A 114648-nucleotide genomic window follows, 5' to 3' on the forward strand; every position below is an offset into this window, starting at 1 on the left:
CGATGGGGGCGATCATGAATTCCTGGACGTCGACGCCGGAGTCGGCGTGCGCGCCACCGTTGAGGATGTTCATCATCGGGACGGGCAGCACGTGGGCGTTCGGGCCGCCGACGTAGCGGAACAGCTCCAGGCCCGAGGACTCGGCGGCGGCGCGGGCCACGGCCAGCGACACGCCCAGCAGGGCGTTCGCACCCAGGCGGGACTTGTCCGGGGTGCCATCCAGATCCAGCAGGGTCTGGTCGACGGTGCGCTGCTCGACGGCGTCGAGACCGATCACGGCCGGGGCGATCTCGTCGAGAACGCCCTCGACGGCCTTCTGCACACCCTTGCCCTGGTAGCGGTCGCCACCGTCACGCAGCTCGACAGCCTCGTGCTCACCGGTGGACGCGCCGGAGGGCACGGCCGCGCGGGTGAGGGTGCCGTCGTCGAGAGCGATCTCGACCTCGACAGTGGGGTTGCCACGAGAATCCAGGATCTCGCGAGCTCCGACCTGTTCGATGATGGCCACGAAACGACACTCCTTCGGCTGCTGACTCGGCAGGTCGCACGGCTGTCGCCGTGCTGCGGAAAAGCCTAGCAGTGTTGAATTCGCCGCTCCGCTACGCTCCGGGGCCGGTTCGCGGCCCCTGGTCCAGAACTTCGGGTGCTGGTCAGACGGTACGGCCCACACTGTAAGCCGCGGCTCGATAGCGGACGGTATTCATGTAGCTGGTGGATTGGTTGTAGGTGAGCAGGGCCTGCTGCCAGCCGGGAGCGGCGGTCAGGTCACCGCCCATGGCGCAGAGATAGCGGGCGGCGGTGAGCGCGGCGTCGTCGATGTTGTCGGGATCGATCTTGCCGTCGCCGTTGGCGTCCACGCCCCAGCGCTTCCAGGTCTCGGGGATGAATTGGAACGGGCCCATGGCGCGGGCGTAGACCGGGTTCGCGTCGGTGGCGCCGACATCGAGGATGCGGGCGCGGCCCGGCGAACCGTCCAGGGCCAGGCCGCGGATCGGGGGCGACACCGTGCCGTCGTCGGCGATGCGGGAACCGGCGTGCGTGCCGTGCTGACTCTCGACGCTGGCGATGCCCGCCAGGGTGGTCCAGCCGATCCCGCACTCGGGCTTGGAGCGGGCCAGCACCGCGGCCGCGTACCCGTACGCCTCGAGCGCGAGCACCGGGATGCCGGTCGATTCGCGCTGTTCCTTCGCCCAGTCGCGGAGCTGAATCGCGGTGCGGCCCGGCGCATCCAGATCGATCGCGGGCACCGGCGCGCCCGCTCGCGGCGGCATGTCGTCGGGCACCGGGGTGAGATGGGTTGTCCCGCAACCGGTCAGCACGAGGAGAGCGGCGGCCGCGCCCACCAGGCCGGCGCGGGTCAGCGGGGCTCGGAGGCCGGCCATACGGATACGCACACCGTTCATCATCCAGATGGATCGGCGTGCGGGCGAGAAACGTCAACGCGGTTCGCCCGAACGAGGCCGATTCGATTACCCTCCGCGCGGGCATCCTATACCTATTCGCTATTTCTACGACACACCGTTAGGTAAGCCTTGCCAAAATTCTGCGGGGGCAATACCGTCTTCGGTCGAGCCAAGATCACCATCCCCCGCCCACGCCAGGAAGGCCCTTCCGTTGGTGAAAAGCGTTCTCTCCGAACGTCAACCGCTCCACCCCGAAAAGCTCGAACCGCTCGAACGGCGCGACCTACCGGAATCCGCGACCCGCGCGATCCGCTACCTCGCCGCTGAGATCGCCGTCACAGTTGGTGCCACGCCCGCGATCGCGGCCACCCTCTCGCATCCGGTCCTGTTGCGCCACATCGACGCCAAATACGGCAGGTTGCCCGAGGTCGTGCACGAGGCCATGCGCCCGCCCGCCACGTCCGCGGGCGTCGCGGTCATCGTCCGGCTACCGATCGACGAGGACGCGCTCGGGCCGACCCCGTTCAATTGGGAGGAGGCCGCGGCCTGGGCCGGGGACCGGTCGCGGCGGTCCACCTCGTTCGAACTCGACATCGCCCTGCTGCTGCTGGCCCGGTGCGCCGGTGAGCCGTTCGGCTGGCAGGGGCAACAGGCCGGGCGGCTGGTCAACAACATCCTGCCCACTCCCGGGCACGAGCACGAGCAGTCCGGGGCCAGCAGCACGGCGCTGCTCAGCCCGCACACCGAGGACGCCTTCCACCCGCAGCGCGCCAACCTGCTGATGCTGAGCTGCCTGCGCAACCCCGACCGGGTCGCCACCACCGTGTCCTCGATCCGGCAGGTGGAACTCGATGCGGCGCAATGGGACATCCTGCGCACCGCCCGGCTGCCGATCCTGCCCGACGTCTCCTACGGCGACGACTTCGGCGATGAGACCGCGCCGCCGATCCCCACCGTCGGGGCCGACGCCGACGGGCCGACACTGCGTTTCGACCCCGCGTACACCCCGCTCGCCCGGGCCGACGACGAATTTCGTTGCGCCTACCAGCATTTGACCAGCGAATTGCACCGGGTAAGTCGCGCGGTCGCTTTGGCTCCCGGCGAGCTATTGCTGGTGGACAATGATTCCGTGGTCCACGGCAGGGTGCCTTTCGCGCCGCGTTACGACGGCACCGACCGCTGGCTCAAGCGGGTGAATATCCGTCTGCCTCAACGCCGCCGCGCCGCCGCCGAAGCCGAGGAGAACGGCTACGGTCAGCGCGTGGTCGCCCCCTTCAGCACGACCAGAGGACAGCACCCGTGAACTACCGCCCCACCCCGCTCCGGGTGCTCAGCCGCAGCGACCTCGCGGACGTCCCGATCAGCCCCGCCGAGGTGGTACGCGCGGTCGAGGACGCGTATCTCGCACTGGCGGGCGGCGATTCGGACAACCCGCGGAAGCTGAGCGTGGCGCACCCGGACGGCTGGTCGGTCGCGTACGCCATGCTGGGCCGCGACGGCCGCCGCCGGGTGGTGGCGATGAAAACCAGCTACAAGTTCGACCCACACCACGACCGCTCCAACAAGCGGTATTTCACCACCATCTCGCTCTACGACGACTCCACGGGAACGCCCATCGCGCTGATGGATTGCGCCCGCGTCGGCGCGCTCCGCACACCCGCGGTCTCGGCCCTGCTGGTGCGCGAATGCGTCCGGCCGGGTGCGCGCAGCGCGCTGCTGATCGGCACCGGCACCCAGGGGCGCAACGCGCTGCCCCACCTGCTGGCGGCGAACCCGCAACTGAACCGGCTCATGCTCTATGGCACCCACTCCGAAGGCCTGGAAGCCGTGCATCAGCAACTGCTGCACCACCATCCGCACGCGGAACTGGAGACCGTCGACGACCCCAACGCGGCGGCGCGGGAGGCGGACGTCGTCCTCGCCACCGCGGGTCCGGGCACCCAGGTCGCCATCGACTCCGAGGATCTCGCGCCCGGCTCGACCGTGGTGCTGGTCGGCTACGGCCTGGCCCCCTCCACGCTGGTGCACGCCGACCGCGTGATCGCCACCAGCGCCGAGCAGATGGCGCTCACCGGAACCGATATGGCGGGCCCGGACGGCCGACTACGCCGGGTCGACGCCGAGCTACCCCAGATCCTGGGACATCGCGCCGTCGGCCGGATCTCCGATGACGAACGAATCTTCGTGTACAACAGCGGGCTGGTGCTCACCGATATCGCCGTCGCCCACGCGCTGGCCAACCGCGCCATTGCCGAGGGACGGGGCACCGAGGTTTCGCTCTGGGACTGATCGCCGGAATTGACCGGCTGGATTCGCCTCAGAAATTCACCCGAAACGGTTATTCGCGACATTGATCCAATCGATAACCGCTCGGGTCTAACGTTTCGAACGATACTCATGCATGTTGGCTATCGCCGCGCCCGAGGGGCAGCCCCGCGCGCCCGAAAGGAAAAATGTCCGCCTCCACCGAGACCGTGGTCGCCCCTCCCGGTATCTCCACCATTACCGCCAGCCCGATGCCCGCGCACCGACACGCCTGGGAACAGGGGCTACTCGACCACCCGGAGGTGCTGCGGCAAATCGCCGGGCAGATCGACGGACCGTTCCACGTCATGTATCCCGACCAGGTCGTGGAGAACATTCGAGGATTCCAGCGGGTATTCACCCGGGCCGGGGTGCAGGGCTCCGTCTACTACGGGAAGAAGGCGAACAAGGCCGACTGTGTCGTCCGCGCCTGCGCCGAGGCCGGATGCGGTGTCGATGTCGCCAGCGTCGACGAACTGAACGACGCCACCCGCGGCGGTATCCCCGGGACCGACCTGATGGTCACCGGACCGGCGAAGTCGGATCGGCTGCTCGAACTCGCGACCCGGGCGCGGGCGCTGATCGCGGTCGACGATCTGGACGAGCTCACCCGGCTGAGCAAGTTCCCGGAACCGAGCCGGGTCCTGCTGCGCGTGCTGCCGCCGGGCTCCACCAGCCGGTTCGGGCTGACCGAGCAGGAACTGGATCTCGCCCTCACCGAGATCGATCGGAACATTGTTCACCTGCACGGCTTCAGTTTTCACCTCTCCGGCTACGAGGCGGCCCCGCGCGCGGCGCTCGCCCACGCGCTGATCGAACGCTGCCGCAAGGCCCGCGTCCTCGACCATCCCATCAGCACCATCTCGATCGGCGGCGGCTTCGGTGTGGACTATGTCTGCGGGGACGACTGGGAGACCTTCCGCAAGGGCGTCAATCCGCGCTGGTTCCACGGTGACCGGGCCCCCGGCGCGGGTTCCTACTACCCGTATCACTGCCCCGTTCCCGGGCCCGCCATGCTCGCCGCCATCCTCGGATCCGACGACCTCGCGGACACGCTGCGCGAAACCGGCATTCGGCTGGCGATCGAACCCGGGCGGGCGCTGCTGGACCACGCGGGCAGCACGGTATTCGGGATCCAGGGCGTGAAAACGCGGTACGCGCACGGCGTCCCGTACGACATTCTCACCGCCAACGGGACCAGCCTCAGCCTTTCCGAACAATGGTTCAACAGTGAATACCTGCCCGACCCGGTGTTGTGGCCGCAACGCCCGGGAAATCTCACCCCGACCTGCGTCGGCGGGTCGTCCTGCCTCGAAGATGACATGCTGAGCTGGCGCCGGATCCCGCTCCCCCGGCCCGCCACCACCGATGATCTCCTTATTTACCCGAATACCGCCGGTTATCAGATGGACAGCAACGAGTCCTCATTTCACGGGCTCCCCATTCCGCCGAAGGTAGTCTTGCGAAGCTCGCCGGATCGACGACAATTCAATTGGCGCCTCGATACCGCTCTCGACGCGTTCTGAACCGTTTTCAGTCACCGCCCCGCGCCCCGCTCCAGCGACCTTCCCGAGGAGAAACACTCGATGCCGGTTATCGCCAGGCGAGTGTCCGAGCTGATCGGCCGGACCCCGCTGTTCGAGCTGGCCGTCAGCCCGGCTACCGGGACACGGCTGTTCCTGAAGCTCGAGACCATGAACCCGACCGGGACCGCCAAGATCCGGATGGCCCGGGCCATGGTGCTGGACGCGGAGCGGCGCGGGCGTTTGGGGCCGGGCGGGCACATCATCGAATCGACCTCCGGCAATACGGGTTTGGGTCTGGCGGTGGTCGCGCGCGAACGTGGATATCGCTTCACCGCGGTGGTCGACAATCACGCGTGCAAGGCCAAGCTGAACGCCATGCGGGCCATGGGCGCGACGCTCGAATTCGTCTCCGACGACGGTGACGACGGACTGTCCACCTCCGCGCGGGAGGAGCGGGCGGCGGAGCTGGCCGAACAGACCGGTGCGTACTTCCCGGCGCAGCACGCCAATCCGGCCAATGGCGTCGGATATGTCGCGCTCGCCGGGGAATTGGTGGCCGACCTCGGGCACGTCGACGTGCTGGTGGCGGCGGTCGGGACCGGCGGATCCCTGTTCGGGACGGCGCGGGGACTGCGGGAGAAGGGCTGCGATCCGCGGCTGATCGGCGTCGAGCCGGAAGGGTCCATCGCCTTCGGCGGGCCTGGGCACGACTACTGGCAGTCCGGCACGGGGACGCCGATCGGCGCCGAACCCGGGGTGCACGTGGACCAGGACCTGCACCTCATCGACGAGCGGGACCGCGTGAAGGTGTCCGACGTGAACGCCTTCGCCACCACCCGCGCGCTGGCGTCCCACCTGGGGCTGCTGATCGGCGGGTCCTCGGGCAGCTCGGTGTACGCGGCGCTCACCCGGATCGACGAATTCCCCTGCCACTCCACCGTTGTCGTGATCATCAACGACGACGGCGAGAAGTATCTGGACACGGTGTTCGACGACGAGTGGATGGCCGACCGCGACCTGCTCGACACCGAACGCGAGGCCGCGGTCACCGCCCGGCTCGACACCCATCGGCCCGCGGCCCGCCCCGACCCGCGCGAGCGCGCGGCGCTGCGGCACCTGCACTACGCGTTGCCCGACGACTACGCCGTCGAACACGGCCTCACCGGACGTCCGCTGCGCGACTACGCCGACCAGAAGGTGCCCGAGGCCACCCTGATCCACCAGCTCGAACTGGCCGACATGCCCGCGCACGAGATCGGCGAGCTGCTCGCCACCGGCGACTCCGGACTGATCTGCCTGGCCCTCGACAAGTACCGGCAGCGGCTCGAGGATCAGGCCGCCCTGGTCGCGCAACTGCTCGCGAAACTTCGTGGCACCGCACCCGAACCGCCCGGCACCCACACCATCCTGATGCCGGACACCTCACCCGCCGCCGCCGATTCGGCATCCGGGTCCGCCACCGGTCCCGCGCCCACCGCCGGTTCGACCGCCGTGCCCACCACCGCGACTGCGCCCGTACCCACGGACGGGGCTGCCACGAAATGACCGGGGCGCTCGGATATTCCGATCGACGACACCGGCAATCCGATGGGCGGCAACTGGCTTCGCTGGCCACCCCCATCGCCTTGACCCAGCTCGCCCAAGTCGCGGTGTCCACCACCAATATCGCGCTGATGGGAACGCTCGGGGTGCGCGAGGTGGCCGCGGGCGGGCTGGCGCTGGTGCTGTTCAACCAGATTCGGACCATGTGCGTCGGGCTGATCACCGGGACCGGGAATCAGGTGGCCACGGTGGTGAGTCGTGCCGAGAAGCAGGGGCGGCGGGCCGAGGCCCTGGTCCGGGAGGTGGTGCGGTCGAGTTTCCTGATCGCCACCGTGGCCGGATTGCTCGGCGGCGCACTGCTGATCGGGCTGGGGTGGGTGTTGCGATGGCTGGGGCAGGACGCCGACGTGCTGGCACAGGCCCGGCCGATGATGGTGGCGCTCGCGCCGGGACTGGTGCCGTGCCTGTGGTTCCAGGTGTTGCGGCAGTACACGGTCGGGATGCAGCGGCCGCAGGCGCTGCTGCTGGTGACGCTCGGGTCGGTGGCGCTGAATCTGGTGCTGGCGCTGGCGTTCATGCACGGGTGGGCCGGGCTGCCCGCGCTCGGGTTGACCGGGGTCGGCGTGGCGACCTCGCTGGTCTTCCTCATCACCTTCGGGGTGTTCTGGGCGATGGTGCGGCGGGATCCGAAACTGCGTGCGACGCTGCCGGTTCGGATGTGGCCGGTGCATTCGGCGACGGTGCGGGAGGAACTGCGGCTGGGGACGCCGATCGCGCTCACCTACGGGTCCGAGGCGGGCATGTTCTCGGTGCTGGCGCTGGTGATGGGGAGTCTCGGGGCGGCGGCCCTGGCGGCACACAATGTCGTCTACCAGATCGTGTACATCGTGTTCCAGGTGGCGATCGGACTCTCGCACGGGGCGTCGATCCTGGTGAGCCGGGCGGTGGCGCGCGACGAGTACGTGCACGCGCGCTCGGTGGCGTGGCTGGCGCTGCGGTACGCGGGACTGGTCGCGGCGCTCACCGGGCTGGGGTACGCGCTCGCGCCGGACTGGGTGTCGAGACCGTTCCTGGCCGACAGTGATTCCGCCACCGTCCGGTTGGCGCACACCCTGCTGCTGATCGCGATCGTGCTGCAGTTCTTCGACGCCGCCCAGAACATCGGGGTGGGATTGCTGCGCGGGCTCAAGGACACCAAGGCCGGGTTCCGGCTCTCGCTGGTGGGGTACTGGGGTGTGGGATTGCCCACTGCGCTGCTACTTGCCTTCCCGGCCGGGCTGGAGGCGGCGGGTGTGTGGTGGGGGCTCACGGCCGGGCTGGCCACCACCGCTGCCTTGATGCTGCGGCGCTACTTCACCTTGCTGCACGCACGTGAGCAGGAACATCCACGAGTGCTGGCCGGTAGCCTCCGGCATTAGCCCGACATCCAAATCTCACCTTCCCGCAAGCATGTCGTCACTGGGCACGGGCAACCTGAAAGAAACGGCTTTCGCTATTCTGGCGACGAATTCGGTCAGGGGCGCAAACCACCAATGCCGGGGAGGATGTCCGTGCACATCTCGCGAGTCGCCGAACACGCCAGGGCCGATCATGTCCTGTTCCACTTCAGTGACACCCATCTGATCGCCGCCGACACCGAGCTCTACGGTGCGGTCGACGCCGAAGCGCGGCTGTCCACCCTGCTCGGCCAGGCCGAGGCCAGCGGCATCGCACCGACCGCCATCGTCTTCACCGGCGACCTCACCGACCAGGGCGAGCCCGGCGCCTACCGCAAGCTGCGGGACCTGGTCGAGCCCTGGGCCGAGCGCATCGGCGCGCCTGTCGTGTGGGTCGCGGGCAATCACGACGAGCGCGGCACCCTGCGCGAGCACCTGCTCGACGAAACCCCGTCCGCCGCACCGTTCGACGTCGTCCACATGTTCGACGGCCTGCGCATCATCGCCCTCGACACCACGGTCCCGGGCCACCACTGGGGTGAGATCAGCGACGCCCAATTGACCTGGTTGCGAGACGTTCTCGCCGAACCCGCCCCCTTCGGCACCATCCTCGCCATGCACCACCCGCCGATCCCCTGCGTCCAGGACCTGGCCGTCCTGGTGGAGCTACGCGACCAGCGCCGCCTCGCCGACGTCCTCGACGGCACCGACGTGCGCGCCATTCTGGCCGGCCACCTGCACCTTTCGAGCCACGCCACCTTCGCGGGCATCCCCGTCTCGGTGGCGTCGGCCACCTGCTACAGCCAGGACATGGCGGCCGCCGAGGGCGGCCAGCGCGGCCGCGACGGCGCGCAGGCCTTCAACTACGTGCACATCTACCCCGACACCATCGTCCACTCGGTGGTCCCGATCGGCCACGGCCCCACCGTCGGCAAGCCCGCCGATCCGGAGCAGGCTGCCGCCCGTCTCGCCGACGCCGGCATCGTCATCCCGCCCGCGGCCCGCATCCCCCACGTCCTGCGCCGCCGGACCGAGGCCTCCGAGTCCGACGGCGAAACGGTTCTCTGACGGCGCCGGTCTGAACCCGAGCGCTGTTGGCGCTTTTCACACCGTTCGTCCGGTGCGATTGTAGGAACCGCGAATCCAGCTGCAACCAGGGCGAACATCCACGGTCATCGCAATACCTTCGGCATCCAGGTTCGGGCAGCGAAGCCCGGCACCTGCAGGAAGGACTACAGATGACCACGAGCAAGCGGATGCGGGCGCGCGTCGCCGCGGCGATCATGAGCGCGGCGGCGCTGGCCTGGCTGACCGGCATCAATACCGTTCGGGCCCAGGCCGATACCGCCGCCCCCACCATCCAGAACCTCGTCGACGCCATCAATTCCGGCGTGAAGACCGCCGGCAAGGCCCTCGCGGACACCGGCATATCCAGCGCCCCGCACTCGACCATCCCCTCCGGCAACGGTCCCCGGATGACCGACACCATCGCCGCGTTCACCTTCTCCCTCGCCAATGCGAACACGGCCCCCTCCGGCGCCAACGACTGGAACTGCAAACCCACTGCCGCGCACCCCGAACCGGTGGTGCTGCTGCACGGGTCGTGGATGAACGCCTACGACGGCTTCGCCTACCTGTCGCCCCAGATCAAACAGGCCGGATTCTGCGTGTACGCACTGAATTACGGCCAGGAGGGCCTGCTCCAGCAGGGCGGCCTGAGCGCGCTGGTGCCGGGCGTCAACGGCATTGCCCCCATGGAGGATTCGGCGAAGCAGGTCGCGACCTTCGTCGACAAGGTGCTCGCGTCGACCGGCGCGCACAAGGTCGACATCATCGGCCACTCGCAGGGCGGCCCGGTCGCCGACCAGTATCTGAAGTTCGGCGGCGGTGCGAGCAAGGTCGACCAGCTCATCACCTTCGGCGCGACGCACCACGGCACCAGCCTCGACGGCATCGCCACCCTGGGCCGGCGTCTCACCGACATGGGTTTCAACGCACTGGGATTCAGCCGGCTCCTGGTCGGTGAGGGCCTGATCGAACAGGTCGCCGGATCCACGTTCTACGCGACCCTCAACGCCTCCGGCGACACCGTCGCGGGCGTCCACTACACCAGCGTCGCCACCAACCACGACGAGATCTCCACCCCGTACGCCGCCACCTTCCTGACCGCGGGCCCCGGCGCGACCGTGAACAACGTGACGCTCCAGGACGGCTGCGGCATAGACCTCTCCGACCACCTGTCGATGATGTACTCCCAGCGCGCGGTCTCCATCGCGCTGCGCGCCCTCGACCCGTCCGGCCACCCGAACCTGGTCTGCGCCTTCAACCCTTACGCCCTCTGAGCCCCGAGCCCGTATCCGAGGCACAAGGTAAGCGTCGGATACGGGCCTCCACCGCCGACGGAGTCCGACCGACTGCCGGCACGATTCGAGTAGTCGAGTACTCGCGCTGCCTCGCTGCCCGACGACGATGATCAGAGCTTCCCTCGTGCACGACCACCGAGTGAGGATCGAGGATCAGCCATGACCAAGAACGTGCGCCTCGGCATCATCCGGGCTCGGCACAACTCCGCCGTCCCGGTCATCCCCGATGCCGCATGCATCGCCATGCTCATGACCGGTGAGCACGCGGTCCTGAAGTACTGGATCAACACCACCCGTGGACATCTGGATTTCATCGACTCACCGATGTTTCCGTGGGTGGACGTGACGCTGGGCGCCGACACCAGCCGGGCGGCACAGGCCAAGGCCGCCGTGGACGCGCTGCTCGCCAAGTTCCCCGATCCCAACCCGCTGGCCGGGCTGGACGGCCTGATCGTGCTGATCCATCCCGGAGCCGCCGGTTTCGGCGCCGGCGCCACCGGCGTTGCCGGTTTACCCACCGCGGTCCTCTCGGCCGGATTCAGCAATCACACGTTCATGTGCCACGAGACCGGTCACGTGCTCGGCTTCCAGCACACCTTCGGGCTGGACAACAACGGCACGGACTGGGACCCCAACGACGCCACGATCATCGTCGGCACCGAATACGGCTCCCCCTACGACCTGATGTCCTCGGCGTCGTTCGGCAGCCGCTGGCTGGGCGCGGGGCCGACCTACTCGGCCTCGCCGACCTTCGCCGGACCGGCCATCGCCGGCTGGCCCAATGCCGGCGCCTTCTCCATGGGACCGCATCTGTCGCGGGCGAACCTGCACCTGCACCTGCCCGATGCGCTGGCCGGCCGGGTCGTCGAGCAGGCCTTTCCGCAAGCCGGCGCGGGCCGGGTGTACGTGGAGTACCGCATCCCGGAAGGCTGGGACGCGGGATTGGATCCGGTCGGCCCCAGCCTGTCTCGCTCCGGCGTAGTCGTGCACTCGCTCGTCGATCAGCCGAATGTCGGCCTACGCGCGTGGTATCGCGGCAGCATCCCCACGGTGTCGATGGACCGCGATGTCACCGTCGCCATGACCCCGCTGGTCGTCCGCACCGACCACGTCGACGACCACTGGGTCGACGTGGCCGTCACCGTCGGCACCGAACGCCGGGTCGACATCGCGCGGGGAAACCACTCCGACGACATGGTCGGTGTCATCGGAGAACTCCAGCAGTCGAACAGCCCCTGCGGCGATCCGATCCGGAAGGGCTCGTTCGCGACGGCGACGACCGACCAGTTCGGCCTGCGCACAACAGGTTTCGGTGGGGTCGGAGAGCCCGTCGCGCCGGCGGCCACGGTCTCCTGGACGGTGGGCGGTGTGCCGGTGCCAGGACCCAGCGGGAAGGTCGACGTACCCGTCGGCGACGTGACCTTCCCGATCGACTACACCATCGACCCCGTGGTGTTCGAGTTGCAACTCACCTCGCGGGGCGGGGAACGCTACGAAACACCGGTCGCGGTCACCGTCACCGGCGACAGCGCCACCGCCACGGCGAGCGCCACATTCAGCGCCCTGGGCTGGTTCGACGGCATCCACCCCGATGACGTCGAGGCTCTGGGCAACTGCCTGCGGCGGATCGCCGACCGCTACCGTGTCGCGCCGCCCCCGTTCCGCAAACCCAGTCCCGACCCGCCCTGGACGCCGCCGGTGCTCCGGCGCCTGGCCGACGTGCGATGGTTCGACAAGGCGGTGCGACTGCTCGACGAGCTGCCGGGCCTGGAGGCCGAGGGCCGCAGCGCACTTCTACAGATCACGTCGTCACAGGTTCAACCGGTCCCCACGCTGCTGGATCGACTCGGGGCGGACGGCATCGATTTCAGCGTGCCGGAAGCCGAGCTGACCGATTGGCTCGACGACCCCGAATTCACGCCGTACCCGGCGATGGCCGAGGCGCTGCTGAAGCTGTTGGACGGCAACCGACTTCGACGCCCGGTGTTCCTGGATGTGATCGTCTTCAACTACGAGAATTCGCCGGGAAACCCATCGCCTCGCAGGGTGGAAGACGTCGACATGCGCGTGCTGAAGGCGGCGGTCGTCGACGGGTCGAACACTCGATACGGTGAGGCGGGTTCGGATTTCGGCGAGCTGCTCAGCGTCCGGTAGCCGAACCCCGAAGCCGATCAGGGAGTCGGACGCGGCCATTCGATCTGGGTGGGGTGGGTCGGGCCGTTGTCGTCGGTGGAGAAGTCGGGGCTGGGGTTGAAGAAGCTCCAGATGATGCCGAGGACCAGGATGATCCAGAGCAGGACCTTGCCGGCCTGCGAGACCAGGAGGGGGCGGGTCGGGGAGGCGGGGGTGAAGCCGGGCGGGAGGGCCGCCTCCGGTTCGGGGAGGGGGCCGTCACCGAAGACCTGCTTGAGGTAGGTGGGGGTGAGCATGAGCCAGTAGGCCTCGGTGCGGATCTGGACGCGCAGGACGGCCGCGGTGGCTTGGAAGAGGGCGGCGGGCATGCGCCCGGTGATCAGCACGATCAGCCAGACGATCGGGGAGATGACCATCCAGCCGGTGGACAGCCAGGTGGCCAGCAGCTGGATGGGGAAGCCCAGGATGAAGCGGAACAATACGGCCCAGCGGTTCAGGCGGGTGGGGGCCGGGAACAACACGCGCACCGGGTAATTCACATCGGTGTCGACGGTGAACGGCGGATACTCGTCGACCAGCAGGTACAGGTAGCCCTCGACCCGGGCCGTGTAGGCGAGCGTCCAGCGCAGGTAGTCGCCGCACCACTGCGGCAGAGCGCCGGTGAACAAGGCGCCGAACCAGCCGCAGATCGCCACCACGATCTGGCCCAGCGTCAGGATGAACAGCACGAACAGGTGCGGGATGGCCAGGATCAGGCGGAGCAACACGGTCCAGCGGCGCTGTTGCGCGGGCGGGAAGATATCGAGATCGACACTGGGTTCCGGCATCGGCTGCACCGGCATCGAAGCCGGCGGCATCGGCGGATATTCGACCATGGCGCACACTCGCTTCCTGGTCCGCTACGGCGGGAAATGACGTTTCCTGGTCAGCGTCCCACAGGAATTAAGGAGCGCGCCGAGGGCGCGCTCCACGAATTCAGGACTATGGGTTGGAATCGGGTGGCATTCAGTCGATCTTGACACCCAGGCCGTAGTCGAGGGTGTTGTGACCGACCGAGGTCACCACCAGCTCGTAGGAGCCGTTCACCGGCAAGGTGACCTTGGCCCACTGCTGCTGGTTGGCCAGCGTCCCGGTCGGGCCCTTGATGGTGACCACGGTGTCCGACCAGTACGGCGCGGCACTGATGATCATCGTCTGCCCACCCCGGGCATCGAGCCGATAGGTGTCATTGCTCCACCCCTGCAGGTGGCCGCTGACGAAGGCATTGTCGGTGCCCTTGGCGAAATGGATCTGACGCGCGCTGTCCGCGGCGGCCGGACCCGTGCCGAGAACGGTGGCGGTGGTCGTGGCGGCGGCGAGAACAGCGGCGGCGAGGAATTTCTTGTTCATGCCATCGATGGTCGGAGCCGCCACCAATCGGATTCCAACCAAACACTATCGGCCGGAATCCGGGCGGAGCGCGCGGCGGGTCAGGCCGCGCCGGATTCGAAGGCCGTCATGGTCCCCGCGATGGTGTCGGGCTTTTCCCAGGGGGCAGGTTCGGGGAAGTAGGTTTCCAGGAATTGCGAGACGGCGCGGACGCGTTCGGCTTCCGGGACCTCCGGGAAGCTGCCGTCGTTGAGGCAGAAGAAGTCGACGTTGCGGCGTTTGGCGAGGCCGTCGAGGAGGGCCAGGCCGGTGTAGCTGGTGGTGTCGACGTAGCGCATCTTCGCGGCTTCCTGGGGGACGGCGCGGCCGGTGAGCAGGGCGTAGTAGTGGTAGAGGGAATTGGTGACCGAGATGTCGGTGGCGGCGCGGAAGCGGCTGGCCCGGGTGCGGGCGAAGTCCTCGGCGAAGGCCTGCTCCATTTCCAGCAGGACGCTGCGGCGCAAGGGAACCGGGGTGTGCTCGAGGTGGCGGGTGATCACGTGGCCGAAGCGCTGGGACAGCAGGGCTCGGTTGACGCGGGCCGCGTTCTCGAAACCGCTGCGCCGCTCATTGTTCGCGCCCGGGCCGATCCGGGTGCCCGCCTCGATGTAGCGGCTGATGCCCGCGGGCGTGAAGAACATGGAGGGGCGCACCGGGCGCGCGAAGAACATGTCGTCGTTGGAGTAGAGGAAATGCTCCGACAAACCCTCGATGTGCTGCAATTGGCATTCCACCGCATGGGAATTGAAGATCGGCAGACCGCTGATATCCGAGAAATGATCCACGGCACGGACGATGGTGACCTTCGGGTCGTCGCCGAGCCAGTCGGGGACACGGGAATCGGTGGCGATGAAGATGCGGCGGATCCACGGAGCGTTCTTGTGCACCGAGCGCAGGGCGTAGCGCAGTTCGTCGATCTGGCGGATGCGGGCGTCGGCCTCGTCACCCTCGCCGACCACCACCTGCGCCAGCATTCCCGCACGGCGGGCCCGGAATTCGGGGTCGGAACCGTCCACCCAGGAGAACACGATGTCGATGTCGAAGCCGACGTCGGCGGTGTTGGGGGTGAACATGCCGGCCAGGGTGGGCCAGCTGGCGTCATAGAGGAGCACGGTCGAGGGCGCCACGTCGGCGACGTCGAAGACCATGCGGGTCAGCGCGTTCGGCCGCGGGCATTCCACGGTGTCGCCGTGATACTCCCACAGTTCCAGTTCCACGTGATGCGCCGGATCCAGGTCACGGCCGAGCCGGAAGACATTGTGCGGCTTCTCATTGCACGAGAAGCCGGCGACCATGGCCGCCCCCAGCACCCGTCTGAGCGCGGCTCGGTGGCCGCTGTCCACGGCCAGCACCAGCCGATGGTCGGCATCGCGAACCAGCAGGTAGGGGACGTCCGCGGCGGCCAGTTCGGCGCGCAGGTAACGCAGGTCGTCGATCACCGGTTGGGATACCACCAGATTCGCGACCGTCGCGCTGCCCACCATCTCCACCATCTCCGGCTGCTGCCCCGCACCCATATCCGCCATCGCCGTCTCCGCTCTCTTCGTGCTGTTCACCTCACGTCTTCGCGGCGTCACGCCGGCACGGCCGCCTACCGGCCCGGGATACGCCCGAGCCGGTACACGCCGTGAAATCTGTTGTGCAGTCAGAAGAACGGAGCGGACGGTGCTTCGGGTGTGTTTCCACGGGCGATCTTCACCGGGCGGTCATCGGCCGGTTACTCGCGTGACCTCGCTGGGTCGAGGGACTGTAACGAATGATGCAACCGTTATCGCTTCTCGTCAATCCGTTTCCCCGCAGGTCCAGAGGTGTTTTCACAGTCGTAACGGATGAAACACCCATATCCGGCAAGCCCCGGAGGCCACCGCGGAGACCAGCGGGCCACTGCGGCAACGGCATACACTTGCGGACAGCACAGTCCAGCCCGCTGTGCGGACCCAGATGGTGAGGGGACACAGATGGTAGCCGACGCCCGGGAACGTCAGGAGCCCTCGACGGACACGCAACCCGACCACCCCGAACTGGACGTTCTACCCGAGTGGCCGCAGGACACCATCGCGGTGCTGGTGACCACCGATCCCGGCCCGCACGCCATTCCCGTCTCCTGGCCGGTACGCGCCGGCGACCGGCGAATCCTGCTCAGCCTCAAGTCCGATCGCGGCTCGCTGGCCCGGCTGCGGGAGCGGCCGGAGCTGGCGCTGCTCATCCTGGGCGGCGGCAATGTGGCGTTGTGCGCCCGCGGCACCGGCAAGGTGATCGCGGATCCGCTGCCCGGCGCGGACGATTACGTGGCGGTGGAATTGACCGTCGACGTGATCGACGACCACCGTCAGTCGGCCTTCGCGGTCGTCTCGGGAATTCAGCGCACCGTCATCGACGACACCGAACTACGCTATCTGGAGAATCGGGTCGCCACCCTCGAAGCAATGGCGGCCGACCGCAACTGAGATCGAAGGAGATCGTGTGTCTGTCAGCTTGGCCAAGGGCGGAAATGTCTCGCTGTCCAAACAGGCCCCGAATCTGACCAAGGTCGCGGTGGCACTGGGCTGGGATGTGCGCACCACCACCGGCGCCGACTATGACCTCGACGCCAGCGCTCTGGCCTGCGGATCCAACCAGCGCGTGCTGTCGGACGCGCACTTCATCTTCTACAACAACCTGCGCTCCCCCGAAGGCACCATCGAGCACACCGGCGACAACCTCACCGGCGCGGGCGACGGCGACGACGAGGTGATCAATGTCGACCTGGCCGCCATGCCGCCGACCATCACCAATATCTTCTTCCCCGTCTCCATCCACGAGGCCGACGTCCGCCGCCAGTCCTTCGGCCAGGTCCGCAATGCCTACATCCGCGTCATCGACGCGGTCACCAACTCCGAACTGGCCCGCTTCGACCTCAGCGAGGACGCCTCCACCGAAACCGCCATGGTCTTCGGTGAGCTCTACCGCCACGGCCCCGAGTGGAAGTTCCGCGCCATCGGCCAGGGCTACGCCTCCGGCCTGGCCGGCATCGCCCGCGACTACGGCGTGAACGTATGATCGTCGCCTTCTCGGTGACACCCCTGGGCGTCGGCGCGGACGTGGGCCGCGCCGTCGCCGAGGCCGTCCGCATCGTGCGCGCCAGCGGCCTCCCCAACGAGACCAACTCCATGTTCACCACCCTCGAGGGTGACTGGGACGAGGTCATGGCCGTGGTCAAACAGGCCACCGACGCCATCACCGCGGTCGCCCCGCGCTGCAGCCTGGTCCTCAAGGCCGACATCCGCCCGGGCGTCACCGACGCGATGACAGCCAAGGTCGACACCGTCGAGCGCTATCTCGCCGACAACTGATCCAAACTTGGCGACAGGATGTCGCCAAGAGTGCTATCTTGGAGACACGCCGTCGCCAAGATAGGAGTTCACGGTGCCCAGAATCGACGCACCGACCGTGGCCGAGCATCGCGCCAATCAGGAGCAGGTGCTGCTCCGAGCCGCACGGGAACTGCTGCTGGACAAGGGCGTCGGAGCGGTCACCCCGGCAGCGGTAGGCGCGGCGGCAGGGCTGGCGCGCAGCAGTGTGTACAAGTACTTCCGGTCCGGTGAGGAAATCCTCGCGCGCATCGTCGCCGATTCCTTCGACGAGTGGGCGGAAGCCGTTCGCGCCGCGATGGATCGGGTGGACGGAGCCGACGCGCGGATCGCGACCTATGTGCGGGCCAGTCTGGAGGCGGCGCGCGCGGGGACCCATCGCATCGCCGTGCTCGGGGGCAACGGACTCACCGATAACGCGGCGCGGGAACAGATTTCGCGGGCACACCGGGAACTGTCGGAGCCGTTGCGGCAGGCGCTGGCCGCGCGGGGGGACGCCGAGCCGGAGCTGATGGCCGAACTCGTGGACGGCGCGCTCGGGCGCGCCATCGACCGGATCGACGCCGGGGACGGCTTCGACCGGGTTCTCGACGGCACCGCGCGATTCATCGGTCGCGCTTTGGATATCGCGAATCTCGAGGACTAGCAATGTTCGTCGTCATCAACGAACTGTTCGTGGCCGATGCCGATACACCGGTGTTCGAGCGGAATTTCGGGGCAAGCATGCACGGCACGCTCGCCGGGGTGCCGGGGCTGCTCCGCGCGCGGCTGCTCGGTCCTCGCGACGACGACCGGGCTTACCTGTCCATACTCGAATTCGCCGACGAGGACGCGTACGCGCGATTCCTGACCTCGGACGCCTTCGCCGCCGCCCATCGATGGCCCGGCCACGCGCCGATCCGGAGTAACCGGCTGACCACCTATACGACGGTGACCGAGGTCGGCGGGAAATGATAGGTCAGGAGATGCGCTGGCGGAGCCAGGCGGGGATCTCGTCGCCGGCTCGCGGGTAGGTGGCGAGTTCGCGGCGGCATTCGTCGGGCTCGGGAATGGGGAGCCAGTCGGGGATTTCCTTGAAGGACAAGGTGAATTGGGCCTTGGTGGAGTCGGCGCGGAGCAGGACCTGGCCGCTGAGCCAGGTGCCGGTCATCTGGTCGTAGCAGACTTCCTTGAGACGGTTGAGCAGCATGAGGACTTCCTCGGAGGGTGGTTGCTCCTCGGAGGGGACGCCGGACTCGGGGACGGGGGCGCCGGACAGCTCCAGCTGGAGTCCCGCGTGGCCGTCGTCGCCGACCAGGGAGAACCACAGCACCGCGAGAGTCCAGCCGGTGGGCAGCTCGTCGGTGAGGGCGCTGACCAGGGCGCTCTCCACCATGTCGCGATCGGCCGAGCGGGGCGCGGCGGGCGGTTCGGGGGCGGCGCCGGGGGTGTCCTCGACGGTTCTGACCACCAGGCCGGGACAGTGATCGCGCATGACCTCCACGACCGTGGGCACCGGCACGGGTAGTCGTTCGGCGACGATGTACAGCGGGCGGTCGACCTGGCGGCGGGCGATCACATCGCCGAGCGCCCGGACCCGGTGCCGGAACTCCTCCGGATCACGCAGCACCACTTCGGCGAAGAGTTCCGTGCGCCCGCCCTTGCGTAATCGGCCGACGCCCAGCCGGATCCGCTCCACCTCGCTCCACGCCACGTGCGGGAAACCGCGATACGTGAAGCCGTGCTCATTGAGCAGCAACGTCGGCTGCGGGCGGAACAGATCGTCGGCCATGGTGTAGACGCCGAAACCGAACACCGCCATGAGCACCCCGGCCACCACCCGCATGACCGGATGTTCCGCGTCGTTGAACACCACGAAACCCGGTAGCACGGTCATCACCAGGAAGAAGACCAGCGCGACGATCGCACCCGCTCTCCGCGGGTAGTACTCGGTGATCGATTCGCGCCCCGAAGCATGCACCCCTGTGACGCTAGCCGAAACCGGCCTCGCGCAACACCGCCGTTATCGCCCGGCATCGCCACCGCTATGCCGAATTTGCCAGGAATCACCATGATTCCGGGTCCGTCCGCTCGGCGGGTCAGCCGTGCGGCCAGTACCGATGCCAATCCTCGGCGGTCAGCGCGTCGCGCGTGCCTCGATCGATTTCCGCGGCGTCCTCGGCGGCGCGCACCGTGCCGGCGAAATCGAGAGTTGCCTTCCGCAGGCGTTCTTCGGCGCTGTCCGGCCCGCCGAGCTCCACCACCCGCAGGGCAGCGGGAATCAGCTCCTCCGGTAGACCCGCCTTGATGCCGCGCGAGCGCACCTTCTCCGCCAGCGCCAGCGCGGGCTGCGCCATGGCGATCCCGTCGAGGCAGGAGCGCCGCGCCTTCTCGGCGGATTTCCGCTCCTCCCAAGCCTTTTCCTGCGCAGCGATCTTCTCCGCCACCGACGCGCCGGGAGCGGTGAAGGCGTCGAGCGCGTCGCTCAGGTGCGGGCTGCGGTGCACCAGCTTGGCGACCAGCGCCGCCGCCACCTCCGCGACCGTGAATTCGCCTGCGGCCTCGGCGATCCGGGAGTGGAACAGCACCTGCAGCAGCAGATCGCCGAGCTCCTCCTTGATGGTCTCGGCGTCCTCGTCCTGAATGGCGTCGAGCAGCTCGTAGGTCTCCTCCAGCAGGTAGGGGCGCAGCGAATCATGGGTCTGCGTCACCTCCCAGCCGCCGAAGTTCCACAGCCGATCCATCACCTCGACGGCCTCGCCCAGCGCCTCGGTCATGCGCGCGGTATCGGCCGCGGTCTCGGCGGCGACCCCCTCCCCCGATGTCATCGGTCGGCCATCACCTCGGCCGGAACCCGGACATCCACGGCGCCGGGCGCCTTTCCGTCCAGGGCGAGCAGCAGATCGGCCACGAACTGCAGCACCTGGACGTCGCGGACGCGGGCCGCGCCGACGCTGTCCTCCACCCGCGGCAGCGGCAGCTGGACGATGCCGGTGGCCGCGCGGTAGGTGGCGTTCGGGTAGAGCCGCTTGAGCCGCAGCTGCTTGGAGTCCGGCAGTTGCAGCGGCGACACCTTCACCGTGGTCCCGGTGACTCCGATCTCGGCGATCGAGTAGGCGCGGGCCAGCAACCGCAGCTTGGCCACCGACACCAGGCGGCCCACCTCCACCGGCAGCGGCCCGTACCGGTCCACCAGCTCCTCGACCACGGCCGACAGCCCCGAATCGTCCTGGGCGGCGGCGAGTTTGCGGTACGCCTCCAGCCGCAGGCGGTCGGAGGTGATGTAGTCCGGCGGAATGTGCGCGTCCACGGGCAGGTCGATGCGCACCTCCTTGACCTCCTCGTCCACCGAGATCGGGCGGCCGTCGGCGGCGGCGCGATACGCCTCCACCGCCTCCCCGACCAGGCGCACGTAGAGGTCGAAGCCGACGCCCGCGACATGGCCGGACTGTTCGGCGCCCAGCACGTTGCCCGCGCCGCGAATCTCCAGGTCCTTCATGGCCACCGCCATGCCCGCGCCCAGATCCGAGTTCTGCGAGATGGTGGCGAGCCGGTCGTAGGCGGTCTCGGTGAGCGGCTTCTCCGGCGGGTACAGGAAGTAGGCGTACCCGCGTTCCCGCGACCGGCCGACGCGGCCGCGCAACTGGTGCAGCTGCGAAAGGCCCAGGGCGTCGGCGCGTTCCACCAGCAAGGTGTTGGCGTTGGAGATGTCCAGACCGGTCTCGATGATGGTGGTGCACACCAGCACATCGAATTCCCGCTCCCAGAAGCCCTGCACGGTCTTCTCGAGCATGTCCTCGTTCATCTGCCCGTGCGCGACCACCACCCGGGCCTCCGGCACCAGATCGCGAATCTTCTTGGCCGCCTTGTCGATCGACGACACCCGGTTGTGCACGTAGAACACCTGGCCGTCGCGCAGCAGCTCACGGCGGATGGCCGCGGCCACCTGCTTGTCGTTGTAGGCGCCGACATAGGTGAGGACGGGATGCCGTTCCTCGGGCGGGGTGAGGATGGTCGACATCTCGCGGATGCCCGCCAGCGACATTTCCAGGGTGCGCGGAATCGGCGTCGCGGACATGGTCAGCACGTCCACGTGCGTACGCAGCGCCTTGATGTGCTCCTTGTGCTCGACGCCGAAACGCTGCTCCTCGTCGACGATGACCAGACCGAGATCCTTCCAGCGCACGCCCGTCTGCAACAGCCGGTGCGTGCCCACCACGATGTCGACATCCTTGGTGGTCATGCCCTCCAGGATCTCTCGCGATTCGGCGGCGTCGGTGAACCGGGACAGGCCCTTCACCACCACCGGGAATCCGGCCATCCGCTCGGTGAAGGTCTGCAGATGCTGCTGCGCCAGCAGCGTGGTCGGCACCAGCACCGCCACCTGCTTGCCGTCCTGCACCGCCTTGAAGGCCGCGCGCACCGCGATCTCGGTCTTGCCGTAGCCGACATCACCACAGATGACGCGGTCCATCGGGACCGCCTTCTCCATATCGGACTTCACCTCGGCGATGGCCGAGAGCTGGTCGACGGTCTCGGTGAACGCGAACGCGTCCTCCATCTCCTGCTGCCACGGGGTATCCGGGGCGAAGGCGTGACCGGGCGCGGCCTGGCGGGCGGCGTAGAGCTGCACCAGCTCGGTGGCGATCTCGCGAACCGCCTTGCGCGCCTTGCGTTTGGTATTGGCCCAGTCCGAACCGCCCAGCTTGGACAGCGACGGCATCTCGCCGCCGACATAGCGGGACAGCTGGTCGAGGGAGTCCATCGGCACGAACAGCCGGTCGCCGGGCTGGCCGCGCTTGCCGGGCGCGTATTCGATGACCAGGTACTCGCGGCGCGCGCCGCCGATGGTGCGCTCGATCATCTCCACGAAGCGGCCGATGCCGTGCTGATCGTGCACCACCATGTCGCCCGCGGTCAGGGCCAGCGGATCGACCTGGTTGCGGCGGCGGGCGGGCAGCTTCTTGCCTTCGCCGGGTGCGGTGACCCGGTTGCCGGTGAGGTCGGATTCGGCGATCACCACCAGTTTGGCGTCGTCGAACACCATGCCGTCGTGCAGCGAACCGCACAGCACGCCGACCAGTCCGCGGACCGGCTCGGCGCCGGCGTCCAGCGCCGCGGCGGGCACCTCGGCGTCGGCGAGGCGTTCCAGAATGCGTTGCGCCGTACCGTGTCCCGCCACCACGATGACCGCGCGGCCGCCGGTGGCGACGTGCGCGCGCAGCGAGGCGAAGATGGTGGCGACCAGTTCCTCCGAACCGCGCGCGGAAGCGGCCGCCAGCACCGGCAGCACGATCTCGTCCGGGGCGTCGGCGGCCAGCGGGCTCAGCGTCCACCACGGCAGGCCGCGGCGGTCGGCGTCGGCGCGCACCACGTCCAGGCCGCGATAGCCGGAGGCGGCCAGGTCCAGGCCGTGCGCGCCCAGCGGCGCGGCCCCGCCGAAGGAAGCCGCCGTCCACGACGCCTCCAGGAATTCCTGCCCGGTGCGCACCAGGTCGGCGGCGCGGGTGCGAACCTTCTCCGGATCGCACAGCAGCACATGGGTTTCCGCGGGCAGCGCGTCCACGAGCAGCTGGAGTTCGCCGGGCTGCAGCACCGGCAGCAGCGCCTCCATACCCTCCACCGGGATGCCCTCGGCGATCTTCTCCAGCATCTCCACCAGCGCGGCGTCGGCCGGATTGTCGGCGGCCACCTGGGCGGCCCGCTCGCGCAGGGCGTCGGTCAGCAGCAGTTCGCGGCAGGGCGGCGCGACCACCAGATCGATCGGCACCTCATGGATGGAACGCTGGTCCTGCACCGAGAAGGCGCGCAGTTCGGAGACCTCGTCACCCCAGAACTCCACGCGCACAGGATGATCCGCGGTGGGCGGGAAAAGGTCCAGAATTCCGCCGCGGACCGCGAATTCGCCGCGTTTGCCGACCATGTCGACCCGCTCATAGGCGAATTCCACCAGCCGCGTGAGCAATTCGTCGAAGTCGAACTCGGCGCCGGGCCGCAGCACGATCGGCTCGACCTCCCCCAGCCCCGCCGCCATCGGCTGCATGAGCGAGCGCACCGTGGTCACCACCACCCGCAGCGGCCCGGTCACCCCCGGATCCTCGGGATGCGCCAGCCGCCGCAATACCTGCATCCGTCGGCCCACCGTGTCCGCCCCCGGCGAGAGCCGCTCGTGCGGCAGCGTCTCCCACGACGGGAACAGCGCGACCGTATCGCCCAGGATCTCGGTCAGCTCGGCGGTCAGATCATCGGCCTCGCGCCCGGTGGCCGTCACCACCAGCAGCGGCCGCTTCCCGGCGATGGTCGAGGCCACGAACGGCCGCACCGCCGACGGCGCGACCAACCTGGCCTCCGCGCGCCCGATCAGGCTCGCGACCTGCGTCAACGCGGCGTCGGCACCCGCCACCGCAGCAAGTCCCGACAGAGGCGGACGATCGGTGGTCATGCGGAGACTCCTCGGCGCGGATCAGCGTTTCAGAACGACCAACCGAGTCTAGTGATGCCCGACGACAGCCCGCATCAGCCCCATGCCACGACCCCTCACTCCGAACCCCCGGAACGATACCTCGCAGTTCGCGGCCGTCCCGATTCTGGACTGCGCTCCGCCTCCCCGCGCTTGGAGCGGGGAGCGAAGCGGAGGAGCGGAGGAGGGAAGAATCGGGACCAGGGGCCGCGAACCCGCCCGTAGCGAAGCGGAGGGCCAATAGTTACTGCACGTAGCGGCGTAGGCGGCGGGCGGCGAACTCGCGGAAGTAAGCGACCTTCTCCTGAGGGACGATCGAGGGCAGGAGGAAGTACCAGGCGCGTTCCATGCGGGTCGCCATCTGGTCGATGGACTCGGTGCTGACCGCGACGATGTGGACGCCGGTGGTCATCTCCTGTAGGAGCATGCCGATGGTGTCGGGGTCGAGGTCGGGCTCGAGGTCGCCCTGGGTGATGGCGCGTTCGGCGAGCAAACGGTGCGTCTCGCCCCAGGTCTTGGCGATGTTGTCACCCGTCGCGCCGCGGTAATCGCCGATCTGATGGGTGAGTTTGAGCATCGCGCCGACCATGGGGTCGTTCATGGTGAGATCGGCGACCACGTAGGTGATCCCGATGCACGCCTCCAGCGCGGGCACCCGCGGATCGAAGAAACCCTGGCATGCGCTGATCAGTCGCTCATTGCCCTGATCGACGACCGCGCGCGCCAGTTCTTCCTTGGAGCCGAAGTGAAAGTACAAGGCGCCCTTGGTCACATTCGACTGCGCGATGATCTCGGACAGGGACGCGTTCGCGTAGCCCAGCCGGAGAAAGACATCGGCAGCGCCCGCGAGCACGGAATCGCGAGTGATCTCCGCACGCGCTTGCCTAGCCATCAGATCCGCCCGTCATCAAACCAGCCATCCTGAAGTAGACCGCCATCCCGAAGTTGACCGACATCACAGTTCGAACAGCACTCGAAGGATGGGTGAACCGTACCACCCGGCTGCGTGCTGCCAGCCGATTCGAGCATTCGACCCGTCCTCCTTCGCAATTCGCTGGTTAACTGTCCAGTTCTGCCCCGCTATGACAGACATATCAGACCAAAATTCAGACCGCAGGGTTCTATAACCCCTTGCCGCTCGGCCATTCCGACGCCAGCTTCGGTTCCGCCTCCAAATGCGTGAGTCCGTTCCAGCACAGATTCACCAGGTGCGCGGCCACCACTTCCTTCGACGGCTGGCGCTCGTCCAGCCACCAGGTCGCCGCCGTCGCAACCATTCCCACCAGCGCCTGCCCGTACAGCGTCGCCAGAGTCGGATCCAGACCGCGCCGTTCGAAATCCCCGGCGAGAATATGGGCCACCTGATTCACGGCCTCGTTGAGCAGACTCGAATACGTGCCCTCGGCCGCCGACACCGGCTGATCCCGCATCAGGATCCGGAAGCCGTCGGTGCGCTCCTCCATATAAGTGAGCAACGCCAGCGCCACCTGCTCGAGCCGCACCCGCGAACGGTTCTGGGTGAGCGAGGACGTGATCATCTCGAGCAGCGTCGACATCTCCCGATCAACGACGACGGCGTAGAGCCCCTCCTTGCCGCCGAAGTGCTCGTACACCACCGGTTTCGAGACCTGCGCCCGCGCCGCGATCTCCTCGATCGAGGTGGCGTCGTAGCCACGCTCGGCGAACAGCGCCCGCCCGATCTCGATGAGCTGCTGACGGCGCTGGGTGCCGGTCATGCGCGCCCGCGCCGGCCGTTGGCCTTCGCCAGCCGTCATCGCCCACCTGCCCCTTTCGCCCTCGCCGCGAGCACCTTTGCGGGGTCGCGCGCCCCGCGCCCACCGCGGTTCGGTAGGTAGCCTATCGACAGACACGATCGACACTGTGTAAGCGGTTCGACGTGGAGGCGTACTTCATGCGAGGATCAGACCCGCATGACGCTGCAATCCGCCGTGGTGTAATGGCAGCACAACTGATTTTGGTTCAGTTTGTCCAGGTTCGAGTCCTGGCGGCGGAGCTCGCGCGCAGGGTCGCTATGGTTGGCCCCGCACAACCTGACTCAGCACACGATGACTGGCAGCCGAGGGAGATCCATGCCACAGGAGACCGCCGTCGTCGTTCTCGCCGCCGGAGCCGGAACCCGAATGCGGTCCAAAACACCCAAGGTGTTGCACCCGCTGGCCGGCCGGAGCATGCTCGCGCACGCGCTGCATGCCGCGCACGAGATCGACCCAACGTCGCTCATCACCGTGATCGGCCACGATCGCGAACAGGTCGGCGACGCGGTCGGCAAGGTGGGAGCGGAACTCGGCCGCCCGATCACCCTCGCGGTACAGAACGAGCAGCGCGGCACCGGCCACGCCGTGCAGTGCGCGCTCACCTCGCTGCCCGAAGATTTCGCGGGCGATGTCCTCGTCACCTACGCCGACGTACCGCTGCTGGACGGCCACACCCTGCACGCGCTGCTCGACGAGCACCGCAGCTACTCCGACGGATCCGCCGCCACCGTACTGACTTTCGTGCCCGAGGACCCGAACGGCTACGGCCGCATCGTGCGCGATGACGAGGGCCGCGTCATGGAGATCGTCGAGCACGCCGACGCCACCCCGGAGCAGGCCGCGATCACCGAGGTCAACTCCGGCGTCTACGTCTTCGACGCGGCCGTGCTGCGAATCATGATCTCGCGCATCGACACCGCCAACGCCCGCCACGAGCTGTACCTGACCGACGTACTGAAACTGGCCCGCGAGGCCGGACACCCGGTGCACGGCGCGCGGCTGGTCGATTCCGCCAAGGTCACCGGCGTGAACGACCGGGTGCAGCTGGCCGGTGCGGCCAAGACCCTGAACCGCTACATCCTGGAGCGGCACATGCGCGCCGGGGTCACCATCATCGATCCGGGCACCACATGGATCGACGGCAATGTGGTGATCGGCCGCGACACCGTCATCCGGCCGGGCGTTCAGCTGTTGGGCGACACCGTGATCGGCGAGGACGCCGAGATCGGCCCCGACTGCACGCTCACCGATGTCACCGTCGGCGACCGCGCCAAGGTGGTCCGCACCCACGGCGAGAAGTCCAGCATCGGCGCGGGCGCCAACGTCGGCCCGTTCGCCTATCTGCGGCCCGGCACCTCGCTCGGCGAGGAGGGCAAGATCGGCGGCTTCGTCGAGACCAAGAACGCCACCATCGGCGCGCACTCCAAGGTCCCGCATCTGACCTATGTGGGCGACGCCACCATCGGCGAGTACAGCAATATCGGCGCATCCAGCGTGTTCGTGAACTACGACGGCGTCAAGAAGCACCACACCACGGTCGGCTCGCATGTGCGGACCGGTAGCGACACCATGTTCGTCGCCCCGGTCACCGTGGGTGACGGCGCCTACTCGGCGGCGGGTACTGTACTGCGCAGAAACGTTCCTCCGGGGGCGCTCGCGGTATCGGGTGGAGCACAGCGCAATCTCGAGGGTTGGGTGCAGCGCAATCGCCCCGGTACCGATGCCGCCCGCGCGGCCGAAGCGGCTCTCGCTTCGAACCCGGAGGATGCGGGAACCACCGAGAAAACCAACGAGCAAAAGGATGGCGAACGTCAGTGACCGCGTTCTCTACCGATAACCAGAAGAATCTGATGCTGTTCTCGGGACGCGCTCATCCCGAGCTCGCCGAGGCGGTGGCGAAGGAACTCAACGTCCACGTCACCCCCCAGACCGCTCGTGATTTCGCGAACGGCGAGACCTTCGTCCGGTTCGAGGAATCGGTCCGCGGCTCCGACGCCTTCGTGCTGCAGAGCTTCCCCGCACCGCTGAACCAGTGGGTCATGGAGCACCTGATCATGATCGACGCGCTCAAGCGCGGTTCGGCCAAGCGCATCACCTCGGTGCTGCCGTTCTACCCCTACGCCCGCCAGGACAAGAAGCACCGCGGCCGCGAGCCCATCTCGGCCCGCCTGATCGCGGACCTGCTCAAGACCGCGGGCGTGGACCGGATCATCACCATCGACCTGCACACCGATCAGATCCAGGGCTTCTTCGACGGCCCGGTCGATCACATGCACGCGCAGGTACAGCTGGCCGAGCACATCCGCAACAACTACGACCTGTCCAACATCACGGTCGTCTCCCCCGACGCCGGCCGGGTGAAGGTCGCCGAGAAGTGGGCCAACTCGCTGGCGGACGCGCCGATGGCGTTCATCCACAAGACCCGCGACCCGCTGGTCCCCAACCAGACCGTCTCCAACCGCGTGGTCGGTGAGGTCGAGGGTCGCACCTGCATCCTGATCGACGACATGATCGACACCGGCGGCACCATCGCCGGCGCGGTCAAGGTGCTCAAGGCCGCCGGCGCGGGCGACGTGGTCATCGCCGCCACCCACGGCATCCTGTCCGACCCGGCCGCCGAGCGTCTCGCCAACTGCGGGGCCAAGGAGGTCGTGGTCACCAATACGCTGCCGATCGACGAGGCCAAGAAGTTCCCGACCCTGACCGTGCTGTCGATCGCGCCGCTGCTGGCGCAGACGATCCGCGAGGTCTTCGAGAACGGCTCGGTCACCGGCCTTTTCAACGGGAACGCCTGACAGACGACGGGGCCACATCCCCGACCAGCACCAACCGAGCGCCCCTCCTGTTCGCGGGAGGGGCGCTTCTGTGTGAAATGGGGTCGACAAGCGTGTTCGTTTCGGCTGGCAGGCGGTAGCGTTGGGTCGGACGTACGGTTTGCTACTGGTGCGCTGACAGCGCGGAGAGGTGGTGCCGCATGGCCGACCGGCCCGACGAGGACGACGCCCGGCTGATGGACGAGGTCTTCGACACCGATCAGGTCTACGACAGCGATGTCGACAACCTCGACTACGACCTCGGCGACGACGACCAGGAAGACGAGATCCGCGAGTACCAGCGCTACATCGCCGACCCGCCCTCCGACCTGGTCATCCGCAATCGCGAGAACGACGACGACGGCCGCCTCGGCATCAGCGACGAACTCGACCAGGAGTGGACCCGCCGCCGTCAGCGCGAGGAATTCGGAATCGAGGACAACCGGCCCGCGGAGGTCGCCGCCATGGACATCGTCGAGGAGCTCGAGGACTAGGGCGGTCGCACGCGGCTGCGGCGCATCACGGACACTCGATCCATGACCGCGTTCACGGGATTCCCGCTCGCCGGACTCGACTTCTACGAGGACTTGGAAGCCGATAATTCCAAGGCCTTCTGGACCGCCCACAAGACCGTGTGGGAAGAGTCGGTCCGGGATCCGATGAAGGCCCTGGTCGCCGAGCTGGAACCCGACTTCGGCACCGCCAAGATCTTCCGTCCCTACCGCGACGTGCGCTTCGCCAAGGACAAGTCGCCGTACAAGAACCATCAGGGCGCGGTCGTCTACAGCGCGCAGTACTCCGGCTGGTACGTGCAGATCGGCGCGGGCGGGCTGCGGGTGGCCGGCGGCATGTACGCCGCCGAGGCCGCCCAGCTCACCGCGCTGCGCGCCGCCATCGATGACGAGGTGCGCGGCGCGGAACTGGAGGCGCTGATCGCCCGGCTGATCGCGGACGGCTACGCCATCGGCGGGGACAAGCTGGCCACCAAGCCCAAGGGCTACGACATCGACCATCCGCGCATCGAGTTGCTGCGGCACAAATCCCTCACCGCCGGAAGGGATTTCGGCGCCCCGAAGTGGCTGACCACCCCGCGCGCCGCCCGGGAGGTCCGGGCGGCGTGGGAGCAGTTGCGGCCGCTCATCGAATGGCTGGCGGCCGTGATGGCGCAGAAGTAGCCGCGTCTACCGGCGTTCGGCGAGCACCAGGGCGAACCGCTGGTCCGGGTCGGTCCAGAGATGCTCGGCGCTGAAACCGGCGGTGTCCAGCTCGCTTTCGAGCACCTCGCGGCGGAACTTCGCGGAGATCTCGGTGCGCAGCTGCTCGCCCGCCGCGAAATCGACGGTGAGGTCGAGTTCGGGAATACGGACGGTCATGGCCTCGGCGGCCTCGAGCCGCATCTCGATCCACTCGTTCTCGGCGTCCCAGCAGGCGATGTGCGCGAACTTGTCCGGCACGAAGTCCGCACCCAGGCGGGCGTTGAGGACCTGCAGCACATTGCGATTGAATTCCGCGGTGACACCGGCGGCATCGTCGTAGGCGGGGACCAGCACCGCCGGATCGATGACCAGGCCCGCCCCGAGCAGCAGCTGCTCGCCGGGTTCGAGCACATCCCGGATACCCGCCAGGAATTCGGCGCGCTCGGCCGGAACCAGATTGCCGATGGTGCCGCCCAGAAAGGCGACCATGCGCCGACCGCCGCCGGGCAGATTGTCCAGGGTGTTGGTGAAGTCGCTGACCACGCCGTGCACGGCCAGGCCCGGGAACTCCGCCGCCACCTCGTCCGCGGCCATACGCAGCGCCGTGACCGAGACATCCTGGGGCACATAGCTCTTCAACGGCCCCGCTGCGGAGAGCGCGTTCAGCAGCAGCCGGGTCTTGGCCGCCGAACCCGCGCCGAGTTCGACCAGCACCTCGGCCCCGGCGATCCGCGCGATCTCCCCGACCACCCGTTCCAGCAGCGCCCGCTCGGTGCGGGTCGGGTAGTACTCCGGCAGTTCGGTGATCTTCTCGAACAGCTCGCTGCCGCGCGCGTCGTAGAACCATTTGGGCGGCAGCCACTTCGCCTCCGCCGTCAGGCCGCGCCGCACGTCCTCGCGCAACGCGGTCGTCAAATCCTCGTCCGTCAGATGGATTTCCACCGTAGCCGCAGTCATGAACCAGCCCTTCCGATCTCGATTTCCAGTGGTTCCACCGCCATTTCGCCGACCCGTGCCCGCACCAGCCGCCGATCCTCGATCGCCCGCCAGCGTGGATCGTCGTCGAACGGTTCCGACGACACCACCACGAACCCATCGCCCGGCAGCAGCGACAACGAGTGATGCCACGTCGTCGCCCACACTCCGGACCCGTTCGCCAGCAGCAGGTTCAAACGCGCCCGCGGCGATCGCTTCAGCACCGCGGCCATCACCCGCCGCAACACCGCACCCGGTTCCGCGCCGTCCTCGAGCAGGTGGCGCAGGATCACCCAGAGCACACCGGAATCCGTCAGCGCCTCGGCGTCGAGCAGTGACCCCGAACCGAATTCGGCGGCTACGGCGGTCAGCACGGCACGCCAGTCGGGAATCGCCCCGTTGTGGCTGAAGGCCCAGCGACCGTGGACGAACGGCGCGCAGGCCGCCCGCTCCACGGGCATGCCCACGGTCGCGGAACGGATCGCGGCCAGCACCGCCGTCGAGCGGATCTGCGGCAGCACCTCGTCCACGGCCGGATCGGTCCACATCGGTACGGGATTGCGGTAGCGGCTGACCACCGGATCGATCGGCGGCGGGTTCTCCGCCGGATCGCCGGTCGCGCCACCGTGCCAGACGACGCCGGGGCCGTGGTCGAGCGCCGCCGCGTCGGGGTGGTGCCACCAGGCGACGCCGAAACCGTCGGCATTGATGATCCCGCCACCGCGCATCTCACGCGGCGCCCAGGACTGGGTGCGCAGCGAGTGCGGGCCCTGGGTGAGCAGCGCGCCGACCGGGGTCGGCGGGCCCAGATACGCCAGGTGACGGCACATCAGCGCGCGTCCGATCGCAGGTCTCGGGCCAGCCGGAAACCGGAGAAGATCTGACGGCGGATGGGGTGGTCCCAGTTGCGGAAGGTGCCGCGGCAGGCGACCTGGTCCGCGCCGAAGGAGCCGCCGCGCAACACCTTGTAGTCGCCGCCGAAGAAGACCTCGGAGTATTCGCGGTACGGGAACGCCCGGAAACCCGGGTACGCCTCGAAACCCGAGGACGTCCACTCCCATACGTCGCCGATCAGCTGATGGACCCCGGCCGGCGACGCGCCGTCCGGATAGGCCCCGATATCGGCCGGTTCCAGGTGGTGCTGACCGAGATTCGCGAGCGCCTCGGTGGGATCGCCATCGCCCCAGGGGAATCGGCGGGAACGCCCGGTGCTCGCATCGAAGCGCGCGGCCTTCTCCCATTCCGCCTCGGTGGGCAGGCGCTTACCGGCCCAGCGGGCGTACGCCTCGGCCTCGAACCAGCACACGTGCACCACCGGCTGATGCGCGCGCAGCGGCTGCATGACGCCGAAAACCCGCCGCCACCAGCGCCCGCCGCCGTCCTGCTCCCAGAACTGCGGCGCGGTCAGCCCGGCCTCCACCCGATGCGCCCAGCCGCGCTCGGACCACAGTTCCGGCCGCTCGTATCCGCCGTCGTCGACGAAGGCGAGGTACTGCTCATTGGTGATCGGCGCGGCGTCGATGGCGAAGCCGTCGACGTGGACCGGGTGCGCGGGCCGTTCGTTGTCCAGCGCCCAGGGGTCGGTGTCGGTTCCCATGGTGAATTCGCCTGCGGGAACCACGACTTCACCGGTGACCGCCACCCGTGCGGCGGGGGTCGGCGGCGCGGACAGCACCGCCTCACCGGTCCGCAGCTGGTGGGTGGCCAGCATGGTCTCGTCGTGCTGCTGCTCGTGCTGGGCGATCATGCCGAAGGCGAACCCGTCCCGCACCAGATCCGGGCCTCGTAATGGGCTGCGGTCCAGCACATCCCACACCTTGTCGCGCACGGTGCCGACATAGTCGCGGGCCTGTGCCGGATCCAGCAACGGCAAGGCGGGCCGATCCACGCGGGCGTGTTTGAACGCGTCGTAGAGGTGGTCGATGTCCTGCCGCACCGGTTCGCGCCCGCCCACATCGCGCACCAGCCACAGCTCTTCCTGGTTGCCGATATGCGCGAGATCCCACACCAGCGGGCTCATCAACCGCGAATGCTGCGCCACCAGCTCGGCCTCGTCGAGGCACTCGGTCAACCCGATGGTCCGCCGCCGGGCCCGTTCGAGCGACTCGGCGATCCGCCCGCGCAGGGCCTCGGTCTCGGCGCGGTCCGACCCGGGCAGATGCTGAACAGTCATGAGAAAACTCCCGATTCGAGATTGCGGCGCGCCGGGCGGGCCTTCGCCGCGGGCCGGGCAGAGTGCGCCCGGCGAGTGGCGGCCGGACGCTCGAGGATGCGGACCGACGCCGAATGGCCCGCGTGGCAGCCAGCACCGGCCGCCTCGCACGACGCACTTCCCGCCCGACCCAGGTGGGACAGCGAGTGCCGCCGCACCCGGCGACGGCGCCTCCGGGTCGATGGCCGTCCGCGGAGATCGGTTCGCGGGCCCGGTACGAAACCGCCGGGTTCGGATGTCATGCCCCGGCTCCGAACTCGGCCGCGGTGGGAATGTCACCGCGGCGACATCGAATCGCCGCCGCGGCCAATTCCCCGGCGGCTTCGGGGGTCTCGGCGTGCGCGGTTGCCATCTCCAGCAGCGCGACGGCGGTGGCACGCAACTCGGGATCGGCCAGACCACGGCGCGCGGACTCCGACCAGGCGCTCGCCGTCGGGTCCGCCAGAGCCGTTGCCTCCTTGACGGTCTCGGCCGAGGACAGCAGCGCGCCGATGGCGTGGACCGGAACCGTCCAGCCGTCCCCGGGCTGCGCGTCGATATAGCGGACCTCGAGGTGACCGGCCGCGCGGACCGGCGGGAACAGGGTGGTGAGGTGATAGTCCAGATCCGACCGGTCCGGGCGGCGGCCGATCTCGTCGTCGAGCGCTCCGCACAACCAGTCCGCGAAAGTGGCCCCCGGCGGCGCGCACCAGTCGGCCTCTGTTCCGGCGGAACCAGAGGTGTCGTCGGCGGGGCCAGAAGTGCCGTTGGCAGAACCAGAGGTGCTGTTGGTGGAACCGGGGCGCACGCACAGCAGGGGCACGTCCAGCGCCCAGCGCGCGTAGCCGGTGATGGGATCGGCCCAGTCGTGCACGGGCGGCCGTGTACGGAGCTGATCGAGCCGCTGCCAGGCCCGCATGCGCTGCGAGGCCCACGCCCCCGGCGGGGCGGTGTGCAGGCCCGGTGAGCAGGCGAAGGCCGCCAGCAGGGCCGGGCCCACGGCGTACAGCGCCCGCCAGCGGGCGGCGATCTCGGCGGGGTCCGCGCCCGCGTCCACGCTGACCTGGGTGGCGGCGGTATTGCACATCATGAGCGCCCCGAACGGGCCCAGACCGGCGAAGGACTCCTCCATGGCCCGGTAGCGCGGCAGCCGCAGGACGCGCAGGGGCAGCCGGACCGCGTCGGCGGCGCCGGAAATGGTTCGGATACCGCGGGATTCGAGCAGCTCCCGCAAGCTGGTCGTGTCTGCCCGCAAGCGCTCGCACAGTTCGGCGGCGGTGCCGAACGGGGCGCTGGACAGTTCGATCTGACCGCCGGGTTCGAGGGTGACCCGGCTGCCGCCCGGCAGCGGATCGGCCGGGGAATCGGGAGAAATGGACCGCGGCGCATACGGCCCGAGGGCGTCCGCGAGGACCGTGAGGTCCGGACGCGAGTTCGTCGCCGAAAGTTCACCTTGCGCGGTGAGCCACTCCAGTTCGGCGCCGATGAGCAGCGGTGGGCCCTGTTTGAAACAGACTTTTCCGACATACGCCTCAGCGGCGGCGCGTGAGGTGAATTCGCCGCCGGGTTCCGAGACATCCAGGCCACTGCGCAGCACATCGGCGGGTGACGCTGTGACAGCCATTGCCAACCTCCGTCTGATGCGGTCGCCGCTGGGGATCGGAACGACGACCCAAACCAGAGTAGCGAGCGACTGTGACAAGAAATCTGACGAAATGAAGAACGCGGCAAGCTATATGGTCGATTCCATGCTGGATATGGCTGGATTGCGGGCCGATACGCCCGGATGTGAAAATCAGGTATTTCTCGACAGTGCGGGCTCCTCGCTGCCCCCGCAGGCCGTCGTCGACGCCACCATCGCCCACCTGCGCCGCGAAGCGGAGATCGGTGGCTACCGCGCGGCCAACGAGCGCATCGATGACCTGTACGCCGTCAAAACAGCGATCAGCGAACTGATCAACGCCGACCCCGCCGCCCTGGCCCTCAGCGACAGCGCCAGCCGCTCCTGGAGCGACTTCTTCTATTCGGTCCCGCTGGCCCCCGGCGACCGCATCCTGATCTCCGGCGTGGACTACGGCAGCAATGCCATCGCCGCCCTGCAGCGCTCCCGGCAGACCGGCGCGGTCGTCGAGGCCATCCCCAGCGACAGCAGCGGCCAACTCGACCTGGACGCGCTCACCGCCATGATGGACGAACGCGTGAAACTGGTGTCGCTGGTTCACGTTCCAACCAACGGCGGCCTGGTGAACCCGGTCGCCGAGGCCACCCGCATCGCGCACCGGTCCGGCGCGCTGGTGCTGCTGGACGCCTGCCAGTCGGCCGGTCAGCTGCCCCTCGACGTCGCGGCCCTGGATGTGGACGCACTGTCCGCCACCGGCCGCAAATGGCTGCGCGGCCCGCGTGGCACCGGGTTCCTGTACGTGCGTCCAGAACTGGCGCGGAGCTTGGAACCCGGCCGCCTCGACCTGCACAGCGCCGAATGGACCGCCCCGGACGACTACGTGCTCTTCCCCGACGCCGGGCGCTTCGAGTTCTGGGAGCATTCCGTCGCCGCCCGGCTGGGCCTGGGCGCGGCCGTGCGGTACCTGCTCGACCTCGGCCCGGCCGCCGTCTACGCCGCCATCGCCGAGCGCGCCGAGTACCTGCGCAAAGCGCTGGCCGAGATTCCCGGCGTGGAGGTGCGCGACCGGGGCATCCAGCACGCGGGCATCGTGTCATTCACCCTGGACGGACTGGAACCGGTCCGGGTGCGCGACCGGCTGGCCGCGGAGTCGATCACCGTCACGGTCAGCCACCGCAGCTCCACCTTGCTGGATATGTCGGCGCGAGAACTGAACTCGGTGGTTCGGGCCTCCCCGCACTGCTTCGTGAGCTTCGAGGATCTGGACCGCTTCGCCGGAGCCGTACGGGCTCTCGGGTAGATCCTCAGAACCCTCACATACCAGACCGGATCACCCGAAAACGGTTAACAGCGCGCCTCGAACGCGGGATATTTGAATGCTGGTCCGGCATTCGAGGAGTGTTCTGCGTGAGCCGCTTCACCGACGAAATGTATGCCACCGCCCGCGTTTCCCAGCGCGGACTGGTGACCGGAGAGCCCGACGCACCGCTGCGTCAGACATGGGCCGAGATCCATGACATCGCCCGTCGTATGGCGGGCGGGCTGGCGGCCGCCGGCATCGGCCCCGGCGACGCCGTGGGCGTGCTGGCCGGGATGCCGGTCGACATCGCGCCCGCCTGCCAGGCGGCGTGGATGCGTGGCGCCTCGCTCACCATGCTCCATCAGCCCACGCCGCGCACCGATCTGGAGGTGTGGGCCCACGACACCGAGACGGTGCTGGGCATGATCGAGGCGCGGGCGGTCATCCTGGGCGCACCCTTCGAGATCGCGGAACCGCTACTGCGCGAACGCGGTATCACCGTGGTGACCCTGGACTCCATGCGCACGGGCGACCTCATCGACCCGGTGCCCACCGGCGAGGACGATATCGCGCTGCAGCAGTTGACCTCCGGGTCGACCGGCTCGCCGAAGGCCGTGCGGATCACGCACGGCAATTTCTTCGTCAACGCCTACGCCATGTTCGATCGGGTGAAGTTCCAGCTCGACGACGACGTGATGATCAGCTGGCTGCCGTTGTTCCACGACATGGGGATGGTCGGATTCCTCAGCGTGCCCATGCAGTTCGGCGCCGAAGTGGTGTGTGTGACCCCGCTGGACTTCCTGGCCCGGCCCATCCTGTGGGCCGAGCTGATCTCCAAATATCGCGGAACAGTCACCGCCGCACCGAATTTCGCGTACTCGCTGCTGGCCCGGCGATTACGCAACGCCGACGAGGGCTCGCTGGACCTGAGCAGCGTGCGCTACATGTGGAACGGCGCGGAACCCGTCGACGCCGACACCATGGAGGCGCTCGCCGCGGCCGGACAGCGCTTCGGCCTCAACCCCGCGGCCCTCACCCCGGTCTACGGCATGGCCGAGACCACCCTGGCCGTCTCGATCCCGGATCCGGGGCTCGGCCAGATCCTCGATGTCGTCGACGCCGATCTGCTCGAGGCGCTCGGCAAGGCGGTGCCGGTCCGCGATTCGGAACACCATCACGGGGGCGTGCGCCGCCTGCCCACCCTGGGCTACCTGGTCGACAATCTCGAGGGCCGGGTGGTCGACGCCGAGCGTCAGCCGCTGCCCGCCCGCAGTGTCGGCGTCATCGAATTGCGCGGGCCCGCGGTGACTTCCGGCTATGTCACCGTCGAAGGCTTCCGCCCCGCACAGGACGCCGAGGGCTGGCTCGACACCGGCGATGTCGGCTACTTCACCGAGGAGGGCTACATCGTCGTCTGCGGCCGGATCAAGGACGTCATCATCATGGCCGGCCGCAATATCTATCCCACCGATATCGAGCGAGCGGCCTTGCGCGTCAAGGGAGTTCGGCCCGGCAACGCGGTGGCGGTGCGGCTCGACGCGGGCCAGAAGCGCGAGAGTTTCGCGGTGGTGGTGGAATCCAACGATCACCAGGATCCGGCGGAGGTACACCGCATCGAGCACGACATCGTGCACGCGGTGTTCACGGAGGTGGGGGTGCGCCCCCGCAGTGTGACCGTGCTGGGCCCCGGCGCGCTGCCCAAGACCTCCTCCGGCAAGCTGCGCCGCTCGGCGACGGCCACCAGCGTGCCCTGAGACGCGAAGCGCCCCGGGGCTCGAATTACCCCGGGGCGCAACGTAGTTGATGCTCGGTACAGCAGCGACCGCTCAGTGCAGCTGGTTCTGCGCGGTCTCCAGACCCACGCGCAGCAGCAGCTCGACCGCGTCCGCGGTCTGCTCGACGATCACCGGAACCTCTTTGCGCTCCGGCGCGGAGAACGGCTTCAGCACGTAATCCGCGGGATCCTGCCGGCCCGGCGGACGGCCGATGCCGAAGCGGACGCGCAGATAGTCCTTGGTGGTGAGGGCCTGCGAGATCGATCGCAGCCCGTTGTGCCCGCCCTCGCCGCCGCCGCGCTTGAGGCGGATCTGGCCGAAGGGGAGGTCGAGTTCGTCGTGGACGACGATCACCTCGGTGGCGGGTACGGAGAAGAATTTGGCCAGCGCCGCGACGGGCCGCCCGGACAGGTTCATGTAGGTGCGCGGCTTGGCCAGCAGCACCTTCCGCCCGTCCAGGCGGGCCTCAAGCAGATCCGCGCCGGACTTCTTGTGCACGGTGAAACGACCGCCGACCCGCTCCGCGAGCAGATCGGCGACCATGAAACCGACATTGTGCCGGGTGCGCTCGTACTCGGATCCGGGATTACCCAGACCGACCACGAGCGCGGGCCCGGCTGTTGCCTCGGTCATCGAGAACCGTTGCGGGAGTAGGGAGTTACTCCGCGGCGGCCTCTTCGGTGGCGGCTTCTTCGGTCTCTTCCACGGCGGCGGCCGGGGCGGCGATGATGTTGACGATCAGGGCCTCCGGGTCACCGGCGAGGGTGACGCCCTTCGGCAGCTCGATGCCGCCGGCCAGGATCTGGGTGCCGGCCTCGGCGCCCTCGATCGAGACCTCGATGGACTCGGGGATGTGCAGGGCCTCGGCCTCGATGGAGAGGGTGGTGGCGTCCTGGGTGACCAGGGTGCCGGAGGCGGCGTCGCCGACCAGGGCGACGTTCACGTCGGCGGTGACCTTCTCGCCACGACGCACGATCAGCAGGTCGGCGTGCTCGATGTAGCGACGGATCGGGTGGACGACGACCGACTTGGTCAGCGCCAGCTGCTTCTTGCCGTTGATGTCCAGGTTCAGGACGGCGTTGGTGCCGTGCTCACGCAGGATGGCGGCGAACGCCCGGGCGCTCACGGCCAGGTGCTGCGGCTCCTCGTTGTGGCCGTACAGGACGGCGGGGACATTGCCGTCGCGGCGGGTACGGCGGGCAGCACCCTTGCCGAACTCGGTGCGTACGGTGGCTTCGAGAAGGTTGGCGTCGGACATGACTGTCTACTCCCTACGGCTCGTCCGGCTGTAATGTCAGCGTGTCGCCAGGCGACGTGGGCCGCCCTGGCAAAGTGGTTGGTCTGCTCGTCGGCGAAGACCAACGTGGACGGCCGAATAGGCCGAGCCGCGTCGATCACGGTGGGCAGCTAGGTGCCACACCCTCGCCGAGACAACCTGAAGACTCTAACACGCTGCCGGAAGGCCCTTGCCGCACCCCCTCGGCGGCAGCGATTTCCACCCTTGTATCCGGCAATTTGACACACTAGTATTTCGCATCACTCGGCCCACCCCTCGAACCCATTCCTACCCGGTCCCGGGTCATTCGAGGGCACGCCGAGGAGCTTGTCTGCCAAGTTAGGAAAACGCTTGATGAAGAACATCCGCCGGGTCGGCTTCAGCGCCGCGGGCATCGCCGCAGTCTCCGCCGCCATCGCGCTCACCGCGCCGATCGCCTCGGCCACCAACAACGACTGCGGCCCGGGCACCCCCACCCCGCCGCCGACCACCACCACCCCGCCGAAGACGACCACTCCCTCGACGGGCGGCGGCGGCTTCGATTCGATCATCAAGTCGCTGGGCACCGGCTCCGCCGCCAACTCCAACGGCATCGGCGCTTCGGTCAGCTGACGGTCCGCACCGTCAGCAGGCGATTATCCCGGTTTCGGGGACGGGGATTCCTTTCCAATGCTAGGCAGTTTGATCGGCACGCTGATCAGCGTGCCTCCCGAGTGAGGAACAGAGATCTATGAAGAACATCCGCAAGGCCGGCCTCAGCGTCGCGGGCCTCGCTGCCATCTCCGCAACCGTCGCCGTCGCCGCTCCGTTCGCCGCCGCGGACACCACCGTCAACGGTCTGACCGTGTCGGGTAGCGGCTACACGGTGGGCAAGACGTACACCATCACCATCGTCACCGGCTCGCCCAGCGTCAGCGCGAACGTCTTCGACACCACCGGGTCGAACACGGTCTCCGTCGGCACCGCGACCCCGGCGACCGGCACCGCCACCACGGCCGCCATCAACTGGACCCCGGCGTCGGCGGGCACGCACCACATCACGGTCACCTTCAACGGCGCCGGTCAGTCCACCACCGTCGGCCCGGTCGACATCACCGTCTCCGCCGCGGCCGAGAACTCCGGCCTCGACACGGGCAGCGCCGCCGGCCTGCTCCAGTCCCTCGGCATCACCGGCTCCAGCGCGAACGCGCGCGTGAGCTGAGACGCCCAGCACAACGGCCGGTTATTCGGGTCCCGATCGGATCCCGGATAACCGGCCGTCGTCGTCTCAGGCGGCCTGCCGCTTGAAAGTGGTTGCGTAGCAATCGACATACGGGCGGCCCGAGCGGCTGACGATGTCGGCCATGAGCTCGTCGGTGGCGCGGCGCACGGCCCGCTGGTCGGCGGGCAGGAAATAGCGCGGGTGGCCGAAGGAGATACCGACCTTGGCCGGGCGCAGGAAGCGGCCCTCGCGCGGATTCACCCGATCGGTGCCCGACAGCACCACCGGGATCACCGGGGCGCCGGTCTGCATGGCCACCCGAATCACGCCGGTGCGGCCGCGGTAGACGCGGCCGTCGGGCGAACGCGTGCCCTCCGGGTGAATGCCCCAGATACCGCCCGACTCCAGCACCCGCACCGCAGCGGCGAGCGAATCCGAGCCCGCGCTGCCGCCGGTGCGGTCCACCGGAACCTGACCGGTGGCGTTCATGACGAAGCGATTGAGGCGACCGCGGAACCCGCCCTCGGTGAAGTACTCCTGCTTGGCGATGAAGGTGACCCGGCGGCGCAGCACCAGGCACAGGTAGAGCGAATCCACCACGGCCAGATGGTTGGCGGCGATGATCAGCGGCCCGTCCTTCGGAACATGGTGCAGCCCTTCGATCTTCGGGCGCCCGAGCAGCCGCAGCACCGGCCCCACCAGGATGTGCTTGAGGAGCCAGTACCACATGGAGTCCACCCAACTCTCGCCGTTTCGACCAATTCGTAGACATTGTCTACTCATACTTTTCTACCGGATACGAGTAGACACTGTCTACGAATGCTGGAGAATGTGACATATGACCACCGCCGAGCCCCTGCGCGAACGACTCGTCACCGCCGGAGTCGCCATGCTCGAGGAGGTCGGCGCGGCCGAACTCGGGCTGCGGGCGATCGCCCGCGAGGCGGGGGTGTCACACGGCGCGCCCCGGCGGCACTTCCCCACCCACAACGCGCTGCTGGCGGCCGTCGCCGCCCGCGGCTACGCGGACCTGCGGGCGGAAATCGATGCGGTGGGCGGGGATACGCCCGAGGAACGCGTACGCCGGAGCTGCCTGGCCTATATCCGCTTCGCCACCGCGCGGCCGGAGATGTTCACCCTGATGTTCCGCCACGACCTGCTCGAGGGCGCGGGCGGGAACCTGCGGGTTACCTGGTCATTGCCCCTGTTCGCCCGCTGGCGGCAGCTGGTCGCCGACTGCGCGGACCCCGGCGCGGACGAGCGGGCCGGCGAACAGGCCCTCGGCCTGTGGACCCAGCTGCACGGCATCGCGGTGGTGGTCGCCAACCGCAGTATCGAGGCGATCGCGCCGGGCATCGATATCGAGGCGCTGGTCGGACGGGCCGTGGCCCGGCATCTCGCCCCGGACCCGGACTGACCTCCGGTTCGAGGGCCACATCGGGCCGGACCGGCCGGTCGGGGCGGGGGGCCGGTCGCGTACCCTGGTTCGGTTGCCTCGTCCGCACATAAGGAGTCCCCCCGTGAGTTCCCCGACTGCCAGCGCGACCTCAGCTACCGCCGGTCGGCTGGCCGGTGAGGCGGCGCGGCGGCGCACCTTCGCGGTGATCTCCCACCCGGACGCGGGTAAGTCCACGCTGACCGAGGCGCTGGCCCTGCACGCCAAGGTGATCTCCGAGGCGGGCGCCATCCACGGCAAGGCGGGCCGCAAGTCCACCGTCTCCGACTGGATGGAGATGGAGAAGGCGCGCGGTATCTCCGTCAGCTCCACGGCCCTGCAGTTCGAGTACGGCGAGTGCGTCATCAACCTGGTGGACACCCCCGGCCACTCCGACTTCTCGGAGGACACCTACCGCGTGCTCACCGCGGTCGACGCCGCGGTCATGCTGATCGACGCCGCCAAGGGCCTGGAACCGCAGACGCTCAAGCTCTTCCAGGTGGCGCGCGACCGTGGCATCCCGGTCATCACCGTCATCAACAAGTGGGACCGCCCGGGCCAGGCGCCGCTGGAGCTGCTCGACGAGATCGTCGACCGCATCGGCCTGACCCCCACCCCGTTGTTCCTCCCGGTCGGCATCGCCGGCGACTTCCGCGGCCTGCTGCGCCGCGGCGAGGAGGGCGCGGCCACCGAGTACATCCACTTCACCCGCACCGCCGGTGGCGCGACCATCGCCCCGGAGGAGAGCTACACCCCCGAGCAGGCAGCCGAGCGTGAGGGCGATGCCTGGACCACGGCCGCCGAGGAGAGCGAACTGCTCTCGGCGGCCGGGCAGGACCACGATCAGGAACTGTTCCTGGCCGGGCACACCTCGCCGGTCATCTACGCCTCCGCCATGCTGAATTTCGGTGTGCGCCAACTGCTCGAGACCCTGGTCGAGCTCGCGCCGCCGCCGCGCGGGCGCACCGACATCAAGGGCGAGCCGCGTGATACCACCGCGCCGTTCAGCGCCGTCATCTTCAAGGTGCAGGCGGGCATGGACACCGCGCACCGCGACCGGCTGGCGTTCATGCGCATCGTCTCCGGCGAGTTCGAGCGCGGCATGGTGGTGACCCACGCCCAGACCGGACGGCCCTTCGCCACCAAGTACGCGCTGACCGTCTTCGGCCGCGAACGCACCACCGTCGACACCGCCTACCCGGGCGACGTGGTCGGATTGGTCAACGCGACCGCGCTGGCCCCGGGGCACACGCTCTTCGTGGACAAGAAGGTCGAGTTCCCGCCGATCCCGTCCTTCGCGCCCGAGCATTTCGCCTCGCTGCGCGCCAAGACCGCGGACAAGTACAAGCAGTTCCGCAAGGCCATGGATCAGCTCGACTCCGAGGGCGTGGTGCAGGTGCTGCGCAACGACGCCCGCGGTGAGCAGTCGCCGGTGCTGGCCGCGGTCGGTCCCATGCAGTTCGAAGTCGTCACGGCGCGAATGCAATCCGAGTTCAATGTCGAGACCCAGCTCGACCATCTGCCGTTCCAGCTGGCGCGGCGCACCGATGCCGAATCGGCCGAGGAGCTCAGCCGGCAGCGCGGCGTCGAGGTCTTCACGCGGACCGACGGCGCGATCCTGGCCCTCTTCAGCGACAAGTGGCGGTTGCAGTACATCGCCAAGGAGATGCCGAAGCTGACCCTCGAACTGCTGGTCGCCGGAACGGAATAGGACTCCGGTCGGCGTCGGGCGGAGCGGGCGCTCAGCCCAGCGTGCCGGAGCCGTCCGAGCTGGGCTCGACGCGGGGCGTGTCCGCGGGATCGCGGGCGATCAGGCCCCAACGGCTGGAGGTCAGGCGCAGACTCGGCAGGTCCGAGAGCGAGAGCACGACCTCGTAGGTGCGTTCGTAGCCGGTGTGCGCGATACGCCACTGCCCGTCCTCGCAGCGCACGTATTTGTCGGTGTAGAACGCCGCGCCGCGGAGGAGCATGTTGTGGCCGGGGATGAGCACGGTGTCGGCCAGGTACCAGGTGCCGGTCGCCTCGTCGCCGTCGACGTCGATTTCCGGGTGGTCGCAGCGGTGTTCGGTGATGACGTGCGGGCCCAGCGTATTGCGCATGAAGGCGAGGAAGGCGTCGCGCGACTCGAACTGGAGGTACTCGCTGTAGGTAGCGGTGGCCTCCGGAATCATGGTGTCGGCGAACTCCTCCCACGCCTTCGTGTCGAGCGCGCGCAGGTAACGGAACTTCAGCCGGCTGATCGCCGCGACGGCATCGGAATCCATACCTTCCACAATCCCATCAGGTGCGGGAAACCTGAGGAAATCGGCACGGATTTGTACCGGATCGCTATCAGCCGGATACCGAGTCAGTTGTTGATGGTGAAGCAGGTGTTGCAGAAGTCCTCGCCGAATTCGGTCAGGCGCAGGCTCTTTCGGACGATCTTGGGGACTCGCCCGGCCTTTTTCAGCGCCTGCTCGACCACGGGCTGCACTTCCAGCACCATGTATCGCGACAAAACGACCGGATCGTCCGAGGTCATGGTGAGACCGAGGCGGCTCAGATTGATCAGGTAGTGCCGCGCCCGGTCCGGGTAGCGGACGCCGGACTGCTCGGGAACCGAGGTGAGATCCCCCGCGACCAGCTCCGACCCGATGCCCAGCGGCCGATTGGTGCGCACGTCGACCGACGGCTGCGGGCCCTGCAACGCCATGAAGCGCAGGATCCGGGCCTCGTCGGGGGCGAGTTGATCGAGGATGCGGTCGTAGGCCGGGTGCACGTCCTCGGTGAAGTAGACGTCGGCCGAGCGGGCCAGCAGCGCGTCGCCGCGGCGGCGCAGATCCTCGGTGGTGCCCGAGCGGACCAGACCGCCGCCGTTGGCGATGGCCTGCTGCGGCGCGCCCATGGGAGTCGGTACGTAGCTGACGATCTCGCGCACCGAGCCCTCGGTGACACCGAGCGCGCTGCGCGCGATCGACCGCAGCGCCGCCCCCGTGCGCTCGGCGATGTCGGCCGAGGACTCGCCGTCCAGCGCGGCCTGCGTCAGCTGCTTGGTGATCTCGAAGCTGGTGCCGACGGCCCACTCGGTCCCCCGCACCGCGGTGCCGGCCGCGAGCCCGGCGGCCCGGAAGACCCCGCGGATCAGGCGGGCCTCGTTGCTGATCTGCCGTTGCTCCACATCGGAACTGCGTTCCACGGCACGAGGTCCCGGACGGGTCACGTCCTGCCCCGGGATCCTGTCTTCCGCCACGTCCATCTCCGAATATCACCAGGTGAACACAATCGTCCACAGATTATTGCCCCCGACGGACCTGCGGGCACGTTGAACCCATGAGCCAGACGAAGGTTACCCCAGTCCACGTCCGCCGAGTAACGACGCACATGACCCCCAACACGAACGATCAAAGGACGATATGGCTGTGGTCTCCGCCATTCTCGTGGTCCCATCGAGAGAGAGGAACATCGAGCCCGGGCAGTGTGACCGAGATCTCCGACCCAGACACTCCGCCGCTGGACTCGCTTCCTGAATAGCCAGTAAGGTCCGAACCGCCGATGGGGTAGTCAACGCCTAAGGCGGTGCGTTGCGGGTCGGCAGGAGGGTGTCGCGTGCTAGAGAGTGTCTTCGGGGTGCGTCCGACCCTCCTATTGGAATTGATCACGATTCCGCTGTTCACGGGCGTGATCGGCTATATCACCAACTGGACCGGCGTGCTCATGCTGTTCAAGCCGATCCGGTTCCACGGATTCCGGCTGCCCGGTTTGGCCGCGGTGTTTCCTTTGCTGCCCAAGCGGATTCAGGTGCTGCCGCTGCTGCAGTACGACGGGCGGATCGGCTGGCAGGGGATCGTTCCGTCGCGCGCCGACAAGATGGCCAGCATCGCCGTCGACAAAGGACTGGCGAAACTCGGGAGTGTCGCGGATTTCTATCGCGAACTGGAACCGGACAAGCTCGCTGAACATTTTGTTGAAATTGCCGATCTTCAGATTCGCGGCATTGTCGAGGACATCCTCAAACGCGAACATCCACAGCTCTGGTACAACCTGCCGACAGGTGTGCGGGAGATGGTCCACAACCGCGTGCGGGAACAGTTGCCGGATATTCTCCGGGAACTCACCGATGAACTCGGCAAGAACATCGATCAGCTGCTGGACGTCAAGTCCATGACCATCCGCTACTTCCAGGCGCGGCCGCAGATGCTGAATTCCGTGTTCCAGGTGCTCGGCGCCAAGGAACTCCGATTCATGCAGAACTTCGGCTTCTACTTCGGCGCGCCCATGGGTCTGGTGCTGGTCGGCATCCTGCACTGGACGCACTGGTCGTCGCTGGTCGTGCTGCCGGTCGGCGGGGTGATCATCGGCTGGGTGGTCAACTGGATCGGCATCAACCTGATCTTCGAGCCCGCCTATCCCAAGTGGTGGTGCCCGTGGCGGCAGGGCCTGCTGATCAAACGGCAGGACGAGATCACCGAAGGCTACGCGGCGCTGGTGGCCAGCGAGATCATGACCGTCGCCAATATCGGCGACGAGCTGCTCAACGGCCCGCGCGCCGACCGCACCATGCAGATGCTCACCGACACCCTGCGCCCGGCCGCCGACCGCGCGCTCGGCCCGGCCCGCTCGGTGGTCAAGTTCGCCCTGGGCAGCAGGGAGTACGACACCCTGCAGGACACCCTCACCACCGAGGCGATGACCATCGCGCCGATCGCCTTCGCCGACCCCGCGTTCAACGTGCGACAGGGCGTGCAGGTGCAGGAGTACATCGCCAAACAAATGTCGGCGCTGCCCCCGCCGGAGTTCGTGGACATGCTGCGTTCGGCCATCAAACAGGACGAATGGCTTTTGTTCGTCCATGGTGGCGCGCTGGGGCTCTTCGCCGGTTACGCTCACCTCCTGATCTTCGGAACAGGAGTCGCCACCACATGGATATGACCGAATCCTCCTCTGGCGAGGACGATCCCGCCGATCCTTCCACCGTCATCGCTGTTCGCGAGCCGGCGCAGCTGCCGGTGCCGGTGGATTCGGGCGAGCGGCGGGGTTCGGCCGGACCGGTGCGGGCCGCCACGGGAGTGGTTCGGGTGGCCATGTCGGCGGCGGTCGAGGCCAGTTTCTGGAGTCTGCACACCGCGCTCGGGGTGACCTCGGTGGTGCTGCGCGGCAGCATGGCCGGGCAGCCGCCGCGCGAGATCCTCTCCGACGCCGGCGCGCAGGTGCGGCAATCGGTCCGGCAGGCGCTGGGCGTGCCCGTGCCCGAGGACCTCGACACTGCACCCGATTCCGGGCACACGGCGCTGCTGCGCGCCCGCGGCGCGGAACTGCTGCGCCGGTCCGCGGACTTCCACGCCGAGGACGACACGCACCACCACACCGCCTACTCGCGCATCCTGGGCGAACTCGCGCCCGACGAGGCGCGCATCGTGCGGCACCTGTACCTGGACGGGCCGCAGCCCGCGGTCGAGGTGAAGACCGGACGCAGCTCCTACCGGGGCGTCTTCAACCTGCTGGGCGAGGACGCGGCCCTGCGCTACCCGAACCGGATCGACGAGTACCTGGCCAATCTGGACCGGCTCGGACTGCTCGACGTGACCCGCGAAGCGCTGGGCAACCCCAACCGGTACCAGCTGCTCGAGGCCATGCCGGAGGTGCGGCGGCTGCTCAAGCGGGCGAGCTTCGGCACCAAGGTGCTCTACCGCACCGTCGAATTGACCTCGTTCGGCGCGGGTTTCGTCCGCACCTGCCTGCCGGTTCCCTCACTCGATCCGCAGGTGCTCGAACAGCACGGATAGATTCTCGAACAGCGCGGATGGATGTCCACCGCGTTCGCAAACAATCAATCGCCGTCCACCACCAGGGTGAACGGCGATTGTCGTTGGAGCTCAGGCGTTGCCGTTGGAGCTCAGGCGTCTTCGGCCAGTTCCAGCCAGCGCTCCTCGGTGGTCTCCTTCTCGGCCTGCACCTGCTTCAGTTCGGCTCCCAGCTTCACCAGCTTGTCCGGCTCGGTGGCCGCTTCGGCGAGTGCCGCGTGCAGCTTCTCCTCGCGGTCGGTGAGCTTCTCCAGCGCGCGTTCCAGCTTGGCCAGTTCCTTGCGGGCGGCGCGGTAGGCGGCCGAATCCGTGGCCGGGGCCGTGGAATTCGCGGCGGCGGCCGGGGCGGCGGAGCGGGCCGGGGTAGCCGGGCCGCCGCTCAGCGCGGCGCGTTTGCGCAGGTATTCCTCGATGCCGCCGGGCAGGTTGGTGAGTTTGCCGTCGCCGAACAGCGCCCAGGTGGTGTCGCAGATGCGCTCGATCAGGTAGCGGTCGTGGGAGATGACCACCATGGTTCCGGCCCAGCCGTCGAGCATGTCCTCGAGCTGCTGCAGGGTGTCGATGTCGAGGTCGTTGGTGGGCTCGTCGAGCAACAGCACGTTCGGCTCGGCCATCAGGATGCGGGTGAGCTGCAGGCGGCGGCGCTCGCCACCGGACAGGTCGCGCACCGGGGTGCGCTGTTTGGCCGGGGTGAAGCCGAGTCGCTCGGCCAGCTGACCGGCACTGATCTCCTTGTCGCCCAGCATCATTCGCTGCGCCACGTCCTGCACCGCCTCCAGGACACGCATGTCCAGCGGCAGGTCGTCGAGTTCCTGGCGCAGCCAGCCGATCTTGACGGTCTGACCCTGGATCCGCTTGCCGGACTGCAGGTCCCGCTCCCCCGCGAGCGCGCGCAGCAGGCTGGTCTTGCCGGAGCCGTTCACGCCGACCAGGCCGACACGTTCGCCGGGCGCGAGCCGCCAGGTCAGGTCCTTCACCAGTTCCCGGCCGTCCGGGAGGGCGAGGGTGGCGTCCTCGAGCTCGATCACCACGCGGCCCAGGCGCTTTCGCGCGAAGGAGGCCAGTTCCACGGTGTCGCGCGGGGCGGGGACGTTGGCGATCAGGGCCTCGGCGGCCTCGATCCGGTAGCGCGGCTTGGAGGTGCGGGCGGGCGCGCCACGGCGCAGCCAGGCCAGTTCCTTGCGGGCCAGGTTCTGGCGGCGAGCCTCGCTGGCGTCGGCCTGGCGAACGCGTTCGGCGCGGGCGAAGATCCAGTCGTTGTAGCCGCCGTCGTAGGTCTCCACCTTGCCGCCCTGCACCTCCCAGGTACGGGTGGCGACGGTGTCGAGGAACCAGCGGTCGTGGGTGACGACCACCAGGGCGCTGCGGCGGGCGAGCAGATGCTCGGCCAGCCACTGCACGCCCTCGACGTCGAGGTGGTTGGTGGGCTCGTCGAGCACCAGCAGGTCCAGCTCACGGACCAGGGCGGCGGCCAGCGCGGTGCGGCGGCGCTCACCGCCGGAGAGGTTGGCGACCGGGGTGTCCATGCCGAGATCGGCGATGCCGATGCCCTCGACCACGGAACGGATCCGGGGGTTGGCCGCCCATTCGTGCTCGGCGACGCCGTCGGTGCGCTGATCCTCGGCCAGGCCCGCGAGCACGACATCGCCGACCGTCGCGTCCTCGGGGAGGACGCCGCGCTGGGTGACGACCGCCATGCGCAGGAATCCGGCCCGGCTCACCCGGCCCGAATCCGGCTCTTCGAGACCCGTCAGCACCTCGAGCAGCGTGGTCTTGCCGCCGCCGTTCAGACCGACGACACCGATCCGCTCCCCTTCCTGAACCCCGAGGGACACCTTGTCGAGCAGCGGCTTGACGCCGAAGCTCTTACTGACGGTTTCCAGGTTGATCAGGTTGGCCACGGAACTGTCCCGCCTCTCCGGGTCTTTTGACGAACCGTAAGAGCCTACTCACCCGCCGTGGCGGGCCGGCGGTCGCGTTCGCGGAGACTCGGCCCAGTTGCCCCGAAGCTCACGAAATCAGTTGTCGCCCACGATGCGGCGCGCGCCCGGGACCGGGCCGTGGGCGGTGCGGACACTGCGGGCGACGCCCGCGCCCGCGAGCTCGGCGGCGACGGCGACCGCGGCCTCTTCGCTCTCGCACAGGAAGGCGCAGGTCGGGCCGGAACCCGAGACGATGCCCGCCAGGGCTCCCGAGGTGACGCCGGCCCGCAGGGTGCGGCGCAGGTCGGGCTTCAGCGAGAGCGCGGCGGCCTGGAGGTCATTGCCGAGCAGCGGGGCGAGCTGGGTCGCGTCGCCGGAGGCCAGGGCCTGGAGCAGGTCCTCGGGGCTGCCGAGGCGCGGCGGGTCACCGGCCTCGCGGAGGCGGTCGAGTTCCTTGAAGACGGCCGGGGTGGACAGGCCGTCCTTGGCCAGGGCCAGCACCCAGTGAAAGGTGTTGCGGGACAGCACCGGGAGCAGTTTCTCGCCGCGGCCCCGCCCGAGCGCGGTGCCGCCGTGCAGGGAGAACGGGACATCGCTGCCGAGTTCGGCTGCGATATCGGACAATTCGGCCCGGCTGAGGCCGAGTTCCCACAGGTCGTTCAACCCGACCAGGGCCGCGGCGCAGTCCGCGCTGCCGCCTGCCATCCCACCGGCCACCGGAATCCCCTTGGTGATCCCGATTTCCACCAGCGGCGCCCGGCCCGCCTGATCGGCGAGCCGGACCGCCGCCTGCCAGACCAGGTTGGTGCGGTCGGTGGGGACCTCGTCGGCGCCCTCGCCGGTCACCTTGACCCGCATGGCGGCGGCCGGCGCGATCTTCAGATCGTCACTGAGCGAAAGGGCTTGGAAGACGGTGGTGAGGTCGTGGTACCCGTCTTCACGCAGGTCACCCACCCCGAGGTGCAGATTCACCTTCGAAGGGGCACGCACGATCACAGGGCTCGGCACAACTGACAGCACGGCCCAAGCCTAATGGTGCTCAGAGCAGCGCACCGCCCGTGGCGTCGATCCATTGGCCGGTGACCCAGCGGCTGTCGTCCGAGGCCAGGAACGCGACGATATCCGCGATCTCGGCGGGCTCGGCCACGCGATTCAGTGGTGACTTCGCCGACACCGCCGCCATGGCCGCGTCGTTGCGCAGCCAGTCGGCGTTCATGTCGGTGTCCACCACGCCCGGCGCCACCGCGTTGACGGTGATGTCGCGCGCACCGACCTCCTTGGCCAGCACCGAGGTGAAGGCGTCGATCGCGCCCTTGGTCATGGTGTAGGCGAGCAGTTCCGGCATGCCGGCGCCGCGGGTGAGCCCGGTGGAGACGTTGACGATGCGCCCGCCGTCGCGCAGCCGGTCCAGGCCCAGCTTGGTGACGAAGAACGGGGATTTCGTATTGACGGCGAAGACCCGGTCGAAGGCCTCCTCCGAGGTACCCCCGATGGGTTCCCGGACGCCGTCGGTGCCGGCGTTGTTGACCAGGATGTCGAGGCCGTCGGCGTGGGCGTCGAAGGCGGTCCACAGTGCTTCGGCGTCGCCGGGCACGCCGAGGGTGGCGGCGAACGCGAAGGCCTGGCCGCCCGCGGCCTCGATGCTCGCGACGGTCTCCTTGGCGGCGGCCGCGTTGCCGTTGTAGTGGACGCCGACCCGCGCGCCGTCGCGGCCGAGGCGCTGCGCGATGGCGCGCCCGATTCCCCGTCCGCTGCCGGTGACCAGTGCCGTCTTGCCGGAAAGTGCGCCCATGACCTCGTCCTTCGTTCGACGGCCACATTCTTTAGTGACCGTTACAGAAAGCGACGATAACACATGTGTAGCGGTCGTTATAAAATCGCTGACATGGCCACAACCACCCGGGGTCGCCCCCGCTCGTTCGACCGCGACGCCGCCCTCGACCAGGCGCTGCGGCTGTTCTGGCAACGCGGCTACGAGGCCACCTCGGTGAGCGACCTGACCAAGGCGCTCGGCATCGGAGCACCCAGCCTGTACGCGGCGTTCGGCGACAAGCGGAAACTGTTCGACGAGGTCCTCACCGCCTACGGCATGAGTTACGGCGGCTTCGCGGCGCGCGCGTTCGCCGAGGAGCCGACCGCCCGCACCGCCGCGGAGCGCACCCTGCGGGAGGCCGCGGCCGAATACGCCCGACCCGGACAGCCACCCGGCTGCCTGGTCATCCATGCGGGTACCAACACCACCAATGATGAAGTGCTGCAACTGCTTCAGAAGCTGCGCAATGACAATATCGACGCCTTCGAGCGGCGGATCCGCGAGGACGTGGCCACCGGACGCCTGCCCGCCGACACCGATGCCCGGGCCCTGGCCCGCTACACCGGGGCCGTCATGCAGGGCATGTCCCAGGCCGCGCGGGACGGCGCGAACGAGGGTGAGCTGCGCCGAGTGGCCGCGTTGGCCATACTGGCCTGGCCCGAGTGAATTTCTCGGATCAACCGCTTGCGCCAGGTACCCATGGGGGGTATGTTTCTCGGTGTTGGGGATACCCCCTCACCGTATGAGAAGCGAGCGAAGGAGACCACCATGGCCACCAGCACCTACACCGTCACCGGGATGACCTGCGGCCACTGCGTCGGTTCGGTGCAGAAGGAGATCGGCAAGATCGACGGTGTCACCAGCGTGGACGTGGATCTCGCCAGCGGTCTGGTCACAATCGAGTCGGCCGCCGACCTCGGCGACGCCGATGTGATCGCCGCCGTCGACGAAGCGGGTTACGAGGTGGCCAGGTGAACGATCGACTGAAGTTCGCCGCCTTCGGTGGCGGACTGGTCGTCTTGTTCGGAGCCGCGCTCGGCATCGGCGCCCTGGTGGGCGACCGGTCCGGCGCGGCCCCGGCCGAGGCCGCCGACCACTCTCAGCACGAGACCGCCGCGCCGACCGGCCTGCAGGACAGCCTCTCCGGCTACACCCTCGGTGAGATCAGCGCCCCGGCCACCCCCGATCAGCAAGGCGCGCTGCGCTTCCGGATCACCGGACCGCAGGGCACCGTCACCCGGTACGACAACCTCCACGACAAGGACCTGCACCTGATTGTGGTCCGCTCGGACGCGAGCCAGTTCCGGCACGTGCATCCCACCCGGGCCGCCGACGGCACCTGGTCGCTGGACTGGAAGTGGGCCGCGCCCGGCAGCTACCGGGTGTTCGCCGACTTCTCCCCCGCCGGCGGGCCCGGCGAACTGGTCCTGAGCCGCACGGTCGCGGTCGCGGGCAATGTGACCGACAAGCCGCTGCCGCCGGTCTCCACGACCGCCGACGTGGACGGGTACCGGGTCACCCTCACCGGTGATCTGACCACCGCGGGCAGCGAACTGACCTTCAGCGTCACCCGGGACGGCAAGCCGGTGACCGACCTGCAGCCCTACCTCGGCGCCTACGCGCACCTGGTAGCCCTGCGGGCCACGGACCTGGCCTACCTGCACGTCCACCCCGAGGGCGAGGTCGGCACGACCGCCCCCGGCCCCGACGTCGCCTTCCACGCGCAAGCGCCCAGCGGCGGCGAGTACCGCCTGTACCTGGACTTCCAGCACGGCGGCGCGGTCCATACCGCGGAATTCACCGGCACCGCATCCACCGCCGCACCCGCTACGGGCGCGCCCGCATCACACGGAGGAGGTCACTCATGAGCGCCCCAGCTCCCGAGCGTTCGATCGAACTCGATATCGGTGGAATGACCTGCGCCTCCTGTGCTTCCCGGATCGAGAAGAAGCTCAACCGGATGGACGGCGTCACGGCGTCGGTCAATTACGCGACCGAGAAGGCGAAGGTCAGCTTCCCCGACTCGGTGACCGCCGATGACCTGATCGCCAAGGTCGTCGACACCGGCTACACCGCGGCCGTGCACCACACCGAACCGGTGAAAACCGAGGCGGCCGAGACCGATTCGGCCCCGTCGGCGGCGGATCTGTTGCGGCACAAGCTGCTGGTGACGCTCGCGTTGGCGGTCCCCGTGGTCGCCATGGGCATGTTCCCGGTCTTCCAGTTCACCAACTGGCAATGGCTCTCGCTCACCCTGACCGCGCCCATCGTGGTGTGGAGCGCGTCCCAGTTCCACCGGGCCGCGTGGGTGAACGCCAAGCACGGCGCGGCCACCATGGACACGCTGATCTCGCTGGGCACGCTGGCGGCGTTCAGCTGGTCGGTGTACGCCCTGTTCTGGGGAAATGCCGGAATGCCCGGCATGAAGCACCCGTTCAGTTTCGTCATCGAGCGCGGCGATTCGTCCTCGGCGCTGTACTTCGAGGTGGCGGCCACCCTGGTCACCGCCATTCTCGCGGGCCGCTATTTCGAGGTGCGGTCCAAGGAGAAGGCCGGGTCCGCGCTGCGGGCGCTGCTGGAGCTGGGCGCGAAGGACGTGTCGGTGCTGCGCGGCGGCGTCGAGACCCGGATTCCCATCGGCGATCTGTGGGTCGGCGAGGAGTTCCTGGTCCGTCCCGGCGAGAAGGTCGCCACCGACGGTGTTGTGGTGAGCGGCAATTCGGCGCTCGACATGAGCATGCTGACCGGTGAATCGGTGCCGGTCGAGGCGGGCCCGGGCGATCAGGTGGTGGGCGCGACCGTGAACGCCGGCGGTCTGCTGACCGTCCGCGCCACCCGGGTCGGCGCGGATACCCAACTGGCGCAGATGGCTTCGCTGGTCGAGGACGCGCAGAACGGCAAGGCGCCGGTGCAGCGGCTGGCCGACCGGGTGGCGGGTGTGTTCGTGCCGATCGTCATCGCGATCGCGGTGGCGGCGCTGGGCTTCTGGCTCGGCACCGGCGCGGCGGTGGCGACCGCGTTCGGCGCGGCCGTCGCGGTGCTGATCATCGCCTGCCCGTGCGCCCTCGGCTTGGCCACACCCACCGCGCTGCTGGTCGGCACCGGGCGCGGCGCGCAGCTGGGCATCCTGATCAAGGGCCCGCAGGTGCTGGAGTCGACCCGGCGGATCGACACCGTGGTGCTGGACAAGACCGGCACCGTCACCACCGGCAAGATGGCGCTGGCGGAAGCGATTCCGGGGTCCGGCGTCGATGCCGACGAGCTGCTGTCGGTGGCCGCGGCCGTCGAGCACGGCTCCGAGCACCCGGTCGCCAAGGCCGTGGTCGCCGGTGCCGCCGAGCGCGGACTCGACACCGAGCGGGTGGAGCAGTTCGTCAGCCACGGCGGTAAGGGCGTGCAGGGTCTGGTCGGCGAGCGGGCCGTGGTCATCGGGCGCACCGAGCTGATGGCGGACTGGTCGATCACGGTGCCGGACGTCCTGGCGGACGCCAAGACTCGCGCCGAGCAGGCCGGTCAGACCGCCATCGTGGTGGCCTGGGACGGGCAGGCGCGCGGCGTGCTGGTCATCGCCGACGCGGTGAAACCGACCAGTGCGCAGGCGATCTCGGAGATGAAGGCGCTCGGGCTCACCCCCGTGCTGCTGACCGGCGACAATGCCGCGACCGCCCGCACCGTGGCGGATCAGGTCGGCATCGCGGAGGTCATCGCCGAGGTGCTGCCCAGCGACAAGCTGGACGTGGTGAAGAAGCTGCAGGACGAGGGCAAGGTGGTCGCCATGGTCGGCGACGGCGTCAATGACGCGGCCGCCCTGGCCCAGGCCGATCTGGGCCTGGCCATGGGCACCGGCACCGATGTCGCCATCCAGGCCGCCGACCTCACCCTGGTCCGCGACGACCTGCGGGCGGTACCCACCTCGATCAAGTTGTCCCGCGCCACATTGCGCACCATCAAGGGCAACCTGTTCTGGGCGTTCGGCTACAACGTGGCGGCCATCCCGCTGGCCGCCGCCGGCCTGCTGAACCCGATGCTCGCCGGCGCCGCCATGGCGCTGTCCAGCGTGTTCGTGGTCAGCAACAGCCTGCGGCTGCGCCGCTTCCGCGGGTGACCCGGCACCGCGTCGGCCGGTGAGTCACGGCGGCGGGCCGCTCGGATCGCACGATCCGGGCGGCCCGTCGCGGTCGTCGCCCTGCGCTTCGCTGTCATCGTGTTGAATGTCGGGTGTCCACCGCCGCCCCCTCTCGAGGAGCTTCGTTGACCACCATCGCCGAATACCTGGCCTCCGCCCAGATCCAGGCCGCCCCGGTCGACCCCGCGGCCCCCGGCGCGCCGAAGGTCACCGTCGGCGTTCCCGAAGGCTGGCAGCAGGTCCCGCCGCAGATGTTCCCCGGCTCGTTCGGCGTCTGGACCCAGCCGCCCGTCGACGGCTGGGCCGACAACGCGGTCCTGCTGGTGGCGACCTTCACCCCCGCCGTCGACCCCGCCGAACTCCTCACCCACGCCTTCGACGATGCCCGCCAGCTGCCCGCGTGGAAGGACATCGACACCGACACCGCGGACTACGACGGCCTCCCCTCGGCCGCCATCACCGGCACCTACGAGGTCCAGAACCTCACCTTGTGGGCCTACAACCGCTACATCATCGTCGACTCCGACAAGGGCCAGTACCTGGTCCAGCTCACCATCACCACCCGCAACGACAGTGACGGCAGCGCCCCCACCGCCATCCTCGAGGGCCTGTCCATCTCGGCGTAGCTACCGCTCCCACACCTCACCGGCGAGAAAGCGATCCCACTGCTCGCCGGTGAACACCAATGCGGGCCCACCGGGGTCCTTGGAATCACGGACCCCGACCCCACCCCGGCCCAGGAATGCGACCTCGACGCAATCCTGTCCCCCGGCGCTCCGGCTGCTTTTGAACCATTCGGCTTGGGCCAGCTCATTTTTCACGCTGAATACTCCTTTGCCATCCGCCGCAGCAGGTTTCTGCTGTCGGCCTCGTTCAACGCTACGCGTTCGATGGTGCCGAACGCGGCACGATACTGGTCGACGGTGCCATCCAGCTCGAAGTACATTGCGCCCGTGTAGCTCTCGACATAGACGACAGTCGGCTCCTCGGGCTCGCCGTCATCGTCCACGGCGAAGTCGAGGATCGTGAAGGGGCCGGGCGAAACGCCCAAGGGAAATCCCGCCGCGGCAGGCAGGATCCGCACAGACACATTCGGCGGCATGGCCGCGAGGTGCCGGAGTTGGGCGGCCATGACCTTCGGGCCACCGACCACTCGTTGCAGCGCGACTTCGTCGATAACCAGGCGCGTGGTCGCGGGCTTGCGCTTCCTGGTGATCAGCGACTGTCGCCTGATTCGAAGATGCACCCGCCGTTCGATGGCCGTAGGCGACTCGTACGGAAAGTAGATGTGGTCCAGCGTGCGCGCGTACTCCGGAGTCTGGAACAAGCCGGACACCATGTCGGGCCGGTAGATCGTGATCCGCTCAGCCGCCGACTCCAACCCGACGTACACGTTGAACCCGGCCGGAATCAGGTCTCCATATTCGTGCCACCACGATTTCACATTGGCCTGCTGCGCAAGCCCTTTCAGCGGCTCCACATATTCGGGCGCATCGTAGATCCGGCACAGTTCTTCGATATCGCTCAGGTGGATCCGTTCAGTCACTCCGGTTTCCAGCCTTTGCAGGCTGCCGGTACCTCGCTCGGCCAGCTTGGCCGCCTGCACGATCGACAGACCACACTGCTGCCGCAGTTCTCTCAAGTACCGCCCAAGTTGGCGGCGAGGCAGATTGCTGGAGCGCTTCGACATGACCATCTCCTGGCGTCGGCTCCGAAACCCGAATCAATTGTGCGCCGAAATCGGATGGCGTGCTGGGGAAACGCGCAGAAATCCTGCGCACGCAGAAATCCCGGTCCGTCGTCACAGTTTCTGCTGTCCGATGTACGCATCCCCGGTTCCCCAACCACTCCGAAACCCCAACGGGAACCCGGGAGCGACCGAGATCCGCGTTCGAGAGGAGACCGTAATGCAGTGGGACACCTGGGCACTTCTGACGATCGCAGTCCTCTGCGGCAGTGTGATCCTCTGGTCCTGGTGGGGCTTCCACAACGACGCCCCCGCACCGGACCCCACCGTCCTACGACTCTCCGTCAACGGCGGCGGCCACCTCGACGTCCCCCGCTCCGAGGCAGATCCCGGACGCCACCGCCAAGCACCACGAACAATGCGCACTCACCCAAGGCATCTCCGCCGGACGCCGCAAAGGTTCGCGGCATGACCCCCGCCGAGGTGGCCGTCCTCACCGCACTCAGCCCCGACCGCACTCTCACCGCGACCCAAGTCCAGCTCGCCTCAACGCTCACCGCGTGGCGTACGCGCAACGCCTTGGCCCATCTCGAATCCCGTGGCCTGATCGTTCCCAGTCATCCGCGCGGTCGCTGGCGGATCACCCCGCGCGGCCGCGCGGCGCTCACCTCGAAAGCGAGTAGGTTTCGTTGATCCGGTCGCGTCCGACAGCGGGTGTCAGTGCTGAACTGGCCTCAACCACCTCTACTGCTGCTGAATTGGCGATGATTCGATGATTCGCGGCGGGTTGTGGAGGAAGAAGCCAGCCGGGGTGGCGGACTCGGCGGTCGTGTCCGGTTGGCGGAACAATGGCGATATGGATTTCGAGGATGCGGGCGGGTCTACCACGCGGCTGATGGAGGAGCTGGTCGATCGGCTCCGGGGAGAAAGCGCGCGCGTCAGTGGTTTTCGGGGATCCGATCACCAGTGACGGGGTCACGATCGTGCCGGTGGCCCGGGCCGGGTTCGCGTTCGGTTTCGTGCCCGGTCGCGGTCCCACCGCCGACGAGGTCATCGACGGCGGGGGTTCGGGCGGCGGGATGGAGATGCGGCCGTTGGGATTCATCGAAATCCGGGACGGCTCAGCGCATTACCGCCCGCTCCCGGCCGGGTGGACCGGCGTTGTCCTGCCGCTGGCAGGGATCGCCGCCGGCCTCCTCGCACCGTACGCATTACGCGCCGGACGCCGCCTCTACCGGGCGCGGCGCGACTGAACCGGCCACCTCACCGGCGGTGAGTGCGCGGTGGCGCTGCTGCTCGAGTTCGATGAATCCGTCGATCAGGGTGTTGTAGACCCGCTCGACCAACATCGGCTCGACACCGTGGCGCACGGCCAGCTCACGCAGGCGGACCATCATCCGCGCGCGGCGGTCTGGTGCGCGGACCTCGTGTTCGTTGCGCTTGAATGTGGCGGCGCGCATCACCAATTGCTGCCGGGCGCCGAGCAATTCGATGATCCGCGCATCGATCGCATCGATCTCGCCGCGTACTTCTTCCAGAGACATGAATTCGGACCTCTCGATTCGAGGCCACCGACGCGTCAGCCGAGCGACGCGAGACGCGTCGACCACCGCACCGGCAGCCGACACGAACGCACGTCAGAGCCGCCGAAACCTCGGCCGCCACGACTGCGTCATCACCATCACCCGGCCATCAAACCACAGGGCCGCGCCGGTCGCCGATCAGTCGAGGTCGTCGAAGGTTTCGATATCGGCGCGGAACGACCCCCCGTCGGCGGGCGCGATCAGGACGACGAAGTCGGGGAGGGCGGTGGCGGTGGCGTCGCCCTTGTCGTCCGTCGCGCCGGGTTCCGCCTCCCAGTCCAGGAGGTGGACGGTTACGGCATACGAGCCTGCCGGAAGGTCGATTTCGGTCGGCTTCATGTCGGCCACCGTCGACTCTTCCTCATCGAACGAGCCGACCTCCTCGATGCCGCTGATCTTGGCGACGCCCGTGGACACGAACAGATACGGCTCGGAGGAGTTCTGCGCGTACTGCCGCTCGCGCTCGGTGAGCTCGCCCGCCGCGTCCCGCCGCACCAGCACTCCGAATCTCCCGTCGGACAGGATGTTCAGCGGCACCAGCCGACCGGCGCGGATGTGCTCGATGATCGGTTCGTCATCCAGCAGCTCCACTTCCCAGCTGTCGTAATCGACGACGTGGGTGAACGCGGCCGGATCCCACAGCGCGAGCATCCCCGAACCGGTGACCGCGGTGAACACGCGCTCGCTCGACACATCGACCGACAATCTCGAAGTCATGTCCGTCAGCATGGCAGGGCTCACCGACAGAACGCGATATCGCCCACTACCGCAAGGGAATTGGCCGACGGGCACGCACCGGATGGCGACGCCGCCCATCCGGCCATCGACGCCGACGCCCTCGCTCCCCTCCGCCGGCTGTCCCTCCGATGGCAATTCGGCCCGATCTGGATGTCCCGGGCCGATTGCGGCGATCGGTGGAGAACATCGCGTAGATTCCGACCATGCCCCTGGGACACCTCGGCGTCAATGTCACCGATCTCGCTGCGGCACGACAGTATTACGACCAGCTGATGCCGCTGATCGGCTACGACGCACTGCTGGCCGACGATACGCAGTTCGCCTACTGGCCCGCGGACGGCAAGGTCGGCACCTATCTGTTCTTCTACCCGGCCCCGGAGCCGGGCTACTCCCCCGGGCGCGCCGGACTTCAGCATCTCGCGTTCATGGTCCCCACCCGCGCGGACGTCGACCGCGTCCACGACTGGGCCTCAGGTCGTGGCGACGAGATCATCCACGCGCCACAGTCCTTCCCGCAGTATCCGCCGCCGTACTACGCCACGTTCTGGCGGGGGTACGACGGCGTCATGCTGGAAGCGGTGTGCCACAAGGACCGGTGAGCCGGGCTTTTCACCGGGCCGGATCGGCTACGGACTCGTAGTCGGGGAGCCGGTCGGTGGCCTGCGGGGACATGATGCGCTCCATGCCGGACATCGACTCGAGCAGCGGCAGGCGGGTGACGGTGTTGCGCACGGCCATTCCCAGCCGGGTCTTCGGCACCATCAGCCGAAGGTTGGGCCCGACCTGTTGTTTGCGGGTGATCAGCGGACGGTGCGACCGCTCGTACCGGTCGAAGGCGATGCGGTGGTCACCGGCGGCGGCCGCCAGCTCCCCGGCGAGCCGGTAGGCCCCGATCAGGGCGATCTCCGCGCCCGCCCCCGAGACCGGTGAGGCACAGTGGGCCGCGTCGCCGACGAGGACGACCCGCCCGCTGGACCACGAGTCCATGCGGACCTGACCGAGCGCGTCGATGTAGGCGTCCGGGTCGGCGAGGACGCCCGCCAGCAATTCCGGTACGTGCCAGTCGTTCTCGTCGCCGAACTCGGCCGAGAGCAGGGCGCGGGCCGCTTGCTGATCGCGCAGGTCGATGTCGCGTCGGGGGCTGCGGACCATGAAGTAGGCCTTGGCCTGCGGGTGGTTGCCCGATCGGTAGACGCCGGTCATCCGGCCGGGGGTGTTGAACATGGTGACCCACCGGTCGGGACCCAGCTCCGCGTCGGCATTGCCGAAGGCGAAGTAGTGATCCATGAAACGCACGTAGTCCGACTCCGGCCCGAAGGCCAGTTTGCGGACCGTGGAGTGCAGGCCGTCCGCGCCGACCACCAGGTCGAAGCGGCGGGCGGGTCCGTGCGCGAAGGTGACGGTCACGCCGTCGTCGTCCTGATCCAGCGCCGTGATGGCGTCGTCGAAGAGGTATTCGACTGTGCCGGTGGTGATGTCGTGCAGAATCCGCACCAGGTCGCCGCGCATGATCTCCACCTCGGCGCTGCCGTTCTCGTTCTTGATGCCCTCGATGTCGATGCGGGAGATCTCGCGGCCGTCGGCTCGGACGAACCGCATGCCGACGACATCGGCCGCCGCCGCGCGCACCCGCGGCATGATGCCCATCTTCTCGACGACCTCGATCGCCTGGTCGCGAATGTCCACGCCCTGGCCGCCGGTCCGCAGCCGCGGCGCCCGCTCGACCACGGTCGGCCGGAACCCGTGGCGGGCGAGCCAATACGCCAGGGCCTGCCCCGCGATCCCGGCGCCGGAAATCAGAATTCGCTTGTTCGACATGATGACCACCCCTATCTCAAAAATACTGACCAACGGTCAGTCTCGACTGTAGGTCACTGACCGTTGGTCAGTCAACGGGTAGGGTGCTGGGGCATGACCGACGACTCACGGGCCCGCATCCTGCGCACCGCGCTCGCACTGTTCGTCGAGCGCGGGTATCACGCGGTGTCGGTGCGGGAGATCGCCGAGCAGGTCGGCCTGACGAAAACCGCCGTGCTCTACCACTTCCCGAGCAAGAGCGACATCGTCGCCGCCCTGGTCGAGCCCTTGCTGGCCGAGACCGAGGCCCTGCTCGAATCGGTCCGGAGCCTCCCGGATTCGACCGAGCGGCGGTGGGCCGTGATGGAGGGACTCATCGACACCTGGCTGCGGCACGCGCGGGTGCTGCGGATACAGCTGCACGACGAGGCGCTGTCCGCCGACAACGCGACCTACGCCCGGCTGCGCGACATCGCGCTGGCCGCCCAGGACGTGATCGCCGGACCGGAGGCCGACTTCGCCGAGCGGGTGCGGGCCACGCAGGTGTACGCCGCGCTCAGCGACCCGGTGGTCATCTTCGCCGACCATCCCGAGCCGGAGCTGCGCGCCGCGATTCTCGCGGGCGCGCAACAACTCCTGAACACGCCGCCACCCCGGCGCACCGCCACCTCCACCCGAGCGCCCGAGACGCCGCGCCGCCGTCCGGCCCGGGGCCGTCCGGGCGCGATGACCTCGGCGATGGTGGCCTCCGCCCAGCGCATGCGGGATTCGGGCGACCACACCGTCGACGAGATCGCCGCCGAGCTGGGCGTGTCCCGCGCGACCGTCTATCGGTATCTCGCCACACCCACCAGCGACGGCTCCGAGACGGCAACGTGAGACATTTTTGAGACACACTCGCGATTCCGGGCGGCGAGATCGCGCCGCCCACAGGCGGACCCGAATGGCGCAACTGTGACATGTCCCATTTGAGACAAATCCAACCGGGATGAGCGCGGTCACTTTCGCGCGATCAGCGGGCGCGTACCGGTGGCGGGAACCCGCGAGAGCACCGGTTCGGCAGCGGCGTTTACGGTGTTCAGCGGCCGTTCACAGGGGTAGCTGGAGGGGTGCTGAGAACTGTTCGACAGGGCCTGTCGAGACGCCGCCAGGAGGGGGCGAACCCGGGTGCCGGGAGGCGAGTTGCTGCGGAGGGGGCGGCAAGCCCCTGAAAGTTCGGGGCGACTGCAAGGGGGGTTTGCGGATATTCTGCTGCGTGATCGACGCCCGGCCTTGCCGACTTTCGGTTTCGCCGGGCGTTTTTGTGTTCCCTGGGAGGGCATAGTGTCAACCACCGAAGTGGCGCCGGAGCCGGTCGCCGTCGAACCGGCCGCCGAACGGCGGGTGCATCCGTTCGCGTGGAAGGGCGTCCTGGCGGTCTCGCTGGGGTTCGCCGCCGTGCTCGGCCTCCCCGCGGCTCGGATCAATTACTTCGGCGACGAGCTGTACTTCTTGGCGGCCGGGCGCCGGCTCGCGTGGGCCTACCCGGATCAGGGTCCGCTGGCGCCGTTCGTGGCGCACGTGATGGATCTGATCGCGCCGGGTTCGGTGCTGGCGCTGCGCATTCCGGCCCTGCTGCTGATGGCCGCCGCGGCGGTCGTCGCGGCCGCCACCGCGCGGGAGCTGGGCGCGAGCGCGCGCTATCAGGTGCTGGCCGCGACGGCGTACGCGGTGTCGCCGCTGGCGTTCAACCAGATGCAGCTGATCACGCTGACCTTCGACATTCCCCTGCAGGCGGCCATCATCTGGCTGCTCATCCGCTGGGTGCGCACACGGCAGGACTACCTGCTGATCGTCGCGGGCGTGGCCGCCGCGCTGGCGTTCCAGGCGAAGTGGATGATGCCCGGCGTGTGGGCGCTGCTCGGCCTGGGCGTGCTGATCGCGGGCCCGCGCGAATTGCTGCGCCGCCCGGCGCTGTACGTCGGGACCGCGATCCTGACGCTGTCGATGGTCCCCGGCATCGTGTGGCAGGTGCAGCACGGCTGGGTGGAATCGCAGATGACCGAGATCATCGCCCAGGAGCAGTACGCCGCCAATACCGGTCCACTGATCTGCGCGATCGAGATCGCCGTCCAGTGCGGCCTGCTCGGCGGCCTGCTCAGCATCTTCGGCCTGTGGGGCCTCACTCGGCTGGAGGCGTTGCGCCCCTACCGTTTCGCGCTGATCGCGGGCCTGGGCCTGCTGATCATCGTCCTGGTGGAGAACGGCCGCTCCTACTACGTGGCGGGCTTCTGGCCCGCCCTGGTCGGCGCGGGTGCGTTCGCGTTGAGCACGGTCGAGGCGCGACAGCAGATCAGCAAGTGGGTCAATGCCGTGGCGGTGCTGTCGGCGGTCATGTTCACGGCGTGGATGGCATCGATCCCGGTCCCCTACAGCTGGGAGTGGGCGCGCGACTTCACCGGCATCGACAAGCCGATCACCGACCAGGCCCAGTACTGGCAGCGTGAATCGCTCACCGGCCCGGCCGGCTACGAGACCTTCACCAAGGCGGTCGCCGACGCGGTGGCCGGACTGCCGGAGGCCGAGCGCGACAACACCGCCGTGGTCGCCGCCGCCTACGTGCAGGCCAGTGCGCTGGAGGAATTCGGCCGCGACTACAACCTGCCGCCGGTGTTCAGCCCGAACCGCGGCTTCGGCTACTTCGGCCCGCCGTCGGACTCCTACCGCACCATCGTCTACCTGTCCGTGGACGGCGTGGGTGACAAGGACTTCCTGGCCCAGTTCAACTCCACCACCGAGGTCACCAAGATCAACGACCCGAACGGCCTGCCCGGCCTGGAGCGCCTGATGACCGTCTACGTGTGCCGCGAACCCAAGCACCCGTGGGCCGACGTGTGGCCGGGCCTGCAGACCCTCACCTTCCCCAGCGGAATCTGAGAGTCCACGGACTCGGCCGGCTGCGGGGAGTCAGCCTTGTTGAGCCAGACGAACGAAAGCGGCGGTATCGAGCGTCTCACCGCGCGCGGTGGGCGCGATACCGGCCGCGGTGAGACGGTTCTCGGCCTCCGCGGCCGTGCCCGCCCAGCCCGCGAGGGCCGCGCGCAGGGTCTTGCGGCGCTGCGCGAAGGCCGCGTCGACCACCGCGAACACCCGCTGCCGGAAGGCGTCGTCCTGCGGCCAGGGCGCGTCGTCGAACCGGTCGATGCGGACCAGCCCGGATTCCACCTGCGGCACCGGCCAGAAGATCTGGCGGCCAACGGTTCCAGCGCGCCGCACGGTGCCGTAGAAGCCCGCCTTCACGCTGGGCACGCCGTAGATGCGCCCGCCCGGCGTGGCCGCCAGCCGATCCGCGACCTCGAGCTGCACCATGACCAGCGTGGTCCGGATGCTCGGGAATTCGGCCAGCAGGTGCAGCAGCACCGGCACCGCGACGTTGTAGGGCAGGTTGGCGACCAGCGCGGTCGGCTCGGCGGGCAGGTCGGCGTGGGTGACCTTCATGGCGTCCATGGGCACGACGGTGAGCCGGTCCGCGAGTTCGGGAGCGCGCGCCCCGACGGTCTGCGGCAGATGCGTGGCCAGCGTCGGATCGATCTCGACGGCGATGACGCGATCCACCACGTCGAGCAGGGCGAGGGTCAGCGATCCGAGCCCGGGCCCGACTTCGAGCACGGTGTCTCCGCGTGTCACGCCGGCGGTGGCGACGATGCGGCGCATCGTATTGGCATCGTGGACGAAATTCTGCCCCAACTGCTTGGTCGGGCGGACCCCGAATCGCTCGGCGAGCTCACGCACTTCGGCGGGGCCCAGCAGGGCGGCTTTTCCACGACCGGCGACTTCGGGTTCGGACATTCTGGAAAACCTATCAAGCTGGGCGGATCACTCGCGCCGACACCCCAGTCAGGACACGGTCGGCGCGGCGAAGATGCGGTCGGTGAGCCCGCCGAGGCCGGCGCCGCGGTCATCCGCCACAGCGCCGCTACGGCGTGGCGGACGCGCGCGTCGGACCAAAAACCCCATCACTCAGGGCTTTTCGCCCCACGCCCGGGTAGCGTCGCCACCCGGCAACCACGACCTTGGAGGACAGTGCATGCCCGCTCGGCGGATTCGACGGTTCGTTCTGGGCGCGACGCTGGTGACCGCGGCCGCCACCCTGCCCGCGGGCCCGGTGCACGCGGAAGCGCCCATCGCGCCGGATCGCTTCACGCATCAGACGCTGAACTGGCAGGCCTGCAATGACAAGATCCTGGACAAGGCGGGCGCGCAGTGCGCGGGCGTGGTCGTCCCGCTCGACTACGCCGATCCCGGCGGCCGCACGCTGACCCTGGGCATCTCCCGGGTCCAGGCCACCGATCCGGAGCGCCGTCGCGGCATCCTGCTGACCAATCCGGGTGGTCCGGGCGGCCAGGGCCTGCGCATGCCCGCCAACTACCTGACGAACCTGTCCGATGACGTGCGCGCCCAGTACGACATCATCGGCATGGACCCGCGCGGCATCGGCCGTTCCGACAAGGTCAACTGCACGATTCCGATTCCCACCATTCTGTTCTCGGCGGGCTTCGACGTCCTCGGCTTCGCCCGCGACGCCACGGTGGCCGCGGCCATGGCGAGCGCCTGCGTGGCCACCGACCCCGGCAAGATCCGCCACATCACCACCCGCAACACCGCCCGCGACATGGATGTCATCCGGAGCGTGCTGGGCGAGCAGAAGATCAACTTCTTCGGCGCCTCCTACGGCACCTACCTGGGCGCGGTCTACACCCAGCTGTTCGGCGACCGCGTCGACCGCATGGTCCTCGACTCCCCCATCGACCCGGACCGCTACTACATCGGCCTCTACCAGGACATGGGCGCGATCAACGAGTGGGCGCTCGACGACTGGGCGGCCTGGGCGGCCCGCCACGACGACCTCTACCACTTCGGCACCACCCCCGAGGCGGTGCGCGGCTGGGTCGAGGATCTGATCCGCCGGTCCGCGGGCCACGAGATCTACGGCAGCGGCTTCCTCGTCGACGAGCACACCATCCCGATGATTCTGGTTGCGCTGCTGCCCAATCCACAGTTCAACCCGAACCTCGCCGAGATCCTCACCATGGTGGCCAGCGGCGTCGCGGGCGGCCCGATCGACATGGACGCCCTGCAGGCCAAGATCTTCTCGGTGGTGCCGCTGGACGCCGCCGCCATGGCCGCCATCATGTGCGGCGACAAGGCCGCGCCGCGCGATCCCGCCTGGTACTACAAGAACGTCGAAGCCACCCGGGCGTCGCAGCCGGTGTTCGGCGCGTTCGCCAACAACATCACCGCCTGCGCCTTCTGGCCGGACCCGGTGGAGCGGCCCACCGAGATCGGCAACGACACCCCGGTGCTGATGCTGGCCAATGTCCACGACACCCGCACCGCCTATTCCGAGGGCCTGGCGCTGCACGCGAAGCTCCCGAAGTCACGACTGATCACCCTGGCGGACACCAGAATTCACGCGTCGTTCCGCGACGATCTGAGCCCGTGCGTGAACGATGCCGTGAACACCTACCTGGCCACCGGCGTCCGCCCGGACGCGGACATCACCTGCGCGCCCGACTACAACTGGTTCCCGAAGTAGCCGGTCCGGGCCCGACGGCCTCGGCTCAGGGCAGGGTGGGGGTGGACAGGATGCGATCGGTGAAGGCGCCGATCGCATCCCACATGGCCGGGTTCAGCTGGGTGTGGCTGCCGGTGCCGACCACGGTGGAGAAGTCGACCCCGTTGGCGGCGAACTGCGCGGCCAGCGCGGCGTGCAGTGGGGAGGGCACGGTGGTGTCGGTCGCGTTGACCAGCAACAGGATCGGCGCGTCGTAGCCGTTGACCGGCACGGTCATGTACTGGTTCATGGCGGTCTGGAACGCGGGATCGTTGAGCGGCCGCGACAGCATGTCGCCGATGCCCATGCCCTCGACCTTCTTCATGATGTCGGGGAGGCACAGGCTCTGCGACTCGTCGAGCGCCTGGCGGCCGCGCTCGGTGAGGAAGCTGTCGACGTTCGCCTCCGGGTGGGTGGCGCGCAGGCCGGCCAGCATGCTGACCACGAAACCGTTGACCGCGGTTCCGGCCTGGCCCGGGATCTCCGGCACCCACGGGCCGACCAACGGGGTGATCTTCTCCAGATCCGATTCCGGGTCGACGGTGATGGTGCCGCGGAAGTCCAGATCCGGTGCGGTGGCGGCCTGCAGGTGCGCGGTGCCCAGCGCCGCCTGGCCGCCCTGTGAGAAGCCGGCGACCGCCCAGCTGCGCGACAGCGAGGGGTTCAGTGCGCGAGCGGCTTTCAGCAGGTCGATGGTCGAGCCGGCCTCGGTGCCGATCTCGAGGTACGGGTGCGGGCCGGTGTCGAAGCGGCCCAGGCCGAGGTAGTCGGGGGCGACCACGGCGAAGCCCTTGTTCACCAGGTACTGCAGGAACTTGTCCTCGGCGACCCGGGTGATGTGGGTGGTGTCGGTCTGACCGCCGCAGCCCGGTCCCATGCCGGAGGTGCCGTGGTCGTAGGCCATGATCGGCCAGCCGCCCTCGGGCGCGGGGCCGGGCGGAACGAACAGCGTGCCACTGGCTTTCACCGGTTCGCCGTTGGAGCGGGTGGTCCAGTAGTCGATGAAGGTGCCGCCGGACAGGCCACGGAAGCCGTCCCGTGCGGGCGTGGTGGCGAAGGCGGTGCCGGGATCGGCCTGTGCCGGAGCGCCCGGGATCACCAGCAGGGCGCCGGCCGCCGCGAGAGCCGCCGTGCACGCACGAGTACGCCAACCAACCGAACGCATGAATCCTCCATCAGGTCCCGACCCCAATTGCCCAAACACATACGGCGAAGGAGTTTATCGACTGGACTGTCGTTCAAATATGTGAACACTCTGGCAAATAGCCGGAGAGTATCCGGTGCACACCCCATTGACGCGCTTTGAAACTTGTTCTAATTTCTCGCCATGTCGAGCAGATACGAAGGTCGTCGAGTCATTGTCACCGGAGCGGGATCGGGCATCGGTCAGGGCGTGGCCCTGCGCCTGCTCGCCGAGGGGGCCCGGCTGGTCGCCGCGGATGTGAACGAGGCCGGACTGGCCGCCACCGTCGAGGCCGCCCCCGCCGCGCAGCGCGAACGCCTGCGCACCCTCACCATCGACATCGCGGACCAGGAGTCGGTCCGCGCGGTCACCGCCGAGGCCCTCGAATTCCTCGGCGGCCTGGACGTTCTGGTCAATGCCGCGGGCATCCTGCGCGCCGCGCACACCCACGAGATGCCGCTCGAGGACTGGAACAAGGTCATCTCGGTCAATCTGACCGGCACCTTCCTGATGATCCGGTCCGCCCTGCCCGCGCTCATCGAATCCGGCCGCGGCGTGATCGTGAACTTCTCCTCCACCTCGGCGTTCGGGTCCAACCCGTACATGGCGGCGTACTCCGCGTCCAAGGCGGGCGTGAACGCGCTGACCCACTCCATCGCGCTCGAATACGTGAAGAAGGGCCTGCGCGCGGTCAATATCGTGCCCGGTGGCATCAGCTCCGGCATCACCTCCGGGCTGGCGCTGCCCGCCGACGCAGACTGGTCGCTCATGGCGCGGCTGCCCGGCTGGATCGAGGGTGGCGCGCTGGGCAAGCCGGAGGACATCGCGGGCGTGGTCGCCATGGCCGCCTCCGACGACGGCCGCTACATGACCGGCACCGAGCTGCGGGTCGACGGCGGCGCGCTGATGTAGCGGACCCGATTTCAATCAGGACCAATCGGTACGGAGTTAGGCTGGCAAGCACTTCCTAGCCACGAACATCGGACCCGGACGGAGAGTCATGGGAAACCGGCGGAGTTTCGGAGTGCTTGTCGCCACCGTGGGCTTGTCGGTGGCGGTGGGATGCGAGTCCTCGAAGGACTCGGGTGGATCGAAAGAATCCACCAGCGGTTCCCCGGACTCGAATGGATCCAAGGAACCGGCGTACGCCGCGAAGCTGCGCCCGATCATCACGAAATTGATGAAGGACAATGTCATTCCGGGCGCGGTCATCATGATCACCTCGCCCAAGGAAGGGAACTGGAAGGCCGCCTTCGGGACCGGGACCGTCGGCGAGGACGACCCGATCCGGGTGGACGACCATTTCCGGATCGGCAGCAATACCAAGACCATGACCGTCACGGTCGTCATGCAGCTCGCCCAGGAGGGCAAGCTCTCCCTCGACGATCCGATCGACAAGCATTGGCCGGGGGTGCCCAACGGCGACAAGATCACCCTCGCTCAGCTCGCCGAAATGCGCAGCGGCCTCTACAACTACACCTTCGACCGCGACCTGAGCATCGAGCTCGACAAGGACCCGCAGAAGGTGTGGACCCCCGAGGAGCTGCTGGCCATCGCCTTCGCGCACCCGGTCCGATTCCCGCCGGGCGAGAAGTTCGAATACAGCAACACCAACACCATCCTGCTCGGTCTGGTCATCGAGAAGGTCGCGAAGATGCCCTTGGCGGATGCCTTGCGCCAGCGCATCTTCGAGCCGCTCGGGCTGAAGAACACCTCGTTCCCGGCGGTGACCGACTCCTCGATCCCGGATCCGCACCCGCAGGGCTACACCTTCGGCACCATGGTCTCCACCATCGACACCTACGCCCTGCCCCCGGACCAGCGGGCGGCGGCGCTGGCGGGCACCCTGCAACCGAACAACTCGACCACCTCGAGCCCCTCCTGGGCCTGGGCCGCGGGGGCCGCGATCTCGACGGTGGAGGACATGACTACCTTCACCAAGGCGCTCGTCGAGGGCAAGCTGCTCGACGCCAAGTTCCAGAAGATGCGGATGGACAGCATCCAGCCTATCAACCCGGACCTTCCGGCATTGGCGGGATACGGCCTGGGCCTGGTGCGATTCGGTGAACACCAATTCGGGCACGACGGCCAGCTCCCGGGCTTCATGAGTTACATGGCGTCGGACCCGGATTCCGGGCTCACCATCGTGGTCGCCACCAACCTGGCGGCGGTGCCCTCCGGCGATGGATCGGCCCTGGTGCTGGTGAAGGCCATGCTGCCGACCTTCTACGGCGCCAACGTCCTGTCCGGACCCGATCCGGCACAACGTGATAGCGCTACGAGCACCTCCGCACCCGCCTCGCCGACCGAGTCGACGCCGTGGACGACGACACCGCGGTAATCATCGCCGGAGCCGGACCCGTCGGCCTGACCGCGGCCATCGAACTGCGCCGCCGGGGCGTACCGTGCCGGATCCTCGACCCGCTGCTCGAGCCACCGCAGTACGCGAAGGCCGTCGGCATCCAGCCGCGCGCGCTGGAGGTGTTCGAGCAGATGGGCGTGGTGCGGGAAATCCTCGACGCCGCAATACCGTTGCGCGGGCAACTCGCCTACGTCAACGGCGAACCGGACGGGCGGATGGAGCTGACGCTGCCGCCGGACGTGCCGTACGGATTCGTCGGGCTGCCGCAGTACGAGACCGAGCGAATCCTGCGGGACCGGCTGACCGGACTCGGCGGCGTCATCGAACGCGGCACGCGGGTAACGGCTTTCGAGCAGGACGCCGACGGGGTCACGGTCACGTCGGAGAACGGGAGCGGCGCCACGACCACGCGCGCGGAGTATCTCGTCGGCTGCGACGGCGCGCACAGCACGGTCCGCAAGGCGCTGGGATTGTCGTTCGAAGGGGGCGCGTTCGCCGAGCAGTACATGCTCGGCGATGTGGAACTCGGCTGGAACATGCCGCGCGGCTACAACATTCGCGCCGGCCACCGGACCGACGGCGTCGTCGACGACGTGCTGGTCTGCATCCCGCTGCCCGGACTGCACCGGTACCGCATCTCGATGCTGCTGCCCGACGGCCACTCGGGCGAGCAGGCCGGCGACGGCATCGAACACGGCTTCGCCACCGGATGGACGCCCGAGATATCAGACCTGCAAGCGGTCATCGACCGGCTCGCCCCCGAACCGGCGCGGGTCTCGCATCTGCGCTGGTCCTCGGTCTTCCGGATCAGCCACCGGATCGTCGACTCCTACGGTCACGGCAGGGTTTTCGTGGCGGGCGACGCCGCCCACATCCACCCGCCCACCGGGGCGCAGGGGATGAATACCGGCATCCAGGACGCCCACAACCTGGCATGGAAACTGGCGCTGGCGGTCCGCGGCGACGCCTCCCTCGCCCTGCTCGGCTCCTACGACGCCGAACGCCGACCGGTCGGTGAGGAGGTGGTCGGCCGCACGGTCCGCAGCGCCCGCGAAGGCATCGGCGCGGACTCCACCGACCCGGAATTCGTGCTGCGCCGGGAGGCCCAGCTGCTCATCGACTACGCCGGCAGCCCGATCGTGGCGGCCTCACCCGCCGACGAACCCGCCCCGCGCGCCGGGGCCCGCGCCCCCGACGCCCGCGGCCTCACCCGCGCCGCCGTCGCCTTCGAGCTCCGGCTGCTCCCGCTGCTCGACGGGATCCGCCACACCCTGCTGCTGTACGCGGACGACACCACCGCCGAATCCGACCTGCGCGCGCTGGAAGAGGTGGCCACCACCGCGATCGCCGCCGCGCACTGCCACCTGAACGTCTACCTGATCGCCACCCCCGAGGCCGCGGCGGACGCGACCATCCTGCCGCTGATCCGCGACACCGCAGGCGAATTCGCGCACGCCTACCGGGCGGCGCGGCGCTCGGCCTTCGTCATCCGCCCCGACGGCTACCTCGGCTACGCCCGGCGCGCGGCCGCCACCGCGGACCTCGTGACCTACCTCGCATCGACTTTCCGCTGACCGGGCCCGAGGCCGACGCCCCGCGGGGAAGATCTTCGGTAACAGCCCGATTCGTGGAACCGACATTCCCGGCGAGAGTCCACTGTCCGCACTCGCGGGACAGCCGTTCGACCCGATGTGGCTGTCCGGGCCGATGAGGGGTCTGGACTAGCTGATTCCCAGCCGCGACGTACACGCGGGCCACGCACCCCAGCCCTGGCGGGCGCGGGTCACCTCGGCGATGGCGATCTGCTCCTCGCGGGTGGCCATATCGGCGCGAGGCGCGTAACGGGTGCCACCCTGCCGTTCCCAGGTGCTCTGGTCGAACTGGATGCCGCCGAAATAGCCGTTGCCCGTATTGATCGCCCAGTTGCCGCCGGATTCACAGCTGGCCAGGGCGTCCCAGGTACGGCCGTCCTTGACCTCCGGGACCTCGGTGCCGGGCTTGGCGCCGCGGCGCACGGTCTTGGGCTGCGCGGGGACGATCACGGTGGAATTGATCGGATCCTTGCCCGCCTCTTGGCCGTTCACGATGGAGACCGCGAAAGTCACGTCCTGCGTACCCGGTACGCCCGCATTCTCGACGATCGTGCGGCTCATATTGAGCGACTGATCCTCGATGGTGTTCTCCGGCGGATCCAGCGGCACCCGCTCGGTGCGGTTCTGCACGATCTTGCGGGTGACGGTGATCTTCATGCCCTCGGTGAGCGGAGTGTTCGCGGCCGGGACCACGAAATCCTGATTCACCAGCGGGCGGCCCTGCACCTGGAGCAGTTCCCCGACGGTCGGCGCGGCCAGCCGGACCAGGGCGGGGGCGAAACCGTTGTCGCTCAGCTCGACCGTGCGCGGGTTGGTGATCAGCAGCTGCGCGCCCACCAGCGGCAGCGGCGTCGGGCGCGCGGGCGAGGTGTAGACGTCGCCGGGCAGATTCAGCTTCACCACGGCCTCGGCCACGGTGAGCGCGGTGGTCCACGCCTTGGACGGGGTGCCGTCCACGATCAGCGAGACCTCGCGGGCGCGGTTCAGCGTGATGGTGGAACCGTCGCTGATGCGCGCACCCGCCGACGGGGACACGTCGTCGCGGCCGGAGATGCCGTAGCCGGCATCCGCCAGCGCGCCGCGCACATCGCCGCGCATGGTGGACACGACGAAATTCTTGCCGTCGACGACGAAGGTCACCTGTTTCTTGCTCATGATGGCGACGCCCGCGCCGACGATGAGCGTGACGAGCATCGCCGCGATCGCCCCGTACAACATCGGGGAACGCGACGAGTTGATCTTCGCCAAAGCGTGCATCGGAAATCCCGGCATGGTCACAATACGATAACGAGGGGGTCAGTGAATCACAACCACTCGCGGTGGTACTGCGGGAACGACGGTCACGACCCGATATCGAACCGCAGGTGAATCACGATCGCGGCAGATCTTAGTGAGCCAAGCCACACCGGTTCAACTCGTACCGAGGGCAACGCGGGACTGGCGCGAAAACGAAAAAAGGTGCGGCGGCCGCGTTTCCGCGGCCCCCTCGAATCCCGTGGACGCGGTGCGTCAGATCGCGTGGACGCGGCGCGTCAGATCCCGTAGACGCGGCGCGTCAGATCCCGTAGACGCGGCGCGCGTTCGCCGTGGTGATCTTGGCCAGCTGCACCGGATCCTGCTCCCGCAGTTCCGCCAGCGCGCGCAGCGTGTACGGCAGCATGTAGGACTCGTTCGGCGCGCCCCGGAACGGATGCGGCGTCAAGAACGGCGCATCGGTCTCCACCAGAATCAGTTCGTCCGGAACCAGTTTCGCGGCCTCCCGCAATTCGTGCGCATTCTTGAAACTGACCGTGCCCGAGAAACTCAGCACGAAGCCCTCTTCCACGCACGCCATCGCCATGTTCGTGTCCGAGGAGAAGCAGTGGAAGATCACCTCGTCCGGCGCACCCTCGTCGATCAGCACGGCCAGCAGGTCGTGATCGGCCTCGCGGTTGTGGATCATGAGCGGCTTGCCCAGCCGTTTGGCCAGGTCGATGTGCCAGCGGAAGCCCTCGACCTGCTCCTCGATATCGGCGCAGCCCTCCAGCTTGCCCGGCCAGTAGTAGTCCAGGCCGGTCTCTCCGACCGCGACCACGCGCGGATCGGCGGCCAGCTGCTCCAGCTCGGCCTTGGCGGCGTCGTCGAGATGGTTGGCGCGGGTCGGGTGCAGCGCGACCGCGGCGTACACGCGATCGTCCCAGTTGGCGGCGCGTACCGCGAAGCGGGCGGCCTCCAGGTCGTCGGCGACCGTCACCAGTTCCCGGACGCCCACCGCACGGGCCCGGTCCACCAGCGCCGCAACCGATTCCGGATCGGTGGCCCCGCAGGCGTCGATGTGGGTGTGCGCGTCGATCAGCGGCGACAGCGGCTCCGGCGGCTCGGGCGCAGGTCGGCGGCTACTCATGGACGGGGATATTCACGCGAGCGACGTAGGACACGCAGATAGAGTAGACACACCATGAGCGCATCCGATCGCCCCGCCTTTTACGTCACCACGGCCATCGCGTACCCGAACGGCGCACCCCACATCGGGCACGCCTACGAGTACATCTCCTCCGATGCCCTGGCCCGCTTCAAACGGCTGGACGGCTTCGATGTGTTCTACATGACCGGCACCGACGAGCACGGCCAGAAGGTGCAGCAGGCCGCCAAGGCCGCCGGTCTCTCGGAGCAGGAGTACGCCTCGCGCAACTCCGACGTCTTCGAGAACATGGACAAGGCGCTCGACATCTCCTTCGACCGCTTCATCCGCACCACCGACGAGGACCACCTCGCCGCGTCGGTCGCGATCTGGGAGCAGATGGTCGCCGCGGGCGATATCTACCTCGACACCTACGCCGGCTGGTACTCGGTGCGCGACGAGGCGTTCTACACCGAGGAGGAGACCACCGTCCTCGAGGACGGCACCCGCATCTCCACCGACACCAAGACCCCGGTGGAGTGGACCGAGGAGTCGAACTACTTCTTCCGCCTGTCCAAGTACCAGGACAAGCTGCTCGAACTGTACGAGACGCAGCCGGAGTTCATCGCGCCCGCGACGCGGCGCAACGAGATCGTCTCGTACGTGAAGGCCGGCCTGAAGGATCTGTCGATCTCGCGCACCACCTTCGACTGGGGCGTTCCGGTGCCCGGGCATCCCGATCACGTCATGTACGTGTGGGTGGACGCGCTCACCAACTACCTCACCGGCGCGGGCTACCCCGACACCTCCTCGAGTTCGTTCCAGAAGTACTGGCCCGCGGATCTGCACATCATCGGCAAGGACATCTCGCGATTCCACACCGTGTACTGGCCCGCGTTCCTGATGAGCGCCGGAATCGCGCTGCCGAAGCGGGTTTTCGTGCACGGCTTCGTCAACTACAAGGGCGAGAAGATGTCCAAGTCGGTCGGCAATGTGGTCGACCCGATGGAGCTGGTCGACACCTTCGGCCTGGACGCCGTCCGCTTCTTCCTGCTGCGGGAGATCTCCTACGGCCAGGACGGCTCCTACAGCGAAGAGGCGATCATCGGCCGGATCAACTCCGACCTGGCCAACGAGTACGGCAACCTGGCCCAGCGCTGCCTGAAGATGGTCGGCCGCGACTTCGCCGGTGTGGTCCCCACCCCCGGTGACTTCACCGCGGACGACAAGGCCCTGCTGGACCGCGCCAACGGCCTGCTCGAGAAGGTCCGCGCCGAATTCGACCAGCAGCAGATCCATCTCGGCCTGGAACAGCTGTGGCTCACCCTCGGCGAGACCAACCGCTACTTCTCCGCCCAGGCCCCCTGGACCCTGGCCAAGGCCGGCACCCCCGAGGACACCGCCCGCGAAGGCACCATCCTCTACGTGACCATGGAAGTCCTGCGCATCGTCTCGATCCTGGTCCAGCCGGTGATCCCCGCGTCGGCGGGCAAGATCCTCGACCTGCTGGCCGCCCCCGACCGCACCTTCGCCGACGTCTCCACCCCGCTGGTCCCGGGCACGGCTCTCCCCGAGCCCGAAGTCGTCTTCCCGAAGTACGTGACCCCCAAGTAATACGAGATCCGGTGCCGCCCGCCCCCCTTCGGCGGGCGGTCACCGAGTCGTCACACCCGTATCCACCACGGGTGGAGATTCCCCTCCGAACTCCACCAGCACCGGAACGGGAATGCCGCGCGAAAACGCGAAACTGCCCGATCCGAAGCACGGGCTCGGACCGGGCAGCAGCAGTTTTGATCTCGCCGAACAAGCATCCGGCCCCGCCGTGGCAGGGTCAACCCGCAGAGGTCGCACGAATTGGGGCACTCACGCTCGGCGTCGGGTCGGCCCGGGGCGTGAGCACGAACAACTGGTACGGGCAGTTGTCGGGATGCCAGGCGTTGTAGGAGCGCATGGTCAGCGCCATCCGCCCGCCGGTCTCCGGGTCCCGCACCAGAACCAGTGAATCGTTGAACTGCTCTTCACTGAGGTCGGTGGTCCAGAATCGCTCGAACTCCGGATTCACCCGGCAGGTTTCCAGAATCTGCGCGAGCCGCTCCGGAGCGACAGTCCCCGGCGCGTTCACCCGCAGGATGAACAGCAGCCGATGCACGATCAGCTCCCAGTTGATCAGCACCTCCCGCGCGATCGGCTCGGTCATCATCTGCTCGATGACATTCGCGGGCCGCTCGGCATCCGCACGCGTGGGAAGCAGCCACGGAAACGCCTCCCGCGCGGCCTGATTCGCCGCCAAGATCTCGTACTCGGGCGTCCGGTGATAGAACGCCGGAAACGGCAAAGCCTCCAAATGCTCGATATCCTCGGCCCGCAACGCCGGCGGCCACACCCCCGCCTCCACCGCGGACGCCATCGGCAGTGCCAGCGAAGCCATCTTGCGCAACAACCACGCGGGCGCGTCCATGGCCCGGGACCAGTCCGCCAGCCGCTCCGGCGACATGGGGCGTTCACCGTTCTCGAGCTTGCGATACAGGGACAGGCTCACGAACATGCGTCGCGCCACGTCGTCCTGGGTCAATCCCAAGTGCTCGCGCCGGTAGCGCATGAACATGCCGAGCATGGGCTGCTCCGGCGCGGCCGAGCTCCCGCCGAACATCATCGGTCCACCTCCTCGGGACGGATCAGTCTTTCGCGAACGGATCGATGGTCAAGGTGCCGGCTCGGACGCACCGTCGATGTGGCCGATCACGACTGGCTCATGGCGTTCAGGACGAACGGGTCGACCGTGGGGGTGCCGGGAAGGCGGGGGGTGAGCATGAAGAGCTGATAGGAGCAGCCCTGGGGGTGGTAGGCGTTGTAGACGCGCATGGTGAGGGAGATGAGTTCGCCGGTTTCGGGGTTGCGAACCAGGATCGCGGAGTCGTTGTACAGGTCCTCGGCGACCGGGGTGCTCCACATGCGCTCGAACTCGGGGTTCACACTGCAGGTTTCGATGATCTGGGCCATGCGTTCGGGGGCGACGACGCCGGTGCCCAGGATGCGCAGGCTGAAGAGCAGACGGTGAACGATGGTGTCCCAGTTGACCAGGACTTCGGGTGCCACGGGGACGATCATCATCTGCTCGATGACGTTCACCGGGCGATCCGCGCCCGGGGGCGCCGGGGCCAGCCAAGGCAGCGCTCCGAGGGCAGCCGGGTTGGCCGCGAGCACTTCGTACTCGGGGAAGCGGTGGAAGAAGGCGGGGTAGGGCAGGGCGTTGAGGTGGTCGATGTCCTCCTGGCGCAGCTGGGGCGGCCAGGCGCCGCGGGCCAGTGTCGAGATCTTCGGCATCGCGAGGGAGACCATCTTCTCGAGCATCCACACCGGAGCGTCGATGGCCTTGCACCAGTCCTCGAGCCGATCGCCCGTCAGCGCGCGCTCCCCGTTCTCGAGCTTGCGGTAGAGCGAGACACTGACGTACATCCGGCGTGCGGCCTCCTCCTGGGTGATTCCCAGGATCTCCCGGCGGTACCGCATGTACATCCCGAGTACGGGCTGTTCGGGGGTCGGGTTGAGGCCTTCGAGCACGCCGACAGCCTACGGTCCGGTGCAGGTCACAGCGACTCCGGTCCCTTTTGTGAGACAAAGGGGTAGCTACTGATGGCATGCGACGTCAATGCCGGGGCGGGGGGTGGACGGCCACCAGTCGATAATGGGGATCTGAAGTGGATGCAGTTCAGTAAGAGGGGTATGGATGCGGGAGTGGGCTGGACCGGCCGGGGGGTTGCAGCGCACCCATTTCGAGGAGCGGCATCGGGCGGCGCGAGATGCGGTGTTGACCTCGCAGCGGGGGCGGCTGCTGGAGGCGATGGTGGAATGCGTTGAGACCAAGGGGTATAACGCGGTTACGCTGACCGATATCGTGGGGCGGGCCCGGGTTTCGCGGAGTACGTTCTACGAGCACTTCTCCAATAAGGAGCAGTGCTTCATCGAGGCGGTGCGGTCAGCTTCGGACATCATGGCCACCCGGATCGTGGACGAGCTGGGGCAGTTGCCGACCACCGCGGGGGCGCACGAGCGGATCGAGTCCATCGTGGTGACATTCTGCGAAACCGTGGCCTCCGAACCGGATTTCGCGCGGCTGATGCTGGTCGAGGCGTTCAAGGTGGATCAGCAGTCGGTGGCGCTGCGGGATCTGTCGGTGGATCGGTTCGCGGACCTGTATCGCGCGTTCTATGCCGAGGCGCGGGTGACCGATCCGAGCCTGCCGGTGATCGCGGACGAACTGTTCGCGCTGATCCCGGACGCGATCGGGGAGCGCACGCGGCGGGTCATCGTCGCCGAGGGGGCGCATCGGGTGCCCGAATTGGCGCCGCTGTTCGTGGAATTCGTGAACGCGGTACTGGGGCTGCCCGCACGCGCCTGACGCGTGAACTCACTCACAACGGGGGCTTCGTCCCGCCATATCCGGACCATGCCCAAGGCACATGACCGAGGATAGCCGGGTGTTCACTTGCATTGCCGGAGAAGGCCAAACCCCCATTTCAGCGCGACCTCGGCGAGGCTGGCTGCACGAAGGCCTTTTCTGTCACTGCCGGTAACAGTAAGCGACTGTTCACCTTTCGTCTCAGACGGTTACACGGAACGCGACAGTTCCCCAAGCTGATTACCCTCGGGTAGCCTCAGCGCATCCGAGCTTGACGATCACAGTCGATCACCTTTCCCCCCAATGCTTTTCAGCCTCCCCAGTTTCAGGAGTCCCCTGTGCCGCAATCTCGATTCGAATCGATCGGCGCCTATCTGCCCGAGAACCGGGTCACCACAGCAGAACTCGTCGCGCGATTGAAGGAGGCTCCCGAATTCGATCTCGAACGAATTACGGGAGTCAAGGAACGCCGCTTCCGCGACACCCGCCCGGAGAGCCGCGAGGATTCCTTCGCGCTCGCCATGAAGGCGGTCGAGGACTGCCTGTCCAGGTCGTCGTACGCCGCGGGCGATCTCGACATCATCATCTCCACGTCCATCACCCGCAGCAAGCACGGCACCAAGATGTACATGGAGCCGTCCTTCGCCGGCACGATCGCCCGCGCCATCGGCGCCCGCGAGGATGTCATCGCATTCGATCTCTCGAATGCGTGCGCCGGCATGATGAGTGGCGTCTACATTCTCGACCGCATGATTCGCAGCGGCGCCGTGAAACGCGGCATCGTGGTCAGCGGTGAGGCCATCACGCCGATCGCGGAAACCGCGGTCGACGAAATCTCCAGCAAATACGATCTGCAATTCGCCTCGCTCACCGTCGGCGATTCCGGCGCGTGCGTGGCGCTGGACGAAGCCGTCGACGACAACGACGTGATCCACTACATCGAACTCACCACCGCGTCGGAGTTCTCCCACCTCTGTCTGGGAATGCCGAGCGACAAGTCCAACGGCGTCGCGCTGTACACCGACAACCGGAAGATGCACAACGAGGCCCGGTTCCTGCTGTGGACCGACACCCAGCGCAATTTCATGGAGGCGCAGGGCTTCACCTTCGCCGACGAGGGTTTCGACTACATCATCCACCACCAGTTCGGCGCGGCGGCCATCCCGTTCATGAACGCCATCGCCGAACGCGAATTCGGCCACCCGATGCCGCCGGACCTGAATGTCATCGAGAAGTACGGAAACACTTCCAGCACTTCCCATTTCATCGTGCTGCACGATCAACTGAGCCAGCAGAACCTGGCCGCCGGATCGAAGATCCTGATGATTCCCGCGGCGTCGGGGGTCGTCGGCGGATTCCTGTCCACCACCATCTCGTCGCTGAAGGTCTGAGGTACCGCCATGGGTGTGCGCATCAAATCCACCGGAATCGCCCGGGACACCGACACTTTCAGCATCGTGGAGCTCAGCGGCCGGGCCGCGCGCCGGGCGATGGAGAGCGCCGGGGTGGAGCCCGGACAGGTCGGGGTCATGATCAACGCGGGCATCTTCCGCGACAGCAATACCGTCGAGCCCGCCGTCTCGGCGTTGATCCAGAAGGCCGCGGGCATCGGCCTCGACTACGTGAAGGAGGACCCGCGGTCCTTCTCCTTCGACCTGATGAACGCCGGCACCAGCGTGCTCAATGCCGTGCAGGTGGCCCAGGCGGTGCTGGCGACCGGCAGCGCCGAGCACGTGCTGATCGTCTCCGGCGACACCCACCCGTCGATGACCCGCGCGGCCGCCGACGACGAATTCCCCTACGCCACCGCCGGCGCCGCGCTCCTGCTGGAGCAGACCGGCGAGCCCGAGGGCTTCGGCCAGGTGCACACCCGGGCCGCCGCGGGCACCCCCGGCCTGGAGTCGTACGTGGACACCGAGACCATGGGCGACCGCGGCCGCGGCCTGATGACGGTGGACCGTGAGCCGGACTACCTGGACCGGCTGCTGGCGGTCGCCGCCGACGCCGCCCGCGCCGCCCTCTCCGGCAGTGCCGCGGAGGAGACCACCACCGCCCTGATCGCCGCCACCCCGAGCGACGACTTCCCGGCCCGCCTGGCCGAGGAGCTGGGCATCGCCCCGGACGCGGTGTTCCTCCCGGACCTGTCCCAGGGCGACCCGCACACCGCGTCGCTGTCGCTGGCGTATCACGCTGCCGCCCACGCGGAATCGCTGACCGGGTACCGCGATGTGCTGTTCGTGGCGGCGGGCGCGGGCCCGTCGGCGGCCGCCGTCGTCTACCGTCTGCCCGCCGTGGTCGGGGCCGCGGCGTGACCACCGCGACCTATTGGCAGGCCATCGACCGCTTCCGTGCGGTGGTGGCCGCCGATCCGGACCGTGAGGCGGTGATCTACCCCGCGGGGAAGACCGCCTCCGGCCTGCCGGACTACCGCCATCTCACCTACCGTGAGCTCGACGAGTGGTCCGACACCATCGGCCTGCACCTGGCCGCCGCCGGGGTGGGCCGTGGCACCCGCACCATCGTGCTGGTGCTGCCCAGCCCGGAGCTGTACGCGATCATGCTGGGGCTGTTGAAGATCGGCGCCATCCCGGTCGTGATCGATCCGGGCATGGGTGTGCGCAAGATGCTCAACTGCCTGCGCGCGGCGAACGCGGAGGCGTTCATCGGCATCCCGCAGGCGCACGCGGCGCGGGTGCTGTTCGCCAAGTATTTCCGCGATGTGCGGGTGACGCTGACCGTGGGCCCGCGCTGGTTCTGGGGCGGGCCGACCCTGCGCAGCTGGGACGCCCCGGTGACGGCAAGCCGGTTCGGCATCCGTTTCCGCACCGACGCCGCCGGTCCGGTCGGCGCGAAAGTGGCGGCGCGACTGGAGGAACTGCTCGCCTCCGTCGCCGAGTCACGGCGGCCGTCCGGTGAGCACCGCGCCCCGTTCGACGCCTTCACCCTGCGCGAGCGGGTGCCCGCGCCCGCCGACGAGGTGCTGCTCATCGCCTACACGACCGGCTCGACCGGTCCCGCCAAGGCCGTGGAGATGACGCACGGCAATCTCAGCGCCATGGTCGAGCAGGTGCACGCCGCCCGCGGCCGGGTGGAGCCGGGCACCTCGCTGATCACGCTGCCGCTGGTCGGCATTCTCGACATGCTCCTCGGATCCCGGTGTGTCCTGCCGCCATTGGTGCCCAGCAAGGTCGGTTCCACCGATCCCGCGCACGTGGTGGACGCGATCAACCGGTTCGGGGTGAAGACCATGTTCGCCTCCCCCGCCGTGCTGATCCCGCTGCTGCGGCACCTGGAGACGCACCGCACGCCGGTACCGACGCTGCACAGCATCTTCTCCGGCGGCGCGCCCGTCCCGGACACCTGCATCGCCGGGCTGCGCCGGGTGCTGGCCGCGGACGCGGAGGTGTACGCCGGGTACGGCTCCACCGAGGCGCTGCCCATGTCCACCATCGAATCCCGTGAGCTGCTGGCCGGTCCGGCCGATCGCGCCCGCCTCGGCGAGGGCACCTGTGTGGGCCGTCCCGCCGAAGGGGTGCGCGCGCGGCTGGTCGCCATCACCGACGACCCGATCCCGACCTGGGCGCACGCGCAGGCCCGCGAGACCGAGCTGGCCGCCACCCGCGGCATCGGCGAACTGGTGGTGTCCGGGCCGAACGTGAGCACCCGCTACTACTGGCCGGAGTCGGCGAACGCGGCGGGCAAGATCCAGGACGGCGAGACGGTGTGGCATCGCACCGGCGACCTGGCCCGCATCGACGGCGAGGGCCGGATCTGGTTCTGCGGACGCAAGAGTCAGCGACTGCAGACCGCCGCCGGACCCATGTTCTCGGTGCAGGTGGAGCAGGTGTTCAACGCCGTGCCCGGCGTGGCCCGGACCGCGCTGGTCGGTGTCGGCGAGCGGGGCGCGCAGCGGCCGGTGCTGTGTGTCGAGACCGAACCGGGCGCGGATCCCGCGGCCGTGACGGCGGGGCTGCGCGCGCGGGCGGGCGAATTCACGGTCACCGCAGCGGTTTCCACGTTCCTGTTCCACCCGAAGTTCCCGGTCGATATCCGACACAATGCCAAGATCGGCCGCGAGCAGCTCGCGGTCTGGGCGGCGGAGCGGCTCGGAAAGGACGAACGACGATGAAGGTGCTGGTACTACAGGCGATTCCGGTGCTCGGCTGGCTGTATCTCGCCGTGGGCGTGCTGCTCGCGGCGGGGGATCGCGCCCCGGAGAACCGGCTGCTGCGCGCGGTGTTCTGGATCGACGCGTTCCTGAGCGTCGTGGTGCACGCGGCCCAGATCCCGGCCGCCCTGCGCGCCACCGCGGACAGCGGGCACTCGCCGGTCAAGACGGCGGCCATGACCCAGATCTTCGGGATCACCTGGTGGAAGACGCAGGTGGCCGCATGACCGGGTCAGGCGCGGAGGAGGCAGCTCGCACAACCACGCGGCGCTCCCGGGCATGCGGAAAGGACAGGGCGTGAAGGCACTGGTGACGGGCGCTTCCGGATTCCTGGGCGGGGCGCTGGTGCGCCGCCTGGTCCGCGACGGCGACTACGAGGTGGCCATTCTGGCCCGGCCGACCAGCAACCTGCGCGATCTGTCGGAGGTGCTGGATCGGGTGGAGGTCGTCACCGGCGACCTCACCGATCCGGGGTCCCTGGATCGCGCCACCAAGGGCGTGGACGTGGTCTTCCACAGCGCCGCGCGGGTGGACGATCGCGGCACGCGCGACCAGTTCGTCGCCGAGAACGTCACGGCCACCGAGAATCTGCTGCGGGCGGCGAGACGCAATGGCGCTTCGCGGTTCGTGTTCGTGTCCAGCCCGAGCGCGCTCATGGACCGCGGCGGCGGCGATCAGGTCGACATCGACGAATCGGTGCCGTACCCGAGCCGCTACCTGAACCACTACTCCGAGACCAAGGCCGCGGCCGAACGCCTGGTCCTGGCCTCGAATACGGACGGGTTCACCACGTGTGCGCTGCGGCCGCGCGCCATCTGGGGCGCGGGAGACCGGTCCGGGCCGATCGTGCGGCTGCTGGGCCGGGCGGGCGAAGGGTCCTTGCCGGACCTGTCCTACGGCAGGCAGGTGTACGCCTCGCTGTGCCATGTGGACAATATCGCCGAGGCCTGCGTACTGGCCGCGCGCAGCGAGAACGCCGGCGGCAAGGCGTATTTCATCGCCGACGCCGAACGCACCGACGTGTGGGGCTTCCTCGGCGAGGTGGCGACCGGTCTCGGCTACCCGAAGCCGACCCGGCAGCCGAATCCGAAAGTCCTCGCCGCGATCGTGGCCACCATCGAAACCGTCTGGCGCATACCGTTCGTCGCCACCCGGTGGTCGCCGCCGTTGTCCCGGTACGTGGTCGCGCTGATGACCCGCACCGCGACCTACGACACCTCCGCCGCCGCCCGCGATCTCGGCTACCGGCCGATCGTGGACCGTGAGACCGGCCTGGCCGGTTTCCTGACCTGGCTCGAAAGCCAGGGCGGCGCGGTGGCATTGAACGCGCAGATCTAACGCATCGAGACGATCCAGGCAGGTAGGCCCATGTTCCGCCGTCCCATCTCCCCCACCGAACTCATCTACTTCCCGATGCGGGATCTGGCTCCGCCGTTCCTGATGCAGCTGGTCGTGGAGGGCACGGGCAGCATCGATCCGGAGGCGCTGCGGCGCGCGGTCGCCACCGCCGCCGCCGCGAACCCGGGCGCGCGCCTGGTGCGCGAGGGCCGCCACTGGGTGGACAGCGGACGCGCACCCGGCGTGCGCGTGGTCGAGCACACGCTGCGCTACCCCGCGCTGGAAGCGGATCCGGTGCTGACCAGCCCGATCGGGCCGACCCCCGACGCCACGGTGGAGGTGCTGCTGCTCACCGGCACGACCACCGCGCTGGTCTTCCGGGTGTTCCACGGCGTCATGGACGGCATGGGCATGGTCATGTGGACCACCGACGTGCTGCGGGCGCTGCGCGGCGAGGAGCCGGTGGGCGCGGCCGACCCGATCGCCGACGCCGAACTGGTGAAGCGGATCGGCGCGCCCGGGCGGCCCACCCTCATGCTGCCGCGCTTCCGGTCGGCGACCGGGCACGGCCGCCAGGAGCGTGGCGAGCACCGGCATCTGTTGCGCACCAGGACCATTCACGCGACCGGGCCGGGCACGCTGATGCGGGTGGCGGCCATGCTGGCCGACGAGGGCGGGCCCGTCTCGCGCATCATGATCCCCGTCGACATCCGACGCCACGACCCGGAGCTGCGGTCGACCGCGAATCTCGCGCTGCCGCTGTTCCTGGACGTGCGGCCGGGCATGGACTGGCGGCAGCTCAACGAGATCAAGCGCGCGGGGCTCGCGGAGAACCGCGAACTGAACCAGATGGACAACGGCGGGCTGAAGTACCTGCCGCAGGCCGCCGGACGCGGACTGCTGCGCGTCCTCAACGCCCTGGGCTCGCGCACGGGCCTGAACCTGGCCTCCGCCACCGTCTCCCACATGGGCCGCTACGACCTCGACGCCCTCGCCGTCCCCGGTTTCGCGCCCACCGCCATCAAGGTGATGCCACAGCACAGCGTCGCCATGCCGCTGCTCATCGGCATGACCGAATGCGGCGGGCGCACCGAGCTCACCGTCTCCGCGCGCAGCGGCCGGGGCGTGCCCGAACGACTGGACGCGCTGCTGGACCGCATCGTCCGGACGCTGGAAAGCGAACTCGCCCAGCAACCTTCGACCGCTCACAACTAGGGACCGAGCCCACCGGGGTGTAGCGGCGGTGCCGCCGCCGAGCGCGTCCGGCCTGGCCACGGTGCCCGGCCCGACGCGCTCACCCGCTCGCGCACAACAGGATCGGAGTGCCCATGACCACCGTCGGCAATTCCACCGAGGCCACCGGAGCCGGGGTCGAGGGCGACTCGCCCGCCACCATCGGCGATCCCGCCGAGACCACCAACCACTCGGCCGCAGCCGAATCCCGGGCGGTCAGCGGACGATCGCACGGTGGCGCGGCATCCGGTGATCACGCGGCGGTCGGCGCTCTCGTGGCCGCGTGGGCGCGCGTGGTCGTCGCCCGACCGAAGACCGTGCTGGTGGCGGCGGTGTTGTTCGCACTGGCCTGCGGGGTGTTCGCGACCGGACTGCAGCAGCGGGTGAGTTCGGCGGGATTCGTGGTGCCGCGCAGTGAATCCACGGCGGTGGACGCCTGGGTGACCGAGCGGCTGGGGCCACAGAATCCGGATGTCATCGCCGTGTACACCGCGCCCGAAGGGCAGTCGCTGGCGGATATCGGGCCGCGGGTGACGGCGGCCATCGCGTCCATCGACCCGGCCCTGTTGCGGCGGCCCGTCGAAAGCTATTGGAGCAGTGCGCGATCACAGTATCTGCGGTCGGCGGACGGGCGGCAGGCGGTCGCCGTGGTGTTCTCGGCGGGCGACGACAACCAGCGGGTGGCCGAGTATCCGAGAATCGCTGCCGCGCTGCGGGTCGACGGGCTCGACACGAAGCTGACCGGGTACAGCGCGCTCGCCGACACGATCAGCACGCAATCACGGCACGATCTGGTACTGGCCGAATCCGTTTCGATCCCCTTGACGGCTTTGGTGCTGGTTCTGGTGTTCGGCGGTGTGGTGGCCGCCGCGCTGCCGGTGGCGATCGGCACCCTGGCGGTGATCGGGGCGCTGGGCGCGGTCGGGCTGATCGCGCGGCTCACCGAGGTCAGCGTGTTCGCCATGAACGTGGTGTCGCTGCTGGGGCTCGGATTGGCCATCGACTACGGGCTTTTCATCGTCGGACGGTTCCGGGAGGAACTCGCGCGCGGAGCCGGCGTGGAGGCGGCGGTGACCCGCACGCTGGGCACGGCCGGCCGCACGGTGCTGTTCTCGGCGCTGCTGCTCATGTGCGCGTTCGCGGGGACGTTCGTCTTCCCGCTGGCGGTGCTGCGCTCGCTCGGGATCGGGGCCATCGCCGCGGTGGGGCTGGCCGCCGCGCTGTCGGTGACCGCGCTGCCCGCCATGCTGGCGCTGCTCGGTCCGCGGATCGGCAAGTGGAGCTGGCGCGCGGACGCCTTCGATCGTTCCGAGGCTCGGGCGCAACGGTTCTGGGGTGGCGTTGTCACCGCCGTCATGAAGCGGCCGGGCGTGATCGCCCTCGCCGTCGGCGCGATCCTGCTCGTGCTGGCCGCGCCGCTGACCGGTGTCCGGCTCGGCGACATCGACCACACCGCCCTGCCCGCGGGCAATGAAACCCGGGTCGCCGTCGAGGAACTGACGGCGCACTTCCCCGCCGCCAACAGCGGGGCCACCATCCTGGTCCGCGAAACCGGCGGCGGCACACCGACTCAGGCCGGGGTCAGCCGGGCGCTGCGGGAGATCGGCGGCGTGCCCGGAGTCCGGCAGGCGCTGGCCCTCGATACCCGCGACGACACCGTCATCGTGCACGCCGCGCTCGCCGCCCCGGACCGCTCACCGCGCGCCCAGGACATCGTGCGCGACCTGCGGGACCTGCATCCGGACGGACTCGAACTGCGGGTCGGCGGCGAGAGCGCCACCACGGTCGACAGCATCGCGGCCGTGCTCGATCGGCTCCCGCTCATGATCGCGGTCATGGTGGCCGTCACACTGCTCATGCTGGCGCTGGCGTTCCGCTCGATCGTCCTGCCGCTCAAGGCCGTCCTCATGGCCTTCCTCAGCCTGGCCGCCACCTTCGGCGTGCTCACCTGGATCTTCGATCAGGGGCATCTGGCGGGTGCGCTGCACATCAGTGTCGGCCCGCTGTCCGCGGGAATGATGGTCCTCATCATCGCGGTCGTGTTCGGGCTCTCCACCGACTACGAGGTGTTCCTGCTGTCGCGCATGGTGGAAGCGCACGACGCGGGCGCGGACACCGAGACCTCGGTGCGCGTCGGAACCGTGCAGACCGCGCGCGTGATCACCGCCGCCGCGACGCTGCTCGTGCTCATCACCGGCGCGTTCACGTTGTCGCCGCTCACGCCCATGCGGTTCCTCGGCCTCGGCATGGTGATCGCGCTGATCATCGACGCCACCCTGGTCCGCATGCTGCTGGTCCCGGCGCTGGTGAAACTGATGGGGCCCGCCAACTGGTGGACCCCGGGTCAGGGGCGGAGGCGGACCGGCAGCGCGGTAAGTCCCCGCACGATCAGCGATTTGCGCCAGGACAATTCGGCGTCGGTGGCGAGCACCAGGTCCGGGTAGGCCGCGAGCAGGCGGGTCAGCGCGACTCCGCCCTCCATGCGCGCCAGCGGAGCGCCGACGCACCGGTGGATGCCGTAGCCGAAGGCGAGATGGTTCTTGTCGGCGCGGTCCAGGTCCACCCGGTGCGGGTCGTCGAAGCGCGACGGGTCGCGGTCGGCGGCGGCCATCGACACCAGAACCCGCTGACCCGCGGGGATGTCGATGCCGCCGACGGTGACCGGGGCGGTCGTGTAACGGAAGGTGCCCTCGCCGGCCGGGGACTCGAAGCGCAGGACTTCCTCCACGAAATCCGCCATCCGGCCCGGGTCCGCGGCGAGAACGGCCCGGACTCCGTTGTCGGTCAACAGGATCGCGACAGCGTTGGAGATCAGGTTCACGGTGGTCTCGAAGCCCGCGATCAACAGCAGGAACACCATGCTGATCAGCTCGCGGTGGGAGAGCCGGTCGCCGTCCTCACTGGCCGAGATCAGTTCGGACAGCAGGTCATCGGCCGGCGCTTCCTGCTTGGCGCGGATCAATCCGTCGATATAGCCGAGGAACTGGCCGACGGCGGCGCCACGGGCCTCGGGGGTCTCGTCATTGGAGACCAGGGTCGTGGACCAGGCGCGGAAGCTGTCGCGGTCCTCGTTGGGCACGCCCAGCAGCTCGCAGATCACCAGCATGGGCAGCGGGAACGCGTAGCGGTCCAGCAGATCCTGCTCGGTCGCGGCGTCCTCGGCCAGCCCGGCCAGCAGACCGTCGGCCAATTCGGTGATGCGCGGGGCCAATTCGCGCACCGCGCGGCCACTGAACGCGCGATTCACCAGCGCCCGCAGCCGGGTGTGCTCCGGCGGGTCGTAGAACAGCATCATGTCGCCGAACATGGCCGCGCCCGCGGCATCACCACCGAGCGCGGCCTGCGCGCCCGGCGATTTGAGGGCCTTGCTGACGGCGGGATCCAGGAAGACGGCCTTCGCCGCCTCGTAATCGGTGACCAGCCAACCGGTCCCGCCGTCCGGGAAGCGCACGAAATGCGCAGCGCCGCGCGCCCGCAACACGTCGTACGCGTCGTGCGGCCGCTGATAGAAATCGTCGCTCAACGCGAACGGTTCCAGCACCAATTCACTTGCCGGAGCGGCCGTCTCATGCACCATGATCGGGGACTGTAACAGCGGCCCGCGGGGCCGGGCGCGGCATCGGCGCACCCCTTCCAGTGGGCACACTGGCCAGACAACCGCGGGCCGAACACCGACCCGGGGAGCGCTATTCGGCGGAACGGGCCGCCAGCACCGCGTCGTACAGCTCGCGACGCGACGCTCCGGTGGCGGCGGACACCTCCGCGCACGCGTCCTTCAACCGCAGCCCCGACTCGATCAGGGCTTCGACCTGGCCGACCAGATCGGCGGGCTCGGCCGAAACGGGCTGCGCGCCTTCGAGAACCACGGTGATCTCACCGCGCGCCCCCTCGACGGCCCAGGCGGCCAGCTCCGCCAGCGTGCCGCGCACGACCTCCTCGTAGGTCTTGGTGAGCTCCCGGCAGACCGCGGCGCGCCGGGTCGGGCCGAGCACCTCGACCGCGTCGGCCAGGCAGTCGGCGAGCCGGTGCGGGGCCTCGAAGAACACCACCGCACGGGCTTCCGAGGTCAGCGTGCGCAGCCACTCCTTGCGCTGCCCGGACTTGCGGGGCGGGAACCCGTCGAAACAGAAGCGTTCGACGGGCAGGCCGGACAGGGCCAGCGCGGTGGTCACCGCGGACGGGCCGGGCAGGCAGGTGATCGGCAGGCCGTGCTCCACGCACGCCGCCACCATCCGATAACCGGGATCGCTCACCGACGGCATGCCCGCGTCGGTGACCAGCAACACCGTCTTCCCGGACTCGATCTCCTCGAGCAGCATCGGGATGCGCGCGGTCTCCACGTGGTCGTAGAAGCTCACCACCCGGCCGGAGATCTCCAGCTCTAGCGCCTTCGCCAGCGACCGCGTCCGCCGCGTGTCCTCGGCCGCCACGATGTCGGCGGTGGCGAGCGCGTCCCGCAATCGCTGCGAGGCGTCACCGATATCGCCCATCGGCGTCGCCGCCAGGACCAGCCGGCCCGGCGCACCGGACCCGGCGCTCATCTGTTCCGCTGTTCCACTCCGAGACACCCGCCGAACCTACCGGCGCGGGCGCGCGAACCCCGGCCGGGGGCCACCACCGGAGTGGCGGCGGCTCACCGGAAGGCGACTCGAGGGGCGCGACCGCTTACGATCGACGGCGTGACCCAGGTAACCGACGTGCGACCGTCAGCGGTTCAGGCGGAGACGGCGGCGCTGTCGAGTCCCGCTCCGCTGGTGCCCTCACCCGATTTCGGGCCCACGGACTGGGCGCGGGGCTGGGTGGTCACGCTGTTCCTCACCGCGATCGCGGGCATCACCCGGTTCCTGCTGCTGAACTATCCGACCGACCTGCACACGCCGGTCTTCGACGAGAAGCACTACGCGCCGCAGGGATGGCAGGTGCTCACCAACGGCGGCGTCGAGGACAACCCGGGCTACGGGCTGGTGGTGCACCCGCCGGTCGGCAAGCAGATGATCGCGCTCGGCGAGGCCATCTTCGGATACGGGCCGTGGGGCTGGCGGTTCACCGCCGCCGTCTCCGGAACGCTGCTGGTGCTGCTCGTGATCCGCATCGTGCGGCGAATGACGCGATCCACCCTGATCGGCGCGTTCGCGGGCATCCTGCTGATCTGCGACGGACTCACCTTCGTGTCCTCCCGCATCGGCATGCTCGACATCTTCCAGACGCTGTTCGTCACCGCGGCCTTCGGCTGCCTGGTCGTGGACCGCGACGACATCCGCACCCGCATCGCGCGGGTCGCCGCCGAGGGACGCATCGACGACACCGAATACGGGCCGCGGTTCGGCGTGCGCTGGTGGCGGTTCGGCGCGGGCCTCATGCTCGGACTGGCCTGCGGCACCAAATGGTCCGGCGCGTACTGGATCGTCGGGTTCGCGGCGCTGTCACTGGCGTTCGACCTGGCCGCGCGACGCGGGTATCGGGTGAAGAAGCCGTGGGAGGGCGTCGCCCGGCGCGACCTCGGGCCCACCGTCTACGCGATGATGGTCGTGCCGGTGTTCGTCTACCTCCTGTCCTTCTGGGGCTGGTTCGCCAGCGAGACCAGCTACGACCGGTACGCGGTCGGGTCGAAGGTCGGTCGCGGCGGGGACTTCTCATGGGTGCCCGGCGCATTGCGCGGACTCTGGTACTACGGCGGCGAGGTCCTCAACTTCCACAAGGAGCTCACCAACTCCGCGGGCAATCACCATCCGTGGGAATCCAAGCCGTGGACCTGGCCCATGGGACTGCGGCCGATGCTCTACTACTACGCCGACACCAATGTCAGCGGTTGCGGGCAGGCCGCCTGCGTCAAGGCGGTCATGGCGATCGGCACGCCCGCGCTGTGGTGGGTGGTCTTCCCCATGCTCGGGTGGGCACTGTGGCGCAGCATCGTACGGCGCGACTGGCGCTACGCCGCCGTCCTGGTCGGGTACGGGGCAGGAATCCTGCCCTGGTTCCTGGATCTGGACCGGCAGATGTACTTCTTCTACGCGGTGCCGCTGGCCCCGTTCCTGGCCATGGGCGTGGCGCTGGCGCTCGGCGACATCCTCGGGCACGCACCGCCCAGCGGACGGCGGCTCTCGGGCGCGCCGGGCTGGCAGATGTTCACCCCGCCCAGCGAACGACAGGGGCTGGGGCTGCTGCTGGTGTGCCTGTACCTGGCGCTGGTCATCGCCAATTTCATCTGGCTGTGGCCGATCCTGACCGGTATGCCGATCACACCCGGCAACTGGCACGACCACCTGTGGCTGCCCAGCTGGAGGTAGGACCGACGGCGGGGCCGGAAACTATGGCGCCGTGTCGTTCTCGCCGAGCGCGGCGTGCAGATAGCGCTCCGCGGCGTCGTCGTCCAGGCCTAGTCGCCTGATCACGGCGACGTACTCGGTGGCGGCGCGGCCCGCCAGGTCGCGGGTCGGGTCGCCCGAGGACGCGATGAAAGAGCCCAGCCGCCCGCGGGTTTCGAGCATGCCGTCCTGCTCCAGCTCGCGGTAGGCGCGCGCCACCGTATTGGGGGCCAGCTTCAGCGTCGCCGCCAGCGCCCGGACCGTGGGGATCTTGGTGCCGGCGGCGAGCTCACCGGAGCGCACCCGGGCGATGATGCCCTGGCGCAGCTGCTCATACGGCGGGACCGTCGAGTGGTGGTCGACCGGGATGTCCAGCATGGCTTCATCACACCTCGTCACGCGACAACGGGCAGGACAGGCAGCGCGGACCGCCGCGGCCGGAACCCAGCTCGGAGCCGGGGATGCGCAGCACCTCGATTCCGGCGTCTTCGAGCCGCGCATTGGTGTTCTCGTTGCGTTCGTAGGCCACCACCACGCCGGGGGCCAGGGCGAGGGTGTTGTTGCCGTCGTCCCACTGCTCCCGTTCGGCGGTGACGCCGTCCAGGCCGGTGTCGACCACCCGCAGCTTGCCGATGCCCATGGCCTCGGCGGCCACCCGCAGGAAGGGGTCGGGGCCGGAGATGCTCACGCCACCCTCCTCCTTACGAATGGTGAAGGCGCACAACTCATCCTGGATCGCCGGATACATGACCACGGCGTCGACGTCGACCATGGTGCAGACCGTGTCGAGATGCATGGTCGCACGGGTCTGGGCGATCGGCACGACGAGCACGGTGTGGGCCAGATCATCCTCGAAGAGACTGCGCGCCAATGCTTCCGCCCCCGCGGCGGTGGTGCGCTCACCCACCCCGACCGCCACCACGCCCGGGGACAGCAGCAGCACGTCGCCGCCCTCGATGGGCGCGGTGTGCGATTCGTAGGCCCGGCGCACACCCAGGAAACGGGGGTGAAAGGCGTAAATCAGGTCGGTGAGCGAGGTTTCGCGGGCCCGGGCGGGCAGCGCCAGCGAGGTGATCGCCACGCGCGGGCCGACCCAGAACGACGAGTCCCGGGTGAACAGCAGGTTCGGCAGCGGATCGATGACGAAATCGTGGCCGTGATGCATGCGGCGCACCAGCGAGGTGGCGTCCTGAACGAACGGCAGCTCGTCGAATGTCATGCCGGACATCAGGATCTGCGCCAGCTCCGGGGCGGGCACCCGGCGCAGGTGGGCGGCCAGCTCGTCGGCCAGCACGTGACCGAGCCGGCGGGCGTCCACCGCCCCGGAAATACCCTGGATCCGGGCGGCGCCGCTGCCCTGGATGGTCTCGGTGAGCACATCGGCCAGCAGCAGCACCTCGACCCCGCGGCCGCGCAGCACGTCGGCGAAGATATCGTGCTCCTGCTGGGCGCGCTCCACCCACGGAATGGCGTCGAACAGCAGCTGATCGTTGTTGCGCGGGGTGAGCCTGCGCAGCTCGTCGCCCGGGCGGTGCAACAGCACCGTGCGCAGTGCGCCGACCTCCGAGGTCACGGAAAACGGTCGCGCCGTGGGTGCGGCCTTTGTTCCCATGACACGACGGTAGTTGCCCGCGGCACGGATGGCATGCAATTCGCACCCGGGAAAAGCTCGAGTCGTCCCGGTGAATCCTCCGGTCGCCGGGTCGCCGTGACAAGAAACCTGGAGTAATGTTCAGGAATGCAGACCGCGTCGTGGCAGGCGAAGGAGCTGACCCCCGGTCAGCTCGCCCAGCGAGCCGGAGTATCGGTGTCCGCCTTGCACTTCTACGAACGAGAAGGGCTGATCAGCGCCCGCCGGACCAGCGGCAACCAGCGCCGCTACTCCCGCGAGACCCTGCGCCGGGTCGCCTTCATCCGCATCTCCCAGCGGGTCGGCATACCGCTCGCCGAGATCCGCCACGCCCTCGACAATCTGCCCGATGGGCGCAACCCCAGCCGCCGCGACTGGGAGACCCTGTCCACCGCCTGGCGCGCCGATCTCGACGACCGCATCGAACAGCTGGTGCGGCTGCGCGACAACCTCACCGGCTGCATCGGCTGCGGGTGCCTGTCGCTGGGCGTGTGCAAGATCTTCAACGCCCACGACCACCTGGGCGACGAGGGACCGGGCGCGCGGGTGCTCGACACGCACGCGGCCGAGAACTGCACCAAGCCCGGCGTCTGCGAACCGACCGCCGATCAGATCTGACCGGCCGATCCGTCGCACCAGGTCCGGCCACCGTGCGGCCTACCGCCCGGCCCGACGCCGACGGTCAATCCGCCGTGCTCGCACCCGTCACTTCGGCCTGCCGCTCGGACTTCGGCTCCGACCTGGGCAGGAAGGTGGTGAACAGGTCGTTGGCGCGACGCATGGCGAACTCGTACGGCCAGGCGAACTTGCGGGCCCACCAGTAGCCGAAGCGGATATCGAACTGGGTGTGGATCAGGTAGGTGCCCTTCTCCACGCCGCGCAGAATCGTCTGGGCCACCTCGTCCGGGGACTTGGCGTGGCGGCGGAAGCGCCTGATCCAGGCCTGGATTCGCGGGTCGTCACGGTCGACGCCGACGATGTCCACGGTCTGCACCAGCGGGGTGTCGACCGCGCCCGGCACCACCAGGTGGACATCGATGTCGTGGCGGGCCAGATCGAAGCGCAGCACCTCCGAGACGCCGCGCAGACCGAACTTGCTGGCGCTGTACGCGGCGTGCCAGGGCAGCGCGAGCAGACCGGCCGCGGAGGACACATTGACCAGCGCCCCGCCCCGCCCGGCCTGGACCATGGGCGGCACGAAGTTCTCGATCACGTGGATGGGACCCATGAGGTTCACATCCACCATGCGCTTCCAGTGCTTGTGCTCGAGGTTCTCGACGGTGCCCCAGGTGGAGACGCCCGCGATGTTCATCACCACGTCGAGCGAGCCGAGCTGCTCGTGCACCTGCTCCGCGAACGCGGTGACGGCCTCGTAGTCGCTGATGTCGAGGGCGGTGGCCACCTCCACGGTGCCGCCGCCGGAACGGATGGATTCGACGGTGGCGTCCAGCCCCTCGACGTTCACGTCGGTGAGCACCAGCCGGGCGCCCTTGCGGGCCGCCGCCAGTGCCGTGGCCCGGCCGATGCCGCTCGCCGCGCCGGTAATCAAAGTCTTCTTGCCGCTCAGGCCACGATCACGCACGCCGATCCATCCCTTACTTCGACAGCCCTGTCAGAACCGCACGCTACATCACGAACAATAGTGTTCGCGAGTCGGACGAGTACCGGTTTCGCCCCGATTTCCCCGGGGGGTTCGGGTCATCTCCGGGCAGGTCAGGACGGTCCTGGCAGGACCGACCGGCTGGTACCGGGCAGATCCAGATCCAGCGCGATCCGGCCCGCCGCCAGATGCTCCTCGACCTCCTCGGCCGGCATCGGCCGCGCGATCAGGAAGCCCTGCGCCCGATAACAGCCCAGCGCCACCAGCGTGCGCGCCGCCACCGTGGTCTCCACCCCCTCGCCGACCACGCCCAGACCGAACGAACCAGCCAGCCCCACAATCGATTTCACGATCGCCAGATCATCCGCGCTGGCGCCCAGCCGCTGCACGAACCCGCGGTCGATCTTCACCGCGTCCACCGGCAGCGCCTTCAGATGCGACAGCGACGAATACCCCGTCCCGAAGTCGTCGATCGCGATCTGCACGCCCATCCGCTTGAGCCCGCGCAACGTCACCTGCGTGCGCGCGAGATCCTGCACCACAACATGTTCGGTGATCTCCAGACACACCGACGACCCGTCGATCCCGTACCGCCGCAGAATCCCCTCCATGGTCTCCACGAAGTCCAGCGAAACCAGCTGCACCGGAGACACATTGATCCGGATCACCACATTCGACGCCAGCCCCCGCCGCCGCCACAACGCGAACTGCTCACTGGCCGTGCGGATCACCCACCGGCCCAGCTCCCCCGCCAGATTCGTGGCCTCCGCCACCCCCACGAACGCCCCCGGCGGCAACAACCCCCGCGTCGGATGCTGCCACCGCACCAACGCCTCCAGCGCGACGACCCGCCCCGTCCGCAAATCCACCTCGGGCTGATAGTGCAACACCAGCGACCCGTCCGACACCGCACTCCGCAAATTCAGTTCGACGTCGTCCTGCAACTCGAACTGCGCCCGCATGGCATCGGTGAAAACAGCCACCCCATTGCCGCCACTGGACTTCGCCGACAACAGGGCATGATCGGCCCGCCGCAGCACATCCGCGACCGTGGTCTCCCCCGGAATCCCCAGCGCCACACCCACACTCGCCCCGCGACTGACGGTCTCCTCCCCCACCGTCACCCGCCGCCCGATCAACTGCTGAATCCGCGTCGCCTCCGCCCCAGCCGACTCCGCGTCCATCGGCTTCGCGGGCACGATCACGAACTCGTCGCCACCCAGGCGGGCGATCATGTCCGCGGGGTCGAGGTTCTCGCGTAACCGGGTCGAGAGCGAGCGGATGAAATTGTCGCCCGCGGTGTGCCCCAGGAAGTCGTTGAGCGCCTTGAGCCGATCCAGATCGAGGAAGAAGGTCGCCACCGGCCCGGCATTACCGGGCCGCAGCCGGTCCTCCATGTGCTCCAGCAGCGCGCGGCGGTTCACCAGCCCGGTCAGATCGTCGTGCATGGCGATGTATCTGAGCCGTTCCTCGGCCACCACGCGCGCCTGCAACTGAGCGAACAGGGCGGCGATCGCCTTGAGCACATTGAGCTCGCGAGTGCTCCATTCGCGGTCGCCCTCTTTCACGAACCCCAGCACACCGGTCGGCTCGCCACGCGACACCAACGGCACCGCGGCGACCGATACGGCCGCCACCCCGGTCGAATCGCGAATCGTCTCCTGATAATCGTTGTGCTGGGGGCCCGGCCGCACCACCATCGGCTCGATGGCGTGCTCCAGAGCCGAGAAGACCGAATCGGAGCCGTCGAAGTAGGTGACCTGGAGCGGGTCGGGGTTCGGCACCACGGGGCGCGGCGGCCATTCCGCGATCAGGACCGAGGCCCGCCGCTCCGGGTCGGTATGCCGCAGGAAGCTGGTATCGACATCGAAATGCTCGATCAGCCAGGACAGCACGCGCTCGCTGGCCGCCACCATGGTGGTGGCATCGACCCCCATCAACTCCGAGGCGACCTGGGTCACCAGTGAGTCGAGTGTCCGCCGAGGCACCTTGTCTCCGATCGCGTTCAGCTGTGGGCGCGCGCGCCCGGTATCGGCAGCCGCCTGCTACGAACCGAAGCTTTCGGCGCGTGACTCAAGCGAAGCACCAATGCCACCGTTTCTTGTTCAGGCACTCCCAACAGGTCCAGGAAGCTGCCCTGGAGTGAGGTCAGTGTATCGGCGAACCCCGGGGAAACCGCGTACAGTTCTGCGGACTGTCGGGCGAACAGGAACACCGGAGACACCGGCTGCACCGCCAGCCCTCGCCGTTCCGCCTCGATCCACACGCGTTGCAGCACCTCACCGGCCCGGGCGTAGGCGATCAGGTCGGAGGTGCCGGCGGCTGGAGTCGGGAAGGTCACCGCCGCGATCGCCGCGCTCGCGAGCACGCGGTCCGAGGTGTACGCCCCGAGCCCGGCCCCCGCCGACCAATCGCGCAGCAGCCCGACCACATCCGGCCGCCCGCCGACCTCGAACGCGATGTTCTCGTCGGGTCCCAACTCCATGCTCCGCATGTCCAGACCGGTACGCAGGTCGTCCGCCGGTCCGCGCAACTCGGCCAGCATCTCCTCGTGGATCCGCGGGGTCAGGAATCGCGCCCGGTCCGAACTCCCGAGGAGGTCAGCGGCGGACTCGATACCGGCCCGGGTCGCGACGTGACGCAGCCCGCCACCGGCGGCGGCTGCCACCTCGGCCAGCGCGGCGAGGATCGCGGGATCGGCGGACCCCACCGCCCCGAGCTTCCTATTGGTGTGCCGGGTGGCCAGGGCGGTGTAGTCGCGGGCCAGGACCGAATCGGTCGAATCCCCCAGACGCAACGTCGCGGTCAGGACGCCGGGCCCGTCCGCGCGGAGTTCGCTATCACCGAGCACACCATGGTGTGCCGCGGCCACACGCGCGTTGTACAACGCCGCGCCGACGGCCAGCGCGCTGCCGCGGAATCCGATGTCGATGGCCGAACTCCGGCTCGGATCCAGGGCGATCGTCACAGTCCCGGCATCGGCGCCGAGCGTCCAGGGCTGGGCGTTGCCGCCCGAAGGCGCGAGCTGGGCGTAGTGGAGCACCGCCGCGGCCGCGTCGGCCGGAGCGGGCTCGGCCACCGGATCCGGCGGCCACACCGGGTCTCCGGCCGGAACAGGCTCGGCGATCTCGTCCAGCTGCCGGTCCACATCGACCCGGGTGCGGCCCGACGGCAGCTTCACACCGAGTCCGATACGCCGGACGGCCGCCGCGACCGTGGCGCCGCCCAGCTGCACGTCACCCGCCAATTGCGGCCAGCTGGCCAGAGTCTCGCCGATCTCCACCATGCTGGCGGCGGTACGGTCGGACAGCCGCGCGGCGTCGAGGATGCGAATGACGAACGGCGCCTTCTCCTTCGGCGACAGACCGCGGAGTTGCGCCGCACCGAAGTCGCCGAGCACTCCATGGAAGGGGCGGCGGTCCGGTTCCAGATCGAAGCGCTCCACGTCCAGCAGACCGCGGTCGCTGGTCTCCATCAGCAACGGCAGCCGGTGCCGCCGCGCGGCCTCCCGGACGGCGAGTTTGACGTCCAGGGAATCGCACTCCTCGACGACGATCGAGAGACCGTCGAGGAAGGCATCCATATTGTCGTCGTGAACACCGTCCGCGAACACCTCGACCGGGAGGTAGGGGTCGAGCTCCGCGATACGCCGGGCCGCGACCACCGCCTTGTTGACGCCGAGATCGAACAGGCCGCCCGGCAGGCGATTCAGATTGGTGAGCTCGACGGTGTCGAAGTCGGCCAGCCGCAGCCGCCCACAGATGCCCTCCATGGCCAAGGTGTAGGCGATGGTGTGCCCGACGCTCTGTCCGACAATTCCAATCGTCTGCCGCGCCAGAATTTCCTGTTCGGCGCGAGTGATCTTGTTTCGATTGCGATCCAATCGAACCGCGCGCATGATTTCCGCGCCCGGCAGCGCAATCACAGCGCTACGCCACGGATAATAGACCCAGCGATCAGCTTCCGGGCCTTCCGACAATTCCGGCGGGGAAGGCAAATCGGCGAATTCGCCACGCAGCAAGTCGCGCAAATCTGTGAATTCAATGCGACCATCGGCTCGGAGTTCCGAAATCCGCACGGCATCAGCCGGATCGGATTCATCCAACAGTAGCGGCCGGTACGCCCCGGTCGCGGATTCCTCGATACGCATTTGTCAGGCCGACCCCTCGACCGAGCCCTGTTGGGCCGGGAAAATCGGTGGGAACCGGGCCAACTCCTCATGCTCGGCGTCCATCAGCTCACGCTGATTCACGTCGGCGATAGAGCGGTATCCCTTCATGTCCCACCAGAGCGACACCGTCCGGTACCGCTCGTCGGGGTACGGCGCCGAGGGTATCCACCAGGCCGGTTTACCACCGCTGACCGCCCACTGCGGTGCCACATCGCGGTCGGCGGTCAGGAATCCGTAGCGCACGCCCATCAGGTTCGTGGCATGCACGATGCAGCGGGCGACGGCTTCGCGTACCGCTCTCCGATGCTCGGCATCATGGGCCACCCAGCCGGCCTTCAGCTCCACCACCCCGCCCCTGGACCGATCGGCGATCATCCGCCGGAGCGCATGTTCACCGCGATGACCTCGCCATTCGGTAGCCACAGCGTGGGACTCGTCGGCATGGGAGTACGGACCCTGGACCCGCAGGCCTCCGACCACGCGCCCGCCCTCGTCGACTGCGGCGATGAACATCGGGGTCGATCTGCCATTGATCGCCCGGTCGTACTCGAGTGCCATTTCCACGTCGTAACGGCGGTAGGCCGCCAGTGCGCCGTCCATGAATCCCTGCCACAGAGCACCGTGAGTCTGAGGGGTGCCCACGACGAAGACGTGGCCGGACCGCGAGTCCCGAAAGCGCATCTGGCCCGCATCGGAGCCTTCCGCCGGGACGGCCGCGAGTGCTTCGACAGCCATACTGTTCCTACTCCGTTGCTTACTCCCGAGTGCCACCGGACACGGCTGTCTTTCCACCGCACTCGGCGCTGGCACCTAGGGGAGTATCCGCTAGGCCGCAGAAATTGTCCAGGCGTCCGGCAAATCTTCCGAAACCCGAATGGTTGTATAGAAATCCCGCCAGGTCAAACCATTGCTATCGGCCATGAAAACTGGCGACAAGACCGGTCGGTTCTCAATCGGTTAATAATTAGCTATCAGACCAGGATGGAGATGAACAGCTCCAGTTCGGACGGGCCGTGCCAGATCTCGATCTCCTCGCGGTAGGCGCGGGTGATCTCGGCGGAGGCGGTGGCGTCGTCGACCTGGGCCCAGACGTCCTCGACGGGGTCGTGGTAGTCGCCGTTGGGACTGAAGCGGGCATAGACGCCCTTGGGGACCCGGATGAGGATGTCGCCGGTGGGGGCTTCGTCGGGGCCGGGGTATTCGTAGGAGACCAGGACGTTGTAGTTGCCGGCGGGGTCGGGGACGTAGACCGTGGCCAGGGGGCGCTGGGTGGCGCCGCGGTCGCGGAGGCGGTCGCGCAGGAACTCGATGAGCTCACTGTTGGAGACCTTGAAGCTGGGGCGCACCCGGGGAACCACCAGGCCGCCGTAGACGCCGCCGGGGCGGACCACGATCGAGTAGGTCATGACGGCTCGACCGCCAGGTACAGATCGATCTTGTAGGCGTGCGGGTAGGTCTCGAAATCACCGGTGTGAATGCGCTTGATCTGGTTGTGCTCCTCGGCGTAGGCGATCTGCGTCCACAGGTCGGTCATCACCTGCGGGAAATTGCCGATCGAGGAGAAGCGGGCGTAGGTGCCGCGCGGGAGGCGGGCCACCAGATGGCCGCGGGTCACCTCCTCGAGGGAGGAGCACTGGTAGCCGACGATCTGGGTGTTGTAGGTGCCCAGCTCGGCCGCGTAGTCGGTGTAGGCGGAGGCGAGGGGGCCACCCAGGTCCTGGTGCAGGACCGCGGCCCAGGCCACCTCGAGGTCGTGATCGCGCAGTTCACCGAGGGCGCGTTTGGGACTGCGCACCGGTAAACCGGCAACCCAGATCTCGTCCCGCTCGACGATCTCGAACTGCATGGGAAGGAACTCTCTCGAGGTGTGATTCACAGCCGGTCGGCCAAGCCTTCGCCATGCTATCAATCGCCGGGGAGCGTGCCGGGCGACACGGCAGAGGCGCTCGTCTCACCGGGCGGTGGGGTCGTCCTCGCGGCGGCGGTGCGGGCGGGCCATGGGTGCGTGCCAGTGCCGATACAGCGCGAGCAGGCGCAGGGCGACCGCACCCGCACCGGCCAAAGCGCCTGTCCAGTAGGTGTATTGGCCGTAGTGCAGCAGGGTCGCGGTCACCGCGGATCCGAGCAGCGCGGGGACCGCGTAGAGCTCTCCGTCACTCAGGACGCTCGGTGTGACACCGGCCAGTACGTCGCGGATCACACCGCCGCCGACCGCGGTCACCAAACCGAGCGCGGCGGCCGAGGTCGCCGACATGCCGTGCTGGAACGCGGTGACCGTGCCGGTCACACAGAAGATGCCGAGACCGATCGCGTCCGCGACGTTGAGCGGGGTGCGAGTCAGGCGGACCGGCGGGTGCCAGAAGAAGATGAGCACCGCGGCCAGCAGTGCCGTCGCCGCGTAGGAGAGGTCGACGAAGGCGCGTGGCGGGGTGCGGCCGATCACCAGATCGCGGATCACACCGCCACCGGTCGCGGTCGCCACCGACAGGGCCGCGATGCCGACCACGTCGAAGCGGCGGCGCACCGCGAGCAGCGCGCCCGACACTCCGAATGCGAACACTCCCATCAGGTTTCCCGCGCTCTGCGCCGCGTCGGCGGCGGTGCCGAGTTCGACGAGATCACTCATTGCACGCCCGGTTCCCTTCCTGGGGTCGCTAACTCTCGGCTAACGGCGCTCAGTATGCCCGGTCCGCCGTGCCGACGCCCAGCCGCACGGTACGGGCCGAAATGTGATTGAGTCGCCTGGTGTGCCGCACAATTGCCCAGCTCGATGCGGAACTGACCGCCTGTCGCGCCTGCCCGCGACTGGTGGCGTGGCGCGAACAGGTCGCCCACGAGAAACGGGCCGCGTTCAGTGACGAGAATTACTGGGGCAAGCCGGTTCCCGGGCTCGGTCCGGCCGATGCCCGGCTGCTGGTGGTGGGGCTGGCGCCCGCGGCGCACGGCGGCAATCGCACCGGTCGCATGTTCACCGGTGACCGCAGCGGCGACGTGCTCATCGCGGCCATGCACGCGGTCGGCCTGACCAATCAGCCGACCAGTGTTTCCGCGGACGACGGTCTGCGTTTGCTGGGAACTCGCGTGACCGCGCCGGTGCACTGCGCACCGCCCGACAACAAGCCGACGCCGCTGGAACGCGACACCTGCCGCCGCTGGCTCACCACCGAATTGACGCTGCTGGCGCCGACCTTGCGGGCGATCGTGGTGCTCGGCGGCTGGGGTTGGCAGGCGCTGTTGCCCGCACTGTCCGAATCCGGCTGGGCGGTACCCAAACCCAAGCCGCGGTTCGGGCACGGCGCGCATATCGAACTGGACGGCGCCGCCCCCGGCCGGTCCCCGATCCACCTGTTCGGCACCTATCACCCCTCCCAGCAGAACACCTTCACCGGCCGCCTCACCCCCGCGATGCTGGAGCAGGTGCTGCGCGACGCCGCCCGCGCCGCCGGCCTCCCCTGACCGCCGAGTGGCACATCATGGAGGGGTTTTGTCCGAAGCTCCCTCCAGGGTGTGCCGGTCGGCGAACCGGGCGGGGTGGGCGGACCGGCTAGGATACGGTCGTGAGCAGGGCCGATGACGAATCCGGGCAGGGCGGCGCGACCGTCCAGGGTGGCGGGAACGGCGTCCGGCCGCGGCGGGCCGAGACCCGGCAGCGGCTGCTGGACGCGGCGTTCGAGGCGTTCGCCGAGGAGGGTTTCGGCCGGTGCTCGGTCGAGCAGGTGTGTGAGCGGGCCGGGTTCACGCGGGGCGCGTTCTACTCGAACTTCACCTCGCTGGAGGAGCTGTTCCTCGCCATGTGGGAGCAGCGGTCGGCACTGATGCTGGCCGAGGCGGCGGCGGTGCTGGACGCGCCCGGCTCGGTGGCGAACGATCCCCGGCGAGCGGTGGAACAGGTCCTCACCGCGGTTCCGGTGGACGACAAGTGGTTTCGGATCACCTCGGAGTTCACCGCGCACGCCCTCCGCAATCCCACTCTGCGGCAGGTGATGGTGGCGCGTGAGGAGGCGATCGCGGCGGCGCTCACCCCGGTGGTGGTGGCGCTCATGGGACGCAATGCCCGGCGCGTGCCCGATCCGGCCGCGTTGGGACGGGCGCTGGTGGCCGTACACGACGGCACCCTGGCCCAATGCCTGCTGGAGCCGGACAACCCCGCGGTCCGCGAATACCGGATCGACCTGTTCCTGCGAGTCCTCGACTCCTACAGCGAACCGGCCTGACCGTTCGGACCGGACCGGTGTGGCCCGCGACGCACGCGCTCGAGTCCCGGAATTCGGGCCGATCGTGAGCGATGGCGTGCACTATGTCGAACGCCCGATCGGAGTTCTCCCCGAAGCGAAGTTCGACGATGAGCCGCTCGCCGAACGCCTGCCCGCCGCATTCCCGTACGCGTCGAACGAATTCCGCCCCGGCGCCCGCCCCGAGCACATGATCAATGCTCATATCAACATGAATCGACACCGGCTCGTATTCGAAATTCCGTTCGCCGGACAGGAATTCACCCCACAAATCCAGCAACCGTAGCCCGCCCACCCCCGACAGCAACGGAATCACCTGCACCCGAACCACCTCCACCCCCGCCCCGAATTCCACCGCGTACCCCACTCCATCACCCCCAGTCCGCCGGCCCGCCACCGAAAACCCGCACACCCCCCAAGCTCTCCGCCACCACCCGATCCGTCTCCGCCCGCCCAGAGCCCCCGTGTCCAACACCTCCCGCCCCGAACGGCGCCCACCCGGCCGTCCAACATCCCCGCGCAGCCCCCTCCCCCAGCCCGGAACGCCCGCCCACATCCACATCACCACCCCAAGAAACCCCTCCTAACCAGCCGATTCGCCGACTCCCCACCCCACCTGCTAATGTTCTCCGAGCGCGGATCGGAAGATCCGGCGCGGGGCTATAGCGCAGTTGGTAGCGCGTCTCGTTCGCATCGAGAAGGTCAGGGGTTCGATTCCCCTTAGCTCCACTTCATGGCGAAGCCGCCGGTCATCGACCGGCGGCTTCGTTGCATTTGCGACGGTGTGCGAACCGGTCGTGGTGGTCCTGTTCAAACTCACCACCTACCTCTCGTGTCGTAGTCGTGCTGTCGAGACGATGGTGCCGGGACCTGACGTTCCGCGTTTGATGTCGTTTGTCGTGGTCACGCGGCGAGGGATACCGACAGTTCGGCATCGAGGGCGGCGGCAACTCGTTCGAGGGTCGTCAGTGTCGGTACTACGTCACCGGCTTCGAGGCGGCTGATCGCGTGTGGTTTCATGCCGGTTCGCCGGGCTAGCTCGGTCTGTGTCCAGCCTCGTGCTTCCCGGGCTGCGCGTACCTGGCGGCCCAGTTCGTGTGCCAGTGCGTATGCCTTCATGGCTGCCTGGTATTCGGGGGTGGCGCGCTTGGCGGCCAGGGTGGTGTCGAAGTCTTTCTGCGCGTTCATGATTCGATGTCTCCCATCGGGTCGAACGTGAGGTGGGCCGGGTCGGTGTGGTTGGTTTCGCAGACTTTGCGGGCCGTTTTCGCGCGGTCTATCTGGGCTGTTTCGCGCTGGCGGGTTTTGTGGAACACGGTCAGCAGCACTGCTTTTCGGCCGCCAGCGAACCAGTATGTGATGCGTGTGGCCCGGTTACGGCTGAGTGTGAACCGGAGTTCACGCACGCCGTCCCCGAGATATCGGCAATAGGGTTCGGATAGTTCGGGGCCGTAGGTGGCAAGCAGGCCGGCGGCGAAGTCAGCGCGGGCAAGGTCGGTAGGCGACAATCCGGCGAGGAACTCGCGTACCTCTGACTCGATCTCGATCGCATACAACACCGAGCCAGGCTATCACATCAATGTGATAATCCGGTTCGAGGTTCGCCCCGACTCCGGACGGCTCTGATCGAGATCCCCGGCCCGTCGACCGACACGTACCCTACGTTCATGAAGGCCAAGACGAGCGTGTACCTGGATCCCGAGCAGGCTGCCCGTCTCAAGGAGGCGGCCGAAGCGGCGGGACGATCGGAAGCTGATTTGATCCGCGAGGGGATCGAACTGGTGCTGTTGCGGGCGTACCGGGTCCGCCGTACCCGTCCGTGGCCGTCCTTCGATTCCGGCGATCCCGGATTCGCCGCCAACAGTGAGGACTTGCTCGGCGAGGCACACGGCGAGTGAGCTTCTTCATCGCCGACACCTCGGCCATCATCGCCGCTTACGACCGTGCCGCCGAACTGCACGAGCGAGCGCGCGAATTCCTCTCCATCTCTGTTGCGGTTGTCTCGCCGCTGGTGCTGGATGAGGTCGACCATCTGCTGGTCGTACGGTTCGGAAAGGACCGCCGCACAGCCGATCTCGTTTTGGATGACTTGCTCACCTCGGCGGAGGAGGGCGCCGTGCTCGTGCCGCAGGTGGACCGTGATGACCTCCGAGTCGCCCAGAAGATCATCGAGCAGTATCGCGGCCTCTGCCTCGACCTGGCAGACGCGGTCACGGTCGTGCTCGCCGAGCGCTACCTCACCAATGACATATTGACGTTGGATGAGAAGGATTTTCGCGCCGTGCGGCCCCTGACGCCCGCTCATCCGTCGTTCCGGCTCTTGCTCCAGGGCGACTGAACCACTGACGACCGTGGTTGGGTACCCATCGCCCGGATCGCGATGTCCGGCCCATCTACCAGCACCGCCCGGTTCGTATGCTGGTCCGTCAGGTCCACAGAACACAGAGCCGCAGGTCAATGACCTGCGGCTCTGTTGCATGTTCGGTGAGGCGCGGATTCGGAAGGTGCCTTCCGAAACGAAACTGGGCATCTGCCCGATACGCCTTGGAACGTCCGGCAGATGGTGTCGGGTGTTTGGTTCCTCGAGTTGGGTAGTCCGATCGGGAGTCGGCTCCTGGCTCTTCATGCGATACGAACCGAGGGGATTCATGGGCAAGTCATTGGGTATCGCCGCGACGGTTGCGGCCATGAGTGTTTCGGGATTGGGCTTGGCGGCGGTTGCCGGGTCGGGTAGCGCGCAGGCCGCGCCACAGGACTGCGCCGTGACGAGAGGGGTGTTCGACGCGTCCGCGGTCTGCGGGGCGGACGGCGGCACCAACTATGTGCTCCATCTCGACTGTGTCGGCCTCTACTCCAGCGGGCCGTTCCCGCTGTACGCCATCGGGTCCTACAAGGTGCTCAGCTATCCCTTCACACCGTCTGGTCAAACCATCTCGGCAGGGTGCACCGGAATGGGTCCCGGCGTCTTCGCCGTGGCGACAAATGCCTACGTCGAGATCTACAACCCTTAGTCCACAGTCACCGCCCGTGACCTCGACAGAGGTCACGGGCGGTTGTCGTTTCGAGGGTCATGCATCGGCCGGAGCGAGATGAGTCGCCTCTAAAACCCACCGTGCCAGTAGTTTCGGTGTCCCGCCCCACCGGCGGTGGTTCCTCGGCAGCGTCGAGATCGCCGACCTCGACTGACGACGTACCGAGGGCGTACGTCGCCGGCAGCGTCAGCTGACGGATGTGGCGGTGGGAGCCGGAGGGCGACAGTGGGATCACGTTGTTGGATCTCACTGCTTCGGAGGATGAGAACTCATGGTCGGCAATGGATATGGATGGCTGCGGCGGCGGGCGGCGCGGGTTGCCACGGCGGTCGTGGCGGGGGTAGCCGGGGGTGGTCTGGTTGTTGCGTGCAGCGCGGAGGCCGTCACCAAGGCCGGGCCCGTGGATGACGCGCCGCGGCCGACCATCGTGCTGGAGCACGGGGCGTTCGCCGACGGGTCGAGTTGGAACGCGGTGATCGAGAAGCTGCGGAAGGATCGATATCCCGTGGTGGCGGCGGCCAACCCACTGCGGGGTCCGGCGAGCGATGCCGCCTCGCTGCGGGGGTTGATCAGCAAGATCGATGGGCCCGTCGTTCTGGTCGGGCATTCCTATGGCGGGTCCGTCATCAGTGCGGTGGCCGCGGGGAACGACAAGGTGAAGGGTCTGGTCTATGTGGCCGCGTTTCTGCCCGCGGTCGGTGAGAACGCGCTCGAACTGACCAACAAATTCCCGGGGTCGACCCTGCCGGGCACGCTGAATCCGGTGGCGTACACCGGCGTCGACGGGGTCGCGGGGACCGATCTCTACATTCAGCAGGACAAGTTCCGGGCCCAGTTCGCGGCCGATGTCCCCGAGGGCGAGGCGGCTCTCGCGGCGGCGGCGCAGCGGCCGATCGCGCAGGCGGCGTTGGAGGAGCGGGCCACCGTCGCGGGGTGGCAGGAGAAGCCCAGCTGGGACCTCGTCACCACCGAGGATCTGAATATCCCGGTGCAGGCGCAGCGGTTCATGGCCGAGCGGGCGCACGCGACGGTCACCGAGGTGAAGGCGTCGCATTCGGTTGCCGTGTCGCATCCGGATGTGGTCGCGGACGTGATCGAGCAGGCCGCCGCGGCGGCGCACTGAATCTCGAAAATCCTTACACCACAGGAGAACACGATCATGGATATGAAACTCGAAGTCGTCGTGCTGCCCGTGTCGGATGTCGACCGCGCCAAGGCGTTCTATGTGGATCGGCTCGGCTTCCGACTGGACGCGGATTTCGCGGTGAACGACGGATACCGCGTGATACAGGTGACGCCGCCGGGGTCCGAATGCTCCATCATCTTCGGGGCGGGTGTCAGCGAATCCGCGCCGGGAACACTGCGCGGCCTGCACCTGGTGGTCACCGATATCGAGAAGGCGGTCACGGAGTTGGCCGAGCGCGGGGTCGCCGTCGACGGCCCGTTCCGGGACGCGACCGGCGTCTTCCATCACGCCGGAACCACCGATCGCGTCGCCGGCGCGCACCCGGAGCGCCGCAGCTACGGTTCCTTCGCGGCGTTCGACGACCCCGACGGCAACAGCTGGTTCCTGCAGGAAATCACTCAGCGCGCGCCCGGCCGCTGACCCGGACCGAAAGCAGATCATGTCCGACGAGAACATCCAGATGTACGACGTCATCGTCCTCGGGGCGGGGCCGGTCGGCGAGAATGTCGCCGACCGCACCGCCGCCGCGGGACTCCGCACCGTCATCGTCGAATCCGAGCTGGTCGGCGGCGAATGTTCGTACTGGGCTTGCGAACCCAGCAAGGCGCTGCTGCGGCCCGCGTTGCTGTACGGCGAGGCCGCGCGGTTCCCGGGCGTCGCGAACGCGGTCACCGGCCCCCTCGATGCCGACGCGGTCCTGAAGCATCGCGACCGGATGGCGGCCGATTGGGACGATCGGGGTCAGGTCGAATGGCTCGAATCAGCGGGTATCGCCTTGATTCGCGGTCACGGGCGGCTCGACGGGGTGCGGGAGGTGACGGTCGAGACTCCCGGCGGCGGGACCGTGCGATTGCGGGCCCGGCACGCGGTCGCGGTGTGCACGGGTACCCGGGCGGCGCTGCCGCCGCTGCCGGGTCTGGATGCGTTGCGGCCGTGGACCAGTCGTGAGGCCACCAGTGCCCGCGAGGTGCCGCGCCGGCTCGGCATCGTGGGCGCGGGAGTGGTCGCTGTCGAAATGGCCACGGCGTGGCGGGCTCTGGGGGCCGAGGTCGTGCTCATCGCGCGGGAACCGCGGCTGCTCGCCCGCGTCGAGGAGTTCGCCGCGGACCTGGTCGCCGGCCGGCTGCGGGCGGCCGGTGTCGACCTGCGGTTCGGTTCGGGCATCGTGACCGCGGAACGGGCGGGTGGACCCGACGACGGCATCCACCTCGGCCTGTCCGGCGGTGAGCGGATCGTCGTCGACGAGCTGCTGTTCGCGACGGGCCGGGCGCCGCGCACCGACGATATCGGCTTGGAGACAGTCGGTTCGGTCCCCGGCGACTGGCTCGCCACCGATGACGCGTTCACCGTGACCGCGGTCGACGGCGAATGGCTGTACGCCGTAGGCGATGTCAATCACCGGGCGCTGCTCACCCATCAGGGCAAGTATCAGGCGCGGATCGCCGGGCAGGTCATCGCGGATCGGGCGGCCGGTCGGGAGCTGGACCGTTCGCCGTGGGGCGCGCACGCCGGGACCGCCGATCTGGTCGCGGTGCCGCAGGTGGTGTTCACCGATCCGGAGATCGCCGCGGTCGGCCTCACCACCGAGGAGGCGGCGCGGCTGGACCGCACGGTGGATGTCGTCGACTACGAGATCGGCCGGGTCGCGGGCGCGATCCAGCACGATCCGGAGTATCGCGGCCGGGCGCGCATCCTCATCGACCCGGAGCGCCGGGTGATCGTCGGGGCCACCTTCGCCGGGCCGGGCGTGGCGGAGCTGCTGCATTCGGCGACCATCGCCATCACCGGCGAGATCACCGTGGACCGGCTCTGGCATGCGGTGCCGTCGTTCCCCACCATCAGCGAGGTGTGGCTGCGACTGCTGGAGACCTACCGCGATCAGCGCGCGAAGCCCTGACGGCGGAGCGCCGTCGGGTGACGTCAGCGAGTACGTCATCCGACGCTCGCGGCCCGCGCCCGACGGCTCCTAGCGTCACCACCATGACCAGCATCTTTCGCCCCGCCCTCGACGCAGGAGCACACGGATGATCACCTATGACCGGCTCTATGTCGGCGGCGTCTGGACCGAACCCGGCGAACCGGCGCTGCTGGAGATCCTGTCCCCGCACGACGGATCACTCATCGGCGCGGCGGCACAGGCGCAGCCCGCCGACGTGGACCGTGCGGTCGCCGCGGCGCGCACCGCCTTCGACAGCGGGGAATGGCGCGGCACCCCGCCGGGCGAACGAATCACGGTGCTGCGCAGGTTCAACGAACTGCGCGAGGAGCAGGCCGACCGGATCGCCGAGCTCATCACCGCCGAGAACGGCTCCGCGGCGTGGTTCACCCGGGCGGGTCAAGCCGCGCTGACCCGGCAGGCCAATGCCTATCTGACCGCCGCCGAGCGTTTCGACTGGGAGCGCACCCTCACCCCGTCGGACCCGGATTCCCCGGTGCGCAGCGTGGTTCGGCGCGAGCCGGTCGGGGTGGTGGCGGCGGTGATCCCGTGGAACTCCCCCTTCTCGTCCGCCACGTCGAAGATCCTGCCCGCCCTGCTGACCGGAAACTCCGTGGTGCTCAAGGTTTCTCCGGAGAACTCGCTCAGCATGGGCCTACTGGCCGAGCTGGTCGATCGCATCGGCCTGCCCGGCGGCGTGATCAGCGTGCTGCCCGCGGAACGGGAAACGAGCGAGTACCTGATCTCCCATCCCGGGGTGGACAAGATCGCGTTCACCGGCTCGACCGGGGCCGGTCGCCGGATCGCGGCCATCGCGGGCGAGCAGCTCAAACGGGTCAGCCTGGAACTGGGCGGCAAGTCGGCGGCGGTGATCCTGCCCGATGCCGATCTGACCGCGGTCGTGAACGGCTTGAAGTTCGGTTCGCTGCTGAACAATGGCGAATCCTGTATCGCCCAGACCCGCATCATCGCGCCGCGCTCCCGCTACGAGGAGGTGGTCGGGGCGCTGGCGGAGCTGGTGGAATCCCTGCCGGTCGGTGACCCACGCGATCCGGAGACCTTCATCGGCCCGATGGTTCGCGGCGATCAGCAACAGCGGGTCCGCGACTATATCGAGATCGGCATCGCCGAGGGCGCGCGCCTGGTCTGCGGCGGCCCGCAGCTGCCGCCGGGACTGTGCGACGGCTTCTATCTCACGCCAACGGTTTTCGCCGATGTGACCCCGTCCATGCGGATCGCCCGGGAGGAGATCTTCGGCCCGGTGCTGGTCGTCCTCGCCTACGACGACCTCGACGACGCCGTCCGCATCGCCAATGACTCCGACTACGGGCTCTCCGGAGGCGTGTGGTCGGCGGACGTCGACGCGGCGCTGTCCGTGGCGCGGAGAATCCGGACCGGGACCGTCACCGTCAATGGCGCGCCGGTCGGCTTCGACGGCCCGTTCGGCGGCTTCAAGGCCAGCGGGATCGGCCGCGAATACGGCGCGGTCGGCCTGGGCCAGTACACCGAATTCCAGACGATCACCGTCTGACGTCGCTGCTAGGGTGGTCCCGTGCTCATCGAGGAAGTCGACAGAATCTAGCCGCCCGGTCGAAGGCGGCGCTTTCTCACACACCTGTCGCTCGGCCCCATCGGCCGAGCGCCCCTGGCCTTCGCCCGGCTCCGAGACGTTCCCGAATCACGTCCGGCCGCTCGTTCGCGAGCAGGAAAGAGTCGACAACCCATGTCCACATCCATGCCTTCCGCCGTCACCCTGCGGAATCTGTCCTTCGAATGGCCCGACGGCAGCGTCGCGCTGTCCGGGCTCAGCGGCACCCTCGGCACCGGGCGCACCGGTGTGGTCGGCCGCAACGGCGCGGGGAAATCAACGCTGTTGCGGCTGATCGCCGGAATCCTGACCCCGACGGCGGGGCGGGTCGAAACCACCGGCGCGGTCGGGTATCTCCCCCAGAGCCTCACCCTCGGCCGTGAGGCGACGATCGCCCAATTGCTCGGTATCGCGGGCCGGCTCGCGGCTCTGCGCGCGATCGAGTCCGGCGAGACGAGCGACGAGCATTTCGACACGATCGGCGACGACTGGGACATCGAAGCCCGCGCCGACGAGGCCCTCCACGACATCGGCTTCAGCGCAGCCGATCTGAACAGACGGGTCGGCGAGATCTCGGGCGGCGAGGCCGTCCTGGTCGCGATCACCGGCCTGCGGGTCCAGCGCACCCCCATCACCCTGCTCGACGAGCCGACCAACAACCTCGATCGCGAAACCCGGGCCAAGCTGGCCGGATTCGTGGATTCCTGGCCCGGAACCCTGATCGTGGTGAGTCACGATCTCGAACTGCTGGAGCGGATGGACGCCACCGCGGAGTTGCGCGGCGCGGAACTGGCGGTCTTCGGCGGGCCCTACAGCGCCTGGAAGGCGTCCGTCGAACAGGAGCAGGCCGCGGCCGTCCAGGCCGCCCGCACCGCCGAACAGGCCGTGAAGGTCGAGAAGCGGCAGCGGATCGAGGCCGAGACCAAGCTCGCCCGCCGCGAGCGCACCGCCCGCGCGACCCAGCGGGACGGAGGGATTCCACGGATTCTCGCGGGCAACCGGGCCAGCCGGGCCCAGAGCTCGGCGGGAGCTCTGCGCACCACGCTGGACGCGAAACTTCAAGCCGCGCAACAGCTGCTGGACGACGCGTCGTCCCGGGTCCGCCGTGAGGAGCACATCCACCTCGATCTGCCGGATCCGGATGTGCCGCGTAGCCGCCGGATCGCGGAACTGAGTGACGGTGATCGGCGGGTCATCATTCAGGGCCCGGAACGCGTCGCGCTGGTCGGCCCCAATGGCTCCGGTAAATCGACGTTGATAGAGAACCTGCTCACGGGCCGCGATCCGGACCGGGGCGGTCTGCTCACCGATCGGGTGGGGTATCTGCCGCAGCGTCTGGACAACCTCGACGAGGACGCCAGCGCGCTCGACAACGTGCACGCCGCGGCACCTGCGGCAACCCCGGCCGTGATCCGTAATCATCTGGCCCGCTTGCTGTTACGTGGCGGCAGTGTCGAACGTCCCGTCTCGACGCTGTCGGGCGGTGAACGCTTCCGGGTGTCGCTGGCCCGCCTGTTGTTCGCCGATCCGCCGGCGCAGCTGCTGATTCTGGATGAGCCGACCAACAATCTCGATATCACCAGCGTCGAGCAGTTGACCGAAGCGCTGGCCGACTATCGCGGCGCGATCCTGGTGGTCAGCCACGACTATCCGTTCCTGCGCGGGATCGGGGTCGACACCGTGGTGGAACTCGAACCGGGCGGCCGTATCCAGCAACGCGGCTCTCTGTGAATGCCTCCGGCTCCGGGCACCTTCGGGTGCTCGGAGCCGGATCCACACAACCTTCCGCCACCGTCAGAGATGGTCGGCGTCGATGATCGCCCGCGCGAACGGCTGGGGCGCTTCCTGCGGGACGTTGTGGCCGATCCCGTCGAGGACGCGGTGCTCGTACTTGCCGGTGAACTTGCCGCGATACCCCTTGCCGTCCTTGGCCGCACCGTCGAAATCGCTGCTGACGGTGATCGCGGGCACCGAGATGACCGGCCCGGCGGCGAGCTGCTGTTCGTAGCCGTCGTACTGCGGTTCGCCGGGGGCCAGGCTCAGCCGCCACCGGTAGTTGGAGATGACGATGTCGACGTGATCGGGATTGTCGAAGGCGGTGGCGGTGCGGTCGTAGGTGGCGTCGTCGAAAGTCCAGGCGGGAGAGGCGCGTTGCCAGATGAGCTTGTCGAAGTCGTGACGATTGCGGTCGTAGCCGAGGCGGCCGCGTTCGGTGGCGAAGTAGTACTGGTACCACCAGCCGAGCTCCGCTTCGGGCGGCAAAGGCTGCTGCTGGGCGGCCTGCTGGGTGATGAGGTAGCCGCTCACCGCGACCATGGCCTTGACGCGTTGCGGCCACAGCGCGGCGATGACGTCGACCGTGCGTGCGCCCCAGTCGAATCCGCCGAGCACGGCCTTGTCGATGTGCAGGGCGTCCATGAAGTCGACGATGTCGCGCGCGATGGCCGACTGCTGCCCGTTGCGCACGGTCTGGGCGGACCGGAAGGTGGTTTCGCCGTAGCCGCGCAGGAAGGGCACCAGGACCCGGTACCCGGCGTCGGCCAGCAGCGGGCCGACATCGGCGAAGCTGTAGGCGTCGTAGGGCCAGCCGTGCAGCAGGATCACGGGCTGCCCGGTGGCGGGACCGAATTCGGCGTAGGCGACGTTCAGCACGCCCGCGTCGATCTTCTTGATCGGGCCCAGGCTGGTGTGCGCGCCCGATCCGGCCCGCAGGTTCACGGCCGCGGGAGCCGGCGCGGGGGCGGTGGAGTCGGTGGCGCAGGCGGTGAGGGTGGCCGCGGCCAGGCCCGCCGCCAGCGTGACGCCGAGGAGGCGTCGTCGGTCGAAGTTCATGCCTTCGACGCTAGGGAGCGGACCCGGGCCGCCGCGTGCGTCGGATGACGTAATCGGTGTCGATCGGTCGCGTCGGCGACCGGCCGATCATCCGGCCGTTTCGTCCAGGGTGGGCAGCAGGGCCGCGAGATCCCCGCGCGAACTGATCCCCAGCTTCGGGAAGATCCGGTGCAGGTGGGTGCTGACGGTCCGGTGCGACAGGTAGAGCCGCTGCCCGATCTCCCGGTTGGTCAGGCCCTGTGCCGCGAGTTGCGCGATGCTCAGCTCGTGCGGGGTGAGCCGCTCGCGGGCATCGGGGTCGCGGTTCGGGCTCGATTCACCGGCGCTGCGCAGTTCCAGGCGGGCCCGTTCGCTCCACGCGGTGAAGCCGAGCGCATCGAAGATCTCACGGGCCGTGCGCAAGTGGGTGCGGGACTCGACCACGCGGCGCTGCCGCCGCAGCCATTCGCCGTAGGCCAGGTGCAGGCGGCCGCGTTCGGCCGGCCAGCCGGTCAGATCCGCGGCCAGGGCGGCGGCGAACGCCTCGGCCGCCTTGTCGCCGGCGAGAACCGCTCGGGCATAGCGCAGGCCGATGTGCAGGGCCGGTGACGGCGTGGACGCGGCGGCCGCTTCGAGACCACGCAGCAGGTCCGTCAAGGCGTCGGCTCGACCGGCGCGGACGGCGGCCTCGGCGAGTTCGGTGAGGAAGTACGCGGCCAGCGCCGGTGAATGCGAGGGATCGCGCGGATCGTGGATGCGGGCCAGGTCGGTGAAGGCGTCGTCGAATCGGCCTTCCCCGAGCGCGGTGAGCCCCCGGGTGAGCTGCACGGTGGCGAGCACAGGCCGGGCTCCCGCGGCCAGTCCGGTGCGTTCGGCGTCCGCCGCCAGGGTGGTGGCCTGCGCGTAATCGCCCCGCAGCGCGGCGATTTGGGCCTGTACCGACACGATCACCGCATACATGAACGGCTGCTCGGTCTCCAGCGCGAACGCCGCCGCCTCGGC

Annotated in this window: 109 protein-coding genes and 2 tRNA genes (2 of these 111 cut by a window edge); 63 read left to right on the forward strand and 48 right to left on the reverse strand. The window is 68.6% G+C overall.

Going from position 1 to position 114648, the window contains the following annotated elements; all coding sequences use genetic code 11:
* Both eno and ABZ412_RS13915 read right to left on the reverse strand, forming a co-directional pair.
* On the reverse strand, positions 1-508 hold the 5' end (the start) of the coding sequence (gene eno, locus ABZ412_RS13910) for a phosphopyruvate hydratase (RefSeq protein ID WP_357280347.1). Its footprint begins 779 nt before the window's first position; only the first 508 of its 1287 coding nucleotides appear in the window; the start codon lies at positions 506-508; its stop codon lies beyond the left edge, outside the window.
* A 142-nt stretch (positions 509-650) separates the two neighbouring features.
* The gene (locus tag ABZ412_RS13915; protein ID WP_357280350.1) at positions 651-1403 is read right to left on the reverse strand and encodes a lytic murein transglycosylase; all 753 of its coding nucleotides are present in this window, start codon (positions 1401-1403) and stop codon (positions 651-653) included.
* 214 nt (positions 1404-1617) lie between these two features.
* Here ABZ412_RS13915 and ABZ412_RS13920 point away from each other — a divergent pair, with 214 nt between their 5' ends.
* The 8 genes from ABZ412_RS13920 to ABZ412_RS13955 all read left to right on the forward strand — a co-directional run bounded on the left by ABZ412_RS13920 (position 1618) and on the right by ABZ412_RS13955 (position 12728).
* Positions 1618-2706 (forward strand): TauD/TfdA family dioxygenase, encoded by a 1089-nt coding sequence (locus ABZ412_RS13920; protein ID WP_357280847.1) that lies wholly within the window; start codon positions 1618-1620, stop codon positions 2704-2706.
* 23 nt (positions 2707-2729) lie between these two features.
* Complete coding sequence (locus ABZ412_RS13925) at positions 2730-3692, forward strand: ornithine cyclodeaminase family protein (protein ID WP_357280850.1); 963 nt, start codon at positions 2730-2732, stop codon at positions 3690-3692.
* A gap of 164 nt (positions 3693-3856) precedes the next feature.
* A complete protein-coding gene (locus ABZ412_RS13930; RefSeq protein WP_357280353.1) occupies positions 3857-5233 on the forward strand; it encodes a Y4yA family PLP-dependent enzyme in 1377 nt (458 codons plus the stop codon).
* 81 nt (positions 5234-5314) lie between these two features.
* Positions 5315-6778 (forward strand): cysteine synthase family protein, encoded by a 1464-nt coding sequence (locus ABZ412_RS13935; protein ID WP_357280354.1) that lies wholly within the window; start codon positions 5315-5317, stop codon positions 6776-6778.
* Positions 6775-8193, forward strand: a complete 1419-nt coding sequence (locus ABZ412_RS13940; RefSeq protein WP_357280357.1) for an MATE family efflux transporter — start codon at positions 6775-6777, stop codon at positions 8191-8193. The genes ABZ412_RS13935 and ABZ412_RS13940 overlap by 4 nt, the downstream gene beginning before the upstream one ends.
* Positions 8194-8325: 132 nt before the next feature.
* Positions 8326-9279 (forward strand): metallophosphoesterase, encoded by a 954-nt coding sequence (locus ABZ412_RS13945; RefSeq protein WP_357280359.1) that lies wholly within the window; start codon positions 8326-8328, stop codon positions 9277-9279.
* Between the two features lie 170 nt (positions 9280-9449).
* On the forward strand, positions 9450-10553 hold the full coding sequence (locus ABZ412_RS13950; protein ID WP_357280362.1) for an alpha/beta fold hydrolase: 1104 nt from the start codon (positions 9450-9452) through the stop codon (positions 10551-10553).
* 180 nt (positions 10554-10733) lie between these two features.
* Positions 10734-12728, forward strand: coding sequence for a hypothetical protein (locus ABZ412_RS13955; RefSeq protein ID WP_357280364.1), 1995 nt, complete (start codon positions 10734-10736; stop codon positions 12726-12728).
* Between the two features lie 17 nt (positions 12729-12745).
* On the opposite strand, the gene ABZ412_RS13960 is transcribed toward ABZ412_RS13955, so the two are convergent.
* The 3 genes from ABZ412_RS13960 to ABZ412_RS13970 all read right to left on the reverse strand — a co-directional run bounded on the left by ABZ412_RS13960 (position 12746) and on the right by ABZ412_RS13970 (position 15607).
* Positions 12746-13534, reverse strand: coding sequence for a DUF4389 domain-containing protein (locus tag ABZ412_RS13960; RefSeq protein ID WP_357280367.1), 789 nt, complete (start codon positions 13532-13534; stop codon positions 12746-12748).
* Positions 13535-13712: 178 nt separating this feature from the next.
* A complete protein-coding gene (locus ABZ412_RS13965) occupies positions 13713-14096 on the reverse strand; it encodes a hypothetical protein (RefSeq protein WP_357280370.1) in 384 nt (127 codons plus the stop codon).
* An 80-nt stretch (positions 14097-14176) separates the two neighbouring features.
* Entirely contained in the window at positions 14177-15607 is a 1431-nt protein-coding gene (locus ABZ412_RS13970; RefSeq protein ID WP_357280852.1) for a stealth family protein, read from the reverse strand.
* 465 nt (positions 15608-16072) lie between these two features.
* On the opposite strand from ABZ412_RS13970, the gene ABZ412_RS13975 reads away from it, so the two are divergent.
* The 5 genes from ABZ412_RS13975 (at position 16073) to ABZ412_RS13995 (ending at position 18418) form a co-directional block, all read left to right on the forward strand.
* Positions 16073-16561 (forward strand): hypothetical protein, encoded by a 489-nt coding sequence (locus ABZ412_RS13975; RefSeq protein WP_357280372.1) that lies wholly within the window; start codon positions 16073-16075, stop codon positions 16559-16561.
* A gap of 16 nt (positions 16562-16577) precedes the next feature.
* Positions 16578-17153 (forward strand): TerD family protein, encoded by a 576-nt coding sequence (locus ABZ412_RS13980; protein WP_357280374.1) that lies wholly within the window; start codon positions 16578-16580, stop codon positions 17151-17153.
* Positions 17150-17446, forward strand: coding sequence for an MTH1187 family thiamine-binding protein (locus tag ABZ412_RS13985; protein ID WP_357280376.1), 297 nt, complete (start codon positions 17150-17152; stop codon positions 17444-17446). The genes ABZ412_RS13980 and ABZ412_RS13985 overlap by 4 nt, the downstream gene beginning before the upstream one ends.
* Before the next feature lie 73 nt (positions 17447-17519).
* Entirely contained in the window at positions 17520-18110 is a 591-nt protein-coding gene (locus ABZ412_RS13990) for a TetR family transcriptional regulator (protein WP_357280379.1), read from the forward strand.
* Positions 18111-18112: 2 nt separating this feature from the next.
* On the forward strand, positions 18113-18418 hold the full coding sequence (locus ABZ412_RS13995; RefSeq protein WP_357280381.1) for an antibiotic biosynthesis monooxygenase: 306 nt from the start codon (positions 18113-18115) through the stop codon (positions 18416-18418).
* Between the two features lie 4 nt (positions 18419-18422).
* On the opposite strand, the gene ABZ412_RS14000 is transcribed toward ABZ412_RS13995, so the two are convergent.
* The 5 genes from ABZ412_RS14000 to ABZ412_RS14020 form a co-directional block, all read right to left on the reverse strand.
* Positions 18423-19424 (reverse strand): hypothetical protein, encoded by a 1002-nt coding sequence (locus ABZ412_RS14000; RefSeq protein ID WP_357280383.1) that lies wholly within the window; start codon positions 19422-19424, stop codon positions 18423-18425.
* A 118-nt stretch (positions 19425-19542) separates the two neighbouring features.
* Positions 19543-20220, reverse strand: coding sequence for a MazG family protein (locus tag ABZ412_RS14005; RefSeq protein ID WP_357280854.1), 678 nt, complete (start codon positions 20218-20220; stop codon positions 19543-19545).
* Between the two features lie 47 nt (positions 20221-20267).
* A complete protein-coding gene (mfd, locus tag ABZ412_RS14010; RefSeq protein WP_357280385.1) occupies positions 20268-23885 on the reverse strand; it encodes a transcription-repair coupling factor in 3618 nt (1205 codons plus the stop codon).
* 262 nt (positions 23886-24147) lie between these two features.
* The gene (locus ABZ412_RS14015) at positions 24148-24795 is read right to left on the reverse strand and encodes a TetR/AcrR family transcriptional regulator (protein WP_357280388.1); all 648 of its coding nucleotides are present in this window, start codon (positions 24793-24795) and stop codon (positions 24148-24150) included.
* A 229-nt stretch (positions 24796-25024) separates the two neighbouring features.
* Positions 25025-25639 (reverse strand): TetR/AcrR family transcriptional regulator, encoded by a 615-nt coding sequence (locus ABZ412_RS14020; RefSeq protein ID WP_357280857.1) that lies wholly within the window; start codon positions 25637-25639, stop codon positions 25025-25027.
* A gap of 207 nt (positions 25640-25846) precedes the next feature.
* Here ABZ412_RS14020 and ABZ412_RS14025 point away from each other — a divergent pair.
* From ABZ412_RS14025 to ABZ412_RS14045, 5 genes are all read left to right on the forward strand, one after another.
* Positions 25847-25917 (forward strand) — tRNA-Gln (locus ABZ412_RS14025).
* A 76-nt stretch (positions 25918-25993) separates the two neighbouring features.
* The gene (gene glmU, locus ABZ412_RS14030) at positions 25994-27496 is read left to right on the forward strand and encodes a bifunctional UDP-N-acetylglucosamine diphosphorylase/glucosamine-1-phosphate N-acetyltransferase GlmU (RefSeq protein ID WP_357280390.1); all 1503 of its coding nucleotides are present in this window, start codon (positions 25994-25996) and stop codon (positions 27494-27496) included.
* On the forward strand, positions 27493-28473 hold the full coding sequence (locus ABZ412_RS14035) for a ribose-phosphate diphosphokinase (RefSeq protein ID WP_357280393.1): 981 nt from the start codon (positions 27493-27495) through the stop codon (positions 28471-28473). Before glmU ends, ABZ412_RS14035 begins: the two co-directional genes overlap by 4 nt.
* A 179-nt stretch (positions 28474-28652) precedes the next feature.
* The gene (locus ABZ412_RS14040) at positions 28653-28985 is read left to right on the forward strand and encodes a hypothetical protein (protein WP_357280395.1); all 333 of its coding nucleotides are present in this window, start codon (positions 28653-28655) and stop codon (positions 28983-28985) included.
* 42 nt (positions 28986-29027) lie between these two features.
* On the forward strand, positions 29028-29666 hold the full coding sequence (locus ABZ412_RS14045; protein WP_357280398.1) for a DUF2461 domain-containing protein: 639 nt from the start codon (positions 29028-29030) through the stop codon (positions 29664-29666).
* A 6-nt stretch (positions 29667-29672) separates the two neighbouring features.
* Here ABZ412_RS14045 and egtD read toward each other — a convergent pair whose 3' ends face one another.
* From egtD to egtA, 4 genes are all read right to left on the reverse strand, one after another.
* The gene (egtD, locus tag ABZ412_RS14050) at positions 29673-30644 is read right to left on the reverse strand and encodes an L-histidine N(alpha)-methyltransferase (protein ID WP_357280401.1); all 972 of its coding nucleotides are present in this window, start codon (positions 30642-30644) and stop codon (positions 29673-29675) included.
* A complete protein-coding gene (locus tag ABZ412_RS14055; protein ID WP_357280404.1) occupies positions 30641-31492 on the reverse strand; it encodes a class II glutamine amidotransferase in 852 nt (283 codons plus the stop codon). The genes egtD and ABZ412_RS14055 overlap by 4 nt, the downstream gene beginning before the upstream one ends.
* A complete protein-coding gene (gene egtB, locus ABZ412_RS14060) occupies positions 31492-32835 on the reverse strand; it encodes an ergothioneine biosynthesis protein EgtB (RefSeq protein WP_357280406.1) in 1344 nt (447 codons plus the stop codon). The genes ABZ412_RS14055 and egtB overlap by 1 nt, the downstream gene beginning before the upstream one ends.
* Before the next feature lie 277 nt (positions 32836-33112).
* The gene (gene egtA / locus ABZ412_RS14065) at positions 33113-34477 is read right to left on the reverse strand and encodes an ergothioneine biosynthesis glutamate--cysteine ligase EgtA (RefSeq protein ID WP_357280409.1); all 1365 of its coding nucleotides are present in this window, start codon (positions 34475-34477) and stop codon (positions 33113-33115) included.
* 124 nt (positions 34478-34601) lie between these two features.
* Here egtA and ABZ412_RS14070 point away from each other — a divergent pair, with 124 nt between their 5' ends.
* Together ABZ412_RS14070 and ABZ412_RS14075 are read left to right on the forward strand one after the other, a co-directional pair.
* Positions 34602-35774, forward strand: a complete 1173-nt coding sequence (locus tag ABZ412_RS14070) for an aminotransferase class V-fold PLP-dependent enzyme (protein ID WP_357280859.1) — start codon at positions 34602-34604, stop codon at positions 35772-35774.
* 107 nt (positions 35775-35881) lie between these two features.
* Positions 35882-37528: a fatty acyl-AMP ligase gene (locus ABZ412_RS14075; RefSeq protein ID WP_357280411.1), complete on the forward strand. Its 1647-nt coding sequence runs from the start codon at positions 35882-35884 to the stop codon at positions 37526-37528.
* A gap of 72 nt (positions 37529-37600) precedes the next feature.
* On the opposite strand, the gene pth is transcribed toward ABZ412_RS14075, so the two are convergent.
* A complete protein-coding gene (gene pth, locus ABZ412_RS14080; protein ID WP_357092023.1) occupies positions 37601-38182 on the reverse strand; it encodes an aminoacyl-tRNA hydrolase in 582 nt (193 codons plus the stop codon).
* A gap of 25 nt (positions 38183-38207) precedes the next feature.
* Positions 38208-38807 (reverse strand): 50S ribosomal protein L25/general stress protein Ctc, encoded by a 600-nt coding sequence (locus tag ABZ412_RS14085; RefSeq protein WP_357280414.1) that lies wholly within the window; start codon positions 38805-38807, stop codon positions 38208-38210.
* 372 nt (positions 38808-39179) lie between these two features.
* Here ABZ412_RS14085 and ABZ412_RS14090 point away from each other — a divergent pair, with 372 nt between their 5' ends.
* Complete coding sequence (locus ABZ412_RS14090; protein ID WP_357280416.1) at positions 39180-39437, forward strand: hypothetical protein; 258 nt, start codon at positions 39180-39182, stop codon at positions 39435-39437.
* A gap of 118 nt (positions 39438-39555) precedes the next feature.
* Entirely contained in the window at positions 39556-40026 is a 471-nt protein-coding gene (locus tag ABZ412_RS14095; RefSeq protein ID WP_357280419.1) for a hypothetical protein, read from the forward strand.
* A 66-nt stretch (positions 40027-40092) separates the two neighbouring features.
* Here ABZ412_RS14095 and ABZ412_RS14100 read toward each other — a convergent pair whose 3' ends face one another.
* Positions 40093-40755 (reverse strand): lysophospholipid acyltransferase family protein, encoded by a 663-nt coding sequence (locus ABZ412_RS14100; protein WP_357280421.1) that lies wholly within the window; start codon positions 40753-40755, stop codon positions 40093-40095.
* Positions 40756-40864: 109 nt separating this feature from the next.
* On the opposite strand from ABZ412_RS14100, the gene ABZ412_RS14105 reads away from it, so the two are divergent.
* Both ABZ412_RS14105 and ABZ412_RS14110 read left to right on the forward strand, forming a co-directional pair.
* Positions 40865-41443 (forward strand): TetR/AcrR family transcriptional regulator, encoded by a 579-nt coding sequence (locus tag ABZ412_RS14105; RefSeq protein WP_357280424.1) that lies wholly within the window; start codon positions 40865-40867, stop codon positions 41441-41443.
* 103 nt (positions 41444-41546) lie between these two features.
* Positions 41547-43172 (forward strand): peptide chain release factor 3, encoded by a 1626-nt coding sequence (locus tag ABZ412_RS14110; RefSeq protein WP_357280426.1) that lies wholly within the window; start codon positions 41547-41549, stop codon positions 43170-43172.
* A 31-nt stretch (positions 43173-43203) separates the two neighbouring features.
* Here ABZ412_RS14110 and ABZ412_RS14115 read toward each other — a convergent pair whose 3' ends face one another.
* Positions 43204-43725 carry a nuclear transport factor 2 family protein gene (locus tag ABZ412_RS14115; RefSeq protein ID WP_357280429.1) on the reverse strand — a complete coding sequence of 174 codons (522 nt, stop codon included), beginning with the start codon at positions 43723-43725 and terminating at the stop codon, positions 43204-43206.
* 83 nt (positions 43726-43808) lie between these two features.
* Positions 43809-44696 (reverse strand): Abi-alpha family protein, encoded by an 888-nt coding sequence (locus tag ABZ412_RS14120; RefSeq protein WP_357280432.1) that lies wholly within the window; start codon positions 44694-44696, stop codon positions 43809-43811.
* A 350-nt stretch (positions 44697-45046) separates the two neighbouring features.
* On the opposite strand from ABZ412_RS14120, the gene ABZ412_RS14125 reads away from it, so the two are divergent.
* Both ABZ412_RS14125 and ABZ412_RS14130 read left to right on the forward strand, forming a co-directional pair.
* Positions 45047-46369, forward strand: coding sequence for a hypothetical protein (locus tag ABZ412_RS14125; RefSeq protein ID WP_357280435.1), 1323 nt, complete (start codon positions 45047-45049; stop codon positions 46367-46369).
* A complete protein-coding gene (locus tag ABZ412_RS14130) occupies positions 46360-47223 on the forward strand; it encodes an Abi-alpha family protein (RefSeq protein ID WP_357280437.1) in 864 nt (287 codons plus the stop codon). Before ABZ412_RS14125 ends, ABZ412_RS14130 begins: the two co-directional genes overlap by 10 nt.
* A gap of 110 nt (positions 47224-47333) precedes the next feature.
* Here ABZ412_RS14130 and ABZ412_RS14135 read toward each other — a convergent pair whose 3' ends face one another.
* The 3 genes from ABZ412_RS14135 to ABZ412_RS14145 form a co-directional block, all read right to left on the reverse strand.
* Positions 47334-49142: an ABC-F family ATP-binding cassette domain-containing protein gene (locus ABZ412_RS14135; protein WP_357280440.1), complete on the reverse strand. Its 1809-nt coding sequence runs from the start codon at positions 49140-49142 to the stop codon at positions 47334-47336.
* A gap of 117 nt (positions 49143-49259) precedes the next feature.
* A complete protein-coding gene (locus ABZ412_RS14140) occupies positions 49260-50183 on the reverse strand; it encodes a 4-(cytidine 5'-diphospho)-2-C-methyl-D-erythritol kinase (RefSeq protein ID WP_357280442.1) in 924 nt (307 codons plus the stop codon).
* Between the two features lie 19 nt (positions 50184-50202).
* Complete coding sequence (locus ABZ412_RS14145; protein ID WP_357280445.1) at positions 50203-50955, reverse strand: SDR family oxidoreductase; 753 nt, start codon at positions 50953-50955, stop codon at positions 50203-50205.
* A gap of 93 nt (positions 50956-51048) precedes the next feature.
* On the opposite strand from ABZ412_RS14145, the gene ABZ412_RS14150 reads away from it, so the two are divergent.
* The 5 genes from ABZ412_RS14150 to ABZ412_RS14170 all read left to right on the forward strand — a co-directional run bounded on the left by ABZ412_RS14150 (position 51049) and on the right by ABZ412_RS14170 (position 55728).
* Positions 51049-51642, forward strand: a complete 594-nt coding sequence (locus ABZ412_RS14150; protein ID WP_357280448.1) for a TetR/AcrR family transcriptional regulator — start codon at positions 51049-51051, stop codon at positions 51640-51642.
* Between the two features lie 102 nt (positions 51643-51744).
* The gene (locus tag ABZ412_RS14155; RefSeq protein ID WP_357280451.1) at positions 51745-51951 is read left to right on the forward strand and encodes a heavy-metal-associated domain-containing protein; all 207 of its coding nucleotides are present in this window, start codon (positions 51745-51747) and stop codon (positions 51949-51951) included.
* Entirely contained in the window at positions 51948-52844 is an 897-nt protein-coding gene (locus tag ABZ412_RS14160) for a hypothetical protein (RefSeq protein WP_357280453.1), read from the forward strand. Before ABZ412_RS14155 ends, ABZ412_RS14160 begins: the two co-directional genes overlap by 4 nt.
* Positions 52841-55081, forward strand: a complete 2241-nt coding sequence (locus tag ABZ412_RS14165) for a heavy metal translocating P-type ATPase (RefSeq protein WP_357280456.1) — start codon at positions 52841-52843, stop codon at positions 55079-55081. The genes ABZ412_RS14160 and ABZ412_RS14165 overlap by 4 nt, the downstream gene beginning before the upstream one ends.
* A gap of 146 nt (positions 55082-55227) precedes the next feature.
* A complete protein-coding gene (locus tag ABZ412_RS14170) occupies positions 55228-55728 on the forward strand; it encodes an LpqN/LpqT family lipoprotein (RefSeq protein ID WP_357280459.1) in 501 nt (166 codons plus the stop codon).
* Here the strand turns inward: ABZ412_RS14170 and ABZ412_RS14175 are convergent, their stop codons facing one another.
* Together ABZ412_RS14175 and ABZ412_RS14180 are read right to left on the reverse strand one after the other, a co-directional pair.
* Complete coding sequence (locus ABZ412_RS14175; protein ID WP_357280462.1) at positions 55729-55923, reverse strand: DUF397 domain-containing protein; 195 nt, start codon at positions 55921-55923, stop codon at positions 55729-55731.
* Positions 55920-56792, reverse strand: coding sequence for a helix-turn-helix transcriptional regulator (locus ABZ412_RS14180; protein WP_357280464.1), 873 nt, complete (start codon positions 56790-56792; stop codon positions 55920-55922). Before ABZ412_RS14180 ends, ABZ412_RS14175 begins: the two co-directional genes overlap by 4 nt.
* 465 nt (positions 56793-57257) lie before the next feature.
* Here ABZ412_RS14180 and ABZ412_RS14185 point away from each other — a divergent pair, with 465 nt between their 5' ends.
* Both ABZ412_RS14185 and ABZ412_RS14190 read left to right on the forward strand, forming a co-directional pair.
* The gene (locus ABZ412_RS14185) at positions 57258-57482 is read left to right on the forward strand and encodes a hypothetical protein (protein ID WP_357280467.1); all 225 of its coding nucleotides are present in this window, start codon (positions 57258-57260) and stop codon (positions 57480-57482) included.
* A 248-nt stretch (positions 57483-57730) separates the two neighbouring features.
* Positions 57731-58042 carry a spore germination protein GerW family protein gene (locus tag ABZ412_RS14190; RefSeq protein WP_357280469.1) on the forward strand — a complete coding sequence of 104 codons (312 nt, stop codon included), beginning with the start codon at positions 57731-57733 and terminating at the stop codon, positions 58040-58042.
* Here the strand turns inward: ABZ412_RS14190 and ABZ412_RS14195 are convergent.
* Positions 58001-58417, reverse strand: a complete 417-nt coding sequence (locus tag ABZ412_RS14195) for a chorismate mutase (RefSeq protein WP_357280471.1) — start codon at positions 58415-58417, stop codon at positions 58001-58003. The two genes, ABZ412_RS14190 and ABZ412_RS14195, sit on opposite strands and share 42 nt — an antisense overlap.
* 93 nt (positions 58418-58510) lie before the next feature.
* The gene (locus ABZ412_RS14200; protein WP_357280473.1) at positions 58511-59089 is read right to left on the reverse strand and encodes a hypothetical protein; all 579 of its coding nucleotides are present in this window, start codon (positions 59087-59089) and stop codon (positions 58511-58513) included.
* Positions 59090-59313: 224 nt separating this feature from the next.
* On the opposite strand from ABZ412_RS14200, the gene ABZ412_RS14205 reads away from it, so the two are divergent.
* Positions 59314-59709 carry a VOC family protein gene (locus ABZ412_RS14205; RefSeq protein ID WP_357280476.1) on the forward strand — a complete coding sequence of 132 codons (396 nt, stop codon included), beginning with the start codon at positions 59314-59316 and terminating at the stop codon, positions 59707-59709.
* Positions 59710-59719: 10 nt separating this feature from the next.
* Here ABZ412_RS14205 and ABZ412_RS14210 read toward each other — a convergent pair whose 3' ends face one another.
* Complete coding sequence (locus ABZ412_RS14210) at positions 59720-60928, reverse strand: FAD-dependent monooxygenase (RefSeq protein ID WP_357280479.1); 1209 nt, start codon at positions 60926-60928, stop codon at positions 59720-59722.
* Between the two features lie 93 nt (positions 60929-61021).
* On the opposite strand from ABZ412_RS14210, the gene ABZ412_RS14215 reads away from it, so the two are divergent.
* Positions 61022-61786 carry a TetR family transcriptional regulator gene (locus ABZ412_RS14215; RefSeq protein WP_357280481.1) on the forward strand — a complete coding sequence of 255 codons (765 nt, stop codon included), beginning with the start codon at positions 61022-61024 and terminating at the stop codon, positions 61784-61786.
* A gap of 444 nt (positions 61787-62230) precedes the next feature.
* On the forward strand, positions 62231-63823 hold the full coding sequence (locus ABZ412_RS14220; RefSeq protein WP_357280484.1) for a glycosyltransferase family 39 protein: 1593 nt from the start codon (positions 62231-62233) through the stop codon (positions 63821-63823).
* Between the two features lie 30 nt (positions 63824-63853).
* Here ABZ412_RS14220 and rsmA read toward each other — a convergent pair whose 3' ends face one another.
* Positions 63854-64735, reverse strand: a complete 882-nt coding sequence (gene rsmA / locus ABZ412_RS14225; RefSeq protein WP_357280487.1) for a 16S rRNA (adenine(1518)-N(6)/adenine(1519)-N(6))-dimethyltransferase RsmA — start codon at positions 64733-64735, stop codon at positions 63854-63856.
* Between the two features lie 238 nt (positions 64736-64973).
* On the opposite strand from rsmA, the gene ABZ412_RS14230 reads away from it, so the two are divergent.
* Positions 64974-66482 (forward strand): alpha/beta fold hydrolase, encoded by a 1509-nt coding sequence (locus ABZ412_RS14230; protein WP_357280490.1) that lies wholly within the window; start codon positions 64974-64976, stop codon positions 66480-66482.
* Between the two features lie 25 nt (positions 66483-66507).
* Here the strand turns inward: ABZ412_RS14230 and ABZ412_RS14235 are convergent, their stop codons facing one another.
* Complete coding sequence (locus ABZ412_RS14235) at positions 66508-67665, reverse strand: alpha/beta fold hydrolase (protein WP_357280492.1); 1158 nt, start codon at positions 67663-67665, stop codon at positions 66508-66510.
* Between the two features lie 162 nt (positions 67666-67827).
* Between ABZ412_RS14235 and ABZ412_RS14240 the strand changes: the two genes are divergently transcribed.
* From ABZ412_RS14240 to ABZ412_RS14250, 3 genes are all read left to right on the forward strand, one after another.
* On the forward strand, positions 67828-68595 hold the full coding sequence (locus tag ABZ412_RS14240; RefSeq protein ID WP_357280495.1) for an SDR family NAD(P)-dependent oxidoreductase: 768 nt from the start codon (positions 67828-67830) through the stop codon (positions 68593-68595).
* Positions 68596-68707: 112 nt separating this feature from the next.
* Positions 68708-70024, forward strand: a complete 1317-nt coding sequence (locus ABZ412_RS14245; protein WP_357280497.1) for a serine hydrolase domain-containing protein — start codon at positions 68708-68710, stop codon at positions 70022-70024.
* Positions 70003-71619 (forward strand): FAD-dependent monooxygenase, encoded by a 1617-nt coding sequence (locus tag ABZ412_RS14250; protein ID WP_357280500.1) that lies wholly within the window; start codon positions 70003-70005, stop codon positions 71617-71619. Before ABZ412_RS14245 ends, ABZ412_RS14250 begins: the two co-directional genes overlap by 22 nt.
* 147 nt (positions 71620-71766) lie before the next feature.
* Here the strand turns inward: ABZ412_RS14250 and ABZ412_RS14255 are convergent, their stop codons facing one another.
* Both ABZ412_RS14255 and ABZ412_RS14260 read right to left on the reverse strand, forming a co-directional pair.
* Complete coding sequence (locus ABZ412_RS14255; protein ID WP_357280503.1) at positions 71767-72894, reverse strand: transglycosylase family protein; 1128 nt, start codon at positions 72892-72894, stop codon at positions 71767-71769.
* 298 nt (positions 72895-73192) lie between these two features.
* Positions 73193-74020, reverse strand: coding sequence for a TatD family hydrolase (locus ABZ412_RS14260; protein ID WP_357280505.1), 828 nt, complete (start codon positions 74018-74020; stop codon positions 73193-73195).
* A gap of 54 nt (positions 74021-74074) precedes the next feature.
* Between ABZ412_RS14260 and metG the strand changes: the two genes are divergently transcribed.
* A complete protein-coding gene (gene metG, locus ABZ412_RS14265; RefSeq protein ID WP_357280507.1) occupies positions 74075-75631 on the forward strand; it encodes a methionine--tRNA ligase in 1557 nt (518 codons plus the stop codon).
* A 217-nt stretch (positions 75632-75848) separates the two neighbouring features.
* Here the strand turns inward: metG and ABZ412_RS14270 are convergent, their stop codons facing one another.
* Complete coding sequence (locus ABZ412_RS14270) at positions 75849-76670, reverse strand: helix-turn-helix domain-containing protein (protein ID WP_357280509.1); 822 nt, start codon at positions 76668-76670, stop codon at positions 75849-75851.
* 86 nt (positions 76671-76756) lie between these two features.
* A complete protein-coding gene (locus tag ABZ412_RS14275; protein WP_357280511.1) occupies positions 76757-77578 on the reverse strand; it encodes a helix-turn-helix domain-containing protein in 822 nt (273 codons plus the stop codon).
* A 166-nt stretch (positions 77579-77744) separates the two neighbouring features.
* Between ABZ412_RS14275 and ABZ412_RS14280 the strand changes: the two genes are divergently transcribed.
* From ABZ412_RS14280 to ABZ412_RS14315, 8 genes are all read left to right on the forward strand, one after another.
* Positions 77745-78416, forward strand: a complete 672-nt coding sequence (locus tag ABZ412_RS14280; RefSeq protein WP_357280514.1) for a TetR/AcrR family transcriptional regulator — start codon at positions 77745-77747, stop codon at positions 78414-78416.
* Positions 78417-78754: 338 nt separating this feature from the next.
* Positions 78755-79807, forward strand: a complete 1053-nt coding sequence (locus ABZ412_RS14285) for a 3-oxoacyl-[acyl-carrier-protein] synthase III C-terminal domain-containing protein (protein ID WP_357280516.1) — start codon at positions 78755-78757, stop codon at positions 79805-79807.
* 9 nt (positions 79808-79816) lie between these two features.
* Positions 79817-80728, forward strand: a complete 912-nt coding sequence (locus tag ABZ412_RS14290) for a hypothetical protein (protein WP_357280519.1) — start codon at positions 79817-79819, stop codon at positions 80726-80728.
* Positions 80725-82545 carry a fatty acid CoA ligase family protein gene (locus ABZ412_RS14295; RefSeq protein WP_357280521.1) on the forward strand — a complete coding sequence of 607 codons (1821 nt, stop codon included), beginning with the start codon at positions 80725-80727 and terminating at the stop codon, positions 82543-82545. The genes ABZ412_RS14290 and ABZ412_RS14295 overlap by 4 nt, the downstream gene beginning before the upstream one ends.
* Positions 82542-82811, forward strand: coding sequence for a hypothetical protein (locus ABZ412_RS14300; RefSeq protein WP_357280524.1), 270 nt, complete (start codon positions 82542-82544; stop codon positions 82809-82811). The genes ABZ412_RS14295 and ABZ412_RS14300 overlap by 4 nt, the downstream gene beginning before the upstream one ends.
* Before the next feature lie 70 nt (positions 82812-82881).
* On the forward strand, positions 82882-83922 hold the full coding sequence (locus tag ABZ412_RS14305; RefSeq protein WP_357280526.1) for an NAD-dependent epimerase/dehydratase family protein: 1041 nt from the start codon (positions 82882-82884) through the stop codon (positions 83920-83922).
* Between the two features lie 30 nt (positions 83923-83952).
* Entirely contained in the window at positions 83953-85137 is a 1185-nt protein-coding gene (locus tag ABZ412_RS14310; protein WP_357280529.1) for a peptide synthetase, read from the forward strand.
* Between the two features lie 113 nt (positions 85138-85250).
* Entirely contained in the window at positions 85251-87599 is a 2349-nt protein-coding gene (locus tag ABZ412_RS14315; protein WP_357280532.1) for an MMPL family transporter, read from the forward strand.
* On the opposite strand, the gene ABZ412_RS14320 is transcribed toward ABZ412_RS14315, so the two are convergent.
* A complete protein-coding gene (locus tag ABZ412_RS14320; protein WP_357280534.1) occupies positions 87500-88732 on the reverse strand; it encodes a cytochrome P450 in 1233 nt (410 codons plus the stop codon). The two genes, ABZ412_RS14315 and ABZ412_RS14320, sit on opposite strands and share 100 nt — an antisense overlap.
* A gap of 109 nt (positions 88733-88841) precedes the next feature.
* Positions 88842-89696 (reverse strand): 16S rRNA (cytidine(1402)-2'-O)-methyltransferase, encoded by an 855-nt coding sequence (gene rsmI, locus ABZ412_RS14325; protein ID WP_357280536.1) that lies wholly within the window; start codon positions 89694-89696, stop codon positions 88842-88844.
* A gap of 138 nt (positions 89697-89834) precedes the next feature.
* Here rsmI and ABZ412_RS14330 point away from each other — a divergent pair, with 138 nt between their 5' ends.
* Positions 89835-91442, forward strand: coding sequence for a phospholipid carrier-dependent glycosyltransferase (locus ABZ412_RS14330; protein ID WP_357280538.1), 1608 nt, complete (start codon positions 89835-89837; stop codon positions 91440-91442).
* Positions 91443-91463: 21 nt separating this feature from the next.
* On the opposite strand, the gene ABZ412_RS14335 is transcribed toward ABZ412_RS14330, so the two are convergent.
* Positions 91464-91838: a GntR family transcriptional regulator gene (locus ABZ412_RS14335; protein ID WP_357280540.1), complete on the reverse strand. Its 375-nt coding sequence runs from the start codon at positions 91836-91838 to the stop codon at positions 91464-91466.
* Positions 91839-91845: 7 nt separating this feature from the next.
* A complete protein-coding gene (gene arcA, locus ABZ412_RS14340) occupies positions 91846-93072 on the reverse strand; it encodes an arginine deiminase (RefSeq protein WP_357280543.1) in 1227 nt (408 codons plus the stop codon).
* Positions 93073-93198: 126 nt separating this feature from the next.
* Here arcA and soxR point away from each other — a divergent pair, with 126 nt between their 5' ends.
* The gene (gene soxR, locus ABZ412_RS14345; protein ID WP_357280545.1) at positions 93199-93708 is read left to right on the forward strand and encodes a redox-sensitive transcriptional activator SoxR; all 510 of its coding nucleotides are present in this window, start codon (positions 93199-93201) and stop codon (positions 93706-93708) included.
* A 64-nt stretch (positions 93709-93772) separates the two neighbouring features.
* On the opposite strand, the gene ABZ412_RS14350 is transcribed toward soxR, so the two are convergent.
* The 7 genes from ABZ412_RS14350 to ABZ412_RS14380 all read right to left on the reverse strand — a co-directional run bounded on the left by ABZ412_RS14350 (position 93773) and on the right by ABZ412_RS14380 (position 101487).
* Positions 93773-94672, reverse strand: a complete 900-nt coding sequence (locus ABZ412_RS14350) for an SDR family oxidoreductase (protein WP_357280548.1) — start codon at positions 94670-94672, stop codon at positions 93773-93775.
* A gap of 131 nt (positions 94673-94803) precedes the next feature.
* Positions 94804-96678 (reverse strand): EAL domain-containing protein, encoded by a 1875-nt coding sequence (locus ABZ412_RS14355; RefSeq protein WP_357280550.1) that lies wholly within the window; start codon positions 96676-96678, stop codon positions 94804-94806.
* 17 nt (positions 96679-96695) lie between these two features.
* Positions 96696-98840 carry an Rv1355c family protein gene (locus ABZ412_RS14360; RefSeq protein ID WP_357280553.1) on the reverse strand — a complete coding sequence of 715 codons (2145 nt, stop codon included), beginning with the start codon at positions 98838-98840 and terminating at the stop codon, positions 96696-96698.
* A 3-nt stretch (positions 98841-98843) separates the two neighbouring features.
* Positions 98844-99596, reverse strand: coding sequence for a hypothetical protein (locus ABZ412_RS14365; RefSeq protein WP_357280556.1), 753 nt, complete (start codon positions 99594-99596; stop codon positions 98844-98846).
* Positions 99597-99832: 236 nt separating this feature from the next.
* Complete coding sequence (locus ABZ412_RS14370; RefSeq protein ID WP_357280559.1) at positions 99833-100267, reverse strand: effector binding domain-containing protein; 435 nt, start codon at positions 100265-100267, stop codon at positions 99833-99835.
* Positions 100264-100707 (reverse strand): GyrI-like domain-containing protein, encoded by a 444-nt coding sequence (locus tag ABZ412_RS14375; protein ID WP_357280561.1) that lies wholly within the window; start codon positions 100705-100707, stop codon positions 100264-100266. The genes ABZ412_RS14370 and ABZ412_RS14375 overlap by 4 nt, the downstream gene beginning before the upstream one ends.
* A gap of 105 nt (positions 100708-100812) precedes the next feature.
* Entirely contained in the window at positions 100813-101487 is a 675-nt protein-coding gene (locus tag ABZ412_RS14380; RefSeq protein ID WP_357280564.1) for a trimeric intracellular cation channel family protein, read from the reverse strand.
* A gap of 119 nt (positions 101488-101606) precedes the next feature.
* Here ABZ412_RS14380 and ABZ412_RS14385 point away from each other — a divergent pair, with 119 nt between their 5' ends.
* The 4 genes from ABZ412_RS14385 (at position 101607) to ABZ412_RS14400 (ending at position 103822) form a co-directional block, all read left to right on the forward strand.
* Positions 101607-102317 carry a uracil-DNA glycosylase gene (locus tag ABZ412_RS14385; RefSeq protein WP_357280567.1) on the forward strand — a complete coding sequence of 237 codons (711 nt, stop codon included), beginning with the start codon at positions 101607-101609 and terminating at the stop codon, positions 102315-102317.
* Positions 102318-102514: 197 nt separating this feature from the next.
* Entirely contained in the window at positions 102515-103075 is a 561-nt protein-coding gene (locus ABZ412_RS14390) for a TetR/AcrR family transcriptional regulator (protein WP_357280861.1), read from the forward strand.
* Between the two features lie 19 nt (positions 103076-103094).
* Positions 103095-103379, forward strand: a complete 285-nt coding sequence (locus tag ABZ412_RS14395) for a hypothetical protein (protein ID WP_357280569.1) — start codon at positions 103095-103097, stop codon at positions 103377-103379.
* A gap of 370 nt (positions 103380-103749) precedes the next feature.
* Positions 103750-103822, forward strand: a tRNA-Ala gene (locus ABZ412_RS14400).
* Positions 103823-103996: 174 nt separating this feature from the next.
* Here the strand turns inward: ABZ412_RS14400 and ABZ412_RS14405 are convergent.
* Positions 103997-104281 carry a helix-turn-helix transcriptional regulator gene (locus ABZ412_RS14405; protein WP_232851032.1) on the reverse strand — a complete coding sequence of 95 codons (285 nt, stop codon included), beginning with the start codon at positions 104279-104281 and terminating at the stop codon, positions 103997-103999.
* The gene (locus ABZ412_RS14410) at positions 104278-104652 is read right to left on the reverse strand and encodes a type II toxin-antitoxin system RelE/ParE family toxin (RefSeq protein ID WP_357280571.1); all 375 of its coding nucleotides are present in this window, start codon (positions 104650-104652) and stop codon (positions 104278-104280) included. The genes ABZ412_RS14405 and ABZ412_RS14410 overlap by 4 nt, the downstream gene beginning before the upstream one ends.
* A gap of 108 nt (positions 104653-104760) precedes the next feature.
* Here ABZ412_RS14410 and ABZ412_RS14415 point away from each other — a divergent pair, with 108 nt between their 5' ends.
* The 8 genes from ABZ412_RS14415 to ABZ412_RS14450 all read left to right on the forward strand — a co-directional run bounded on the left by ABZ412_RS14415 (position 104761) and on the right by ABZ412_RS14450 (position 112566).
* On the forward strand, positions 104761-104991 hold the full coding sequence (locus ABZ412_RS14415; RefSeq protein WP_357280573.1) for a ribbon-helix-helix domain-containing protein: 231 nt from the start codon (positions 104761-104763) through the stop codon (positions 104989-104991).
* Positions 104988-105431, forward strand: coding sequence for a PIN domain-containing protein (locus ABZ412_RS14420; protein ID WP_357280576.1), 444 nt, complete (start codon positions 104988-104990; stop codon positions 105429-105431). Before ABZ412_RS14415 ends, ABZ412_RS14420 begins: the two co-directional genes overlap by 4 nt.
* Positions 105432-105741: 310 nt before the next feature.
* A complete protein-coding gene (locus ABZ412_RS14425; RefSeq protein ID WP_357280579.1) occupies positions 105742-106104 on the forward strand; it encodes a hypothetical protein in 363 nt (120 codons plus the stop codon).
* A 292-nt stretch (positions 106105-106396) separates the two neighbouring features.
* Complete coding sequence (locus ABZ412_RS14430) at positions 106397-107248, forward strand: alpha/beta hydrolase (RefSeq protein ID WP_357280582.1); 852 nt, start codon at positions 106397-106399, stop codon at positions 107246-107248.
* A 36-nt stretch (positions 107249-107284) separates the two neighbouring features.
* Entirely contained in the window at positions 107285-107731 is a 447-nt protein-coding gene (locus tag ABZ412_RS14435) for a VOC family protein (RefSeq protein ID WP_357280584.1), read from the forward strand.
* Between the two features lie 19 nt (positions 107732-107750).
* Positions 107751-109208 (forward strand): NAD(P)/FAD-dependent oxidoreductase, encoded by a 1458-nt coding sequence (locus tag ABZ412_RS14440; RefSeq protein ID WP_357280586.1) that lies wholly within the window; start codon positions 107751-107753, stop codon positions 109206-109208.
* A gap of 127 nt (positions 109209-109335) precedes the next feature.
* Complete coding sequence (locus ABZ412_RS14445; protein ID WP_357280588.1) at positions 109336-110778, forward strand: aldehyde dehydrogenase; 1443 nt, start codon at positions 109336-109338, stop codon at positions 110776-110778.
* A gap of 192 nt (positions 110779-110970) precedes the next feature.
* Complete coding sequence (locus ABZ412_RS14450; RefSeq protein WP_357280590.1) at positions 110971-112566, forward strand: ABC-F family ATP-binding cassette domain-containing protein; 1596 nt, start codon at positions 110971-110973, stop codon at positions 112564-112566.
* Positions 112567-112629: 63 nt separating this feature from the next.
* Here the strand turns inward: ABZ412_RS14450 and ABZ412_RS14455 are convergent, their stop codons facing one another.
* Together ABZ412_RS14455 and ABZ412_RS14460 are read right to left on the reverse strand one after the other, a co-directional pair.
* A complete protein-coding gene (locus ABZ412_RS14455) occupies positions 112630-113667 on the reverse strand; it encodes an alpha/beta hydrolase (RefSeq protein ID WP_357280593.1) in 1038 nt (345 codons plus the stop codon).
* 87 nt (positions 113668-113754) lie between these two features.
* On the reverse strand, positions 113755-114648 hold the 3' portion of the coding sequence (locus ABZ412_RS14460) for an AAA family ATPase (RefSeq protein ID WP_357280595.1). The gene runs 1821 nt beyond the window's last position; 894 of the gene's 2715 nt are visible here — the last part of the coding sequence; the start codon falls outside the window, past its right edge — the gene reads right to left on this strand; the stop codon is at positions 113755-113757.

The organism is Nocardia sp. NPDC005746 (genome assembly GCF_040630785.1).
Taxonomy (GTDB): Bacteria; Actinomycetota; Actinomycetes; order Mycobacteriales; family Mycobacteriaceae; genus Nocardia.

Bases quoted from the DNA above. Each gene is read 5' to 3' on its own strand.
- ABZ412_RS13915 (WP_357280350.1), bottom strand. From the start codon at position 1,403: ATGAACGGTGTGCGTATCCGTATGGCCGGCCTCCGAGCCCCGCTGACC.
- ABZ412_RS13930 (WP_357280353.1), top strand. From the start codon at position 3,857: ATGTCCGCCTCCACCGAGACCGTGGTCGCCCCTCCCGGTATCTCCACC.
- ABZ412_RS13940 (WP_357280357.1), top strand. From the start codon at position 6,775: ATGACCGGGGCGCTCGGATATTCCGATCGACGACACCGGCAATCCGAT.
- ABZ412_RS13950 (WP_357280362.1), top strand. From the start codon at position 9,450: ATGACCACGAGCAAGCGGATGCGGGCGCGCGTCGCCGCGGCGATCATG.
- ABZ412_RS13955 (WP_357280364.1), top strand. From the start codon at position 10,734: ATGACCAAGAACGTGCGCCTCGGCATCATCCGGGCTCGGCACAACTCC.
- ABZ412_RS13960 (WP_357280367.1), bottom strand. From the start codon at position 13,534: ATGCCGGAACCCAGTGTCGATCTCGATATCTTCCCGCCCGCGCAACAG.
- ABZ412_RS13965 (WP_357280370.1), bottom strand. From the start codon at position 14,096: ATGAACAAGAAATTCCTCGCCGCCGCTGTTCTCGCCGCCGCCACGACC.
- ABZ412_RS13970 (WP_357280852.1), bottom strand. From the start codon at position 15,607: ATGGTGGAGATGGTGGGCAGCGCGACGGTCGCGAATCTGGTGGTATCC.
- ABZ412_RS13975 (WP_357280372.1), top strand. From the start codon at position 16,073: ATGGTAGCCGACGCCCGGGAACGTCAGGAGCCCTCGACGGACACGCAA.
- ABZ412_RS13985 (WP_357280376.1), top strand. From the start codon at position 17,150: ATGATCGTCGCCTTCTCGGTGACACCCCTGGGCGTCGGCGCGGACGTG.
- ABZ412_RS13995 (WP_357280381.1), top strand. From the start codon at position 18,113: ATGTTCGTCGTCATCAACGAACTGTTCGTGGCCGATGCCGATACACCG.
- ABZ412_RS14005 (WP_357280854.1), bottom strand. From the start codon at position 20,220: ATGACCGAGGCGCTGGGCGAGGCCGTCGAGGTGATGGATCGGCTGTGG.
- mfd (WP_357280385.1), bottom strand. From the start codon at position 23,885: ATGACCACCGATCGTCCGCCTCTGTCGGGACTTGCTGCGGTGGCGGGT.
- ABZ412_RS14015 (WP_357280388.1), bottom strand. From the start codon at position 24,795: ATGGCTAGGCAAGCGCGTGCGGAGATCACTCGCGATTCCGTGCTCGCG.
- ABZ412_RS14020 (WP_357280857.1), bottom strand. From the start codon at position 25,639: ATGACCGGCACCCAGCGCCGTCAGCAGCTCATCGAGATCGGGCGGGCG.
- glmU (WP_357280390.1), top strand. From the start codon at position 25,994: ATGCCACAGGAGACCGCCGTCGTCGTTCTCGCCGCCGGAGCCGGAACC.
- ABZ412_RS14040 (WP_357280395.1), top strand. From the start codon at position 28,653: ATGGCCGACCGGCCCGACGAGGACGACGCCCGGCTGATGGACGAGGTC.
- ABZ412_RS14045 (WP_357280398.1), top strand. From the start codon at position 29,028: ATGACCGCGTTCACGGGATTCCCGCTCGCCGGACTCGACTTCTACGAG.
- egtD (WP_357280401.1), bottom strand. From the start codon at position 30,644: ATGACTGCGGCTACGGTGGAAATCCATCTGACGGACGAGGATTTGACG.
- ABZ412_RS14055 (WP_357280404.1), bottom strand. From the start codon at position 31,492: ATGTGCCGTCACCTGGCGTATCTGGGCCCGCCGACCCCGGTCGGCGCG.
- egtB (WP_357280406.1), bottom strand. From the start codon at position 32,835: ATGACTGTTCAGCATCTGCCCGGGTCGGACCGCGCCGAGACCGAGGCC.
- egtA (WP_357280409.1), bottom strand. From the start codon at position 34,477: ATGGCTGTCACAGCGTCACCCGCCGATGTGCTGCGCAGTGGCCTGGAT.
- ABZ412_RS14070 (WP_357280859.1), top strand. From the start codon at position 34,602: ATGCTGGATATGGCTGGATTGCGGGCCGATACGCCCGGATGTGAAAAT.
- pth (WP_357092023.1), bottom strand. From the start codon at position 38,182: ATGACCGAGGCAACAGCCGGGCCCGCGCTCGTGGTCGGTCTGGGTAAT.
- ABZ412_RS14085 (WP_357280414.1), bottom strand. From the start codon at position 38,807: ATGTCCGACGCCAACCTTCTCGAAGCCACCGTACGCACCGAGTTCGGC.
- ABZ412_RS14090 (WP_357280416.1), top strand. From the start codon at position 39,180: ATGAAGAACATCCGCCGGGTCGGCTTCAGCGCCGCGGGCATCGCCGCA.
- ABZ412_RS14095 (WP_357280419.1), top strand. From the start codon at position 39,556: ATGAAGAACATCCGCAAGGCCGGCCTCAGCGTCGCGGGCCTCGCTGCC.
- ABZ412_RS14100 (WP_357280421.1), bottom strand. From the start codon at position 40,755: ATGTGGTACTGGCTCCTCAAGCACATCCTGGTGGGGCCGGTGCTGCGG.
- ABZ412_RS14105 (WP_357280424.1), top strand. From the start codon at position 40,865: ATGACCACCGCCGAGCCCCTGCGCGAACGACTCGTCACCGCCGGAGTC.
- ABZ412_RS14115 (WP_357280429.1), bottom strand. From the start codon at position 43,725: ATGGATTCCGATGCCGTCGCGGCGATCAGCCGGCTGAAGTTCCGTTAC.
- ABZ412_RS14120 (WP_357280432.1), bottom strand. From the start codon at position 44,696: ATGGACGTGGCGGAAGACAGGATCCCGGGGCAGGACGTGACCCGTCCG.
- ABZ412_RS14130 (WP_357280437.1), top strand. From the start codon at position 46,360: ATGGATATGACCGAATCCTCCTCTGGCGAGGACGATCCCGCCGATCCT.
- ABZ412_RS14145 (WP_357280445.1), bottom strand. From the start codon at position 50,955: ATGGGCGCACTTTCCGGCAAGACGGCACTGGTCACCGGCAGCGGACGG.
- ABZ412_RS14150 (WP_357280448.1), top strand. From the start codon at position 51,049: ATGGCCACAACCACCCGGGGTCGCCCCCGCTCGTTCGACCGCGACGCC.
- ABZ412_RS14155 (WP_357280451.1), top strand. From the start codon at position 51,745: ATGGCCACCAGCACCTACACCGTCACCGGGATGACCTGCGGCCACTGC.
- ABZ412_RS14165 (WP_357280456.1), top strand. From the start codon at position 52,841: ATGAGCGCCCCAGCTCCCGAGCGTTCGATCGAACTCGATATCGGTGGA.
- ABZ412_RS14180 (WP_357280464.1), bottom strand. From the start codon at position 56,792: ATGTCGAAGCGCTCCAGCAATCTGCCTCGCCGCCAACTTGGGCGGTAC.
- ABZ412_RS14185 (WP_357280467.1), top strand. From the start codon at position 57,258: ATGACCCCCGCCGAGGTGGCCGTCCTCACCGCACTCAGCCCCGACCGC.
- ABZ412_RS14200 (WP_357280473.1), bottom strand. From the start codon at position 59,089: ATGACTTCGAGATTGTCGGTCGATGTGTCGAGCGAGCGCGTGTTCACC.
- ABZ412_RS14205 (WP_357280476.1), top strand. From the start codon at position 59,314: ATGCCCCTGGGACACCTCGGCGTCAATGTCACCGATCTCGCTGCGGCA.
- ABZ412_RS14210 (WP_357280479.1), bottom strand. From the start codon at position 60,928: ATGTCGAACAAGCGAATTCTGATTTCCGGCGCCGGGATCGCGGGGCAG.
- ABZ412_RS14215 (WP_357280481.1), top strand. From the start codon at position 61,022: ATGACCGACGACTCACGGGCCCGCATCCTGCGCACCGCGCTCGCACTG.
- rsmA (WP_357280487.1), bottom strand. From the start codon at position 64,735: ATGTCCGAACCCGAAGTCGCCGGTCGTGGAAAAGCCGCCCTGCTGGGC.
- ABZ412_RS14230 (WP_357280490.1), top strand. From the start codon at position 64,974: ATGCCCGCTCGGCGGATTCGACGGTTCGTTCTGGGCGCGACGCTGGTG.
- ABZ412_RS14235 (WP_357280492.1), bottom strand. From the start codon at position 67,665: ATGCGTTCGGTTGGTTGGCGTACTCGTGCGTGCACGGCGGCTCTCGCG.
- ABZ412_RS14240 (WP_357280495.1), top strand. From the start codon at position 67,828: ATGTCGAGCAGATACGAAGGTCGTCGAGTCATTGTCACCGGAGCGGGA.
- ABZ412_RS14255 (WP_357280503.1), bottom strand. From the start codon at position 72,894: ATGCACGCTTTGGCGAAGATCAACTCGTCGCGTTCCCCGATGTTGTAC.
- ABZ412_RS14260 (WP_357280505.1), bottom strand. From the start codon at position 74,020: ATGAGTAGCCGCCGACCTGCGCCCGAGCCGCCGGAGCCGCTGTCGCCG.
- metG (WP_357280507.1), top strand. From the start codon at position 74,075: ATGAGCGCATCCGATCGCCCCGCCTTTTACGTCACCACGGCCATCGCG.
- ABZ412_RS14270 (WP_357280509.1), bottom strand. From the start codon at position 76,670: ATGATGTTCGGCGGGAGCTCGGCCGCGCCGGAGCAGCCCATGCTCGGC.
- ABZ412_RS14280 (WP_357280514.1), top strand. From the start codon at position 77,745: ATGCGGGAGTGGGCTGGACCGGCCGGGGGGTTGCAGCGCACCCATTTC.
- ABZ412_RS14290 (WP_357280519.1), top strand. From the start codon at position 79,817: ATGGGTGTGCGCATCAAATCCACCGGAATCGCCCGGGACACCGACACT.
- ABZ412_RS14300 (WP_357280524.1), top strand. From the start codon at position 82,542: ATGAAGGTGCTGGTACTACAGGCGATTCCGGTGCTCGGCTGGCTGTAT.
- ABZ412_RS14310 (WP_357280529.1), top strand. From the start codon at position 83,953: ATGTTCCGCCGTCCCATCTCCCCCACCGAACTCATCTACTTCCCGATG.
- ABZ412_RS14315 (WP_357280532.1), top strand. From the start codon at position 85,251: ATGACCACCGTCGGCAATTCCACCGAGGCCACCGGAGCCGGGGTCGAG.
- ABZ412_RS14320 (WP_357280534.1), bottom strand. From the start codon at position 88,732: ATGGTGCATGAGACGGCCGCTCCGGCAAGTGAATTGGTGCTGGAACCG.
- rsmI (WP_357280536.1), bottom strand. From the start codon at position 89,696: ATGAGCGCCGGGTCCGGTGCGCCGGGCCGGCTGGTCCTGGCGGCGACG.
- ABZ412_RS14335 (WP_357280540.1), bottom strand. From the start codon at position 91,838: ATGCTGGACATCCCGGTCGACCACCACTCGACGGTCCCGCCGTATGAG.
- arcA (WP_357280543.1), bottom strand. From the start codon at position 93,072: ATGGGAACAAAGGCCGCACCCACGGCGCGACCGTTTTCCGTGACCTCG.
- soxR (WP_357280545.1), top strand. From the start codon at position 93,199: ATGCAGACCGCGTCGTGGCAGGCGAAGGAGCTGACCCCCGGTCAGCTC.
- ABZ412_RS14360 (WP_357280553.1), bottom strand. From the start codon at position 98,840: ATGCGTATCGAGGAATCCGCGACCGGGGCGTACCGGCCGCTACTGTTG.
- ABZ412_RS14365 (WP_357280556.1), bottom strand. From the start codon at position 99,596: ATGGCTGTCGAAGCACTCGCGGCCGTCCCGGCGGAAGGCTCCGATGCG.
- ABZ412_RS14370 (WP_357280559.1), bottom strand. From the start codon at position 100,267: ATGACCTACTCGATCGTGGTCCGCCCCGGCGGCGTCTACGGCGGCCTG.
- ABZ412_RS14375 (WP_357280561.1), bottom strand. From the start codon at position 100,707: ATGCAGTTCGAGATCGTCGAGCGGGACGAGATCTGGGTTGCCGGTTTA.
- ABZ412_RS14380 (WP_357280564.1), bottom strand. From the start codon at position 101,487: ATGAGTGATCTCGTCGAACTCGGCACCGCCGCCGACGCGGCGCAGAGC.
- ABZ412_RS14405 (WP_232851032.1), bottom strand. From the start codon at position 104,281: ATGAACGCGCAGAAAGACTTCGACACCACCCTGGCCGCCAAGCGCGCC.
- ABZ412_RS14415 (WP_357280573.1), top strand. From the start codon at position 104,761: ATGAAGGCCAAGACGAGCGTGTACCTGGATCCCGAGCAGGCTGCCCGT.
- ABZ412_RS14425 (WP_357280579.1), top strand. From the start codon at position 105,742: ATGGGCAAGTCATTGGGTATCGCCGCGACGGTTGCGGCCATGAGTGTT.
- ABZ412_RS14430 (WP_357280582.1), top strand. From the start codon at position 106,397: ATGGTCGGCAATGGATATGGATGGCTGCGGCGGCGGGCGGCGCGGGTT.
- ABZ412_RS14435 (WP_357280584.1), top strand. From the start codon at position 107,285: ATGGATATGAAACTCGAAGTCGTCGTGCTGCCCGTGTCGGATGTCGAC.
- ABZ412_RS14440 (WP_357280586.1), top strand. From the start codon at position 107,751: ATGTCCGACGAGAACATCCAGATGTACGACGTCATCGTCCTCGGGGCG.
- ABZ412_RS14445 (WP_357280588.1), top strand. From the start codon at position 109,336: ATGATCACCTATGACCGGCTCTATGTCGGCGGCGTCTGGACCGAACCC.
- ABZ412_RS14450 (WP_357280590.1), top strand. From the start codon at position 110,971: ATGTCCACATCCATGCCTTCCGCCGTCACCCTGCGGAATCTGTCCTTC.
- ABZ412_RS14455 (WP_357280593.1), bottom strand. From the start codon at position 113,667: ATGAACTTCGACCGACGACGCCTCCTCGGCGTCACGCTGGCGGCGGGC.